General features: G+C 46.7%; 70 protein-coding genes (1 of these 70 only partly in view). 14 read left to right on the forward strand and 56 right to left on the reverse strand.

Translation table 11 applies throughout. The features are described from left to right. The 35 genes from V1L65_RS14070 to V1L65_RS14240 form a co-directional block, all read right to left on the reverse strand. A protein-coding gene (locus tag V1L65_RS14070; protein ID WP_331699816.1) for a DUF4838 domain-containing protein crosses the window boundary here: on the reverse strand, nucleotides 1-1,733 show its start. It extends 3,586 nt beyond the left edge of the window; only the first 1,733 of its 5,319 coding nucleotides appear in the window; the start codon lies at nucleotides 1,731-1,733; its stop codon lies off the left edge, out of view. 61 nt (nucleotides 1,734-1,794) lie between these two features. Next, nucleotides 1,795-3,822, reverse strand: coding sequence for a hypothetical protein (locus V1L65_RS14075; RefSeq protein ID WP_331699817.1), 2,028 nt, complete (start codon nucleotides 3,820-3,822; stop codon nucleotides 1,795-1,797). Nucleotides 3,823-3,829: 7 nt separating this feature from the next. After that, nucleotides 3,830-4,714, reverse strand: a complete 885-nt coding sequence (locus V1L65_RS14080; RefSeq protein ID WP_331699881.1) for a carbohydrate ABC transporter permease — start codon at nucleotides 4,712-4,714, stop codon at nucleotides 3,830-3,832. Between the two features lie 17 nt (nucleotides 4,715-4,731). Further along, nucleotides 4,732-5,631, reverse strand: a complete 900-nt coding sequence (locus V1L65_RS14085; RefSeq protein WP_331699818.1) for an ABC transporter permease — start codon at nucleotides 5,629-5,631, stop codon at nucleotides 4,732-4,734. Beyond that, the gene (locus tag V1L65_RS14090) at nucleotides 5,628-6,680 is read right to left on the reverse strand and encodes a phosphotriesterase family protein (protein WP_331699882.1); all 1,053 of its coding nucleotides are present in this window, start codon (nucleotides 6,678-6,680) and stop codon (nucleotides 5,628-5,630) included. The genes V1L65_RS14085 and V1L65_RS14090 overlap by 4 nt, the downstream gene beginning before the upstream one ends. 199 nt (nucleotides 6,681-6,879) lie before the next feature. Further along, entirely contained in the window at nucleotides 6,880-8,565 is a 1,686-nt protein-coding gene (locus tag V1L65_RS14095; protein ID WP_331699819.1) for an extracellular solute-binding protein, read from the reverse strand. A 65-nt stretch (nucleotides 8,566-8,630) separates the two neighbouring features. Continuing rightward, nucleotides 8,631-10,016, reverse strand: coding sequence for a response regulator transcription factor (locus V1L65_RS14100; protein ID WP_331699820.1), 1,386 nt, complete (start codon nucleotides 10,014-10,016; stop codon nucleotides 8,631-8,633). A gap of 5 nt (nucleotides 10,017-10,021) precedes the next feature. Then, nucleotides 10,022-11,983 carry a sensor histidine kinase gene (locus V1L65_RS14105; protein WP_331699821.1) on the reverse strand — a complete coding sequence of 654 codons (1,962 nt, stop codon included), beginning with the start codon at nucleotides 11,981-11,983 and terminating at the stop codon, nucleotides 10,022-10,024. 141 nt (nucleotides 11,984-12,124) lie between these two features. Beyond that, a complete protein-coding gene (locus V1L65_RS14110) occupies nucleotides 12,125-13,276 on the reverse strand; it encodes a GNAT family N-acetyltransferase (protein WP_331699822.1) in 1,152 nt (383 codons plus the stop codon). Nucleotides 13,277-13,293: 17 nt separating this feature from the next. Continuing rightward, entirely contained in the window at nucleotides 13,294-14,226 is a 933-nt protein-coding gene (locus V1L65_RS14115; protein WP_331699823.1) for a dihydrodipicolinate synthase family protein, read from the reverse strand. 18 nt (nucleotides 14,227-14,244) lie between these two features. Beyond that, entirely contained in the window at nucleotides 14,245-15,330 is a 1,086-nt protein-coding gene (locus V1L65_RS14120) for a sialidase family protein (RefSeq protein ID WP_331699824.1), read from the reverse strand. Between the two features lie 54 nt (nucleotides 15,331-15,384). Then, nucleotides 15,385-16,185: an amidohydrolase family protein gene (locus V1L65_RS14125; RefSeq protein WP_331699825.1), complete on the reverse strand. Its 801-nt coding sequence runs from the start codon at nucleotides 16,183-16,185 to the stop codon at nucleotides 15,385-15,387. Between the two features lie 51 nt (nucleotides 16,186-16,236). Continuing rightward, entirely contained in the window at nucleotides 16,237-18,162 is a 1,926-nt protein-coding gene (locus V1L65_RS14130; RefSeq protein ID WP_331699826.1) for a hypothetical protein, read from the reverse strand. Nucleotides 18,163-18,166: 4 nt separating this feature from the next. Next, on the reverse strand, nucleotides 18,167-19,057 hold the full coding sequence (locus tag V1L65_RS14135; protein ID WP_331699827.1) for a dihydrodipicolinate synthase family protein: 891 nt from the start codon (nucleotides 19,055-19,057) through the stop codon (nucleotides 18,167-18,169). Between the two features lie 40 nt (nucleotides 19,058-19,097). Further along, nucleotides 19,098-19,970 carry a carbohydrate ABC transporter permease gene (locus V1L65_RS14140; protein WP_331699828.1) on the reverse strand — a complete coding sequence of 291 codons (873 nt, stop codon included), beginning with the start codon at nucleotides 19,968-19,970 and terminating at the stop codon, nucleotides 19,098-19,100. Nucleotides 19,971-19,985: 15 nt separating this feature from the next. Continuing rightward, nucleotides 19,986-20,846: an ABC transporter permease gene (locus tag V1L65_RS14145; protein WP_331699829.1), complete on the reverse strand. Its 861-nt coding sequence runs from the start codon at nucleotides 20,844-20,846 to the stop codon at nucleotides 19,986-19,988. 146 nt (nucleotides 20,847-20,992) lie between these two features. Further along, complete coding sequence (locus V1L65_RS14150) at nucleotides 20,993-22,591, reverse strand: extracellular solute-binding protein (protein ID WP_331699830.1); 1,599 nt, start codon at nucleotides 22,589-22,591, stop codon at nucleotides 20,993-20,995. 192 nt (nucleotides 22,592-22,783) lie between these two features. Further along, nucleotides 22,784-25,045, reverse strand: coding sequence for a helix-turn-helix domain-containing protein (locus tag V1L65_RS14155; RefSeq protein WP_331699831.1), 2,262 nt, complete (start codon nucleotides 25,043-25,045; stop codon nucleotides 22,784-22,786). 451 nt (nucleotides 25,046-25,496) lie between these two features. Then, on the reverse strand, nucleotides 25,497-26,255 hold the full coding sequence (locus V1L65_RS14160; protein WP_331699832.1) for a response regulator transcription factor: 759 nt from the start codon (nucleotides 26,253-26,255) through the stop codon (nucleotides 25,497-25,499). Between the two features lie 4 nt (nucleotides 26,256-26,259). Then, nucleotides 26,260-27,924, reverse strand: coding sequence for a sensor histidine kinase (locus V1L65_RS14165; RefSeq protein WP_331699833.1), 1,665 nt, complete (start codon nucleotides 27,922-27,924; stop codon nucleotides 26,260-26,262). A gap of 625 nt (nucleotides 27,925-28,549) precedes the next feature. Then, nucleotides 28,550-29,716, reverse strand: coding sequence for an SEC-C metal-binding domain-containing protein (locus V1L65_RS14170; RefSeq protein WP_331699834.1), 1,167 nt, complete (start codon nucleotides 29,714-29,716; stop codon nucleotides 28,550-28,552). Nucleotides 29,717-29,816: 100 nt separating this feature from the next. Then, nucleotides 29,817-31,481 (reverse strand): ABC transporter permease, encoded by a 1,665-nt coding sequence (locus V1L65_RS14175; protein ID WP_331699835.1) that lies wholly within the window; start codon nucleotides 31,479-31,481, stop codon nucleotides 29,817-29,819. Continuing rightward, nucleotides 31,465-32,574, reverse strand: a complete 1,110-nt coding sequence (locus V1L65_RS14180) for an ABC transporter ATP-binding protein (protein ID WP_331699883.1) — start codon at nucleotides 32,572-32,574, stop codon at nucleotides 31,465-31,467. Before V1L65_RS14180 ends, V1L65_RS14175 begins: the two co-directional genes overlap by 17 nt. 83 nt (nucleotides 32,575-32,657) lie before the next feature. Further along, the gene (locus tag V1L65_RS14185) at nucleotides 32,658-33,689 is read right to left on the reverse strand and encodes an extracellular solute-binding protein (RefSeq protein WP_331699836.1); all 1,032 of its coding nucleotides are present in this window, start codon (nucleotides 33,687-33,689) and stop codon (nucleotides 32,658-32,660) included. A gap of 450 nt (nucleotides 33,690-34,139) precedes the next feature. Further along, complete coding sequence (locus tag V1L65_RS14190; RefSeq protein ID WP_331699837.1) at nucleotides 34,140-34,541, reverse strand: GyrI-like domain-containing protein; 402 nt, start codon at nucleotides 34,539-34,541, stop codon at nucleotides 34,140-34,142. Between the two features lie 927 nt (nucleotides 34,542-35,468). Continuing rightward, nucleotides 35,469-40,244 (reverse strand): carboxypeptidase regulatory-like domain-containing protein, encoded by a 4,776-nt coding sequence (locus V1L65_RS14195; protein ID WP_331699838.1) that lies wholly within the window; start codon nucleotides 40,242-40,244, stop codon nucleotides 35,469-35,471. A 355-nt stretch (nucleotides 40,245-40,599) separates the two neighbouring features. Further along, nucleotides 40,600-41,793, reverse strand: coding sequence for a glycoside hydrolase family 88 protein (locus V1L65_RS14200; protein WP_331699839.1), 1,194 nt, complete (start codon nucleotides 41,791-41,793; stop codon nucleotides 40,600-40,602). Nucleotides 41,794-41,795: 2 nt separating this feature from the next. Next, a complete protein-coding gene (locus tag V1L65_RS14205; RefSeq protein ID WP_331699840.1) occupies nucleotides 41,796-43,841 on the reverse strand; it encodes a family 20 glycosylhydrolase in 2,046 nt (681 codons plus the stop codon). Between the two features lie 75 nt (nucleotides 43,842-43,916). Further along, nucleotides 43,917-44,810, reverse strand: a complete 894-nt coding sequence (locus V1L65_RS14210) for a carbohydrate ABC transporter permease (protein WP_331699884.1) — start codon at nucleotides 44,808-44,810, stop codon at nucleotides 43,917-43,919. 49 nt (nucleotides 44,811-44,859) lie between these two features. Continuing rightward, a complete protein-coding gene (locus V1L65_RS14215; RefSeq protein ID WP_442955699.1) occupies nucleotides 44,860-45,753 on the reverse strand; it encodes an ABC transporter permease in 894 nt (297 codons plus the stop codon). Between the two features lie 96 nt (nucleotides 45,754-45,849). Then, complete coding sequence (locus V1L65_RS14220; RefSeq protein ID WP_331699842.1) at nucleotides 45,850-47,457, reverse strand: hypothetical protein; 1,608 nt, start codon at nucleotides 47,455-47,457, stop codon at nucleotides 45,850-45,852. A 314-nt stretch (nucleotides 47,458-47,771) separates the two neighbouring features. Then, nucleotides 47,772-50,033, reverse strand: coding sequence for a helix-turn-helix domain-containing protein (locus tag V1L65_RS14225; protein WP_331699843.1), 2,262 nt, complete (start codon nucleotides 50,031-50,033; stop codon nucleotides 47,772-47,774). A 64-nt stretch (nucleotides 50,034-50,097) separates the two neighbouring features. After that, on the reverse strand, nucleotides 50,098-50,868 hold the full coding sequence (locus V1L65_RS14230) for a sugar phosphate isomerase/epimerase family protein (RefSeq protein WP_331699844.1): 771 nt from the start codon (nucleotides 50,866-50,868) through the stop codon (nucleotides 50,098-50,100). A gap of 119 nt (nucleotides 50,869-50,987) precedes the next feature. Next, nucleotides 50,988-52,547 carry a helix-turn-helix domain-containing protein gene (locus V1L65_RS14235; RefSeq protein ID WP_331699845.1) on the reverse strand — a complete coding sequence of 520 codons (1,560 nt, stop codon included), beginning with the start codon at nucleotides 52,545-52,547 and terminating at the stop codon, nucleotides 50,988-50,990. An 11-nt stretch (nucleotides 52,548-52,558) separates the two neighbouring features. Continuing rightward, nucleotides 52,559-54,370 carry a cache domain-containing sensor histidine kinase gene (locus tag V1L65_RS14240; protein WP_331699846.1) on the reverse strand — a complete coding sequence of 604 codons (1,812 nt, stop codon included), beginning with the start codon at nucleotides 54,368-54,370 and terminating at the stop codon, nucleotides 52,559-52,561. A 71-nt stretch (nucleotides 54,371-54,441) separates the two neighbouring features. Here V1L65_RS14240 and V1L65_RS14245 point away from each other — a divergent pair, with 71 nt between their 5' ends. From V1L65_RS14245 to V1L65_RS14275, 7 genes are all read left to right on the forward strand, one after another. Continuing rightward, on the forward strand, nucleotides 54,442-55,737 hold the full coding sequence (locus tag V1L65_RS14245) for an ABC transporter substrate-binding protein (protein ID WP_331699847.1): 1,296 nt from the start codon (nucleotides 54,442-54,444) through the stop codon (nucleotides 55,735-55,737). 160 nt (nucleotides 55,738-55,897) lie between these two features. After that, a complete protein-coding gene (locus V1L65_RS14250; protein ID WP_331699848.1) occupies nucleotides 55,898-58,348 on the forward strand; it encodes a DUF4832 domain-containing protein in 2,451 nt (816 codons plus the stop codon). 28 nt (nucleotides 58,349-58,376) lie between these two features. Next, complete coding sequence (locus V1L65_RS14255; protein ID WP_331699849.1) at nucleotides 58,377-60,056, forward strand: extracellular solute-binding protein; 1,680 nt, start codon at nucleotides 58,377-58,379, stop codon at nucleotides 60,054-60,056. Between the two features lie 76 nt (nucleotides 60,057-60,132). Continuing rightward, complete coding sequence (locus V1L65_RS14260; RefSeq protein WP_331699850.1) at nucleotides 60,133-61,029, forward strand: ABC transporter permease; 897 nt, start codon at nucleotides 60,133-60,135, stop codon at nucleotides 61,027-61,029. 18 nt (nucleotides 61,030-61,047) lie between these two features. After that, nucleotides 61,048-61,923: a carbohydrate ABC transporter permease gene (locus V1L65_RS14265; protein WP_331699851.1), complete on the forward strand. Its 876-nt coding sequence runs from the start codon at nucleotides 61,048-61,050 to the stop codon at nucleotides 61,921-61,923. A gap of 40 nt (nucleotides 61,924-61,963) precedes the next feature. Next, nucleotides 61,964-62,926: a ribokinase gene (gene rbsK / locus V1L65_RS14270; RefSeq protein WP_331699852.1), complete on the forward strand. Its 963-nt coding sequence runs from the start codon at nucleotides 61,964-61,966 to the stop codon at nucleotides 62,924-62,926. 7 nt (nucleotides 62,927-62,933) lie between these two features. Then, the gene (locus V1L65_RS14275; protein ID WP_331699853.1) at nucleotides 62,934-63,863 is read left to right on the forward strand and encodes a nucleoside hydrolase; all 930 of its coding nucleotides are present in this window, start codon (nucleotides 62,934-62,936) and stop codon (nucleotides 63,861-63,863) included. 215 nt (nucleotides 63,864-64,078) lie between these two features. Here the strand turns inward: V1L65_RS14275 and V1L65_RS14280 are convergent, their stop codons facing one another. Beyond that, a complete protein-coding gene (locus tag V1L65_RS14280) occupies nucleotides 64,079-66,115 on the reverse strand; it encodes a 5'-nucleotidase C-terminal domain-containing protein (protein ID WP_331699854.1) in 2,037 nt (678 codons plus the stop codon). Between the two features lie 602 nt (nucleotides 66,116-66,717). Between V1L65_RS14280 and V1L65_RS14285 the strand changes: the two genes are divergently transcribed. After that, a complete protein-coding gene (locus V1L65_RS14285; protein WP_331699855.1) occupies nucleotides 66,718-67,374 on the forward strand; it encodes a transcriptional regulator in 657 nt (218 codons plus the stop codon). Between the two features lie 257 nt (nucleotides 67,375-67,631). On the opposite strand, the gene V1L65_RS14290 is transcribed toward V1L65_RS14285, so the two are convergent. From V1L65_RS14290 to V1L65_RS14305, 4 genes are all read right to left on the reverse strand, one after another. Further along, a complete protein-coding gene (locus V1L65_RS14290; protein ID WP_331699885.1) occupies nucleotides 67,632-68,183 on the reverse strand; it encodes a DUF4256 domain-containing protein in 552 nt (183 codons plus the stop codon). A gap of 244 nt (nucleotides 68,184-68,427) precedes the next feature. Beyond that, entirely contained in the window at nucleotides 68,428-69,867 is a 1,440-nt protein-coding gene (locus V1L65_RS14295; protein ID WP_331699856.1) for an MGH1-like glycoside hydrolase domain-containing protein, read from the reverse strand. A gap of 29 nt (nucleotides 69,868-69,896) precedes the next feature. Beyond that, a complete protein-coding gene (locus V1L65_RS14300) occupies nucleotides 69,897-71,315 on the reverse strand; it encodes a family 20 glycosylhydrolase (protein ID WP_331699857.1) in 1,419 nt (472 codons plus the stop codon). 56 nt (nucleotides 71,316-71,371) lie between these two features. Beyond that, complete coding sequence (locus V1L65_RS14305; protein ID WP_331699858.1) at nucleotides 71,372-75,178, reverse strand: S-layer homology domain-containing protein; 3,807 nt, start codon at nucleotides 75,176-75,178, stop codon at nucleotides 71,372-71,374. 265 nt (nucleotides 75,179-75,443) lie between these two features. On the opposite strand from V1L65_RS14305, the gene V1L65_RS14310 reads away from it, so the two are divergent. The 6 genes from V1L65_RS14310 to V1L65_RS14335 all read left to right on the forward strand — a co-directional run bounded on the left by V1L65_RS14310 (nucleotide 75,444) and on the right by V1L65_RS14335 (nucleotide 83,344). After that, nucleotides 75,444-77,195, forward strand: coding sequence for a sensor histidine kinase (locus V1L65_RS14310; protein ID WP_331699859.1), 1,752 nt, complete (start codon nucleotides 75,444-75,446; stop codon nucleotides 77,193-77,195). Between the two features lies 1 nt (nucleotide 77,196). After that, nucleotides 77,197-78,882: a response regulator transcription factor gene (locus V1L65_RS14315; protein ID WP_331699860.1), complete on the forward strand. Its 1,686-nt coding sequence runs from the start codon at nucleotides 77,197-77,199 to the stop codon at nucleotides 78,880-78,882. A gap of 127 nt (nucleotides 78,883-79,009) precedes the next feature. After that, nucleotides 79,010-80,722 (forward strand): extracellular solute-binding protein, encoded by a 1,713-nt coding sequence (locus tag V1L65_RS14320; protein ID WP_331699861.1) that lies wholly within the window; start codon nucleotides 79,010-79,012, stop codon nucleotides 80,720-80,722. Nucleotides 80,723-80,849: 127 nt separating this feature from the next. After that, nucleotides 80,850-81,758, forward strand: coding sequence for an ABC transporter permease (locus V1L65_RS14325; RefSeq protein WP_331699862.1), 909 nt, complete (start codon nucleotides 80,850-80,852; stop codon nucleotides 81,756-81,758). Between the two features lie 18 nt (nucleotides 81,759-81,776). After that, the gene (locus V1L65_RS14330; protein WP_331699863.1) at nucleotides 81,777-82,661 is read left to right on the forward strand and encodes a carbohydrate ABC transporter permease; all 885 of its coding nucleotides are present in this window, start codon (nucleotides 81,777-81,779) and stop codon (nucleotides 82,659-82,661) included. A gap of 398 nt (nucleotides 82,662-83,059) precedes the next feature. Further along, nucleotides 83,060-83,344 (forward strand): hypothetical protein, encoded by a 285-nt coding sequence (locus V1L65_RS14335; protein WP_331699864.1) that lies wholly within the window; start codon nucleotides 83,060-83,062, stop codon nucleotides 83,342-83,344. Between the two features lie 370 nt (nucleotides 83,345-83,714). Here the strand turns inward: V1L65_RS14335 and V1L65_RS14340 are convergent, their stop codons facing one another. The 16 genes from V1L65_RS14340 to V1L65_RS14415 all read right to left on the reverse strand — a co-directional run bounded on the left by V1L65_RS14340 (nucleotide 83,715) and on the right by V1L65_RS14415 (nucleotide 106,541). Beyond that, the gene (locus V1L65_RS14340; protein WP_331699886.1) at nucleotides 83,715-84,278 is read right to left on the reverse strand and encodes a DUF4256 domain-containing protein; all 564 of its coding nucleotides are present in this window, start codon (nucleotides 84,276-84,278) and stop codon (nucleotides 83,715-83,717) included. Between the two features lie 112 nt (nucleotides 84,279-84,390). After that, complete coding sequence (locus V1L65_RS14345) at nucleotides 84,391-85,110, reverse strand: hypothetical protein (RefSeq protein WP_331699865.1); 720 nt, start codon at nucleotides 85,108-85,110, stop codon at nucleotides 84,391-84,393. Between the two features lie 174 nt (nucleotides 85,111-85,284). After that, complete coding sequence (locus V1L65_RS14350) at nucleotides 85,285-87,480, reverse strand: TIM-barrel domain-containing protein (protein ID WP_331699866.1); 2,196 nt, start codon at nucleotides 87,478-87,480, stop codon at nucleotides 85,285-85,287. Continuing rightward, nucleotides 87,467-88,456 (reverse strand): Gfo/Idh/MocA family protein, encoded by a 990-nt coding sequence (locus V1L65_RS14355; RefSeq protein ID WP_331699867.1) that lies wholly within the window; start codon nucleotides 88,454-88,456, stop codon nucleotides 87,467-87,469. The genes V1L65_RS14350 and V1L65_RS14355 overlap by 14 nt, the downstream gene beginning before the upstream one ends. A 154-nt stretch (nucleotides 88,457-88,610) precedes the next feature. Further along, entirely contained in the window at nucleotides 88,611-88,988 is a 378-nt protein-coding gene (locus V1L65_RS14360) for a cupin domain-containing protein (protein WP_331699868.1), read from the reverse strand. 103 nt (nucleotides 88,989-89,091) lie between these two features. Continuing rightward, on the reverse strand, nucleotides 89,092-90,096 hold the full coding sequence (locus tag V1L65_RS14365; RefSeq protein WP_331699869.1) for an aldo/keto reductase: 1,005 nt from the start codon (nucleotides 90,094-90,096) through the stop codon (nucleotides 89,092-89,094). Between the two features lie 19 nt (nucleotides 90,097-90,115). Next, nucleotides 90,116-91,129 carry a glycoside hydrolase family protein gene (locus V1L65_RS14370; RefSeq protein WP_331699870.1) on the reverse strand — a complete coding sequence of 338 codons (1,014 nt, stop codon included), beginning with the start codon at nucleotides 91,127-91,129 and terminating at the stop codon, nucleotides 90,116-90,118. 71 nt (nucleotides 91,130-91,200) lie between these two features. After that, nucleotides 91,201-92,331, reverse strand: a complete 1,131-nt coding sequence (locus V1L65_RS14375; protein ID WP_331699871.1) for a glycoside hydrolase family 88 protein — start codon at nucleotides 92,329-92,331, stop codon at nucleotides 91,201-91,203. A 23-nt stretch (nucleotides 92,332-92,354) separates the two neighbouring features. Continuing rightward, nucleotides 92,355-93,230 (reverse strand): carbohydrate ABC transporter permease, encoded by an 876-nt coding sequence (locus tag V1L65_RS14380; protein ID WP_331699872.1) that lies wholly within the window; start codon nucleotides 93,228-93,230, stop codon nucleotides 92,355-92,357. Nucleotides 93,231-93,242: 12 nt separating this feature from the next. Then, entirely contained in the window at nucleotides 93,243-94,196 is a 954-nt protein-coding gene (locus V1L65_RS14385) for an ABC transporter permease (RefSeq protein WP_331699873.1), read from the reverse strand. 83 nt (nucleotides 94,197-94,279) lie between these two features. After that, nucleotides 94,280-95,965: an extracellular solute-binding protein gene (locus tag V1L65_RS14390; RefSeq protein WP_331699874.1), complete on the reverse strand. Its 1,686-nt coding sequence runs from the start codon at nucleotides 95,963-95,965 to the stop codon at nucleotides 94,280-94,282. Nucleotides 95,966-96,139: 174 nt separating this feature from the next. Further along, nucleotides 96,140-98,494, reverse strand: a complete 2,355-nt coding sequence (locus V1L65_RS14395; RefSeq protein WP_331699875.1) for an AraC family transcriptional regulator — start codon at nucleotides 98,492-98,494, stop codon at nucleotides 96,140-96,142. Nucleotides 98,495-98,515: 21 nt separating this feature from the next. After that, nucleotides 98,516-99,700 carry a polysaccharide lyase 6 family protein gene (locus V1L65_RS14400; protein ID WP_331699876.1) on the reverse strand — a complete coding sequence of 395 codons (1,185 nt, stop codon included), beginning with the start codon at nucleotides 99,698-99,700 and terminating at the stop codon, nucleotides 98,516-98,518. Nucleotides 99,701-100,113: 413 nt separating this feature from the next. Beyond that, complete coding sequence (locus V1L65_RS14405) at nucleotides 100,114-100,824, reverse strand: metallophosphoesterase family protein (RefSeq protein ID WP_331699877.1); 711 nt, start codon at nucleotides 100,822-100,824, stop codon at nucleotides 100,114-100,116. A gap of 325 nt (nucleotides 100,825-101,149) precedes the next feature. Further along, entirely contained in the window at nucleotides 101,150-101,500 is a 351-nt protein-coding gene (locus V1L65_RS14410) for a hypothetical protein (RefSeq protein ID WP_331699878.1), read from the reverse strand. 61 nt (nucleotides 101,501-101,561) lie between these two features. Continuing rightward, complete coding sequence (locus tag V1L65_RS14415; RefSeq protein WP_331699879.1) at nucleotides 101,562-106,541, reverse strand: chondroitinase-B domain-containing protein; 4,980 nt, start codon at nucleotides 106,539-106,541, stop codon at nucleotides 101,562-101,564. Between the last annotated feature and the right edge of the window lie 369 nt (nucleotides 106,542-106,910).

A 106,910-nucleotide genomic window follows, 5' to 3' on the forward strand; every position in this document is an offset into this window, starting at 1 on the left:
GCCTTTACTTCTATGACATAGCTGCCATCAGCCAACGCTTCCGCCATTTGAAAAGAGCCTCGGATAATTTTTCGTTCATATGCCCCCACTGACACGTCCGCCGGCAAGTTGACAGGAATGGCACTATTGCTAGTTTGTACAAGAGAGATTACGGCAGGACTTGCCTCGTTATTTACGATATGCACTTCAAGTGGATAGTGCCCGCTTTTAGCGAGTGACATTTCACTGTTTGCAAACAAGATGCTAACAGCCGCCGATGAATCCCTTTTAAAGATTGGCAGCTCTGCCCCGCTTACGAGCTTGACTGACTCTTGCAATTCCTGGGCTGCATAGAGCAGCATTTCATCCGCCTCCGAGCCAATCAAGATATCAGAATTGGCGACACCCGAATTGACAATCGTCAAAGGAATGCCAGGGCTAGGGCTTGGACTTGGGCTTGGGCTTGGACTTGGACTTGGGCTTGGACTTGGACTCGGACTTGGGCCCGGCTCAGAATAGTTGCCAGGTACAGTGACAGTCGGCTGACTGCGAGTATCTTTAGCCACCAGCACATTGTCAATAGTAGCTGTTACATTCGCAGCAAAGCTTACTTTTTGCGGCCACTTATTCAATCGAGCACCTGACACATTAAATATGGCCAGATCAATCGTTCCTTCTCCTGTCACCGGAGCAGGCGCATTGAATGTCATAACGGCCACTTTGGCAGCGCTCTCCAAATCAACCAAGCCGCTCGCATTCATTTGCAAAGCTTGAATTTCAGTTCCTCCACCAACCGTAATTTTAATTTTTCCGTTCCATTTATCTACACTTACTGCCCCTGCCACCGTCGAGTCAAGCAGCGTTATTCCGTTCTCTCCTCCGCCAAGAATATATATGGAGCCTAATACAGTGACGGACTCTAGCAGCACTTCGCCGTCATTTACACCTTGTGTAATATACAAATTCCCATGTATTGTCATATTTCTTAATTGAACATTCGCGCTGTTGACAACTAGGTTGCCTACTGCATCTTTACTATAGCTGCCAGGTTGGTTCACTAGTGTTCCCATCACATTTTGAATCATTTGCACAACCTCAGCCCGAGTTATGTTTTTTCGCGGGCTGAACAAATTATTTCCGCTTCCTTTCACGTATCCCTTTGCCTGCAAGGCTGCCACTTCAGCGGCGGCGTACGCAGCAATATTATTTGCATCAGCAAAGGCTTCTACTGCTTCAGGGCCAGAGCTTACTTTAAAAGCACGCGCAATGATAACAGCAGCATCCTGACGAGAAATGTTTGTATCAGGCGAGAACTTCCCATTTCCAGTACCGTTAATAATTTGAAAGGCATGCAATTTGCTAACATCATGCATATACCAGGCACTGTTTGCCACATCCGAGAACGGAGTGCTGCCATCTGAAATAGCTGGAAAATTAAACACTCGGTTGATAAAAGCTGCGAATTCGGCGCGTGTCACAGAACTGTCCGGACGATATGTGTGATCGCCAAACCCGTTCAATAAACCGCTTTCAATCCATGATTGCATAACATCAAACGCCCAATGCTTTGAAATATCCGATAAATTTTGCTGAGCATTCACACCCTCACTTGCTGCCTCAGCCTTTATTGGCGGATATAGCATAAGCAGCATGCAAGCAATGATAGCCAACGACAAAAAACGATTTCGTTTGGACCTGTTACTCGTATACATAATAACCGCTCCTTCACTATTTTTATCGAGTCCTCCTTGCATTTCTCCCTAGCCTGGCAATAATCATTCTGCTGCAATCACCCCCTGCTTTTGACTGACATAATTACAAGCTTACTTCCACAATTACCGCCCCTCGCCCGGGTACATACAAACTAAACTGGGAATCACGTGCCTTAACAGGGACACCAGGAAACTCAGTCAAGACATCAATCTGCTGTATGGAGCTGCCCATCTGAACATGTGCGGATTTATAATTGATGTGTAAATTAGTCAATAACAGGCGGTAACGCCGCGGAGCTATCTCTAATGTAGCAACGCGAATGTAGGATTTATTTTTTAATATTTTTGGTGCTGCGGTAACTTCAATCAGATCCTCCACTATGCGGCTAATAAACGACTCTGCCATGGGATGGAAATGCAAGCTTTCCGACCAAGTGATCCCATCGTTAATTCCACCCACTTCTTGCGTCAGTCCATTTGAACCTTGGGACTCTTCTTCCATAAAGTAAATTTTGCCGGCCTCGCTTCCAGGATCACGAATTACGCAAAAATACTTTTGTTCACGAAGGCCGCTTTGAATACCAAAGTGCTTTAAGGACATAGCAATCCGCTCCGTCATCCGTCCGATCAGAATTGCAGCCCCTCCCCGATAAGCGAGTATAGTTTGCAATTCATCATCCGGCATCAAATGCAGATTGGTTACAAGTATTGAGCTGTTATAGTTAGGGATATCTTTTATTCGAATGGCGGCATGTATCGGAGCTCCACGCACCAACAGCTCATTCGTATACTTATGAACAGGCCAATTGCGATAATCGATATATTCGCGCATAGATGACTGCAGCATCGCATCCGACCATACCACTGCGGCTCCCGCTATATGTTGCGGCTGCGCATCAAACCCTAAATCCCAGCGCGCAGTAATCCACTTCCAGTTCTCCCGGCTTATACAATCTCCAAGACAAGCCATAAAACCAGCTGCACAGCGCCTTACTTGATTACCTCCAGCCAGATACATATTCGTTAAGGAATGAATATCCCGCTCCAGTACGGTAGGTGCATGACTGATCGCATCCCATTGCTCATGAGTATCATGAAGCGCATTTAAACAAATCAGCTTCGTATCCGGCACATAAGCTTTAATCATCATTAGCATAGTCATAAATTCAGAACCCGGTTCATATTCGGTTTCCCCGGCTCCTGCTGAGAGAGACGCGCCGACAGTCTCTACGATAAACCCGTCAATCCCTGTATCAGCCAGCAGCTTGTAATCTACGCCGTAACGATATAGCGCTTCAAACGGATCTCTTGTCCAGGCGGTATTCACATAGGCTTTTTTCCCGATTTTGCGTATCGCAGCCATAATTTTTTGCCAAAGCTGCGCCCATCTGCCGCTGTGGAATTGCACCCATTCCATCCGCTTGTTATTCCAGATCCAGTCTGCGCGCCGTACCATTTCATCCCGCATGCCATCACATGAAGCATGCAGCGTTTCCGGCAGCTCCACACTGCTCCAGTGCATAAATTGCTCCACCATATCATCGGAATAATCGCTTTCCGCCAGAGTCAGCCTTGGGCTCGTATAGCCATCAGCGCCATGGTAGCCGTCGAATCCGTAGTCCTGCAGCACCTGAACGAGCTCCGTTACAAATTTGTCTTCATACAGGCTGCCGTCCTTCATACGCCTTAGCGGATTAATTCCCGGGAAAGGCTCGCCCGTCTTGCGCATTTCGTACAACTCAGGATGAGCGCCACACCACGCACTTTTACGCAGCTCTTCACTGCCATCCTCCCCATCAAATTGAAAAATATCGAAAAAGGCGCAGTATACTTCAATACCATGCTTCTGAAACTCACGAACCAAATTACGCAGCTCATAATTCGTCCATCGCTGCCTGCTGCGATCTTTGCTGTAGGGGCGGGCACCGTATGAACAGATTTCCATAGGCAATTCCCGTTCATCCTCCATTCCCATATGCCCATGGACAAAATCAGGCGTGTAAAACAATAAAGAAATGCTTTCAGGTATAAATCCCGCATTATCAAGATAGGCCCCAACAGCATAATCCGGCTGCTGATTGTCAAAGCCAATTAATTCAATCCAGATCCATCGCTCATAATGGATACTCATTGCACACTCATCCTTTCACACTTCCAAGTACAATTCCCTTTACAAAAAAACGCTGTAGAAACGGATACACAATAAGGATTGGAAGAGCTCCTAGAAAGATTTGCGCCGAACGTGTCGTTCTCTCGGAAATTTCCAAAATCCCGCTTAAATTGTTAGGGTCCGTCTTCATAGGATTGCTGTTAATAACCATCAATTGCAAATACGTTGACAGCGGATAATTTTGAGGAAAATTCATATAGATCAGGCCGTCAAACCAAGAATTCCAATGAAATACCATTGTAAATAAGGCGATTGTCGCTATTACCGGCAACGACATCTGGATATACATGCGGCATAGCACTGTCCAATGCCCTGCCCCATCCATAAAAGCGGACTCTTCAACTTCCCGCGGCAACCCCCGAAAAAAGTTAAGCAGTAAAATAACATTGAATACAGAAACCGCACCTGGAATAACAAGCGCCCATATCGTATCGATCAACCCTGTCTTGCTTACAACGATGTAAGTCGGAATAAGCCCGCCGCTGAATAAAATCGTAAACACAAAAAACCAAGCGTAAAAACTGCGGCCGTACAAATCTTTCTTCTCCTTGGACAATGGATAGGCAGATAAAATAGAGAGTCCCATACTAATGACAAAGCCGAGCCCGAACCGCTGCAGCGTAATTAAAAAAGATAAAATAAACTCTTTTTTTTGCATGATATATTTATAAGAAGACAACGTGAAATCAACAGGGATCAAATTAACCAGGCCCGCCGAGGCTGCCGAGCTGGAGCTGAAAGAAATGGCCAGCATTTGAATTAAAGGCAGCAGACATAGCAGTGAAAGAGAGATAAGGAAGAGATAGTTTCCTACAACAAACACTTTCCTGCCGAAAGAAGCTTGGCGCAGCATATTAACCCTTCCTTTCATCAAAAAATACGATAGTTTACTAGCCGGTACGCTAAGAAATAAGATAGAGCAATTAGAATAAACGATACGAGCGACTTAAATAAGCCAATTGCCGTAGCCACCCCAAACTGCGCATCAAGCAGCCCCATCCGGTAAATCAATGTGTCAAGAATATCGCCGCTCTGATAGACACTCGGGCTATACAAATTAAACACTTGATCGAACCCGGCATTTAGAACATTGCCCAGGCTTAGTGTCGCCATTAGTACAATAATTGGCACCATGCCGGGAAGCGTCACATGCCATACTTGCCGGATATGACTTGCCCCATCCACAACGGCTGCTTCATACAAAGAAGGATTGATACCCGTAATTGCTGCTAGAAAGACAATGGTACTGAAGCCGAATTCCTTCCATACATCGGATACGATTAGGGCGAAAGGAAACCACTTATTGCTTCCAAGAAAAAAAATGGTGTCCATTCCCGCTGCCTGCAAAACCTGATTCACAATTCCTTCAGAAGGGGACAAAATATCAACCATTATGCCGCCCAAAATTACCCATGACAAAAAATGAGGCAAGTAGATTAAGGTCTGGACCCCACGTTTGATAAACATATTTTTCAGTTCATTTAATAGGATGGCAATAATAATCGGCACGATCAAACCAAGCAAAATTTTCATAGATGCAATATAAACAGTGTTATACAATACCTGCCAAATATCAGGCATCTGCAAGATATAACGGAAATTACCCAATCCAATCCAATCCGAGCCGAATATCCCTTTGATCGGTATAAATTTTTGAAAGGCAATAACAATCCCCGCCATAGGATAGTAGCTATAAATAAGCAGTACAATAATACCCGGAATCAACATGAGATGGAGAGAGGATTGACGCTTCAGCTTCTGAATATTCATGCTCCCTCATATCCCATCTTGCCATCATCCATAAAGGCAGCCGGGTTGCTGCACATAAGCGTCTCAATTTGCTCTGGAGTTATGCCGGCATCCTCCATCATCGGAATAATATTCGTAATCATATGGTCATACCCCCAGCCTCCGTAACGATGCAAACAGGTTTTCAGGCAAACATCAGTGGATATTAATATTTGAGATAAAAATCCCAAATCAATGAGTTGTTTAATGGCCATAACCCGCTCAATATCTCTGGCGAACATCCCCCTAAGCACACTTCGATCCCGCTTATCCGCATAAAATTCCTTGCCGAAATTATCGAATTCAACATATACGCCAAGGTTTAACAAGTCTTTAATATACGCCATTCGGATATCCACATCGATGTGGTTAATACAGACTTTCTCAGCCGCAGCCCCATGCTGGGTAAGCAGATCAACAATTTCATAGCCATTTGTACTATACAAATCTGTATGCACGTGCAAGCCTAGTCCGGTCTCCTTCTGCACAATCGCAGCGGCAAGCAGTGCCTTTCTTTCATTCGGATATATGATCTCGCTAGTGCCAATTTCTCCTATTACACCGGCTTTAATCGTTGTTCCATCTATACCAACTCGAATTTCGTGCAATAATTCTTCTACAATGCTATCCACCGTCTTAGCATCCATATCAGGCGGATGGGAACCGCGTACATAGTAGCCGCAGCCTGCTATAATATTTAAATCTAATTCCCTAGCCAAGCCCGCTAATAAAACAGGATCTCTTCCGATTTCCCTAAGTGTGAGGTCGACAAACGTCTTTCCCCCAGCTTTCTTAAATTTCAACAGCTCATCCCGAATAACATCCTCATCATCAATGACCGCATTATCCAAAACCGCATACGGATTGCGCATCAGCTTCCCGAGATTGCGTATATTTACTTGGTCATTGGCAAGCTTCTGTTGTGAAATTCCTATTGGAGCAGGCACTAATTTTCTAAGATCGATAAAGGCATGCTCATGAGGCAGAACCACACCGAGGCTGTCCTTACTTACCCTGCCCGTTACAGTCATAATTGACAAACCAACCATCCCCTAACCGCTTTTTATTCAAGGAAGCAGGTCCGTATTAGACCTTGCCTCCCTAAGGTGAAACGGCTGTCGCCATCCTTTGACGGCGCAGTGCGATTCATTCCGAGAAATATAAGATACGTATAGAGGTGAAGCCTATACTTGCTTATATTTTGAAATAAGCTCTTATCAGTGATTATGCTTACTTACTGGCTTTCCATTTTGCTACTTCTTCTGTAATTTTATCGCCGCCAAGGTTTTTCCAATTGATTACAAACTCATCGAAAGCATCTATGGAGGATTCACCCATCACAATCTTCGTAAACGTTTCCAACTCCATTTTTAACAAAGTAGCTTCTTTCTCCACCATGGTAGGCGTTGGACCGGATATAAATTTCGTCATCTTGAATTGATCCTTCGTATGATAGTCATACAAGATCGTTATTGCATCAAAGAATCTTGTAAAACCCCAACCGCTCATATCCCCATTGTTGAAATCGTTAATCCCCTTATAGAAGCTAGCCTGCCCTGGATTGCTCGTTAAATTAAGCAAAGATTCATCCTGCTTTTCCACTGCTTTGGATACATATTCATAGGTCTCCACATTTTGAATCGGGTTGGCTGCTTGTAATAAAGCATATTGCCACTTATCTACATCCCCATTGCGGTTCATATCGGTAAGCGGATACTTGCTCCGATCCCAATCATGACTTGCAGCATTTAGGAGCTTGATAGCCGCTTCAGGATTTTTCATCCCTTTTCTGACCACGTAATATTGATTCACATTGTATTCAGTTTGCGGCTGCGCCGGAGTATTGTCGATAGATGGCAGATGGAATGGCTTCCACTCCATCTTTTCATCCAGGCTCTTGCCATCTAGAAACAGGAGCGGCGACCAGTCGGCCCCATAGAACATCCCTAATTTCCCTGCATTTACGGTTTGAATAAACTTTTCTTTATCCTTCACGCCAAACTCCCGGTCAATATGGCCATTGGCATACATTTCTTGCAGCTTGGCAAGCGCCTGCTTCATCTCTGGTTGAATACTTCCGTAAACAAGCTGCCCGGAATCATCCTCCACCCAGCTTTTTGGATAAGCATGATAACCATTAAAGAACCCTTCAAGCCCCGGCTCCAGACCGTAAAAATCTTTTGCTGCACCCAGTCCATACGTATCATTTTTTTGGTTGCCATCCGGATCTTGTGTAACGAATGCTTCCGCAATGCTGAATACATCCTCCATCGTTTTCGGCTCAGGAAGCCCCAACTTTTCGAGCCAATCCGTTCGTACCCATAAAAGCGGGGCTGTGTCGAATGAACCTGAGTTAACCGGCAGCCCCAGCAGCTTTCCATCGAAGGTTGCTGATTCTATGCCCAATCCTCCGTCTTTCATTAGGAGTTCCTTCATTTTAGGCGCTCCATATTGTTCCAGCGCTTCTGTCAAATCAGCCAGTTGGTCTGCCTCGACCAATTGATTGAACTGAATGCCATCGACAGGCATAATATCAGCCAATTTGCCTGATGCCATCGCTATATTGAACTTTTGCTCATATTGAGACGGATCGGAAACCCACAAGTATTTGATTTTAATACCGAACTCATTTTCGTACAGCTTTGTCCATGCATTGTTTTCAATCGTTTCACCGTTTTCAAATTTCAAATTTGAATTTACAGTCCGAATTGCTGTTACTTCAATCGGCGGATCAATTTTTCCAAATGGATCATGGTTGGCCACTTCCACTGTTTCAGTTGCTTTTACTCCGTTGTCCGACGGCTTTGTTCCTCCGTTTGTACCGTTCTCCTCAACTTTGCCGCTGCAAGCTGCCAGCAAGACGAATGCGCATACCACCATAGATAGAAGTACAGATTTTGTCGAGTTACCCAGCATATTTTAGCCCCCTGTTCCTTTTTCCTTTCACCTCTAATTGTAAAATAACGCTTTCATGCGATCTATCAACAATCCTTGCCTTTCTTTGCGTTTGCTGTCCTCTTTAATTGTCTTTCTATCAAAAAGTTCTCCCGATACTCCTGCGGGGTCATTTGAAAAATACGTTTAAACGAACGATTAAACTGGGACGGAGCCTCATAGCCTGACGTTATAGCGATCTCCTGAATCTTCATAGTTGTGTCTTCCAATAAATCTTTTGCATTCTTCATCCGTTCATTCGTAATATAATCCGACAACATTGCTCCAGTCGTCCGTTTGTATAAACGCGACAGATAGGTTGGACTATGATGGACCAAGGTAGCCAACGCCGTTAAGCTCAAATCACCATCCAAATTTGTTTTGACATATTGTTGAATGAAATGAATGAGCCGTTCCGTTTGCTCGCCCCTGACAGACTCATAAAGAGATGATAGCTTGTCCGAATCCTGAATTAGCATTTCTTGACCTTGGCCTGCGTATTGCGCGAGCAATTTTTTCAAATGATCAAACTGTCCCCCTATATCTTCCCAACTGCATGGCTCTTTCCCAATTACAAACGAAACTGGATACTTATAAAGTTGTATGCAGGATTGCTGAACAGATTCCATAATGGAGTAGACCCTCGTTTTCAAATGCTGCCAGGCACGATGCTCCTGTTCCACTTCAGTCTGCTCGCCAGACCTTAACGCTATCGGTTGAATAAGCCAAACAATCTTGTTCAAATCAAATGTGACTGATAGCTGAATGCAAGTGGTCGCCAAATACTCCTCGGCAATATTTTGACATGCATAGAGTAACAGCATTCTGTCAGCTTCACTTACTTCTCCATTCCAGCCCTCTATACTTCCAATTACAACGAATACCTGCTTATTCGAAAGTAAAGAAATATCGGATTCAAGCAGTTTGTGCTCGCGTTCTTTTACAGAGAGTGCAGGTTCTGCCATTAACTTGAATAAAGTGCTTTTCTGAATGGCCGCAATGGCCGATTGCAGTTTCGTTCTAGCTTTAATGTCATGATTAATCCGTTCTTCGGCCTTGTCCAGCTCATCAATGGCTTTGTTTAACGCAGCAAGCAGAACGTGGTCATCTTCCGTTTTGAGCACATAGTCAACAATGCCACCCATGCGAATCGCATTACGGGCATAATCAAACTCATTGAAGCCAGTCAAAAATATAACTTTACACATCGGCCAGCTCTCTATAATCCGCTCATGCAGTTCAATACCGCTCATCCCTGGCATACGGATATCTGAGATGACAACATCGATCCGATTATGGGCAAGGCAGTCCAGCGCTTCGTAAACGTTATATGCCCGGTATGCCTCCAGGTCCCAATGCCCTGCCTCGTTAAGTAGCAGATTAATATTATTCACAATAAACGGCTCGTCATCTACAATAAGTATCCTATACATATTCGTTAGTCTCCTTTGCTGATCGGAAAGTATATGTGAACAATTAATCCCTTGTTAGGTCCCTGCATCACTTCAAGCCCGCCTCGTTCACCATATTTCAACTTCAAACGACGCTGGATATTTACGAGTCCCGTCGTCTCCCCCTCTTTCTGAAAGGCCAGTTGACGAGTCAACTCTATAAGCTCCTGTTCCTGCATCCCTGCTCCATTATCCTCTACTACAAAATACAATCTGTCATCCATGCTCTTAAAATAAATCGTTAATTTCCCGCCTGCGATTGTTTCACTAAGCCCATGCTCATAAACATTTTCAACCAAGGGCTGTAAGATCAGCCTCGGTATTTTGATATCGTGAAATTCCTGGGGCAGATCCTCAAACTCCACATCAATTCGGTTTGAAAAGCGTATATTTTGAATTTCCACATAGGAGCGAACATGGTTTACTTCATCCAATAGCAAAACTTCCTCCTGCCCATTTCTCGTAATAAATTGAAAATAATCACCCAAGTTTTTGGATACCAATTCTGCTGTGCGATTGTCATCATGTTTAATTAATCGATGCAAAATATAGAAGCTATTATAAAGAAAATGCGGGGTAATCTGCATCTGCAGCTGCTTCAGCTCTGATTGCTGCAGCCTGATTTTCTGTACATAAAGCTCATCAATCAAAGTCTTCAATCGCTGGACTGTCTGATCAAAACGATTAAAAAGAAATCCAAATTCATCTGTACGCGTTGACAACAGAATCGGATTAAAATTGCCCTCCTCCACATTTCTGAAACGCCGCACGAGCATTCGGAGCGGCCTTTGAATTAATAGATATATACCATAGGAAAACAGAATGACAATAATAAGGGAACAGCCCACAAGCAGCCAAAACCAGATGCCATATGTCTTAAGCTGGCCAATAAGAAGATTTTCAGGAAAATAAAAGACGAGATTCGTATCCAAAAAAGTTGATTTATCGACAATAACGATATAGTTTTCTTTGCCTACTTTTAATTGTTCGGTAGAAAGAGAGGGCAAATCGCTATTTTCAACATGCTCCTTAATTTGTGCCAAAGCTTCCGGGTATTGCTTATTAGAGATACTCAAATTGTCATTGTACAGTAACGCGCCGCCTTCTTGCGGGAAAGATTCCAGCGCATTTATTATTGCTTCCTTAGATAATTCAATATTCTGAATAAAAACAGGAGACTTTCTGGCTTTTTCTTTATCAAATAAATATGTGGGGTAAGTTAAATTGAGGAACAGCCGATCTTTCCATGCTGTTATCGGTACGCCGCTCGAATAGGTTGCAAGTGTTACAGCTTCCATCTCTTCCTTAATGCCAGCGGCATCGGCTAAACTGGAAGTAGACACCACTCCCCCTATCGATTCGATATAGATCGTGATATCCTGTATGTAGCTGCTGGATTCCTTTAAATTAATAAGCTTTTCTGTTAAATCAATGATAGCTTTTGTTCTCTGATAGTCAGATAAACTCGAATTTATATTGCTGAGCTTCATCAGATTCTCGTCGTTAACGAAAGTCTTCTGCGTTAGAATAATTCTTTCTAATTCCTTCTCCAAGCTGGCAAAATAATAATGGATGGTTGTCGAGATGGAATTAGATATTTGACTTTTCACTTCCTGTTTGCCCAGCTCATTCAGTATCAGACTTAATGTGAATAATGGTGTCATAATAATTAGAAATGTTACTATCAATTTTGGAAAAATGGGCATATTGCCAAGCTTAAGCTTCGACCACACTTTATTCATCCCCCCTACAATATAGGTAAGCTTAATGTACTTCCTGCCTAGAATCAATAAATATATTAAAATTCCGACCGCTGTTGTAGTCCCATTTTTTTGATGAAATAATCCTTGTAAAGGATAAAATTGGCCTACAAAGGCGGACGCTGCCGCTTCTCCATTCCCAATCTTGCTCTTCGTTCCCCTTCTTTTTGCTTGCCAATCGTTGCCCACAATTAATCGACACCCTCTTAATGTCCGTTAACTACAAATGCAAATAATTATACACGCTAATAATTTCAAAAAGGCCATCACACAAGCCATAACTACGGCTGTGTGATGACCTCCTTTTATTAAGCAATGACCGATACCCTATTACACAAAGTTCAATCCTTTCGTGTAAGGCAAAGGAACAGGAAAAAAGGGTTGCGCTTTATCACGAAAGTCTTCATTAGCATAATTGGAAAACCCTTCTTGACCAAACATATATACAGACAAATCAATCATAGCAATTGGGTCTGAAACATTAGTACCAATCGAAATAACTACCTCTTCCGTTTCTTCATCTAGCGTATGAATACAAGGAATTTCTTCTACGTGCTTTCCATGCTCCAACCAATAGGGAACCAGCTCTGCAAATAACTGTGCAGCATCGCTAATCCAGATGGTTCCCTGATTCCGAACCTTTTGACAGCTAGTATTCTCAAGTCTGCTCTGATCTACAAGTGCCTTATCCTCATTGCTTATATACCAGTTTATTTCAGATAGTTGATAGAACGATAATAATTGATTGATTGTATAGGCAACTGCCGGGATAGCTCCTCCCCATTCAATCACTTGTCCTATTCGGTTTGACTCTTTTGCTTTATTATTGTACGCAAGAACAATAAAACCAATAACCTGAGTTCCTTCAAGAACGAGGATTGTCACTTGTTCCCAATCTCGAATAGCTGCAAGCGAGCCTGCTTCTATTAAGTCCGCCAAATCCCATATACTTTGCTCGAAGGCAACAGCTCTGCTACCCGCTATTCGATATACATGAAGCCAATCTGTTCCCTGCATCTCTCGAAAGCCTATTTCTTGACATGGAGCCACAGCTCGATTCAGAGTGGGTCCGCTAAAGAACGTGCAGTGGTTCCACTCTCCAAAGGTACGCAGCCCTGCCTCAATATAGATTGGCAGTTCTCCAGATACAAATAAAAGGGATGTCTTGGATTTCTGCGCTGACTGCTTAGCATACTCGAGTACTTTAGTCGCATACCCCTGACCGCGATAGGCGCTAGCTGTACATACCGCTCCATAAGAGTAAACGGACAGCTTCGAAGACTTTACTCTAACAACGGAAGGTACCATCCCAGCAAATGACACTAGGCGATCTCCAACAAAGCAGCCTAAGCCTTGCTTTAAGCTGCGTGAGAATACTTTGGGCAGGGATAACCCCATTGACTTCCTCTGACCAGCACGAAATATTTGATCGGCAAGCCTAACAGCTGCTCCAAGCTCCTCATCCTTTAAATATCGAACCACAACAGACCCACCTTCGGTCATAGGAAACTCTCTTGACGCACACTATTATCGGATAATGCCAGTTGGTCAATAACAAGCTTCATATGGGCATTAAGCTCATGCTCATCCTTTGTTCTTGTCGTGATAGAGCGAATGACCCCCATTTTTTGCAAATAATACTTTGCGCTAATAGGATAAGCCAGATGCTCAACCAATGAGGATAGCGTCAAATAATATTGCAGCTGCTGTGCCTTTTTACCGTTCGAATGATCGTTTTCAACAAGCCATACGTACAAATCCGGATGAATATTAGCCATTACGCCGCTATAGCCGGCTGCGCCTTGCTCTAAAGAACTTAATAAGGTAGTAGAATTCGCATTAAACAGCCGCAGTGTTGTATTTTGGACAAGCCGCAATCTTTGCTGCAACAGCTTATCGTCACAGCAAGTATCCTTTAAAAATAAGATTTGGCCTGATTCCGCACAGAACTTCAGCATATGTTGCGACAGTAATCGTTTGTAAGGATACGGGCACTCGTACAGGCCAAAACGGATAGCAGGAAAGGCATGCAGAATCTTTTGCAAGTTCGCTATCCACACCTCATCACTCTCATTTGAGGATGCTAACCGATTGCTGACAAGCACAAATGCATCAATGCCTGTTTTACTAATCTCGCCAATTTCCTCCAGTTGTCCTTCAAGTGTGTCGCTTATATGACCAGAAGCAATAACAGGAACCCTGCCGGCTGTATGCTTTACTACAAAGGCGGCTAGCTGCACACGCTCCTCCAAGCTTAAAGCGAACATCTCACTTGACTGGCATACGGCAAACAGTCCTGCGACGCCATGAGCTATATACCACTCTATTAATTTTTCTAGGCTATTATAATCAATCGTCTTGTCTTCATGGAAGGGTGTAATCATTGTAGGCCACACGCCTTGCCAATTAAACGTGTTAGTCACTATACTCATCCTCACTTTTCCGTTACATTAAGGCTTCCACAATGTAGCTGCAATATAGCAGGAACGAAACTGCTCATCGTTATAGTAATAAACAATGACCAACGTGCCGTCTGGGCGCAGGACAGCTCTTGGATATCCTACATCATGATTGCCCGCATCATCCCGCAAAATAATTTCTTCTCCCCAGGTCTCCCCTTGATCACAGCTGATCTTGGCGCGCATGCCCCATTTCTGATCACGGAAGCCATAGGTCATGACAAGGCGGCCATCCTGTAATAGTGTTAGCGTAGGCGGATTGCCGCCTATCCCTGTATTGCTGACAGGCCTGGTGACGTATCCCCAGCTTATTCCATTGTCCTCCGAACAATATAAATCGATATAATTTGAGGTTTGATCCTTGTCTTCATACTTTCTAATACGGTTGGCTACTAGTATTTTATTGTCTGATATTCGGACACTGGCCGGCATAATCGAAAATACATTTTCATCTGGCTTATCAATCCAGCTTAGGAATTGATGTGTTTTGCCGCCGTTTTCTGTTCTCGCAACGAAAACACGGCTGCCTATTTCCTGGCCCGATATCGTTTGTGCCGTTAGAAAAATAAGTGCTGTGCTGCTCGACTCAACTAAGTAATCGGTGCGTGCAGCAATTCCGATTTGATTCATTTTGCTTAATTCGAACGGTCCCTGCCAGGAATGACAACGGTCTTGTGATACGTATAACCAAGATGCCGCATCGCCTTCCAAATCCTTTCTGCCGAACATCATGGCAAAATTATCACTTTGAAAATCGGTCGTAACGTCCAAAGGTATCGGTCTATTAATCTCCAAATTATGAGAGTCAGGTTTCGTATGCTCCCCCACTGACAGCCCCAGATTTCCCGGTGTTTTTACAGGCATCTCTACACATTCCCAGTGCTCACCGCCATCCAAGCTCCTAGCTTGCATAGCAGTAAAAGGCTTTGTGCGATCTCTAGAATGGAATCCCCCATCATTTAAGTAATAGCCAGATGTAAAACCTACTACAATCTCATTGCCAAATCCCCAAATGCCATAGTTTGCCGGCCAAGCTGCATATCTGCCTTCCTCTTGATAAATGACAATATGTTTCATCTCTTCCCAGCCTCTCGACTACATTTGTTTTCTGTTTCCACCATATTTCAATATCTATTCAATCCCCAACACTCTGCGTAAGTTTCCACCCAGAATTAGCTCTAACTCCTCGTCGGATAAGTTCAAATTTTTCAAGCGCTCCAGCCCGATATTGGTTTCCTTCTCGAGGTTGTATGGAAAATCGAGTCCAAAAATAAGCTGCTTGGCACCGCCCTGCGCAACAAGCTCAATCAAACGTTCATCGGTCAGGTGCCAGAAGCGGCTAATATGCTTGGTAAATACACTTGTCAGTCCGCCATAAACATTACCGACACGCGAATTATTAACGATGACAGCCAGGGCTTCCGGGAAAAAGCTGTATCCGCCGACATGCTCCAGACTGTATCCCAACTTGGGAAAGTGATGCGCGATTTCGTCAAACAATACAACATCGTAATCTTTTATGCGGTGCCAATGAATGCCGGTGTGAAAGGACAAAAACAACTTGTGCTCCTCAGCCGCTTGATAAGCTTCAAATGCTTCAGGCGATAAAATGTTGAATTTTTGATACGCCGGATGCAGCTTGATTCCTTTAAAGCCGAGCTCATAGATTTGCCGAACCTGTTCTTTTAAATTGCTTTTGTTAAAATCAAGCGTGCCAAATCCGAATAAACGATCCTGTTGTTCTATTTCTTTGGCCAGCCAGCCGTTGCATGACGTCTCTTCCGTATCCATCTGCCCGCTGAACGGAGCGTAGCAAACCGCTTGCTCGATACCGCAATTGTCCATAAGCTGCAGCAATCTAACCACGGTTGCATGCGGTCTGACAGTTTCCTGAAACACATGGGCATGATTAGCAAAAATCCGGTATGACATTTTTCTCACTCCTACTAGTTATGATTGGTGAACAAATAGGTCAATGAGGGCTTATACTTTCATAAAAGGCAATTTAGCAGTATCTAACCCACTGACAGAAAGCTTAGGTTGTTCTAGCAATTTACCGTTAATTTCGATATATTTGATTCCTTCACTAATAGGATTCCATACGCATTCCAGCTTCGTTTGACTATGTTCATACACAGTCCGCCGCATATGGGAAATTTTCCGCCCATGCGCCCACTCGTCCGTAATGACAACTTGATCAAACATACGGCGGAATTCCTCGAAGCTGCCAGCTTCCGCTTCGCTTCTTACTTCTGCAACAAAGCCGTTGCTGGTCAGCTGAAAGCCGCGCTGTGCAAAATGCCGCTCTGGCCCTTCGTAATTATAAAAAGAGACGATAAGATAATCGCTGGTTTTTTCAACCTTTACAGCCTGTTCTCTGCCCAAATCTGAAAAAACAAGCGGGAAAAACGCCATATACACCGGACCATCCTTTACAAATACAGGACATGCCTCTACACTTGCCCCCTCGAGCTGATCGAGCCTGTGCTCACCAAGCCATATTTGTTCAACAGGCCCATACCTTGCACTAAATAATAAACTCAGCTTTATACTAGAAACGGCTTCATGCAGCCCGATTTTGGGCTTATACAGCATCATCGCGGTCTGATCATGATGAATACCGATTTTACGGCCCTCATCCAAAAGAGCGTCCTTCCACTGCGGCCAGTTTATTTTGGAATAGTCGTTTGACTCTCCCCACTTTTTATCATTTAGAATCAGTCTGCTGCATACGGTCGCGATATCTTTTTGCTCCGTCACTCGCCTGCTGCGGCGGTAAAGCAAATGAAAGGCATCATCAAAAACACCGGTACGGAACTCACGGGACATGACTCCCATTGCAAAGTCCGGCTCCATATAGGTCGAGATCGAACCGCTGCCTGCCGGCATCTCAAATAGATCATCCGATTCATTGGGATTCGGCTGAGGCTTGAAGGTCGCAGCGCTATATTCGTATGTCCCTTGAACCCGATACGGATAGGACCTGTTTTTCATCTGCTCCACCAAATAGGCAGGGCAATGATACGTTGTATGGATTAAGCAGCCCGTATTGATCTGCATAAAGCCGACGCTATGATGAAGCAATTCGCCCGGCTTGCCAAATTTGCCAGTAAAGAAGGTGTTCATTGGATTAATCGCCACCTCATCGCCCAGCAAAATATAGAGCAGTATACGTGAAGAATGAGTATGCGCCGTTGAGTCAACTGCATAGGCCCGCGAATAAGGACCAGCCGTTTGAAAGGTAGTCGGATGATAGTGGAACAGCAAATCTACCCACAGTCTTTCCTCGCATTGCAATGCCATTTCCTGCAGCTCAGCGGAGAGCGGCAGCTCTGCAATTTCGGCCATACAATACGCTTGAATTGGCGTATAGGTCGGACTGTTGCACTCCGATGTAAATCCGCGTCTTTGCAGCAGCTTGCACAGCTGCTGCAAACGCTGCGCTCCTGCCTGCATATAGTCGTCCTGCTTGAGATACAGTCCGGCTGCTAGCAGCGTATACGCTCCCATCGTTGCATAATTATCATTGGCCCCCCGAAACTCCATCTCCACACTCGTAAATTCACGTAATAACTCGTCATTCAAATAAGCGGTAAGAGCGGCTCTGGCATCCGGTTCGAGCTGGTCATCATATTTCACTAACACCTGAAGGGCTGCCATAGGCGTGAAATGACACATAGAAAACGCTGTTGCCGTAATGATGCGATTCGCCAGCTGTATAGCCCCTCTATCGCCTGATTCCATATAACTGAGCACAAACCATATTCGCTCTCTCAGTCCAAGCGATTCCTCATGGCTATGGTTCACACGCCAATGACCGTCCTGATCAAAGTAATCCATCGTGTATTCCGCTATTTTTTCGTATATTTGCCTTTTTCGGTCCGCTTGTCCCTGCAAGTCATAGTACATCGTCTCACCTCGGATTAGTAAACTGATAAAAAGTATCGAGGCCTTTGATACGCTCAGCCGTTAATAAATGGTTTGCGTTACGGCATTTCGTTGACATGCTCTGTCCTTGTAATTGCGACAAATATTTGGAGCCTGCCGGATGTATGCCTCTCAGCATGCCATTTAGAAAAGTAAGATAAGCATATAATCGCTGTGCTTCAGCCTGTTCCTGCGCTTGAAATGCATTGTACAAATCAATAACAAGCTGCGAAGAGGAGGCGCTATGAATACATTCGATTCCTGCGCCTGCTTCGAGCGCCTCCAGCATGAAGGCCATATTGGCCTGATACACGACCGATTCGGGAGCCATGCTCAGCTTGCTGCAAATTCCTTCAACCGTACATGTCGTATCCTTGATACCGGCTATGCCGCCCTGTGTCACCAAATCGCCGTACAAAGCGGCATCGATCATATGATCCTCTCTGCCCGGCCATTCATAAATAAAAACAGGCACACTGCAAGCTTCCGCTAACTGCGCATAATACTCGAACTTTTGCTGCCTGGAATAATCCTGAACCGGAGGAGGCACTAATACAACGGCATTTACTCCGGTATCCTCCATTCTTCTTACCTGCTCCAGATGCTCCTCTATTTGCCCGCTCACATTAGCTGTCGCCTTCACCGGTGTTTCGCCGGCACGAGCAGCAGCCCGTCTCGCCAGCTCCAATCTCTCCTGCTCGGACAAGCTGCTCATCTCACTCGTTCCACATACAGCAAACAGCCCTTTGGGCGAAGCTGCAAGCTGCGCGTCTACATGCTCGTCATAAGCATGCCAATCGATAGAGCCATCCTCATGAAACGGGGTCAGCAGCAATGAAAAAACACCTTTATAGGAATCCTTTATTTGTTTATTCAAGTTCCATGCCACTCCTTTGCTTCCTCTGCCTTGCACTGCCCTACCCTTTTACCGATCCAAGCAAAGCGCCTTTCGTAAAGTACTTTTGCAAAAAAGGGTAGACGAGTAATATAGGAACAGTCGCTACAATAATCATGCTAAATTTAACCGTTACCGCAATATTCGGAATATTCTCTCTAAGCGTTTCGTCAAGGTCACGGTTCGTCATCTGAAACAGCATTTGCCGCAGCAGCACCTGCAGCGTATATTTGCTTGTATCATTCACATATAGGACAGCCTGCATGAACATATTCCACTGCGATACCGCGTAAAACAGCGTCAATGTAGCTAGAATCGGCAAGGCAGTCGGGATAATAAGCCGGAACAAAATGCCGATATCATTACAGCCGTCAATTTGCCCAGACTCTTCAATTTCAGTCGATACAGAGCGAAAGAAAGTGACCATTAACAGTACGTTGAACGCTGAAATCGCATTTGGCAGCATAAGCGCCCATAAACTGTCGATCAAGCCGACAGATTTCACGACAAGATACGTTGGAATAATGCCGCCTTGAAACAGCATTGTAAAAAACACTAGAAACAACGTGGTTGTGGAACCGACAACTCTCTTCTTGGACAGCGTATAGGATAACGTAACCGTCAAAATCATGCTGAGCGCTGTACCGGCAACCGTAATAAACACTGTGTTTCCGAACACTTTCACAAAATTGTCCGTATTGAAAATCGTCACATAAGCGGCCAGCGAAAAGCCTTGCGGCACGAACATCAGCATGCCTTGCTGCACGAGGTGCGGCTGGGAGAGCGATCCGACAAATACATTCCAAAACGGATAGATCATGACTAACGAAATAATAGCCAGTGACGTGTAATTGAAAACATCAGCGAGTTTGGAGGAGAAGCTTCTTCCTATCATATCTGTTGATCCTCCTTAAAATAGGGCGTGGTCGCTAGTTTTACGAGCGACGTAATTAGCTGATAATACGAGTATTAAATTTACAACGGATTTGAAAATACCGATCGCCGTCGCATAGCTGTAATTGCCCTGCAGCACGCCGGACTTGTATACATAGGTGTCAAACACTTCAGCAACTTTAAGAATGATCGGATTGCCCATAATATATAATTGGTCAAAGGATAGCTCCAAAATGTCACCGAGCCGAAGAATTAATAAGATGACAACGGTAAACATAATCTGCGGCATCGTAATATTCGTCATTTGCTTCCAGCGATTCGCACCATCTACGCGAGCAGCCTCGTACAGCTCAGGATTAATGCCGGCTAAGGCGGCTAAAAACAAAATGGTTCCCCAACCGACCTCTTTCCAAATCGACTGCAGCGTGATCATGCCCCAGAAGTAATTAACATCGAATAAAATCTTGCCCTCATAGCCAAGCCTTTCTAATAGCGCTGTTCCTGCCCCCGTAGAGTCAAAAAAATTAATCGTCAAGGAGCCGATTACGACCCAGGATACGAAATGCGGCAAATACATAACCGTTTGCAGGCTGCGCTTGTACCAATAGTGGCGCACTTCATTCAGCAGCAGGGCGAGTATGATCGGAGCCGGAAAGTAAAACAGCAAATTCAACACGCTGATAACAACTGTATTTCGGAAAATAATCCAAAAGTCACTAAGCGAAAATAACCGTTCGAATTGAGCAAAGCCGATCCATTCACTGTTCATAATGCCAAGAAACGGATTGTAATTTTGAAAAGCTATTAACACGCCCCACATTGGGGCATATTTGAAAACAATATAATAAAGCACGCCAGGCAAAGCCAATAAATACAAATACCGGTCTCTAATAAGCCTTTTCTGTATTTTTCTCCATTTCGAGGGCCTAACGGTTATAGATTCGATGGATGTGCCGGTCAACAGTTCCCTCACCTCTTTCTTAAAAGTGTCGAACAGATAGTGGTCTGTTCGACACGCCGCTGCTATTCGAAGCTTTCCATAAATTCGCGCTTCTCTTGAACGATCTTATCGCCTTCAAATCTCTTGTACCATTCTTCAATGACTTTATCCCAGTCTTCAATTTTCGTATGCCCTACAATTGCTTTGGATACATTCTCTACAATAAAGCTTTGAATTTCACTGCGGTACTTCGTTTCTGTCGGCGAATAGGCTTCAGAAGTATCGGAATACTTCAGATGCGGTTCAACCAGCAAGGCTGCCCGGCTTACAGCTGCCTGTGCTTCTTCTGAGTACCCTTTGTTTGCATTAACGTTCTTCGTCTCTTCGACTTGCTTCGTATAAGTTAGCAGGGAAGGCTCATCCCGCTTCACAGCCGTTGCATCAGGCGAGACATTACCTGCGGCATCCTTCGTGTAATGGACGCCTTCTACACCATAAGTGCCGAATAGTGTACCTTCATCTGTAATGCCCCATTCCAGCCATTCCATAATTTTATCCATCTTGGCCTGGTCCTTCGCTGCTTCTTTGGAAATATATATACCGGCTAATGATACGCGTGATTTCGCTCCTTGGTCGCCATGCGGCCCTTTAACAGGCTCAAACGGGACAAGCTGTGCCTTCGGATCTTTTTGCTTATAGCCAGTAGGATCCTCCATTTCATAAATAACATTGACATAATTGAATGCAATTCCGGCTTGACCTGTTGAAACCAGCTTGGCTCCAGGCTCCGAAGACGTCGTAAAGTCAGGATCGATTGCTCCTCGTTTGTAAGCTTCCTGCATCCAAGCTAGATATTCCTTGAAACGCGGGTCAGCCAGCTGTGGAACATAGCTGCCGTCCGGCTGCTTCATATAGGCATTATCGAGACCAAACGCCTGCGCAATACCGTTGGAGCCCGACAAAGCAGGCTCAAGGAAATTGTTTCCAAGAATAATGCCAAAGGTATCATTTACACCATTCTTATCCGGATCATCCTTCGTAAATGCAGTTGCGACCTCCATCAGCTCGTCAGTTGTTGTCGGTGCCTTCAAATTCAAATTATCAAGCCAATCTTGGCGAATGACAGGAATATCATTGGTAGTAGCCGGATGCCTGGCTCCCGTAACAGCCCAGATTTTCCCGTCGTAGCGAACTCTGTAGTAGTCCTTTAACGACTTTAGACCAGGGTACTTATCGATGTATTCATCCAGCGGAACAATCTTATCCGCTTGTATCAAGGAAACAATCAAGCCGTCCAACCCTGCATTCCATACGAATGCGTCCGGTATATCTCCTCCGGCAAGCTGAACTCTGATCTTCTCCGCATAAATATTGCTTGGATACATTTGATACTCCATATTCACGTCAAGCTTATCTTGCAAATACTTAACAGCCGGATTATTCACCGTTAAGTCAGCTGGAGGATTTCCGCTGCGCGTCACTCTAATGGTTACTCTGTCTTTTGGATCTGTTTTGGCAGCCCCGTCTGTTGCAGGCGCATTGCTGCCGGTGCTTGCCGGACTCGTTGGCGTGTTGTCATTATTACCTGCAGGCTTGGATGAACAAGCTGTTGCAATAACTGTAAAAATGAGCACAATCGATAAAGCAAGCATTACCTTTTTGTTAATCGAACGAATCAACATGGTTTAACCCCTTTCATGTCATCTTTTTTTGAGGATCAAGGTAGGTGCAAAACAAATTGCCCCCTCGATGCCTACAACATCAATATAGGGGGCAATATATTCATTCTCAATAATCAATCCTTGTATTTTAGCCATTCTGAACAAAAGATACACTGTATCAAATCCGTCAAATGCATCATTTTAAACAAATGATTATTCATTTCCGGTTCTATCTGCTCTTGTATTAACCCGATATTGACCAGGCGGAATGCCAACTGCTTTTTTAAACGTACGCGAGAAATTTTGTGCATTGCTGTAATACAAGCGCTTTGCAATTTCCTCTATGCTGTAATCCTCATTAGCAAGCCATTGCTTTGATTTTTCAATCCGCATGCTGAGCACAAGCTCCGAAAAGGTGGCATCCATCGTTTCCTTTAAAGCCTGCTTCGCGAAGGAGGCGGGAATATGGAGCGCTTTGCAGACGTGATTAAGCTGGAGATCCGTTTCGGCATGGTCGGCGATATAGTCTTTCAGCCTGTTCGTTGTCGTCATAATGTTCGCTTGATGCTGTTTTTCCAGCTCGTCAATCGGCCCGTCGATAAAATAGCTCTTCATGAAATTAACCCATTCATCCAGTGTAGCCAGCTGCAGCAGGTCATCAAGCGACGGCTCATGGATATTTCGCTCCTTCCAATGCTGCTTTAATTGATGGGACAGCAACTGCGTCAATTCAATCATTTTGCTCTGAAACCATTTGTACGGAATATTTTTCTTATCCTTCAGCATATATAAGTTCTCTACAAGACTATAGGCATGGGCCTCATTGCGCGTCATGATAGCATGTATCAGATTGTTTTCAATTTCCCGCAACGGAAACTGCTCGTCCGCATAAGGCTCAGCTGCATCTTGCGAATAAAAAACCTGATCGCCTGTCGAAATATGCTTTTGATTAAGCGCTTCGAGCGCTTCATTATAGCTTAATTTGATTAAGCTTAAATCTGTGCGGATCTTACTGACTCCAATCGAGACTGTAACCGGAAAATATTGCTGAATAAATTGTCTGATCGTCTGCGTTACCTTCACGATCGTTTCCGTCAGCTCCGCAGGCTCCTTTTGGCTGCTGCTAAGCATAGCCGCAACATGTCCCTTTTGCGAGTTAACCGCAAAGCCATACGCATGTGCTTCTATCACTTCCTTGATAACGAGCAAAACGCCGTATTCCAATGTCGTTTTATCCCATGCCGTATACATGCCTTGCTCTTCCTGAGGGTAATCATTAATGATGCACAGGCAGCAATACGTCCCCTCTTGTACTAAAATCCCGTATTGCTTTGCTTTCTCCATCACCTCTGACGATACTGCTCCCGTTTCCAGCAGCGATAAGCTGAGCGCTTCCTTTAATTGCGGCAGCATTTCATCGGTTTGCTTTTTCAATAGCTCGCTGCGGTTTACAATCGTTTGCACCTTGGCCAAATAATCTTTAAACTCATTGCTGCTATGAATCGTCTCCGGTGCAGCTGCCGCATTGTTATCAAGCAAGGATTTGATTCTGTACCAGCCTCTCCACAGCCACTGTGTCGTTGCGAATGACAGCACGGCCGCAAGCAAAAACAACAATACTGCAATTAACAAAACGATATTTCTAAGATCATCAGCCTTGTGCAGAAAGGAGCTGTTTGATACGGCATACGCATAGCTCCAGCCATTATAAGATGGGCCCAGATAAGTAATGAAGGTGTCCTGCAAGTTAAGTACATTGCTCGAATCATTCCCATTTGCAATACCTGCAGCATGTATTTGACCAGCCCACTTCATCACTTCTTCATTGCCGAAATAGCCGCGATTCGTAACAAGCTCGCCTTCCTCATCCATAATGAAATAGCCGCTGTTCTCAACAATGGCACCGCTTCCCAATATACGGTCAAACAAAGCTTGATTGATTTGAAACACAATGGTGAGCTTTTGCGCTTGACTGAATACCGGAAGCTTACGAATAAATACACTTATCGGGATGCCTTCCAGCTCAGTCTTAATATAGGCTTTATCCGTATTCATTTGTTCGAACTTTTCAAGCAGCGGGCTGAACTCCGTATACCGCTTGGACATGTCTTGATTGGTCGATATAGATTCACGATATTCGTCGTGATAAATAAGCACATTATCGACATAATCAAGCGAAGCATGCAGGCGATAGGCTTGATTCAACACTGTGCCTAGGATGACTGGATCAAAATTGCCTTGTGTAAATTGAACAACCTCAGGTATTTTTTCAAATTGAAGGGTTAACTGATCGATAGAACGGAAGTAGGATTCAATGCGTTCTCTCGTATTTTGCAACGAAACACGGTAAGCGCTTTCAACTTCCTGCTTAATAGAATCGACAGTAATATTGTACATAACAATTGAAATACTCATGATACATATCGCTGTAATCATAAGAATAATCGTTACTGTTTGCAGCTTTTTGGATGCCATAGCGGTATCTCCCTCAATTTCTGTATGTTAGAATTGTTTTATTATAATAGCACAATGAGGATGAACCGTTAATACAGTTTGCATTAACTTAATAGAAAACGACTGTCCGATTGACTCTGGAGTCAATCGAACAGTCGTAAACTTAAAATGTAACGAAGGCTGGCAGCGCTATTTGACCGAAAATAGCCGGTTTGATTTTGTAACGAAGATTAGCTGCTCTATTTGACCGAAAATGGCTGGTTTGATTTTGTAACGAAGATTAGCTGCTCTATGTGTGAACAAACAGCTGTTTAGAGGCCCATTTGGAGGAAATAAGATAGAAAATCTTCGTTATATTTTAGAAAGGAGGCTATTTCGCATTCTAACGATACCAGGCATCGTTATAATTTGTGGCTCCGCATTAACGCGCAGCCCCCGCCTTACTCCGCATGCTCGCCAAGCAACTCCATCTTTACTTCGTAAAATGAGTAGGCGAATAGCCGACATATTTTTTGAACACTTGACTAAAATACTTGTAATCCTTAAAGCCCACCAGCTCCGCGATTTCATATATAAGCTTGCCGCTGTTTTTCATAAAGTCAATCGCTTTAATAATTCTGTACCGGTTTAAAAAATCATTAAACGTATAGTTCGTTTCTTCCTTGAACTTGGCATTTAAATACACGGTGGATACTTGCAATTTTTCGCTCAGATCCGTTATCGAAACTCTATGCGGGTAGTTTTCTTTAATATAGTCCAGCATAGCTGATACATAGGTGGAATGAACCGATAAGGCTTCAACGTCAAGCACTTCCTGATACATATTAAGGTACTCATGCTTCTTTTCTTCACTTTGCCGGGCATCGATTTTTTTTCTGATTTTTTGGATCGCGATATCAAGCAATTTAAAATCAATCGGCTTTAATATATATTCGCTGACGCCTAGCGAGATCGCTCTTTGGGCATAGTCAAATTCACTGTAGCCTGAAATAATAATCGTTTCAAAATCATGTACAGCCAGTGCTTCCTCCAGCATGATAATTCCATCCTTAAAAGGCATCCTAATATCGGTGATCACGATGTCAGGCTTCAGCTCTTTTATTTTATCCAGCCCATCATTCCCATCGATCGCATTGCCAACAACGACACAGTTATTGTTCAGCCAATCCACCTTATAGGTAAGTCCTTTGCGAATAATGTCCTCATCTTCCACGATAAGCACTCTATACATGCTTTCAGTCCCCTTTATTTAAAGGTATCTTGATTTCAACATTCGTTCCTTCTCCATGAACACTGTCAATCGTCATTCCGAATTGCTCGCCGTAAATGAGCTGAACGACGCGATGCGAGTGAAAAATACCGTAATGCTCTGTATCATTCGTTCCCCGCTCGAGCGATTGCTGAAGCAAGACCAGCCTGTCCGGTTCAATCCCTTTCCCGTTATCTTTTACAGCCATATACATATAATCATCTTTGCGCAAAATGCGGATCGCAATTTCCAAATGAGCCGTCTCTTCTATGCAATGTTTAATGCTATTTTCGATAAGCGGTTGAATAATAAGCTTTGGAATTTTTACATCTCGTATCGACTCATCCACATCAATCGTGTAATCCAAACGGCGGTTAAACCGCATTTTTTGCAGCTTCAAGTAATCCTCTACATATTTGATATCGGTTTCAACAGGCACCATCGTGCTGCCATAATGGATGTTGTACCTTAGTAAATTGGCAAATGAAACAACAATATCCGAAGCATTTTGCGGATCGAATAAAATTTCATAACGCAGCATTTCCAGCACATTAAATGCAAAATGAGGATTGAACTGCGCCTCCAGCTGCTTAATTTCCATCCTCCGCTTCATCTCGGCAATTTCCGCATTACTCTGCATTAACGATTGGATTTGATCCATTTTAATAAGAAACTCATCCTGAATCATTTGAAACTCCTCAAAGGCCTGTGTCTTCACCTGCTTGGAGGGCGTTTGAATGAAATGAATTAAGGAATCGACGGACTTCAGGCTTTGTCTCATAATTTTAGGCAGAACCAAATAAATAACAATAATCATAACTACGCCGATGCTTATAAAAGAAATCAGCCCAATCCATACCGATTGTTTGAAGGTATTAATCGACAGCATATTGATAATTTGAATATCCTGCTCATAAATCGTACGGTTCGTTACGTAGTAGGCGTTATTATCTATCGTAGCTGTATTCTCTTCCAGATAGTGCTTGTTTACCTTCCCTGCATGGGATAGCAGCTTCTGATCAGATACATAAATGGCTTGGTCAAACCGGTCCGTTATCGCAACCAAATCTGCTGAATGCTGAAAATAGCGGCCGAGATCTTCCAGGAAAAAGAATAAATAGCCTTGGACAGCTTCATCTGCCATAATCGCTTTCGCAAAAAAATAAGAGCTGCTTTGTCCGTCCTTAAACAAGGATTCATCAACGGTTCGCTCTATTCCATCCCGCAAATCCGTATCCCGCAGCAAGCTTTGCATCAAATAGTCACTCGTTAACGCCTCGACATTCCCTTTGTAAAGACTGGTCGTAACGATATCCCCATTTTTATCAAAAAGAACAAAGCTCCCTTTAAATTGTCTGGCGTTAACAAATGAATACAATATATTATTTACTTCCAATAATCGCGAACGATCCTCCGTTACCTGCTGAAATGCTTCATCTTGGGCGAGCTTATCCAACGTATTGCGATATCTTGAAAATTCATAGGCTACAATAGCGCGAATGCGGTCATTAACCTGATGATTTTTCTTGACGACGACAACCATAAACGTAACGTAAAGGGATAAAATGTACAGCGTGAAAATAAGAGCGATCGTAATGACCGAATATTTGAGAAAGATTTTTTTCATGTAGTCTCTGAAGCTCTTTTGCATGTTCATCCCCCCTTCACCCTTAAACAATTACGTCGCTTGCGGTAATTCTAAGAAAAACGCAATTTACACAGATGGCTTAAAAGCTAGTTAAAACTTCGCTAACGGTTGCCATTGAGGCTATTTCGACTATTTTAGCTCACTTTGTCATTTAACGGTTGTCATGAGCGTTATTCCCCCATTTTTCAGTGGAATCTGTGGTTTATTGTGTAAATAAGCGCGATTGCAACCGTTAGAAATTTTAATCTGCTATTTTTACACAAATAGCGTTTGTGGCAACCGTTAGAAGCTAATCACTGCTCTACGAGCAAGAAGAAACGCTGCGCGTCCTTGGCTACGGAGGTGCCGTTTCTCGGTGAAATATAAGGTTTAACCATGCAATATGATCTGCGAGAGTGAATGATCGCCTTGGATGTCGACGTCGATACGCTTCTACGTACAGATTTCGCCTTACGCAGGTATCCTAGCTACGAAGGTGGCTTTGTCCCTCCTCCGGTTGAACTTTCATCAACTAGATGATGCGTGCCTCTGGGCACGCTATTTTAAAAAGAACAGCCACTCCGGGCTGCTCTTACAACGCATTTGCTTATTGAGTCAATTTCGGTTTTGCAGCATTATGAAATTGACTCTATCGGCCGCAGCATTTCTTGAATTTTGCACCGCTTCCACATGGGCATGGATCATTCCGGCCAATTTTCTTTTTTGTCTCAAGGGAAATCACCGTCCCCCGCCCGCTTTGGCTAGAAGCTTGGTTTAAAACCGCAGGCTTGCTGCTTTGACGCTTCGCGGAAAGCTCGCTAGGATAATAACCTTTCAACGCCCACTGTCTTGTGTTATTCATCATTTCTGCAACTCTGTCAGACAACGTTGACATCTCATCTAACGAAGAAAATTCAATCCACTCTGAAAAACCATTCACTAATTCCCCTAAGGTTGCAAGATTATTAATTTCCCATTCGCATTCCTCAACCATGACATCTGCATCTTCGCGGCCTATCCGATAGGTTGTCATCAAATAACGGACTAATTGTTCATAATGCTTCGACTTTTCGTTATAGCCCGGTTCACCGGCTCGCATAAGCTGCTGACGGGTAAACGGGTAAAATTCAAGCTGGCTTCTGAAATTATGCTCTGCAATGATGCCCTCTGGAGAACGGTTGTAAAAATAAGAAACGATGTCATGATCATCATCAATTTCAATTTCCAAATAATATTGTGCAGCATCTGAAATAACGTTGTAAAAATCCATTGCACCTAGCCTCATCTCAGCGTGCTTAAATACCAATTCACTCAATTGAGTGTATGTCAAAGCACCATAACGATAAATCAAGCCCATTGTCAGCTTAATCCATTCTGTATTGCGCCGAGTGATATCGTATACATTCATAATGTCCACTTCTTTAAACCAAGCGATAAGCTCCTCAGGCATAAGATATGCCTCTTTACCATTTATAAATGTTGGGAATAAAATCCCTCTATTCGTAAAATACTCATAATACTTTAGTTCATCAAGAAGCTTCGTAATTCGGCCATTGTTTTTTACTGCTTCCTGAATGATCTTCACCCGATGCAAGTCCCATAATTGAAATGTCTCATCGAGATGATTCGGCATTTTTCTGCTAATCATGGCAGCTAGATTCGATTTATTCAGGCTGCTGTAACCTTCGATCTTAAGCAGCTTACAAAGATTTGTAAGCTGCACCCTTTTCAAACTGCCTAATCCTTCCGGCAATGATAGCGGGTAACTCAACATGGGACCTTTGATGTCAAAAGGATCGCTATACTTGTGCGTCATATGTTTGCCTCCCGAGCAATATTTTTTATAATCTTAAATTATCAAATACAGCTAAGGGAAGCAAACATACATTTCGTTCGTGTTCCGCACATTCAGCTAACTATACACTAACCTCGCGTTTGCCTGTCAGCTTAAAGAACAGTAATAATGAAATAATTGAAGTCACAGTCAATATGGCAGAGTATGCGGATGCATTGCCGTAGTTACCACGAATTACCTCCGTATAAATAGATACGGTGAGTGTTTGCGTACCGCTCGTATACAAAATAATCGAGGAGCTCAATTCACTTATAACGGTAATCCAGCTCATAATTGCTCCTGCCATAACCCCTGGCATCATCATTGGCACAACCACTTTGCGGAATGTCTTCGCCTCCGACGCGCCAAGGCTAATCGCAGCTTCTTCAAGACTTGGGCTAATTTGGCCGATAATCGCTGTACTCGAACGAATCGTGTACGGCATCCTTCTAATGACGAACGACATAACCATAATTAACACTGTGCCGCTGAGCACAAACGGCTTATCACTGAATGCGAAAATAAATGCAATCCCTAGTACTGATCCTGGAATAATGAACGGGAACATCGAAACCGTATCTAATACATTCGTAATGGCATTTTTCTTTCTAACCGTTAAATAAGAAATCAATACCCCTAGCACGACAATAATGACGATGGCGATAAGTCCCATTTTATAAGTATTCCAAATGACAGAAGTATTTTTCATTAACAAAATATTTTTGTAATTATCAAATGAGAAATTGCCGGTATAAACCTGGCCGCCCTTCGTTTCCAAGAACGAAGTAAACGTTACAACTAGCTGCGGAAGAATCGCCAATAACACAACAAAGTATACAAATGCATGAGACAAAATATTTTTAAAGCCTTTCGCTTTTTCAACAGACATTGGCTTTAATGCAGACATCGAATAAGAGAAACGGCTTGCAACCAAGCGTTGAACCAAAAACAGAACCAAAGTAACAACAATAAAGATCATACATAACGCTGCGGCAAAACCGTCATTACCGCCTACCTCACTCATAAACTGCGTATAAATCAATACCGGTATCGTGCGGTAGCCTTCACCGATCAGCATCGGCGTTCCAAAGTCAGCAATAACTCTCATAAAGACGAGCAATGCGCTTGCAAGCATAGTTGGAATAATAAGCGGAATAATAATTTTGAAGATACGCTGGATATTCGAATAGCCAAGACTCTCTGCCGCTTCATTTAAGGAGTTATCCAAATTTTTCAGCGCACCCGAGATATAAATATAAATGAGTGGAAAGGATTGCAGTGTGAGTACTAATACTATACCAGTAAATCCATAAATTCCATCGAATTGTGTTCCAAATAAATTATTGAAAAATTCAGTCACTACGCCTCTGCGTCCTAATAGCTGAATCCATGCATAGGCACCGATAAATGGAGGTGAAATATACGAAATAATAACAAAGATTTCAATAAACTTACTGCCTTTAATTTTCACTCTCCGCATCATGTAGGCCAGCGGCAAGCCGATAACCATCGATAGCACCGTAGCAGCCACTGTTACTTTGAAGCTGTTTAAAATCGTAATCCAATAAAATTTCCGTTCGAAAAATTTGCCCAAATATTCAAATGTAAACTGTCCAGTACCCGGATCAATCACACTTTTCTTTAAAACCAAAAATAACGGAAACGCGATAAAAAGTAAAAATATACATAAAATTAGCAAAGTGGAGGTGTTCCAAATATTAAACGGCTTTTTATTTGCTGCTTTCATTTGCCCCACCTACTTTAATTAGTGTTTTTTCATCCTCGCTGAAAACGTTGATCTTGTTTGGCTTCACCTTCAAATATACGGTAGACCCTTCCGGAATTAGATCCACTGCATCCGCATCCTGGATAACCTCCACCTCTTCACCTTGCTCCAGCTCAATGAAGTAATGCGTATTAATGCCAAGGAACATGCTTCTAATAACCTTGCCCTTCAATCCAACCTTTTCTTCATTAATAATAAATTCCTGAGGTCTGACAGAAACTAGAAGCGTATCGCCTGCTTTAGCCCGGTTAGAAATATTCGGCATTTTTTCTTGGTAGCTATCGCCCAGCTGAATATACTTTTCACCGTTTTCTACAATCAGCTTTCCTTTTACTACGTTTGACGTTCCAATAAATTTAGATACAAAAATGTTGACAGGCCGTTCATAAATTTCCTTCGGAGAACCGATTTGCTGAATGACCCCGCCATTCATAACGGCAATACGGTCAGAAATAGCAAGCGCCTCCTCCTGATCATGCGTGACATATACCGTAGTAATGCCTACTTGCTGCTGAATGCTTCTAATTGCATTACGCATTTCAATACGAAGCTTCGCATCAAGATTCGATAACGGTTCATCCATGAGCAGCACTTCCGGGTGGATAACAATCGCTCTTGCTAATGCTACACGCTGCTGCTGTCCGCCAGACAGCTTATCTGGCATACGGTCTTTATATTTTTCAATATGAACGACATTTAAAATTTCATTAATCCGCTTCTCCATCTCTTCCTTGCCTAGCTTACGATTTTTTAGCCCAAAAGCGATATTGTCTTTGACAGACATATGCGGGAAGATCGCGTAGTTTTGGAACACCATGCCCATATTACGCTTACTAACCGGAATGTGGTTGATCTCTTTGTCCGCAATTCTGATGCTACCGCCATCAATCGAATTAAACCCGATAATCATACGCAAAAGCGTCGTTTTTCCACAGCCTGAAGGTCCAAGCAATGTAAAGAGCTCACCTGGCTTTATTTGCAAAGAAAGCTTATTAATGACCGTTGTATCTTCAAACTTCTTCACAACGTTGTCGACTATAATAGATACACTCATGTTCGTCATCCTTTCATGCCATTCTTAATAAAGATAGAGCAGCTTTACAGTGACGTATAAGCTGCTCTATTTTCGAAAAACGACTAATCCATTGATCTTTCTAGCAAATCCGTAAATTTAGCCGTAATTTTATCTTTGTTTTCCGAAATCCAAGCTTCGTCATAGTTTTTAGCAAGTACAATGCTGTCAGTTGGAACCATGTAGTCTGCCAATTTAACGCCGTCGCGAAGCGGTCTGACTGTAAGCTCAGAGCCTACTAAAGTTTGAACCTTATCAGAAAGCACGTAGTCAATGAACTTTTGTGCATTTTCCATATTTTTTGCACCTTTAATAATTTGAACAGATTCACCTGGGAAGATCGCGCCTTCAACCGGGAAAATAACATCTACGGGAGCACCGTTATTAATGTATTGAACAACTGGGTCCTCCCAAGTTAGACCGACAGGGTACTCGCCGTCAGCTACGCCTTTATGCACTTGACCGGAGCTGCCAGCAATTTTGCCGTCCAAATTAGCAATAAACTTCTCTACGAAATCCCAAGCCTTGTCGGACATAGGGTCGCCGTCACCCATTGCATATAGCATAGCTGCAAGCGATTGGAATGCAGAGCTGGATGCCGATGGATCGCCGAACGAAATTTTACCTTTTAGCGCCGGGTTCAAAAGATCCTCAAAGCCTTTTACTTGCACATCGCCAACAATATTTTTGTTTACAATAAATACAGTCGGGTCAGCAAAAGCTGGCGAGAAATAACCCGTCTTATTGCGGAATGCCGGAATCATATGCTCATCTTCAGGGGAAACATATTTTTCGAACAGCTCTTTTTTACTGGAAAGCATCGTTTCATCGGCCGCCCATAAAATATCTCCCATCGGATTGTTCGTCTCAGATTCCACACGCTTGATCAGTTCGCCTGTGCCTGCCACGACGATGTCTACTTTAATGCCTGTGTCCTTCTCAAAATTCGGAATAACCGCATTGTTCAAGCTCTCGCTGCGCGCAGTGTATATCGTTAGCGTATTTTCATCCTTTTTACCACCGTTATCCTGGGAACAGCCTGATAAAATAAGTCCAGTTGCTAGAACTAGGGTAAGAGTAAGCGATTTCAATTTCATAATATTTGACCTCCTCATGTTTTTCTTAACCCCAAGTATACGCTTCCAATTTGCATAGAAAAATCCTAAAATAATAAACAAATACTTAAAAAACAAAACCAAATAGGGCCGTTCAGAGCCGATTGAATGCGTTCATGAGACCAGAATATGCCGTTCTTCTCATCCCTACATTACGCATAATATCCCCCCCGTTCCCCCTGTCCTCCCTAGCTTTCCCTATTTGTGCAGGAGAAAAACGACCAGGTAAAGAAATGGATAAGCATTGCAATTAAAGTTGGAAGTAGGGCCGCTTTTATTCACCAAAGGCGGACCCTGCCACTTCTCCAGTTTCCTGCTCTCCTCATAATCGACACTTATGAAAAAACACCCTCGAGCTGCTCCTATGCTATAGGCATAAGAAAGGCTTGAAGGTGTTTTTAAAGTTCCAATTGCATGTATCTGATCGGGTAGTTACTTTATTGCAATATGTATTTCGACTTCTCCATTCGCATAATATTTTTCGAAATCATAAGTGTAAGCCCTTTTTAGTTCGCCAGTTTCTGCTTGCCCCCAAATCTTTTTCCAGGCATTAATGATGCCGTGTTCGCTTGATGTATCTACTTTAAAAACCTCATACTTCTCGCTTTCCGGTATTGTAATCACAGATTCCCCGCAACGTTCCTCGATGGCAATCCCCAAGGAGTAATCCCCTTTATAATCACTCTCGTAATCGTAATATACACCGTATTTTGTACAGTTTTGATGTTGTCCAAATTGCTGAGAAGCTTCTTCCCATACCGTTTTGATTTTAGTCATGATTTGCTCGTCGTTAAAATTATTAGTTCTAGTCGTGCTTACTACATATAGCTGCATAAAATAGATCACTTCTTATATATTACTTTATACTGCCGGCTGCTGAAAACTCATTTTGAAGCTCTAACGAAAGATATAAGTGTGTTGAATAGTTGTGGATAGGACAATCTCTTTGTGAAGCGAGCACGCACTCGCTCGCTTAAGCTAACAAAGCTAACTGCATTTCCTGCACTTAGTTTTGAGAAACTTGCCGTTTTTGTGATTCTAAGGGGAAAAACTGCATTTAGTTTGGCGCAATTTGCAAAGTATAGGGGAATTCAATCAAACTAGATGCATGAAATCCATTTAGAATCGTTTATTCGATTAAAAAGGAAAATCTAGATGCATAAAATGTACTAAGCTGCCAATTCAGAAAATGTACTTAGCTGCCTTGAGCAATGTAACACTTGTCGATCTTCCTTGTAAACTTTTTCAACAGCCAGAATACTAATATTTAATTCAATCATATCAGAATATCGCCTGCCATTTCCATGCAAGAGGCTATCTTATAAGTCTTGAGCACGACCAGGAATTCTATTTCTAATAAATCGTTGAACCCCCTAGGTTTGGCGGACACTCGTTCCGTTATTCGCCCCAAGAAAGCTGTTTTTGAAGTTTCGCGGTCAGACGTTCCGCTATTTGCTCAAATGTAAGCTTTTCTTTGCTATTTTCTTAGCAATAGCGGAACGTCTGTCACTTTTATCGAGCAAATGGAGCTTTTTAACCGCATTAACGGAACGTCTGTCCAGTTAGTGTACGAAATCACGATCATACTTCATCCGTCGGCTGAAATTCATGGAGCGCAAGTGCTACTCGTTAATTCCGCGAGGATTGCCGTCCCACTGCTTCAATCTATTTGACTGATGGTTTAATAAAAGCTGTCCCACGGTCTATTAGACCTTGTGGGACAGCCTCTCCAGCTTGCGAGTTACAACCGGACATCGTTTATCAATCTTCTACTGGTTCTACCTCCGTCTTCAACACATCAAAGCGAATAAGTTTATCTGAGGATAACTCGTTTTTATTATTGGTTCTGACCATTTTGATCGTATGAAAACCAAGCGGAAGTGTGCCTGTATCCCAAATCAGCGCTTGGCGTATTACAGCGGCTGAATAGTTATCATGTTGTCCCTTCCATTCGCCATCGACGTAAACGTCCGCGATCCCTCCGTTAAATGCGGTACTTCCGTACACAGTAGCCCGCGTTCCATAAAACATAATCTCAACGGATCCGCCATCATCCAGTGCATAACGCTCACTTCCCCCATGCAATAAGGTGTTGGTAAGTTCCGACCAGCGTTTGCTATAAGTGACGAATGGACTCGTATCGTCAATAGCTGCAGGCTCCGAGCTTAATACCGAAATTGGAGCTGATCCTGGAGAAACAATGCCTGTCATGTTTACTGCGTATAACTGGTATTTTCCGGGCTCCATATGCGAAGTGTCGAACGATACCTCTATCCCCGCTGTCGCCTCTGCCTTCAATCCGTACACTGTGCCATTTTCTGCTGACAAAACAGCTTGTTCTAGCTCGCCTTCAGAAGCATATGTTTTTACTGGCACCATGTACAACTTGCCTGGCACCGAACTTGTAGCCGTCACCGCAGTTCCGGTAGCGATTAGTGCAGCGGAGTCGGATGTTACGGCCGGCGGCAACATAGTTGTTAACGAGATGAATACGTTAGCGCTCTCTCCATGCGCTGCGTACACCGATGCTGATACTACTCTCACATAGCCATTCGCTGAAACTGTAACACGATGCTGTCCAGCCGGAACCTGGAGCGTAAATGTCCCATCTGCATTCGTAGTCGTTACAATATTGGCATATCCGCTCAAATTGACGACAGCTCCTGACAATGGACTGCCCTCTTCATCCGTTACTGTGCCAGCGATAATACTGTCTCTGACGGGCGGATCGCCAAGCACTTCAGCGCTTTCAATGCTGGATATTCTTACCGTATGATTTCCCGTCCAACGACGCCCCGGATAATAAGTTTGCTCGGAAGTACCGTTTTCTCCGATCGAAAATCCCGGATCATGCTCGCCCAGAAGGAGAATCGAATTTCCAGATTCATACTGAACAGCTCCGACTTTATATCCTGAGGTGCTTTGATCAGGATGACGTACGATAGCGTATTGTCCCGCGATATCTTCTGGTATATGACCATTTACGACTAGCGCGTCCATAGCACCTCCATGCGCTGCGCTTCTTGTTTCTACAATCTCTCCTGTCACATAACCGTCGCCCTCAATTTGCTGCTCTCCCATTCCGAGCAGTGTACCGCCAACAAGCGACATGCTCCGCACCTCTCCGTCTACAAGGCGGATGAAGCCCATCTCTCCCACCATCGTCACACCCGCCGCTGTCACAGGTTCATTCGGATAATCCGGGTTGCTCAAAATAATGTCTGTCGTATTGCCATAAACCACTTTAACAGCGACAGCTCCTGCAGGCGCCTCGTTCAGCTGCAGGCGGTCAACCGCCTCTACACGAGCTTGCTCACCGCTATATGGCTCCATAAGCGTTACAAAGGTGCTGTTCAGATTGGTGCCTTCTCTGCGCAATACGAGCTTCGGCATCGTGTATTTCACTGCTTCGTCGTTATTGTCTACCTGTGTTCCTTGCAGACGAATGGATCGGAGTGACGGCGAACGTCCAAGAAACAGCTCGTTCTGACCAGGTTCAAGCAAGCCGGTCACCTTCATTTTTGCCCCTTGTACGCCCTTATCCTCCGTTACAAGCGTCACTTCATACTGCTCGCCATCGAGCTCCGCTTGCTGCACGTCCCGGACATAGATATAGCCGGGATAATGTCCCTCCGCACTGCCGCTATCGCTATTATTCGTCGGCAGTACAACCTGGGTGCCCGGAGGCAGCAAGTATGGGCCGTAATCCGTGAGCTGCGCATCTGTCTCGAAACGGGCATCGCGGTTCGCATCCCCTTGCAGCGTGTATTCGTGCCGGCTGCCTCCCTCAATGCGGAACAAGTCCAATACATACCCTTGCTCACCGTTTCCATCCGCGAACGGGACGAACCATGGCTCACGACTGTACTTCTCCGTTACTTCGTACGCGGAATCATATTCGGCGCGCATCGCTTGAAACGGCTGGTCATCCGACACAAAGGCCGAAATATTGCCTCCGTGCTTCGCCTGTTCTCCGTTAACCATATTCGCGCTGTCCACAACGACCGTGTTGTGCGCCATCGTAGACAAGGAAAACCAGCGATAGAACGTATTGTGCGTATAGCCCAGATCCGGCATCAGCTCCTGCCCTTGCGCATACAAGCTAAGATTGAGCGGATCGTTGTGAGCATGTCCGTACTTCGGTTGGAAGCCCATATACAATTGCGTCTGCTCTTCTCCGGATCCACCGGTTAATCTCCCAACCTTGGCTGCGGGCAGCAGGAAGGAGCCAGCATCCAGCAGCGGGTTCGGACGTAACTGGTTCGCCCATGTGTCGGTGATAGGCAGCACTTTCCCATCCGGGTATGCCAGCTTGTCGGCATTCTCGATGATGCGGCCAATACTCGGGAACTGCTGAAGCACATCCAAGTTATCGAATCGCTTACCGCTTCGAGGCGATACATAGCCTGCAGGATCGCTCCATCCCTGCAGCATTTGCGCTACCTCCAACAGTCCGTTCATCGTCTGATTATGATAGCTTGGCGTAACCTCCTGCCAATAGCCGTCGGAGAGGAACATACGGTTCACAAGCTCCTGTATCGATTCCAGGACAAGATGAATATAATCCGGTTCATCCAGCGCCAACCCAACTTCAATCAGCCCTTTCCACGTCTGGAACGACATATTGCCCCAGTATTCAGGACGCGACAGCACGAATTCTGCTGAAGGCACAATCATGTTCTGAACGATACGCTGTTCGACATCCTCGCCGTACTCATCACTGAGCAATTGGAATGCATTGGTTCCTTTCAGTTCCTTATAGAGACGAAGCAATGGCGTGATTCTTGGCAAGTCGTTATACCACCAACGATCCCATACTCCGCCCCAATAAGGAAACGGCGGTCCGGATCGCTTGTCAAGGGTCAAGTTAGCATGATTGCTCCCGCCAACCCGGTCAACGGTCGGATTATAGCCCTCATAAGCTTGCGTAAAGGCATATAGCAAGCGGGCTGCCCCAAGCGGATCAGACTTTCCAAGCGCCCCCGCTTGAGCAATTGCCCGACCTTTCTGTAAATACCACATATGGGCAGTGATGAAAAACTTGCTTCCTTCATTGTCCTCGTAATAGGGGATTGTAACGGTTTCTCCTTTTCCGTTCTCCAAGGTTAGCGACTTATCTTCCGCATATTGAGCATTCGGATAGACAGTGCCGGTTCGAGAAGCTTTCAAGCTATGTCCGTCTTCCGAAAGCTGATATAAGCCGCTCGGATAAAGCTCCGGCATTTCAGGCAAGCCGACAAAAAGGAAGCCGGGCTGCGGCGGGATGAGTGCCTTGATTTGTTCTACTTTTTCGGACGGTGGGCTCCACGCCAGTTGTTCTTGCGGCTGAGCATCTTCGCTGCCACCTCCCATGCCGTACACGGCTTCTCCGGCATCGATGATTGCTTCCCGGTCAAAGCTTAGTACGGCGATCGTTCGCGCAGTCGGATGATTCGGGAATAAAATGATCCGCAACTGGTATAAGCCACGCTTCACTGGGGCGGGATGTTCAAATTCCAGTGCCAATGCTTGGCCATTCCAGCTCAGTCCATCATGTTCCAGACTGCTCCAGGACTGCCCAGGTTCTTTCCACTGAAGCTCCACATCCATATGCTTCGTCTTCTGCAATCCGCTCAGTCTTTTCTCCCTCTGAAAAAGGGAACTCAAATCCAAAGAAAGCCGCTTTTTTGTAAAACCGGTATACAGAAGCTGCAGCTGATCCAATGGTCCAGAAGGAAGACGATCCCCGATAAGATCAGCCAAGTTGTTAGGCAATCGTGAGAATACGATACTCCCGAATCGGTCTTCGTTAACAAGACCAATGCGGACTAGCACATCATTCGGCTGATTCTCATGCCAATGATCGGAATGGCGTATGGGCACCCATGAGCTAAGCGGGCGCGTATAAAGATTATGCAAATGCACGATATTCATCTGCCACTCGTCCCCCGGCCCGACTCCTGCTGGCACAATATCCGCAATGGGGACAGCCAGCTCTACATACACCTCTTCCCCATCTGTGGACGAAGCATGCTCAGCAGAGTCTATTGCCACTTTGCCTGCATCTTCCCATAGCTTAGCCACGTCAGGCGATGGATTCCAGATCGGTAATAAACTTGGGGCTTCAGCCGCATTCATCGGAATTTCAATGGCATAGAAATCCTCACTGCCCTGCGGTCGCAGAATAACTGCAATCTGGGCCAGGCTGTCTGCTTCCTCCCTTGCAATCCGGCCCCCGATGTAAACGTAGCCCTGATCGTATGCCACTTGATACTTCACGCTTTCGTGCAACGATTGATTGTAATAAGCCGTTTGAAAATTTTGAATTTCAACCGCATTTGCCCACATACGATCATTGAGCACACCATCAATTACGGGAGCCTGATTCACTTTGGGCACAACTGCCCATTTGTCAGCTTCATAATGAATCTGCTGCGGAACTAACTCCATTGTCTGAGCTTCATTTCCAGCATTTACATTTGGAGTAAGTCCGATAGATGGTAGAAGCAGGATGCAGATCAAGCATGACATTATACTGATTTTTAAATACTTTTTCATATTGCCACTTTCCTCTCCTGTTTTTTTTCGGGATCAAAAGAAAAGTTGTAAGCGCTTTAATAAAGTTGCAATAAGAAGCTGTCAATTAATTGTGGATAGAGCAACAAGCAATAGAAAGGGATGCCACTACGATCAAGATTGGGATTCCGACCGCTGTTGTAGTCCATTTTTTTCGATTAAACAACCGCTATAATGGATAAAATTGGCTTACAAATGCGGACGCTGACGCTTCTCCATTCCCATTCTTGCTCTCCGCTCCCCTTTCTCATTGCTTATCAATAGTTGTCCACAATTACGCCTTAATGTAGGCCAGGTTGGTCCCCTGCAGGAATCTGGCAAAACCATTCACACAATTTTACCAGTACAACTCCCACTCCCTTGTCACTCTCACCAGAGCCTCAAGGTAATAGTAGCACCCAAACAGGCATGCTTCATCAACTCCCATATTGTGCGGTATACTCCCTACCACATGCAAAAGCAGGGCATTGGAATCTTCATTATGGATTGTAGAGTAATTGTCAACCAAACTCTTCAATATTTTAAAGGCTGCATTGGCGTAATACTTCTTTTCCTCTCCTTCCGGAAGCCACTTGGCCAGCTCCAGAAGACCGCACACCGTAATCACTGAAGCCGATGTATCCCTCAATTCGCCACTGCCATCAGTAAAATCAAAATCCCAGTAAACGACCAGGTCTGAAGGACTCCGGTTCAGGAAATAATTCGCCAAGGCCTTGCAGCTCATGAGTAAATCTTCATTCTTTGTATACCTATAATTCAGTATGGAACCGTAAATGGCCCATGCCTGTCCCCGTGTCCAGCAGGATGTATCTGAATATCCCTGGGCTGTTCTTCCAAACCTCGGTTCACCCGTCTCTGAATCAAATAAAAACATATGGTAGGTTGAAGCATCCTCCCTGACGATGTTATCCAGTGTTCTTTCTGCATGGGATTCCGCTCTTTCCCTGTATTCCGGATTTCCGGTAACCTCTGAAGCCCAATACAAGAGGGGCATATTCATCATGGAATCAATGATCACATTCCCCCGTTTATCCAGTTCATCAAATTCTCCCCCTGACCAGGAGCGTATGATCCCGGCTGACTCCAGATAGCGGTTCGAAAGCTGGTCTGCTGCTTTCAAGGCTGCCGTTTTTGCCTTTTCGCTTCCTGTCAGTTTGAATGCCGCAACACAAGAGAGACTATATAAAAATCCCATATCATGGTGATCGACCGCTATTTTATTGTCTATTCTATGAATAAACCTATCCACTTGCACTTCCGCGGCTTTTCTGTATCTTTCATCTGCAGTGATTTCCCAGGCAAGCCACATCATCCCCGTCCAGAAGCCTTCCGTCCAGTTTCTATTCTCCTCTTTGGGATAATAAACATTATTGTTACTCCAGGCATGCGGGAAAAAATCAGTGAATTGTTCCACATTGCCTTCCAATTTTTTTAGAGCAGCCTCTAGCGCTTCTTGAAATACTCCTTTATCAAAATCTGGCGCCGTTTTAAATACATCCATTTTCAAGCCTTCATCCAAAACTTTTTTCATACTTACTTCTCCTCCGAATGAATAAATCTATCATTCAAGTTTGTTAATTGCTCAACTTGCTTTCGCATTGCTTCACGCAAATACATATATTCTCTCCAGCTAACAGCCACCAAGTAGTCAGGCAAGATATCCTGCACCTCGATCAGAAAGGCATCCAGCTTATCTAATTCCAACTGCAATTGTGCGCCTATGTCTGCAACAAGCTCATTTCGTTTCTCCACAGGAGAGTTCTGCGTGTCTTCCAGTGCCTGCACAGCATCTGCAAGTCCAAGCAGCGCGTCAATCAACGCAATCACTCTTCTGCACTCAAAACGAATGACTTGCAGCTCATATTCCCGTCCCGCTACCGCTTTCCCTTGCTCAAACAATGGCAAAATATTGTGAGCCAGCGTCCGGGTGATCCGATACGCTTTGTGAGTCCCATCCGTCGAAAGTATACTGCGGATGATCGGTTCAGGATACAGATGCGCTTTTTTCGGTTGACCGAAAAGCACACCGATCTCCATCAACAAAGCAAATGTAGAAGAGTACTCAAACAGCTTCCGCATATCGCCCATGCCCTTCGCCCACCGCTGCGGCTCGTCCGCTACAATCCAGTTCGCATACAACCGATCAAATTCGGCAGCATCCCGTCTTTGCGCATTCCAGCCTTTCTCTGCCAAACTGGCAACATTCCTCCGATAATTTGGAGAATAGACATGATAGGACATCACCCCTTGGAACGAATGCTCCATCCCTTCATTAATGCGGTTCTCTATGTTCTCCACATGATCCTGGTAGATCATCCAAGGCAACCATCCAGTACTTGGCGCCGTCCAGCCTTCAGCTCCGCGAACGGCTCGAACAGGACATATGGGCATCGTATAGTCCCACCAATGAATGGCAACTTTCCCGGACAATCCATGCTGTTCCAAAAAGACTTCAAATGATGCATCAAGCTCTGTCAAATTTTTCGCCATGTCATGCCAAATAATAATCTTTTCCATACCGCTCGACAGCAAATATTGGCTGATTTCCAGCATATACAGTTCAAACAACTGGCGCTTTGAATAAACAGCCAAATCCGCAGCGCTCCACTCCTCTATTTCATCCATGCCGATATGGAACCATGTCTGACCGTACGGCAGCATATAACGTTCGACGATCCGTCCCAGTAGCCGCTTCAATGTAGGAAAGGTATCCGGATGCGTTAAAGAATAACCTTTGTACGTAGGTTCCCCCTGCTCATTGACCGACGAAATATTCGGGTACAACCTCGGCAGCAGCGACGAATGACCAGGTCCGTTAAATTGCGGAACGACGCGAATTCCCCGCTCCGTCGCGTAGGCAATAAGCTGCTCCAGTCCATCCCCCTCGTAAATAGGTGCCTGGTATGTCTTCGTTGTCAACTGCTTGGCGACAGGATCAAAATAATGAATCTGTCTTTCCTGCAACTGCTCCGGATCATCGAGAACGGGGGCGAACAAAAATTCCGAAAGGCTATTGGTATCCGTAGGATAGCAGTGCCCGTGGGGCCAGCAGCCGTATATACCGATGCCGAGCGTGTTCAGCTTGAACGACACCATATCATCGATCATGCTCTTCCAATCACTCAGCTCCATCCTGTCAGATCCCCAGTAGCTTTCCGCAAAGAAACCTCTGATCGCCATATCCGGTGTATCTTCGATCTCCACAAGCGGCACACTCAGCAAATTGCTGCTTGCCCTGGGCTGAAGTAACTGAATAAGTGTTTGTACGCCATGAAGTAACCCGACCGGCGACCCGAAAATACGCAATTCCTTGCTCACTGCGACGAGACTGTATGTTTCGGACTCCTCTTTCGTGTCTTCCAGTCTAATCCGGTAGACAGGTTCGCTTTCCACCCTCTCATCCCTATTACCATCACTCTGACAGACAAGTACAGTTCCTTGCCAATGTTTTGCAAACCAGGCGATCAATTGACGCGAAGCCACCTGCGTGACCGTCGATGCTGACGTATCTGTTTCAACCGTAATCGTATAACTTTTGTCCAGCTCTAGCATTCCGTTGTAGCGCATCTTCTTCGGCATCGGTATCAAAGTAAGAATCGCACCCATCTAACCAACCTCACTTCATATTCATCTTCATGCGAGCATTCTTTCAACTTATCCTTTAATTGCCCCGAGGAGCATCCCTCTAATAAAATACTTTTGCAGAAACGGATAGACAATAATAACCGGTAAAATCGCTACAGTTACGGTCGCCATCTTGATTGTCTCCGGCGGCAGTTGCTCCATCATCTGCACAGTGCCCAATTGAAGCTCGCCCGAAAGATCCGTTGTTTGAATCATATTGCGAAGCACAACTTGCATCGGCTCCAAATGCTTGTCGCTCAAGTACATAATCCCTTTGAAGTATTCATTCCAATGTCCAACTCCGTAAAATAACCCTATCGTCGCGACCATCGGCAGAGACAGCGGAAGCACAATGCTGACAAGCGTGCGTACATCTCCACAACCGTCTACCTTTGCAGCCTCCTCCACTTCGTCTGGCAAATTCTCAAAATATGTTTTCATAATAAGCAAGTTGAATGTGCTGACCATGCCCGGAACTATCATCGCCCATACGGTGTTATACAATCCAACTCCCCGTACAACCAGGTAAGTCGGAATAATTCCGCCGCTGAACAGCATTGTGAATACGACTGCCAACAGCACAATATTTCTGCCTTCAAGATGCTTTTTGGATAAAGGATATGCGAGCAGAATAGTCACTGCCAAATTAAGCAATGTAGCAACAACCGTGATAAACACTGTAATTTTAATAGCATTAGGCACACGCACACTGCTAAAAATCTCCTTGTACGCGGACCAGGTAATTTCACTCGGCCAAATAATAAATCCGCCGTTGCGCAGCACCTCCGAGTATGGGGTGATAGACACAATAACCACATAATAGAGCGGGAATAAAGTAGCTAGCGCGAATAGCCCTAGAACAGAATACATAAAAGCGTCCACAATGCGATCCGAGAGTGTGTTGTTTACATTCAAGTGATTCATCATTCATTCTCCCTGCGTTTCATCGTTTCAATATTTGCAGCGTTATGCGTCACCAGATACCTGAGCCACCGACCTTTTTCGCTAACTTGTTGGCGCCGATGACAAGCACTAGTCCGATGACAGATTTAAACAAGCCGGCAGTAGCCGCAATACTGAATTCCAGATTTTCCAAGCCGCGGCGAAACACCCATGTATCAATAATATCTCCGACATCGTACACCCTTGCATTCAAAAATATATACACTTGGTCGAACCCGGCGTCCAGTATATGTCCCAATCTTATAATCAGCAGCAGGACGAACACCTCGCGAATGCCCGGCAATGTAATATGCCACATACGCCGCCAGCGCCCAGCTCCATCGACAATAGCCGCCTCATACAACTCCGGACTGATCGATGCCAGCGCCGCTAAATAAATAATGGCTCCAAAACCGGTGCTTTTCCATAACTCCGTCACAATCAGCAATGGCCTGAATAAATCCGAATTCGTCAAAAACTCAGGAGTCGCCCAACCCAAATCGCGGAAAAAGTTTGTAACCAATCCCGAGCCAGGGGCGAGAAAAGAAAACACAAGTCCGTAAACAATGATCCATGACAAAAAATGCGGTCCATACGTAATCGTCTGCACGACCCGCTTGAACCAGCGAACGCGAATTTCGTTGAGCATAAGCGCCAACATGACATCCGGCAGCATATTAAACAACAGCCGATAAACGCTGATGATGAGCGTATTTTTCATAATAATAGGAAAATCATCAGACTCGAACAAAATTCGGAAGTTATCTAACCCAACCCAGGAGCTGCCCCAAATTCCTTTGAACAAATTGTAATCCTTAAAAGCGATCAGAAGACCGCCCATCGGCAAGTAATGAAATATCAAATAATAGATTAAACCAGGCAGCATCATGGCATATAACCAGCGTTTACGAATGAGAGTCTCCAACACCCTGATCTCCTCTTCCTATGCGCGGCCCCCTGAACTGCGGTAAATCATTGCGTTCACAATTCAGGGGGCAACACTCTATTTACTTTTATTTATTTACTTCAGTGCGCCTGCTGCCCGTAAATCTTCAGTATATTTGTCCAGCAGCTCTTGCGCTTTGTACTTTGTAAGCAATTCTTCGCGATATTTCGGCCAGTTCTTGCCTGACTTGTCATCAAAAATCGCCTGGGAGAACAACTCGTTCTGTCTTTTGCGGAATGCGGCCACGTCAAAGTCTTGCGGCGGCAACAATGGAGCTCCTATATATGGATTGAGCGGCTGCTCCAGCAAAAATTTAACGATTTCACGGTCACGATCTGTCTCATTCGGATCAATTACAGTTAAGTCATATACTTCAGGCTGCAAGGTAGGCTGCGTGAAGAAAGACCATATTTGCAAGAAGTTACCTTGATTCAAAATATCATTCTGATACGCTTCGCTGTTCAGCGTGATTGTTCTGCCTTCCATTGTATAGTGCTTGCCTTCTTGCCCGAAGTGCGTAAGCAAATAACCTTCCTCCGACGCAAGCCAGTCAAGAATTTCAATTGTACGCTCCACTCGCTCCGGATTTTTCTCTGCCACCGTTTTTGGGAACAGGAATGGAGCGCTCGGAGCCGCCATATTGGTCAGCGGTATATCTCCAACCATTGTGAATGGCCGCCATTCCGCTTGCGGATGAATTTGCTTCGTCCGATATTGAATGCTGGTAGGTGCATTGTCAAAAGCGAACTCCTTCGTTTGACCCATTACAACGCCAACCTTGCCTTGAATCGCTTTCTCGATATGCTGCGGAGATTTGTTCAAATACCAGTCCGGATCGACAACCTTCATATCGATCAGCTTGGTGACATCATCCAAAACCGCTTCCATATTTTCGCTCATCGTTCCATCAACAAATCTGTTATCTTCAATATAAGACGGGAATTTCACGCCATTCTTCGCAAGCTCCGGCCAATCCCAGCCAAGGTTCGCTCCTCCGCCCGAAGTTGAGAATCCATACGTATCCGGTTTGCCGTTCTTATCCGGATCATCGAATGTAAACGCCTTCAACACTTCCACATATTCCTCATACGTTGTCGGAATCTTCAAATTCAGGTTGTCCAGCCAGTCCTGACGAATATAAAAAATTCGGTAGCCTTGCTTCGTATAAGGAATCGGCGCGCGATAAAACGCTCCCTGTACTTGGTAACGTTCCAACAATTCTTCCGTCATCCAATACTTGAAATAATTCGGCATCGTCTCTGGAGAAAGGAACGGCGTTAAATCTGCAAGCAAACCGTCAATCGCGTATTTAATACCGCCATCCGCATTTCTGTCTACCCACATATCGGGCGGTGTCGATGCCAGCAAAGTGTTCAGCTTCGTATTGTAGTCGCCTCCGGCAACCATATACGTCAATTTCAAATCAACATTAAACTTGTCCTGTATTGTCTGAAGGACGAAATCTTTGCTCGCATCTGGTAAAGTTGTATTGGCTGGCGCACTGACAAACCAGTTCAGCACGAGTTTCTCTTTTTTGACTTCCTCTGTCGGGCTTGAGCTTGCACCCGCCTCTTTACTTGGGCTTACCGTCGGTTGCTCTGCTTCCTTTCCGCAAGCGCTCAGTATCAAAGACACCAATAGCAATGCTGCAACTGTACTTTTCCATAACCTCATTTTTTTCATAAATCCTGTAACCCTCCTGCAAATTTTTTTATTGTTCAGAACGGATCACTCCGCCGGCAAAATCATCTTGTCATGTTAGGCAATACACTGCAATTATCACTTGGTAAGACTTCTCGGAACAAAAAGATAATAGATCGCACGAAACGATAAGAGGTTAAAAGCAGCAGCTAATGCCCCTATATTTTAATAAAGCCGCCGGAACATGAATGTTCCAGCGGCATTCTTGCTAACAACCTGAGATGGGAAATTTCTTCCATTTGTTAGCCGTCATATTTACTACTGCTCATATATTCGACATGTTCTTCTCCATCCGACTAAACACTTTCTTCACGAAGCAAGTTTCGACAAACGCCCGGTGTCATACCTGTAGACTGCTTAAATATTCTTGAGAAATTCGGTACCGATGTGTATCGCAGACGTTCAGAAATTTCCTTGATCGACATATCTGAATGCTGCAGCCATTCCTTCGCTTTCTCCATCCTGATGCGAATAAGATGCTCTCGGAAATCTTCCCCTGTTTCTTCCTTAAACCATTTGCTGAGTGTAGGGCGAGAAATTTGCAAATCATCCGCGATTTGCTGCAGCGATATATCGCTCTCGAGCTGCTCTCGCACCATCGCAAGCGCAGCCTGCACTATTTTTCTGCGTTTTGGAACCTGATGCTGCTCCATATGCAGTCTGATCGGCTCAATGATTCGTTCATCCATCCACTTTAGCAATTGCTCGGAACGGTCCAATCCGTATATTTGCAATATTGCATCGGAACCGATGACCTCTGTGAGCTCTACGCCGTAATCCTGGAACGCCGTTTCAAGCTCGCCTATCAAATGGACGAGCAAGCCAGCCATCGATTCCAAGCTGTGAAGCGACTGCATCGCTTCCCGGACCAACTCCCCGACGCCATCGCTCGCTTGATCATAAACACCTTGTACCATACTTGAGATGATCTTCCGTTCTATTTTGATCAGTTCGCTAAGGGATTGGTTCATTGCTATTCGAATCCGTTCCGGCAACAGCAAGGAGTCCGGTCCCATCGTCAACCGGTAGATCATGAACGATTGAGCTTCCCGATAAGAAACATGAATATTTTCACAGCCATACCTCGGCTCTGCCAGCGCGACAGACACCGAATAGGAGAAAAACTGCTTTACCTGCTCGCCGATGTTTGCGGCAAACCGTCGGGTAAGTTCATCTGCTTCCTCTCCTGGCTCATCCAGCCCCATCAAGAAAGCGATCTGACCGGGTTTGGTCGAAACACCAAGTACCGGACGATACGCCTCGCCAATTTCTTCAACCAGTTTCCGGAGTGCATACATAATCAGCCATAAATCATTTTCTTTATACTGCTGCTTCAATTCCGACATTTGATCGATTTCTACGATACCAACACAGAACCAGTCCCCTTGCAGCGCTTCTGTGTATGTTCGCCAGTTACGGCTTGCATCGCTATCGCTAGAAAGCACCCCGCGCAGCAAACTAAGCAAGGCATGCTCCTTCAAAATTGGCGTTTGCTCATTAATCTGCAGCATTAGCCGCTCATTCACATATTTCATATCATGCATAGTCCGGTCAAGTGTAGTAATGACGTCGTGCTTGTGATGCTTAACGTCATGACCGGAAAATTTAGCAACCAGGCTTTGCAACGGATTGACAAGCTTTCTGGAACCCATTACAGCAACAGCCCCCCATATCAAACAAATGCCCAATATAAGCATCAGCGACACTTTCTCAATTTGATTCGATTTGGCTGACAGTTCTTGCGAAGAGGTTACCGCCACGTATGTCCAGCCGTTCGACGTCGATTTGATCGTCGTCAGCAAATATATTTTTCCCTTCTCCTCAATACGGCCAGGCAACTCGTTCGCCTCGGAGAAGAGACGAGCGATCGCTTCCTTCAAATAAACGCCGTCAGCTCTCTCCCAGTCTCCGCCGCTTGCAATAAGACTGTCCTGATCGTCGAAAACAAGCAATCCGCGACTAGCCGCAGGCAACGTCTGCTCTACTATCTCCATGAGACGAGCCATATCCAGATGAAGCACCAAAATACCATTCGGTGACGGAGAATTGACCGGAATTGCGCGTACAATTAGCAGATCACTCTGATTTTGATACGTATAGGGTGGGATTTTGTAAAATGTGTTGCTGCCTGTCCACTGCAGCTTGAGAATTTCACTATTCGGATATTCAATTTGTCGCATAATACCAGAAAGATGAGAATAAACAGCATTATGCCGCTTCAAGATAACCGTTATGTTGATCGGGATATCCGTATTCGTGACCATATTCTGAATTTCATTAATAAATTCCACTGAAGTATCGATCGAATCAACCGAAACACCCGCTTCAACCCCTTTAAGAATAAGCGAATTCGTAGCGAGCGATACCGACATATGATCAAGACGAGTGATGTAGGAATCGAGCTGAGTTTGAAAATGCCGTAAAATGCTCTGCTGATGCAGATCAACTTCTTCCTGCACCAAATTTGTAAAAAGCTTGGTCGATATCCCGCCCAGAATAAGCACTGGCAAAATGCCTATTAGAAGAGAAAAAACAAGCAATTTCTGTTTGTATGACATCCCTTTAAACGCCTTTATGCTGCTCCCCCCAGACTGCTTTACGCATCAGTATTATACCGCGTAGCTAAGCAGAGTTTATCGAAGCAAGAATTTTCCGCAATGTCCGGGCATCGTCCTTAAATTGTTTCACACTATTGTCCATCACAAACTCCAATAACGCATAACGATCCCCACTAATTAAGGAAGCAGTCTTCAAATAATTCAGCCACTCCTTCTCACCGCTTTGCAGCGGATATTTCTCTCCATCCTGCCAGTGATAGACATGCAGATTAGAAAGCCACGGCGATACGATCTCTAAACTTTTTTGCCTCTCCACATGATCAATAGAAATAGAAGGCTGCCACAATGTCCTTATATTGTCATGATCACATCGCTGAAGCAGCTCCATAGCGCTTGCAGCAGTGTCTGTTAATGTATTGCTATGATACTCGAAACAAATCGTAATTCCTTTCTTAAAGGCCATGTCAGCAATGGTCCGGCTTTCCTCGACAACAAGTGCCCGCCAATCCGAATCCGCATTCTCAGAGTCTTTATTCCCCGCCCACACTCGGATAGTAGGTGCCCCTAGACTAACGGCTGTTTCCAAAATGTTCTCGAACAGCTCTATCCCTGCTGATTGACAGCCTACACGATAATAAGATCCATATGCTGCCACCTTGAGACCCGCTTGCCTAGTTAAATTGCCTACTTCTAAAGCCCGCTTCACATTCCCTTGAGGCACATGAATATCACCGCCCCACTCAATACCTTGCAGCCCTGCCTCATTGGCCATTTCAATAATCTCTTCTACTGAATGATTGCGAAACGTAACCGAAACTAAACCTGGTAAAATCATGTTAGCCCCCCAAAATTGACGCAAGCAATTTTCTTGGTCACACAAAATAAAAGTTCCATGTAGTTTGGCTTTCCGGCCTATATGATGTTTATCGATTGCAGCCTGAATGAATATCCGCCTTATGATTCCGAATGACGCTGCCGGCGGTATTCCGCTGGTGTATACCCCGATTCCTTCTTAAATACTTTATAAAAATATTTAGTATTCTCGTAACCGATCATGCTGGCGATTCGATCGACCCTGTATTTCGTGTCGGACAGCAGCTGCTTGGCCCGTTCCATACGGAGGCGTTTCAAATAATCCTGGAACGTCTCGCCCGTGCTCTCTTTGAACACCATACTCAAGTAGACGGGGTGCAGATAAAATCGTTCGGCTACCTCCTCCAGGCGGATCGGCTGCGAGTAACGGAGGCTAATATAATTTTTGATCTGCTGCATCTGCCCGGCAACCTTCGAGCTCCCGGCGAGGACACGTTCGGCTGCCGCCTTGACCAGACGAACGAAATGCCGTTCGACCGCAAAAGGATCAAGAGCCTGCTGCAGAGAGGTGAGCACTCGGCGCTCCCATTCGGGCTCAGCCGGATGGGCTGCTCCCAGACGATCGGCCGATGCGTGAATCAATGTGAGGCAATCATGCTTCACTTGAGCCAATGTGATTGATTCATTCTGACGGCAAAAGTCGAACAGCTCCTCAGCCAGCAAAACCGCCCCTGGTACATGACCTTCCTCGATCTCGTAGAGCAGGTCATCTTTACGCGCCCATTTCCATTCCGGTCTCTTTCCGCTCGCCGCCAAGCCCGAAGCAGGCGATTGATACAAGCCTGCTCTTTGCCCAAAAGGCCGATTCTCCAGCATGCTGAGTGCCTCCCTGTATGCGAGAGGCAGGTCAATGGGCTTGTGATAATCGCTGCTCACAGCCCCGGCGAAACACTCGCCGGAAGACTGACTCTCGGCAAGTAAGCTTTGCAGATTGACGACCGCCGATTGTGCTGCCCCCGCATGGACTCCGTGCACGAGAATCGTCATGTCCGCTCTCTCCGGATGGGCAAGCTCCAAACAGACAGCAGACGGCGGTAAGCCTCCCTCTACAGTTTCCGTCAGCCGGCACTCTGCTCCATCGAAGGAGGCTGCTAAACCGACCGCGAGTGAATGCGAGGATAATAAAGCCCGGATCGGAGCAGATTGGAACGTGGCAGGCGGTGCAGACGGTCGCTCATCCTCGGAGCTCCTGCATAACCAAGCGGACAACTTTCCCAGCTCCAGCTCCAATGCCTGCTCCATATCGCCTTGCCTCTTCAACTCCTTCTCCCGGATACGCGCGATCGCTTTATCCAGCGAAGCTCTAAGCTCGTTACTATTGAACGGCTTAAGGATATAATCGGATACATTCGTTGCGATCGCTTCCCGCGTATACTCAAAATCCGAGTAGCCGCTAATGACGATCAGCTCCGCACCCGGGCAGCGTTCGAATAAAGCATGCAGCAAGGAAACGCCGTCCATGGCAGGCATGCGCATGTCAGTGAGCACGATATCAGGGCTTTCCTTAAGCGCCAGCTCCAGTCCTTTTTCTCCATCCTCAGCTTCTCCGACCCATGCTAGCGGCATATCCAGAGCTGCGATCTTCTTAACAATCCCTTTCCGAATCAAGGCTTCGTCGTCGATCACGATGTATCTGTACATAGGCGTCTCCCCTATCTCGTACTGTGTCCTTCTTTAGTTCCGTTCAGCGCATGCGCAGGCAGACGCAATCGGACCGTCGTCCCACCGCCGTTCTCCATACTCTCGACCTGCAGCCCATACGGCGTACCATAATAAAGGGAAATACGGGCATGCACATTGTACACACCGATCGACCTTGTATCGCCTGTGTTTGCGTTCAACTGCTCGAATTCCGGCGGACTGTCCAGCATCTCGCGCAGCCGCTTCAATTTGACTTCGTCGATACCAACCCCGTCATCTACAACCTCGATCCATACTCCTCTTTCATCCTCGTATGCCGCAATGCGAACGGTGCCTTTTCCTTTTTTCATCTCGATGCCATGGTAGACCGCGTTCTCGACAATCGGCTGCAGGAGCAGCTTCAGCATCGATATGTCCAAAAGCTCAGGAGGAATATCGATTTGCCAACGGATTTTGTCTCCGTAACGATAGGATTGGATCTTTATATAATTGCCCACATGTTCAAGCTCCTCACGCAGGCTGACCTCGTCGCGGCTCATCTTGATGCTGTACCGGAACATATCGCCAAGCGCCTTAGACATTTCAGCAATACTGTCGACATCCTCTAACTCGGCGATGCTATTAATTGTAGTCAGCGTATTAAACAGGAAATGCGAGTTGATCTGCGCTTCAAGCGCCTTCATCTTTGCGGACATGGCGATGATCTGACCGTGATAACGCTCGTGGACGAGTGTATCGATCTGCTTCAGCATGTTGAAATATTGGGTATACAAGATACCAATTTCATCGGTTCTCTGCATGTACCGTGTGAGACTCGGAGACTTCAGGCCCTTCTCGTAATTTTTCATGAGCAGCGCGATTCGACTGACTGGCTTCGAGAATGTGTTGGCAATCCACATCGACAAAGCGACGGCGACGATCGACCATCCAGCTCCGAACCAGACTGCGAAGGTGAGCGTAGACTTCACCTGCCCCGTGATGGAAGCAAGCGACACCGAAATGACCATATGCCAGTCATATGGGGAGAAGGTATCGTACACAAGCAAACGATTATTCCCCTTGTCCACCAGACTGCCCTTCGCCCCTCCCAGTACAATCGGTCTTCCTTTGTCCATCCCTGCCCCGTAAAGAATAGAGCCGATGTTGTTCATTACTGTAATATGTTGGTCTTCCAATACACTAAGCTTCAAATCGTCGAACAGCCTCTTGCTGCAATTGATAAGCAAGACCCCGATTCTTTGTTTGGACTTCGGATCGTAGAGCGCGCGAGAGAATGTAATGAACATCTTGTCGGACAGCAAAAAATCTTGATAATCCATATTACCAACGTACATTTGCCCTTGCAGCTCCAGTGTGTTCTGATACCAGGGCGAATCGAACGGGCTGTAGCCAAGCTTTAGTTCTGAACCTTTCGTATTGGAAAATACCGTCCCATCCTCGGCAAACAAAAATAAACCCTCGATATAATCATGGCTAAGCAGCAAACTTTCAGTAGCCGCCCGGAAATCCCGCTCATTCCGGAGCTTTCCATATTCATCAGGGGAGCTTCCCTTAGTGTATTGTTTCAAGAAGGACAATGTAGTGTCGGCTCCGGCAGTCTGCTGATACGCGATATACTCCGATACGCGTCCGATCTCCTCAAGCTGGTTGGATATCCGAATCATCGACCGCTCCAGGACACTCGCGGACACCTCTTGGACCTGCCGCTCGACAAGCGTCGCATAGTTTCTTGATGTGACAACAACGACGATGACGATCGGAATGAGCGAAATAAGCAGCAGTGCAACGAGCAGCCGATTTTTAAGACCCCAGGCAAATTTCATGCAACGACTTCTCCATGAAAGCGATTTTAGATATAATTGTAGCATAATTTCCCAACGATGAGGTGAATTTGTTGCCTGCCACTAGAACGTCCTTCTTCCTATCTTGTATCTCTATTCTGTTACTAGGCATGCTGCTATCCAGCTGTTCGAATAAGGAACCGCTTGATCAATCCGGACCTCAGCCGATCATCTTGCACTATATGCACATGGGGGTCGCAGCCGATGCGGAAGACATCAATCCTTATGTAACGAAACAATTTCCCAGCGCCGTCGAAGAGCAATTTGAAGGGATTCGGCTTGAACCGGAGATGCTGCCCGAAGACCCGTATACGAAAACGCTGCTCGTACAGCTATCGTCCGGCGTAGGACCTGATTTTTTTGAATGGTGGCCAATGCGCCAGCTGGAGGAACTCGTTCATGCCGGTTACTTGAAGGATCTGACGAATACAGAAATTGTTAAAAGCTTTGCGCCTGACGCTCTGGAGGGATTCACCGTGGACGGCAAGGTGTACGGCATTCCTAAAGGGCTAAGCATTATGGCAACCTGGTACAACAAAGACCTGTTCGAGAAGCATGGCATCGCCTCCTTCCCAACAGACTGGCCTTCATTCCTGCAGGTGTGTGAAGCGCTGAAGCAAGCGGGCATTATTCCTATCGTCATGCCGGACAAAGACCGCTGGTTTATTCAATTCGGTGTGTACCAGCTAGCCGCTTCTCTCGTCTATGCCGATAATCCAGATTTTGACAAGGAACTGATTAACGGTGCGCGCACGTTTGCCGATTCCGCATGGCGAGAGGTGCTTACCCAATACAAGTCGCTGTACGACAAAGGTTATATCGCAAGCAGCTCGCTGGATATCGGTGCAGCTCAGGCGGCAGCCTTGTTCAACGAAGGCAAAGCAGCGATGATGTTCAACGGCAATTGGGACTACAGCCGGCTAACGGATCCAAGTACAGCTGCCTTCACTCGCGGATTTATGCCGCTGCCGGGCAATGAGCCGGGGCGTCCGCTGCTCTTATCTGTCGGACCAGCCGGCGGCACGGTTATTAACAACAATACAAAACATTTGACGGAGGTGCTGGATATTTTGGCCTATCAATACGATCCCGCTTCACCGCTCTACCAGCTGTATAAGGAGAACTACAATGTCTTTCCAATGTACAAAGGCGAAGATCTCGGCATTCCCGTATTCGACGAATACACAGCATTAATGAAAACGAATGACTCCGTCTACTTCAGCAACCAAGCATGGCCAGTCGGCGTAGCAGATGCCCTATGCAGCGGCTTCCAGGACTGGATCGCGGGACATGGGACCGTCGAGGACATCTTGGCGGCAATGGACGAACGAATGAATGCACTGCGGTAATTGGCAGTAGTTACGTTTGCTCGTCAGCGGCAAGTAAGGGGCATATAAGAGTAGACTTCAACTCCTTAAAATAGTAGACCATATCCCTCCTATAATGATGGCTGTAAGCACTTAAGTGTTTACGAGCCATCTTTTTTTAGATTAAAGAGGAGGTTGCAAAATGGGGATGATCATTCGGGGGGCCGCTGGAAGACGGCTCACGGCACTGCTGCTTTGCGTCGCGCTCGCGACGCTGACTAACGCAGCGCCCAAATCGGCGGCAGCCGGCAAAAAAACAAACAACGGGGCGAACGTCAGCGTAACTTTGCAGCTAACGGACGAGGTGCTGCACAACCCGGACATGGGCTGGGTGCTAATCGACAATGCGATTCCCGGTCATTTGGACGCTGGCCGGACAGGAACGTATCCCGAAGTCGGCAACGTAGCCGTTCTCACCCACTGGGGAGAGCTCGAGCCAGTCGAAGGCCAATATGATTGGGCGCTGCTGGATCAAGCGATCAATTACTGGTCGAATTTAGGAAAGCGGATTCATTTTCGCATCTCTACCGATGCCATGATGATATCCGGGTACGGTTACGCGAAGAGCGTTCCAGAGTGGCTGTTCGATGAGTACGGAGTGCCTTATCAAGAACGGTTCGACCAAGGCTATTCCTTCAAGCTGCCCGACTATACGCATCCGGTGTTCATGAAAAAGCTGGAGACGTTCCTTATTGCCTTCGCGGACCGCTACAAAAACGATGCACGGCTCGATATCGTCGACTTAAGAGGCTACGGCACTTGGGGCGAATGGCACAGCGGACATGACTTTGGCAGCTACGCCGAGCGAATCGCCACGCTCAGGACCATTATTAACAAGTGGTACGACGCATGGGAAGGCAAGAAAATACTGGCACTCTCCAATTCCTACGAATGGCGGAGCGAAATGGAGCCTGCGGTGAACAACCCTCAGTCCTATGAAGACTATCTCAGCTGGTCCGCCTTCGACCACGCGCTGACCAAGCCGAATTTGACGTTCCGCAGAGACGGCGCTGCCGGCGCGCTGCGCGAGTACGATGTACAGCTGCTGGAATCATTCTTCCGCAGCAATCGGAATCTTCCACTGATTGCGGAGTTTTTTGGAGGGTACGGCTACTATAAAGGCAACGGCTCGGGCTACTCGCCTGACACCGCTCTTGAAGAAGCTCTCCAGCTGCATCCGAACTACATCACCATTATGGGGCATGACGGGGACTTCGGAGCAGCCTCGTTCTACGCCGAGCGGCCGGATCTCATTGATGAAGGGAACCGAAGAATGGGCTATCGCCTCGTCTTGAACCAGGCGGAGTATCCTTCCATCGTCAAAGGGGGCGGTTCCTTTGAACTGAAGCAGCTATGGAGCAATACGGGAACCGGACGCAGCTACAACAATTATCCGCTGAAGCTGTATTTGACGGATGCTGGCGGCAATACCGTCTGGAGTGCAGTTGACGATTCGTTTGATCTCACCGGCTTCGTTGCCGGCGAAGTCTACGAAGTGTTTTCCAGCTTCAGCCTGCCGGCTAGCCTGGCGCCCGGAAACTACCAGATTCGCGTCGCGCTTGTCGACGCGCAAGGCAGTCCCGCCATCCAGCTCGGCATCGCAGGCCGCGATTCCGAAAACCGCTATCCGTTAGGCAGTATAACCGTGACAAACGAAACAGTGACACCTCCTGCAGAGTCATCCATTCGCGAATCATTTGAAAGCGGTTCTTTTCCTTCATCCAAGTTCGTTGGCGGTTTTCATGGAGCCGGAGCTTTAACGAGCCAAGCGGAACAAATCATCAGCGGGCAATATTCGGCTTTCGGCAGTGCCCCCGCCGCACAGGATTGGACAGAATTCCTGTATAGCGATACAAGCAAAATTCAGCTTGAGCCCGCCACGACGTACACGGTCAGCTTCAAGTACAAAGCTTCTGCATCCCCCGGACCCAACGGCTTTTACTACTTTCTCGCCCGAACGGGCAGCGGAAGCTTCTCGCATGACAAGGGCTTTACGACATGGCGGGACGATTCCGGGGCATCCAGATACAAGACTGTGACATTTACGACAGACACCGGCTATACCGACTACTACCTCATCTGGGGATTGCGCTCCGGCGGAGCGATTGCAATCGATGACATCGTCATTACGAAGCACGCCGAAGCGGCCTACGATTCATTCGAATCAGGCGATATTAGAAGCTCGCGTTATGAGTTCGGCACCGGTCAATCTGCGGGCAGCTTAAACGGCACGCAAGGACTGCACGGAAGCTGGTCGGTGTCCTCCGTATCGGACGAACGCAGCTTCCTGTATAGCCGGAAGGATCGGCTCAAGCTTAGTCCGAACTCTGCTTATTTAATCACCTTCAGGTGGAAAACGCTCGCGAGCCCGAACGGAGGCGGCACGTTCCGTCTCGCCTCTCAGTCGGCGAAATCTGGCATGACGGCCTCGTCTCACCGATGGGCAGGCAATAGCCGGCAAGAGAGTGAAATTCGATCTTTAGTCGTTCATACGGGCAAGGAAAAGGACTTTCGCCTCGTATGGGGCCTGAAAGGCAGCGGCGACATTGTGATTGATGATATTAACGTTATTAAGCTCGGACAGAAGCAATAACATACTATCTATTTGGAGGCGATTGAATATGACTTACAAGCAAGTACGAAGCATTATCGCGATAATGGTCGCATCGGTCCTCATTGTGCTATCCGCCTGCTCCTCTGGCACTAACGAAGGAGGCAGCGCGACAAAAGCGCCGGAGCAGCCTAGCGAAACGGGCAAAAATCAGGAACCTGCGGAAGCCACTGATCCTCTCGGCAAATATGATCCGCCGATCGAAGTGTCGGTCATCGGCACGACAGGAACGAATGTGCTCTTCGCGGAAGGCGAAAGCATTGACGACAACATTATGACGAAAACCTATTTGGACATTTTGGGCATCAAATTTACAAATAAATGGGTCACTGACGCTTCGCAAACGGTTGAGAAATTAAATCTCGCCATCAACACAAACAACATTCCCGATATCACTAAGGTAGATTTGACCCAGATGAGTCGAATGATCAATCAAGACCAATTGGCTGATTTGACGGAAGCCTATGAGAAATACGCCTCTCCTCTGCTGCGCCAGGCGCTGGAATACGGGGGCGACAACGGATTCGCACCGGCCAAAAAGGACGGAAAAATATACGGTATGCCGATTCCGAACGACTACTACGAAAACGTTGCCATCATGTACATCCGTAAAGACTGGCTGGAAAAGGTAGGCTTACAGCCTCCGAAGACGATCGATGAGCTCTATCAAGTCGCGACCGCTTTTGCAGAACAGGATCCGGACGGCAACAATAAAGCAGACACATACGGCATGGCGCTCGATAACGCGCTTGGCATGGGCTTCGACGGTGTTGCTGCGGCATTCAAGGCTTACCGGGCGATGTGGGTCAAGGAAGACAATGGCCAGCTCGTCTACGGCAGCATTCAGCCGCAAATGAAAGATGCTCTTGCAAAGCTCCAAGAGCTGTACGCATCCAAAGCCATTGACCAGGAATTCGGAGCAAAGGATTGGGGCAAGACAGCGGACGATATCGGCGCTGGCAAAGGCGGCATCTACTTTGGCGCTTTCTGGCAGCCGCTATATCCGCTCCAAACAACGATGACGCATACACCGGATTCTGATTGGAACGCCTATCCGATTCCAACGGCAGCTGACGGAAGCCTGGTAGTAAAGCGTCCTAACAACGTATTCAGCTGGATGGTGGCAAGCAAAGGCATAGAGCATCCGGAAGCTCTCATTAAATCGATGAACCTGTGGGCGGAGCTCTGGATCGAGGGCGGCCAATACAATGACCTGTTCTACAAAGACATCCAAGGCAGCGAGAAATACCAAGGCAAGGAAATCCATCAATACGCCAAACCATACTTCTTCGACGATCCAGGCAAAAACATGGTCATCGGCCAACAGTTCAAAGAAGCCGCAGACAAAAACGATGGAACTCTCGTCACCCATCCGGACGGCATATGGAAATGGGACGCCTATAAAAATAACGAGCCGAACGGCTGGGCGTACTACAAATATTTGCTTGAATCGGAAGATGTGCTGGCGCAGTATGGCGACAAATTCATTCACGAATCATTCCTCGGCGCTCCAACTGAAACGATGACGAAGCGTCTTGCGAATCTGAATAAGCTTGAGGTCGAAACGTTCACAAAAATCATTATGGGTAAAGCCGATGTCAATGCGTTCGATAAATTCGTAGAGGAATGGAAATCGCTTGGCGGAGACGACATTACGAAAGAGGTCAACGAATGGGCTGCTGCCAACTAGTAACGGTTACCGGGGAGGATGACTCTCGTCATCCCCCCTTCTATTCATCCAATCATGTGCTTCAGGAGGGGAAGTTATGAAAATAACAAAAAAAGATGTCGCTTTCTTCCACCTGCTGCTTGCCCCAGGCTTGGTCCTGCTGCTGCTCTTCGCCTACTTGCCCATGTTCGGCATCGTCATCGCCTTTCAAAATTTTAATCCTTCGAAAGGCTTTATTTTTTCCGAATGGGTTGGCCTCGAGCATGTCCGATTTCTGTTCGAGCTGCCAGATACGTTCCAGACGATCCGAAACACCATTGAGATTTCATTGATGAAAATTGTTGCGGGACTGGTTATGCCGGTCGTGTTCGCGTTATTCCTGAACGAAGCGCGGCTGATGTGGTTCAAGCGGACGGTGCAGAGCCTCGTCTATCTCCCTCATTTCCTGTCATGGGTCATACTGGGCGGCATTATGGTAGATGTTCTATCCATTAACGGCGGAGCATTCAATCAGGCATTAGAGGCAATTGGCGTTAATCCTATCTTTTTCTTCGGAGATGAATTCTGGTTCCGTATCATGATTATCATATCCGACGTTTGGAAGGAATTCGGCTTTTCTACAATCGTTTATTTGGCGGCGCTTACCTCGATCAATCCTGCACTTTACGAAGCGGCGGCAATCGATGGGGCTACCCGCTGGCAGAAAACAGTCTATATTACGATTCCCGGCATTCTGCCTGTAATCGTTTTAATGTCCACCCTGAGTCTCGGAAACATTTTGAATGCCGGATTCGATCAAATCTTCAATTTGTACAATCCGATGGTCATCAGCTCGACAGATATTATTGACACCTATATTTACAGAATGGGATTGATTCAAGCGCAGTACGGCTTATCCACGGCGATCGGCTTGATCAAATCAATGATCGGGTTCGTATTAATCGTCCTATCGTACCGGCTCGCCAGCCGTTACGCTAATTACCGCATTTTCTAATGATTTGGGGGTTCTATCATGCACGGAAGACTTAACAGACTGCAGCCATTCGACGTTTTCAACTATATCGGTCTGACCGTTATCTCGCTGCTATGCCTCCTTCCGATCTGGCATATCGCGATGGTCTCCTTGAGCGGTGAGGGGCCTGCCTCCAAATACATCGTAGGCTTGCTGCCCATAGAATTCAGCCTGGATTCCTATATGACGATTTTGCAGATGGGGAAATTTTGGGATGCGTTCGGAATGTCCGTTCAGCGTGTTGCGGCCGGAGGTTTGATTAACTTCATCCTGACGATCATTATGGCTTATCCGCTATCGAAGGAAAGCAGCTATTTTCGCGGGAGAAACGTCTATATCTGGTTTTTGGTGTTCACGATGCTCTTCAGCGGCGGCTTAATACCGATGTACATGATCATCTATCAGCTCGGCATGATCGATTCCATCTGGGCGCTTGTGCTGCCCGGCGCGGTGCCCGTGTTCAATGTCATCCTGATGATTAACTTCATGCGCCAGCTGCCTAAGGAGCTGGAGGAAGCATCACTGGTCGACGGAGCTTCCCAATTTAAGATCATGACTCAAATCTTCATTCCGCTATCGCTGCCAGTCATCGCAACGGTTACGCTATTCAGCGTCGTCGGCCACTGGAATGCTTGGTTCGACGGCTTAATCTATATGAACGACACTGCGAACTATCCGCTGCAGACTTATCTGCATGTCGTGCTCGCTTCCCGCAATCTTATTAATGCAAATCAGCAGACCGTGATGGCCTCGCTAACAAACCGGACGTCCATATCGGCGCAAATTATACTGGCATCCCTGCCAATCCTAGTCGTTTATCCATTTTTGCAGCGTTATTTTATTCATGGAATTGTTATGGGTTCGGTAAAAGAATAAGCTCTTATTATACGATCAGAGCACAATGGGAGAGAAACGGATGAAATCAATATGTGTAATCGGCAGTTTGAATATAGATTTAGTAGCGGCAGTCGAACGATTCCCGCAGCCTGGCGAGACGCTGACAGCCGCAGGCTATTCCACCTTCTTCGGTGGGAAAGGCGGCAATCAGGCAATCGCTTTAGGGAAACTTGGCGCAAATGTGAAAATGGTCGGCAAGGTCGGCGACGATATCCATGGCAGTGATTATATTCGCAATCTTCGCATGAACGGCGTGGATACGGCAGGGATTCGTGTGGAAAAAGGCGCTTCGACGGGAACCGCTATGATATTGGTTGATCCTCAAGGTGAAAATCAAATCGTCATCTCGCCAGGGGCTAACGGGCACCTCACACCTTCCGATATCGATGAGCATTGGTCGCACCTGATAGAGTCGGACATCTTTTTGTTCCAGCTGGAAATTCCGATAGGAACGATCGCTTATGCGATGAAAAGGCTGAAGCAGGCAGGCAAAACGATTGTGCTTGATCCCGCCCCGGCCTCTCAGCTGCCCGACTCTCTTTTTAAATATATCGACTATATGACGCCTAACGAGACGGAAGTAAAATATTACGCGAACCGCCATCATCAATACGTGCTCCAGCTGAAAGAAGCTGCGAATATATTGCTCCGCAAAGGTGTGCAGACGATAGTCGCCAAAGCCGGCGCGGAGGGTGCGTATTTGATCCGGGATGCCGATCTCCAGCATATTGGCGCTTATCCAACTGATCCGGTCGATACGACCGGAGCAGGCGATTGCTTCAACGCGGGATTCGCCTATGCGCTGGCCATGGGCAGAAGCGTGGAGGAAGCCGTTAGCCTGGGCAATGCTGTGGGAGCTCTGGCGATCCGCCAGGTCGGCGCTCAATCAGCGATGCCGTCAATAGAAGAGGTGGACGTTTTCATGAAAAAGCATCTATTGGGATCCGAATCCGATTCCTATCGCCAATTGGGAGGAGCATGAAGCTAGTATGGAGCCATTGTACAAACCCGGGCCAGAACCGGTATCTTTTATTCTGGATACAGATATCGGCCCCGACTGTGATGATGCCGGAGCCGTGGCTGTCCTGCATGCCCTGCAGCGGAAGGGGCAGCTGAAAACCCTCGGCATGATGCACTGCACCTCAAGTCCATGGGGAGCCGGATGCCTCGATGCGATCAACTCTTTTTATGGTGAAGTGGCGATTCCTGTCGGCACGTTGAAAATCCGAGGTTTTCTCGAAGGAGAGCCCTATGCCAAGTATAACCGGGAAATAGCCGGGTCCTATCAGAACCGCTACCCGGACGGAGATGCTGCGCCGGATGCTACACCTCTGTATCGCAAGCTGCTGGCCGATTCTCCTGATGGCAGCGTCGTGATTGCAGCGATCGGGCCTTTGATCAATCTCATGCATCTGCTCCTCTCTAAAGCGGATGATATATCGCCGCTCAGCGGAACAGAGCTAGTTGCCCATAAAGCAAAGCATCTGGTCGTTATGGGCGGCGCCTTTCCCGAAGGCAAAGAATGGAACTTCGAGATGCATCCCGAAGCGGCGGCCTATGTATGCGAGCATTGGCCAACCTCTATCACGTTTACCGGCTACGAGATTGGCGCCGCTATCCTTACTGGCAGCAGGCTGTTATCCGAAGCGCCAGCGGACCACCCGGTGCGGCGGAGCTACGCTTCGTACTTGGGAGAAGAGCAAACGCGTCCAAGCTGGGATTTGACCGCCGTTCTTTATGCGGCTCAAGGAGCATCCGATTACTGGGACATCGTGCGAGGACGAATCCGCGTCGACTGCGCAAGCGGCGCCAATCAATGGGAAACGGACCCGCAAGGGCCGCACGCCTATTTGACGAAACGTATGGCACCAGAAGCTTTAGCCGCTTTGCTCGACGAGCTGATGCTGCAAATGCCGTAGACGAGAGGGCTGGCACCTAAAGAGCCGCTTTCAGTAGGCTGCTTCGAAGTTAATCTTAAACGGGCCAAACCCAGCGTAAAAAAGCCTCCAAATCCACAATGGAGTTGGAGGCTTTCAATTGGACGGTTACTCTTTTGCCGGCTTGTCCTTTTTCACAAGTGTCCGTTACTCAGAACAGCCAAACAAAGGGTTGTAAAGCTTACGCACCATGAACTTTACGGCAGCACTAATATTTGTCCCGGATAAATTAAGCTAGGATTTTTAATCTTGTCTTTGTTTAGTTCATAAATTTGTTTCCACAGCGTGCCATCATTTAGTGTTTTCTTGGCAATTCGAAATAAATTATCTCCCTTCACGACGGTATAAGTCTTTACCGTCCCTTCAGAGGACTCTTTGTCAGGTGTTTCAATTGGAGCTTCGATTTCAGGTTCGGTTACTTTTGACTGTTCCATCTGCCAATCCTTTACCGATTTCAAAGAGTAGCTGTCTGCATTTGGTTTAGCAAGCGCTCCGCCTTCAAGATGCTTTGTAAACAATTCTACTAGCGGTACGGCATATTGAATATGTGTTTCTTCTTTCACACCAGGGTCTTTTTCAATCGCTTTTTCAAAAGTGACATAACCGTCTTTGCCAAGAGCTGTGAACGAGTTAGTAGCTACAACATAGGTCTTATCCATATCAAGCGGAGACCATATGCCTGTCTTTCTATCTTTTATTTCAAGATTGTATACACTCTTAACGTCTTCATCTGCATTTAAGTATACGTCATATCTCAAGTGTGATGAGTAAGGGAACGCACCTGTTGATTGTGTAATGCCTTGTGAATACCGGATGGCGTCATCTAACACATCAACTATTTCTTTGCCAGTTACTTTAACTGTTGTAATTGTATTTGAAAATGGCAGCATCGTGTAGGCATCTGCCATCGTAAAATCACCCTGCAAAAAGTTCGATCTTACACCGCCGCCATTTTGAATGGCCACATCAGCATGCGGCAGGCTGTATAAGAAAGAGTCAGCAACTACTTGTCCTGCAAAGCTGCCGTTGGCATCTTTCGTATCGGTAAAAGGCTTAGGGATCCGCTCGTTCGACAGTGTTTCTTGAACGGAGCCGATAATTGTCTTCATTTCTTTCTCTACTGCTTCCCGGTAAGGATTAATAATTTCCTCCACAACAGGATCCGTTTTGCCCTCCGTCAGAACATTGCTTTTTGCAATCATTTCTTTTATACGAGCCAATACTTTCTCATCTGCATCCACCCATTTGTCATCTACAGAAACCTGATATGGGCCGCCAACAGGAGCAATTGGATTTCCTTTTATACTGATGATTTCACCTTGATCATCAAATTTCAAGTCCATTTTGCCCAGAACCTTTGCGTATTCCCATGCTTGAACAATATACGTTTCTTTACCGTCAGCATTTTTAACAGCTGTTGGATATTCACCGGTTACTGGCAGCCCCAGAGCCTTCATTTCACCGGAAGAATCAAGCAGATTATGCGTATCTCCGCCAATAATTAAGTCAATGTCGTTCGTTTGAGCTGCCAAAACTTGATCGAAATCATAACCTAGGTGGCTCAGTACGATAATTTTATTGATTCCTTGCTCCTTTACTTCTTCAACCGTCGAGCTTACAAACTCGATTTCATCAACAAAATCTACATCCTCACTGACAAGAGAGGACTCCTTCGTTTTTTCTATTTTGACAACACCGATAACAGCTACCTTTTCACCTTTAATTTCTTTAATCAAGTACGGCTTCGTTAATTTTCCATAAAGAGGGGATTTCTTACTAGGTTTAATATTTCCCGCCAGAATCGGGAAGGTAGCCATATCATACAATTCTGCAAGACGCTGATCGCCTTCGTCAAACTCATGATTGCCAATCATGTAAGCATCAGGCTGTAATGAATTTAATATTTTCATATCCGTTTCGCCCTTGTAGAGGCTGAAATAGAGGGTGCCATTCACTTCTCCACTTTGTAAATATAAGGAGTGATCGTTTTTGAATTCACTAATTAAAGAGGATATGAAAGACATTCCGCCTAATTGCAGGCGCACCTTTTCTCCTTCTTGGTTGTCATCATAATTTAGGCTTAAATCAAACGTTTGGCTCTCCAGGTGAGAGTGGTGATCATTCAAGTGCATAATCGTCAATTCAAATGGCTCGGAGGCGCGCACAGCTGTCGGACTAATGAATGACGACATCATTACTGCAGCAATTCCCAGCTTAAGCAGATTCTTTTTCATAAGTACTGGCTCCTTTATTAGTAGAGGTAGTTCAAAAAGTCCAATTTTGATAACGAAGTAGTTCAGGAAGCGTCTCACATCGAATCTTGCATTCAGCCGAAATCCCCAGTGCTCACGTACCTTTAAGTACGCTCCGCGCTTCCAATTTCTAGCTTCATACAACCTTCTCGGTTCTGAAAACCGGACTTTTTGAACAGGATCTATTATTAGTAGTCAAAACACACTTTACACTCCTACTATTTTTGGTGAATTAACTGGGCATTAATATTAAGTAAATATAGGTCTACGTTCCGCATCAAATCCGAGTGTGTTATAGTAATGGTAGAGTGAGAGTAGGGGTAGAGTAGTGTAGAGTAAAGTAAAGTAAAGTAAAGTAAAGTAAAGTAAAGTAAAGTAAAGTAAAGTAAAGTAAAGTAAAGTAAAGTAAAGTAAAGTAGAGTAGTGTAGTGTAGGGTAAAGTAGAGCAGCCGTTCAACCGCAAATCCACGAAATGCATACTGTGAAGCGCGTGAAGCACATGCCGCTTGGAGTGAGAGAAATTGCTTGCAATTTCCCTTACTCCGGGCGGCATTTTATTTTTTTGATCGAAAGGCGGGCGTAAAATGAGTAGTTTTGAGAAGAGGATGGAACAATGGCTTTATGAGCAGATTGCTGCAGAAAAAAATCCGCGAAGACAAGAATTGCTTCAAAAGGGAATTGGACATGGCACTAAGGAGTTTTTGAGCAAGATATGGTATCCTGCTGTAGGCAACTTTAATGATTTGTATGCAGAATGGGAAATTCGGGATTTTGGCAATCGATACCGTTATCTGGATCTTGCCTATATGCCCGGTGGAGCCAAAGGCTGCATCGAAATTCACGGTTATCGATCTCATGCCAGAGATATTGAAGCGTGGCGGTTCAGAGATTTATGCAAGAAACAAGCGTATTTAGTATTGGACGATTGGATGTTTCTGCCTATTGCTTATTTGTCAATCGAGGAAGAACCGGAGGTCATCAGACAGATGACTTTGTCCTTTGTTGGTAAATTTGTATCTATGTCAACAAGTCATTCATTTAGTTGGATTGAAACAGAGACTTTGCGGTTTGCACGTGGAGTAATTCGACCTTTTCACTCTGATGAGCTTGCCTTGCACCTGAATCGATCCACTCGACAGGCAAGACGTATTTTAGACAAGCTTGTAAAAATGAATGCTTTAATTGTTCACAATAGTCAGATGCGTTATCGCACCTATCAAGCGGTCAATAATGACCCTTAGAACCAAAATTTAAATATATCCGCTGTTCTCACGGACAATAGTGACCGTTAGAAGAAAATTTCCGGGTTTTCTCCGAGATTTCCCCCGCTTACGGACATTAATGTCCGTAAGAAAGTGAAATTTTCGAATAATCGACGCTAACGGTCAATAATGTCCGATTGACTAGTTTAAATGATCACAATGTACGTATAAACATGCTACGTTCCTGCGATTGTGAGTTCAACAAGGCGCAGTACACCTCGCTGTCTGCGCAAAATTCAAACTTTCAGTGAACCGCGGAATCCCCTAGCTCCATAATAGGAATCCGCACCATTATGATACACGAATACTTGGCCATAGCGATAATCAGCAAAAATAGCACCGCCGAGCTTTCTAATCTCAGCAGGTGTTTTAATCCAGCTCGATGTTTTCATATCAAAATTTCCAAGCTTCTGCAGCTCTCTGTATTGTTCTTCCGTTAAAATCTCAATGCCCATATCAGCCGCCATATTTATAGCGCTATTTTCTGGTTTATGCTGCTTTCTTGCCTCCAGCGCCGCATGGTCATAACAAATACTTCTACGCCCTTTAGGGCTTTCCGCTGAACAATCATAAAAAATATATTCGCCCGTCGCATTATCATAATCAACAACATCGGGCTCACCGCCGGTACTTTCCATTTCATGGAGAGACCACAGTTTTTCAGGACTGGCTTCAAGCTTTTTTTGTACTATAATCCCTTCATGCCGGTTCATGTTTTTCTCAAAACGGGCTTTCAATATTATAATTAGTTTCTCACGTTGTTCTGGTGATAACTTCTTGCTAGTTATTAAGACACTCCTCTTAATTCTTAGAGCAGCCGACAGTCAGGAATAATTGAAGATTTAACAAAATTAGGAGTCATTCTACTCTTTGTTTAATGTCATTCTAACTTTATTTACTAGTCTTTTCAAAGGCTGGGTGAGAATTATTATAGCCAGCTTGGATATCTGCACATTCGTAGTCATTGCGAATTCACCTGTTCAAGAACCGCTTAGATCCTTGTAGCCTATTAAGTCCAGCCCCCCCTTTCATTTATAGTTGTAAGCTCACTTTGCGCAGTTCATCTACATGAAGTGCTTTTGTTCCGTCAATCCATACTGACAGTCCTTTACCGCAGCCATACTTCTCCCCACTTGCATCGTAAGAAACCGTAACATTTCTGCCATGATAGTGAACATCCTTTAGACGAAAATAATCCAGCTCAGCCGAAGAGATCAGAGGATTAATCGTAAGTGTGCTGCCTATGGATGGACGAATGCCTGCCAATCCGGTAATAATATGATCGCAATAAGCGGAATGATTATAGTCCCGTCCGCGGTCTTTGTGCGCATCGTTCCGATCGTAAAGACGGGCTCTAGCAAGCCACTCTCCGGTATCGGGATGTAAGTTTTCATCTATCCAAGGTATTTCAGTTGTATCCTTCATACGCACCCATTGCGAATTCGTGTACGTTTGCAGGAGCTCATAATAATGTGCAGACGTCATGATGCTTTGATCGTACTCATTCAAAACATTCGCAAGCGCATCGAGCGTTTGAGAGGTGGCATACGGCCATGAAGGCCCATTCCACAAACACTCGTGCGGATGCTCATACATAAAATAAGGATCTCGTCTTTCTGCCGTTGTCGGTCCGTACCGGGCTTTGAACCCCTCGGCATCGAACAAATGGTGCCAAGCTTCCTCATAGCCGTCATCCGGAAGCAGAAAATACCATGGCAGCAGCCCCTGTAATTCTCTAACCGGCACCAGCTTGTTAAGCTTATTTCGGCCTAGCACCGTCTGAAGCTGCGGCCACTGCGCAATTACCGATGCATTGTGGCGAATACCTTCTTTATTGGACAGCGTCTTAAAAAATCCGTTGCTTGAATCCCACAGCTTCTTCTGTACTTCTGCTTTAAGCGCCTGTGCTTTGCCAAGATACAGTATCGATTCCTTCTCGCGCCCAGCGAGCTTGGCAATTCGTGAAATTGCTATAGCCTCTCCATACATATAACTATTTATAGTTACTCTGCATCCGGAGCCGCCAATGGAAAATTCCATTCCGTCCTCGCCATCGATTTGCCAGAACAAGCCTAGCTCGTTATCGAATCGTTCCTTCTCCCAAGCTTCGTAGTTTCGGATAAGGTCGTCTAATAGATTGATCGGAAGCGTGGAATCTCCTGTAACTGCGTACATCGCATAGATGGAGTCTGCTGCCCAAAAGCTGTACATCCTCGGCTCCCCGCCGTGCTTGAACCAGAACTTGGCATAGTCTTCAAGAACGTCGGAACGGCTGAGCCATCTTCCTTCATAGAAATGATGCCCCGCAGCACAACTGATTGTATTCGCCTTTCCTGCCCAGGGGACCTCAGACAAAAATTCGGTCACAACATGCCCGTATGAATGTTGTTTAATATGCTTCTGAAAGACAGCCGCCCGAAAACGATATATTTGCTCTATACGAGCATCGGAACATTCGAAAGAAGGAAACATTATTCTCTCACCTCGCCAGACCATGGGCATTATTCGATCACTTTGTCTTTATCACCCAGTATTTTCATCAATCTATGATCAAGCAATGCCAGTCTGGCCGAGAAATCCGGCCATGGCATCCTCTGTTCTATATTCCATATGCGCTCTACCATTGCCGGAACTCTATGACGCAGCAGTTCAATCTGATTCTTCTCTTCATTTTCCCAAGAGCAGAACTGGGCACCAATGATATCAGCCTGCTCATCCAGTTGAATCGGTTCAAAATATGCTTTTGATTGATCCCACCAATGCTCCCAGCGTCTTACATTCCAGCTATAAATGTGTTCCGCCGGCCAACCTGCATTCGGTGTTACGTAGAGCGGCTGCCAGGCTGAATTGATCAGCTTGTATCCTGCCTCCGCCAAACTATCAGCGGTATTGTAATAGGATTCCCAGGCTATTATCGTAATGTCCTGCGGAATTGGAATGCCGGGTTCTGGCGAGAAGCCTTCCCATATGATCGGCTTTCGGCCTTGTCGTTTTACCGTTTCTGCAGCAAATAGTATATAAGTGCGAAGTAAGCTTTCTGCATTCCCGCCTTCTAATTGCTGCATTCGATTACGACAAACTGGACAATTATGAAAAATTTCATGCTTTGTTTCATCACAGCCCAGATGAATGTAAGTGGAATATTTAAATACATCGCACAACTCGGTAAGGATATACTCTACTGCTTCATAGGCAGCTTCATTGCCGAGACAGATTGCATTCTCATGCGCATGACCCGCTCCAGAGGTAAAGATATCGGGCTCAGCTGCATTCAGAGTCTCCGAGTGTCCCGGCAGATCGATCTCTGGAACGAGCTGGACTCCACGTTCTTGCGCATATTCTACAAGCTCATCCAGCTCCGCTCTCGTATAATGCCTACCGGGCTTCGCAAGATTCGGAAATCGCTTCAGCGGGAACGTAAAGGACTGATCATCCGACAAATGCAGCTGTAAATAGGATAGCCGGTAAAACCGGCAAAGCTCGATGACCTTTCGAATAGCGGCTGGGGAGTGCCAATGTCTTGCCACATCAAGCATAAGTCCCCTATACGGCAGATCCGGCTCGTCTTCAATCGTACAATGCGGAAGCTCACCTGCATCGGACATAAGCTGCAGCAGCATGGAGGTTCCTGCCGATACAGCGAAGCAGCTTCCGCCAATGACCTCTATTTCTTGTCTTATCTTTATTTGTATTTGCTCTTCTCGCAGGCTTTTATCTAGATGAAGCTTAACCATGGCGCATGCATCGCTTTGAATAATTGGATCCGATCCTAAAAGCTGTCTTAATTCCTGCTCGAAAACCGGAATAATGGACGCCAGCTGCGAATCGTCTGCAATTATACGCGCTTCGCGAAGCGACACCGTTCCGTCATGTATTTGAACCGATTTTGCAACTGGAATCAAGTAAAGCTGTTCCATCATTATTTTCTACTCTCCGATCCGGCCTTCTCACGAGGCATTGATTGATAAACGCGATATTAATTGATGAACTCGGCGTGCAGCAGCAGACGCTTAATAATAACAGCTGCTTGCGCGCGAGTAGCCAAACCTTTTGGAGAAAACTGTTCGGCGCTAAGGCCCGTCATTACTCCTGCCTCAACCAGCTGCGCTATGGATGGCTTAGCCCACGTGCTAATCGCCAAGTTGTCGTTAAAGGTAGCTGCCAGACCGTTCAGATCAGCCACGCTTCCATGCTTGCCAGCAAAGCTTAACGCTCTAAACGCAATAACCGCCATTTGCTCTCTTGTGATTCTCTCATCCGGAAAAAATCTGCCTTCCTCAAATCCGGTAATAAGACCGGCTTGAACTGCAGACTGAACAGCTCCCGCGAACCAGTCCGCTTCCTGCACATCACTGAACTGCTGTACGAATATATCTTCATTCTCAATTCCGAGTGCTCTCGTAATCATAGCGACGAATTCCGCGCGTGTCATCGGCTTCTCTGGGGCATATTCAGACGCCGTTAATCCGTGAACAATCAGCTTGGATGCAAGCTGTTCGACATCGGACTGCGACCAATGACCCTGCAAATCCTTGAAAGACCTATCGCTTTGGATCACCCCGAAAGTACCATTGTCTGTGCTCATGATCTTCATTACGACGTTATCATCTTCAGACAAACTGAAAACAGATGGCATAAAGGAAACGGCCCCAGTAGCTGGATCTATTCTTACACCAGTAGCTCTAGATGGATCAATCGCGTTGCTGCCTGCTGACCCGGCAATGCTTATCGTTCTGCTTACATACGTATTTCCCATGTCGGATAACGTAAATATCCGATCACTAGTCCCGCTGTCCCCTTTTGTCTCTACAGTAAGAGTGAACGAATAAGCATCACCTAGGAGCGCATTGCCTGCGGCATGAGAGTTATCACTGAATTGCCGATTAGCGGCATCCGTTATTGTTTCAAAGGTGATAAACACATTTGTATTTTCTAAATCACTTTCGAGCTGCTGCAGCTGTTTGACCAGGACAGGCAGACTGACCGGCAAATCATAGCTGGCATTTCCCGCTCTGATCGACAAAATTGCTTGCGGTGCGGTCTTGCTTGCCGCCATAAGTGCTGAAGCTGGCAAGCCAACCTTATGAATGGCAGTATTCGGTACGTCCGTATTTGTTGGGGTTGCCTCAAATGCAACGATTTGCCGATCAGCTGTCCTTTTTTTCACGAGCTCGAACGCCTGGTCAATTACGTCGGCTGTCAGCATTACTTGTGCCATGTTTTTTCCGTCCTGCGTCGTTAAAAGAACAGGCAGCGATTTATTACTTATAAGCACACCGCTAACTGTATCCCTTATGTCTACAGCCACCTTAGTATTAGGAGTTTCCCCCGTCCCTCCCGGGGATCCTTGGTACGGAGGCGAATACGCAGCTATCGATATCACATACTCCTTGCTTGCTATCCTGCCTGCTTCATCCTCAACCTGAGCTGTAAAGGTATAATTGCCTGCTGCCGTCGGAGTCCCGCTAATGATGCCTGTCGCAGAGTCAAGCGTAGTACCAGCAGGCAGCGTACCGCTCAATACATTCCAGCTGTATGCGCCAATCCCTCCGCCCGCTGTCAGCTCTGCCTGATAAGCAGTTCCAGCTGTGCCGGCTGCAAGAGCTGCTACATTTACTTTCAATGGCTTAACACCGCTTATTGTAACTTTGCTTAGTTGGGGACTGTAAAATACAGTGCCTTGTGCCGGGAATTCAATTTTTATATAATTTACGCCTATTGGAGCATCTGCCTCATATACCCGTCTTAATGCAGAGCCGGAATTAATGACAGTATCGCTGTAATTCCAATTTGTCTGTTCCGTCCAAGACAAACCGTCAGCGGAAGTATAAAATTTCAAATCGGCAAAGCTCGGATCAACATCTGTAGAAAAAATGCTTGTAACCTGGAAATGGGCAATATCTGGATATCTGTAAGTAATCCATTGCCCGTATTCCTCAAGCGGAATGTGATTTACACGCATTACCCGACTGGCATCCTCCAATAAATGTGCATTGGTCGTATCGAAACGCAGCCAATCGGATTGGGAATTTACTTTCAGCCAGTTATTCATATGATCAATGAGGTCTGTCGCCGCAGTGCCTGGATCAACGGCATTAGCGCCATCAACAGCAGCAACATTAGTAATTTCGTAAAGAACTACGCTATGATGAGCAAGCGTTGGTGTAAAGGTTAATTTGTTATCGACAATCGTTGCCGTAGTGGTTACCGGAGTCAAGGCAGCCAGCGTTTTATATGCAGCTTCTCTGGAGTTCCAGTAATCCAGATCATCCGGGTGGAGATTGTACGGTATGTCAGCGGAATATTTGGAATAGTAATCAAATGAGTCCGGATGCAGTCCGCGGCTTGTAATATCCGCATTCCATGTCGGCCAAAAGTTTGCATGCTCGTCATCAATAATCCATTGCTTGACTGTCACTGTATTGCCGGCTGCAGGGGCTAAGTTATGTAAGGTGACCGTCGGTGTCTCGCTAGTGACTGCATTTAAATCGGCATTATGATTATAGAGCATTACATGTGCCGTATTGGTGTCAGGATTGTATCCGCCAATGCCGTCAACTTCGTTAGAAGTATCGGCAGGATCATGTACGATAGCCGGTTTCACATAAATGTCCCCTGCCATCCGGTAAGCCAGATTGGCAAGATGTGCAGATACGACTGGAACTCCACCCCAATAAGTATTCGTATCCAACGTCCAGCTGCTCATCCAATCGATGTCATGATCAATCATCGTTTTGAAAAGCATCGCATCGGCCGATCCCTGGTAACTGTGAGCCACCGTACGGCTGCGCAGCGGCTTGCCATCCGGTCCGGAAAGAATACGCCCTTCGTCTATTCCATATTCCAAATCCGTCAACCCGTTTGCTATTGCTCTATCGCGCAGCGTATTGATCGTTTGTGTGATGGTGCGGGAACTGTAGCCTCCAGGAACATTGTCATAGAAAGAGGCTGATAAGTAATCGATTTGGGTGCCGATTTGACCAGTTTTATAATTCACCCCTGAAGCGACATGATCGATAAACTCTCTCTCATCCCACAGCCCGTTCAGTACAGTCATAGAATGTGCGCCAACCTTCAAGTTCTCGGCGCCTATTGCGTCTTCCAATGCCGCGACAGTATAGTCATACAGCTTGAAATAAGCGATTTTAGCACTCTCCGGCAAACCGTCACTTGTCTTAAACCAATCACCATTCTCATATTCCGTCAACACGCCCCATGTCCATGTTTTAACCTCATTGATTCCGAACTCTGTAACCAATGCATCGGCGATGGCATTGATGTAGTCATAATATTGGTCATAATCTGCCGGCGGCCTTTCATTTAAGCCTGTCGCATCCTGATGAGGTTCCGCGCTGTACTTTTGCGGAACAGTTCCTGTTTTTATAAAAGGCTTTAAGCCCATATCTACGATATTGCCAGCAGCCTCTATTAGTGCGTCGAACTTGTAATCCGTCATCGTTGCCAGATCATCAGGATCGATAAACAAATCCCTCCTGTCGTTGCCGCCAGTTGCCGACATCAATTGAACATTTTTGATGAAAGGGTATTGCGTGGAGAAATGATCGGAAGGCCATCCTTCGGCATCACTAAGCCAGATCGGATCATAATCCCATACGTTTACATCTGAAAACTTATTATCAATTTTCTTTCCGGTTTCAGGCAAATCAGCAAAATTAAATACAACTTCATTGCTTGCAGCTTGCGCGGGAACGCTTGGCACATTGAAATTGGCAAAAAGGAGCATGCCCGCAAGCGCCACCCCGTATTTCAATCTCCATTTCATAAGTTCTTCCACCTTTCATCATTGTTTTGAAAGCTTTCTGCCATAAATTATAGTCATAGCCTTTTTATACTCGCTAGGCACTTCTGATGACATGTACGCCACATCTTTTTACTTGAGGTATAAGTTATCCATTTAACTATTGAACGTTTGCTGATGGTTGTCCTATGATGGAGAAAATATCCATGCAAGCTAGCTATCAATGATATATTAAGTTTTTTCTCATAAAAAGGAGCGTGTCCATAAGTTGGTGAAAGAAGGAAGATGGTTGGATTTTATATTCACAAAGCTTGTCCTCACCTTTTTGATCGCGATCATCCCGCTCTATGTCGTGACTTTAACGATGAACCGAATGGCCTTCGAGCAGAACAAGCAGGAAATAACAAAGTCGTTAGCGATCAAGCTGCAAAACTATTTGGAAGCGTTTGAATACGAAATTCAAAGATTAGTAGAGCTTGAACGAGATTATCTCATCGACGCGGACTTGTTAATGCTCAGTTCCGTAACTGACGGTATGACCGACTATGAACGAAATACGGCCGTGCAAAACTTGCAGAAGCGGTTGCAAATTATGAAAACTTCCAGTGTGTATATTAAAGATACCAGTATATACATTCCATTGATGAACCGCACGATCAACACCTACCAGTTTCAAACCGAGGTAAACCAGGAAGAACTCACCCTATTTAAAGATACGAGCAGCAACGGCTCGCTAGTTTTTTTGGGGAACCGATTATACTTAAGTCAGCCCTACCAAGGGCTTCCTGCCCATCAAGCAGATATCGCCTTTGTATTAGTCATTGAAATCTCAACAGAGCAAATCGAAAAGGCCCTGCAAACCGCATTCGGTTCCGATGGCGGCGGAGCTATGCTCACCCGCACATCGTCACAACAGCTGATCTCCAGCCAGTTGGAAGTCAATGATCTTAGGCCTTTACAAGCCAGCATCCAAAAATTCAACCAGTACGAAGATCATTTCAGAACGAGTTCAGCCGGTACTACAGAAAAAAAATGGCTAACTTCGGTTGCATATTCACCGTATCTCGACCTTACATTTGCCGCCTTCGTCCCTCAAGAGAAAATATTGGCACCTTTGCAGCGATACGAAAGCTGGTTTTGGCTCTTTTCTCTGCTTTCGGTAGGCGTTGTCGTTATTTTTTCATCTTGGATATACCGGCAGGTGCACCGTCCGCTTGTAAAACTTGTTTTTGCGTTTCGCAAAATGGAGAATGGCAACTTCACCCCTGTTGTCCAGCATCGCTCACGCGATGAATTCGGCTACTTGTACCGCGCCTTTAACAGCATGGTGAACCGTCTGGCCATTCTGATCCGCGAAGTGTATGAACAGAAAATCAAAATTCAGCAATCGGAGCTGAAGCGGCTGCAGGCCCAAATCAATCCCCATTTTTTATTTAATAATCACTTTATTCTTGCACGGCTTATTAAATATCAGGACTATGAGAGCGCTGAGCGTTTTGCTACTTACATGGGAGAATATTTGCAATTTATTACCCGAGACGCCAAGGATGAGATCAGCCTGATTCAAGAAACGAAGCACGCGAGAAGCTATGTGGACATCCAGTCCTTTTGCTTCGCCAACCGTGTCGAAGTGCATTTCGAACAGTTACCTTCCCATTTGCATGAAATCCCAGTTCCCCGATTTATTTTGCAGCCAGTCATTGAGAATGCCTATAAGTATGTTTTTGAGAACCGACTCTCGCCAGGTGTGCTGCACATTACATTCAACAGCAGATGCGGGCAGATCTTTGTATACATCGAGGATAACGGCGACGGGCTGGATGAATCCATGCTCACTATTTTAAATAAACGTTTAACCACACCAATAGGAGATGCTGAACTGGAAAGCACTGGATTAATAAACATTCATCAGCGGCTCCAAATCAAATTTGGCTCGGCAGCGGGTTTAACATTTTCCCGAAGCGATCTGGGCGGCCTAAAAGTCGAAGTGCGGCTCATGGGCATCGAATCAACCAACTTGACGGAATTAGGAGGAATATAGGATGTTTAGAATGCTAATTGTAGATGACGTTTCCATTATCGTTGATAGCTTGTTTGATCTATTCGATGAGCTCCCGCATCTAGAGTTGGAATTATATAAAGCGTATTCTGCAGTGGAAGCCCTGAAAATATTAAAAAGAACAAAAATCGACCTCGTTCTGACCGATATTAAAATGCCGGAAATGACTGGGTTGGACATGCTTGGACAAATTCGCAAACAATGGCCTAGATGTAAAGTGATCTTTCTTACAAGCTACAATGATTTCAATTATGTTCAAGAGGCAATCGCGAGCGGAGGATTTGATTACTTGCTCAAGACCGAAGGTGATCCGGCGATTATTCATTCCGTTGAGAAGGCTATTGCCGCGATGAAAGAAGAAACAGCGATCGATCATTTAATTGATCGGACCCAGCAGCAGCTGCGGGCTTCTCTGCCCGCTTTGCAAAAGGAGTATTTATGGGAGCTCGCACAAGGCAAAACGATGTCGGCTGGCTCACTGAAATCGGCTTTTGAAGATATGGGTATTCCATTATCCGTAACGAGCCCCGTGTTCCTGCTGATCGGCCGAATCGACAGCTGGAAACAGGCAACGACACCTTCGGACAAAGCCCTGCTGCTCTATGCGATTCATAATATTGTCCATGAGTATTTATCCTCCATGGTTCGATTAATTCACATCCCCTTCGAACAATCGAAAATAATATGGTTTATTCAGCCGCTTGATGACCATCAGGCTGATCATCCGGAAATTGCCGAAGCAACACAGCGCACGTTTCAGTTTCTTCATGGTACGCTCGAATCGATCCAAGCTTCCTTCAAAGATAAACTGCAGCTTACGGTATCTTTTATGCTAAGCAAGACGCCAACTCCTTGGCTGCATGCCGCTGACCGATTTCAGCAAATGAAAACCACGATGAGCTGGGGGCTCGGATTGCGCAGCGGAATGCTATTAACTGACCCCGGTCCCGAATTCGAACTAGACGGACTTCAGAATGATCCGGGAATTGTCGCTGGCAGAGGAATTCCATTCAGTCATATAGGCGCTATGTCGCACTTTCTGGATAATAATCAAAAAAACGAATATTTCGAACTGTTTGATGCGACTATGCGAGTTTTAGCCGAGGAGGCCTCTACGATCCAAGAGCGGCTAGCTGTGTATTATGGTTTGTCGTCTATCTTTTTGATGTATATTAATCAGCGGGGATTACCTATAAATGTGGATGAACGAGCAGAGTTGCGGCTAGATCGGCTATCCGGAAAGCCTGAACAGGAAGACTGGCCAGAGACAGCCAACTATTTGAGAAAGCTGGCGGAATGGATTTTCGAGCATAAGAAAGAAGAACAATCAGACCAGGCGCAGGCAATCGTATTCAAGATCCACAGTTATATCGAAGCTAACCTGTATGGGGATATTTCACTGACCCGATTGGCAGATTTGGTAAACCTGAATCCCTCCTATTTATCGCGTTTGTACAAAGAAATTACCGGCAGAGTGCTCTCTGATCATATATCAGAAGTCCGGATTCAAACCGCGGTTCGACTTCTGCGCGAGAATGTGCTGAAGGTGCATGAAATTGCTACAGTGCTAGGTTATAACTCTACTTTTGCCTTTACGCGATTTTTCAAGAGCCATATGCACATGGTGCCTCAGGAATACAGACAGTCTCTTGATTTGCGGCCAAAGTAAATAAGTGTTGCGCCTATGTCAAAACTAGTGTCTGGAACGCGAAAAGCCGGCACCCTTAATATAAAGATACAGGAAAAAGCCGCTAATCCTGTATAAAACAAACATGTGTGAGAGGGGAATGAGCAGGTTGAAAACAAGCAAATTATGGGCAGCAGTGCTTGTATGTACACTGATGTTGTCTGCTTGCAGCACGGCGAATAACAGTGTAAATCCCACAGGGGAAAAACAGACAGGACAAGTGCAGGAGGGGACAAATAAGGCAACGCCTCAACCGGAAAATGAAGGAGAGATCGATCCGCTGGGTAAATATGATCCCCCGATTGAAATTTCAACAGTCGTGGGCACTAATCCGAGTCTAATCTTTAATCCGGGTGAAGATATAGACAATAACAGCGTCTATAAATCCTATGAAGAAGATTTGGGCATCAAACTGAAAAACAAATGGGCTGTGGACAGTTCACAGTATGAATCCAAAATAAAAATTACGATTGCCTCTAATGATCTGCCTGATTTTATGATGGTTACAGGCGCCGATTTGGATCAATTGATCGAATCGGATATGATTATGGATTTAAGCGAATTGTACGAGAAATATGCAACTCCAGAAACGAAGAAGTTTTTAACTGCCGACGGTGGAGCGCAGCTCGATTCAGCCAAATCGAATGGAAAGCTGATGGCCATACCTAAAACCGATGCGCCTTATGTCAATGCACAAATGTTATACGTCCGTAAAGACTGGTTGAAAAAACTAGACTTGCCGGAGCCGAAAACGATGGAGGACGTGTTACGAATTGCCGAAGCGTTTACAACTATGGATCCAGACGGGAATAACAAAAACGATACGATCGGCATTTCTGTACAAAAAAACTTTAATACCGGCGGCGACCAATCCCTGCTCGGCATCTTTAACGGCTATCATGCTTATCCAGGCACATGGATCAAAAAACCGTCCGGTGATGTTGAGTACGGCGGCATTCAGCCAGAGGTAAAAACCGCATTGCTGCAATTGCAAAACATGTTCAAGGCCGGACAGTTGGATAAAGAGTTTATTGTAAAAGACAGTGCCAAAGCTGCCGAGCGGATCGTGTCGAATCAGGCCGGAATGACATTTGGTCCATTTTGGATGGGATCCTATCCCCTTATGTCAGGTGCAGTGAAAGATGGAAAAGTCGTTCAAGATTGGGGCGTGTATCCGCTTCCTTTCATAGATAATCAGCCAGCACTAAATCCTATCGAGCTCGGTGTTACCGGGTATTACGTCGTATCCAAAAAGGCTAAAAATCCGGAAGCCGTAATTAAATTATTGAATCGCTGGGTATTGGCTCTGACAAGGAATGATAAGGAATTAGATGCTAAGCGGTATACAGAAGGGACGCTGACAGACAAGCATCAGGCATACTATACAATGAATCCAGTTTTTGTTAATGGCATGGACACGCAAATTCGGGCCGGTGAATTGCTTCCTAAGGCAATCAGCTCCAAAGATCCTTCCAATCTGCTAAATGGCCAAATGGACGGATACAATGACGCCTTAGCCTTTGCAGCAGGTGATGTTACCAAGTATGGCGCTCATATGGCGTTTACAGAAGGCGGCACTCAGCAAATGCTCTATAAATACTTTCAAGCAGACGGTTACTTGTTGAATGCTTACACAGGACCACAGACTCCTACGATGGCTGGACGCTGGTCGACCTTGGCTACGAAAGAATTCGAAGTATTCTCTAAAATCATCACAAATGGCGCTTCTATTGATGAGTTTGACAAATTCGTTGAACAATGGCACTCGCTAGGCGGTGCTGAAATAACGAAAGAAATAAATGAAAAGCTAAGTGCAAAATAAGCTATGAAAGGGGATGCCCTCGTGTATCCCCCTTTCTTGTATTTCTACAAGAAACCGTACGTCCTTAGTAAAGGGCGCGCAGTGTTTCTTCTTGACAGGAGCAAATAAAGTAAGGAAGTGGTATTAGATGCTTGAGAGAGCGAGATGGAGATGGAAACAGCAACTGCCGCTGCAGCTCATGGTATTACCTGCGATCATAATCGTCTTTATATATGGGTATTTGCCATTAGCCGGCTTGACGATGGCTTTCCAAAAGTTTAATCCCGCTAAAGGCTTTTTCTATTCTACTTGGATTGGCCTAGAAAACTACAGGTTTGTATTGTCCATGCCGGATACTTATCGCGTTATTTTCAATACGATATATATCGCATCGATGAAGATGGTTGTTGGGTTTATAACGCCTATTGTATTCGCTCTTTTGTTAAATGAGGTGCGAAATATGTTGGTCAAAAGGGCGTTCCAAACGATGGTTTATTTACCGCATTTTTTATCGTGGGTTATTTTGGCCGGTATATTGACCGATATTCTTTCCCCTTCTAACGGAATCATTAACCAATTTTTAGGTATTTTCGGAGTAGAACCTATTTTCTTTTTGGCTAGCAATGACTGGTTTCCCTTTATTCTAGTTCTATCGGATGTCTGGAAGGAATTCGGCTTCGGAACAATCATTTATTTGGCGGCGCTAACGAGCATCGATCCTTCTCTTTATGAAGCATCTGATATAGACGGTGCGAACAGATGGAGACAAACCTGGCATATTTCGCTGCCCGGCATGGCTCCAATCATCGTCGTTATCGGCACCTTGAGTCTTGGTAATATATTGAATGCCGGTTTTGAGCAAATTTTCAACTTATATAATCCACTTGTTTATGAAAGTGGAGATGTTATCGACACACTTGTCTATCGTATTGGGTTAGAGCAGGCACAATATGGGCTCGCAGCAGCAGTAGGGTTATTTAAATCGATTGTAAGCCTTGTACTTACAACTGTTGCATATTTTCTTGCTTATCGATTTGCAAATTATCGGATTTTTTAAAAAAGAGTGGTGGTTAATTTGAATAAAACTTTAGATTGGAAAAGTATATTGTTTCGCAGGGCGAATCTCGTATTTTTATTTTTCACTTCTCTACTTTGTCTGTTTCCCATTGTTCATATTCTGTCGATCTCACTAAGCTCATCCAGCGCAGCGGCAAGCGGAAAAGTTCTGTTATGGCCTGTACAATTTACGCTCGCTTCGTATGAATATGTATTTACACAAAAACCGTTTCTTACGGCGTTCGGCATTTCCCTAAAGCGTGTATTGCTTGGGACAGCCATTAATTTCGTATTAATTGTATTGACTGCTTACCCGCTTTCCAAAGACAATCACGTGTTTCTTGGCAGAACAATAGTAGCCTGGTATTTTGTATTTGTCGGCTTTTTTGGAGCTGGTTTGATTCCTTTCTACATGGTGGTGAAATCAACAGGACTGATCGATACGATCTGGGCGCTAATACTGCCAGGTGCTGTTCCTGTTACGAGTGTCATTCTGGTCATGCACTTCTTTCGGGGATTGCCGAAGGAGATTGAGGAGTCAGCTACGATCGACGGTGCGGGACAGCTCAAAATATTATGGTCGCTCTTTTTACCGTTGTCACTGCCTGTACTTGTTACTGTTACCTTATTTACAATTGTAGGACATTGGAACAACTGGTTCGACGGCTTAATATTTATGAATAGCACAGACAAATATCCGCTGCAAACTTTTTTGCAGTCTCTGATCATTAAAAAGGATTTACGCTTCTCATCTGTTCAGGAAGCAGAAGCGATGCTATTAGTATCGGACAGAACGGTTCATTCTGCTCAAATTTTCGTGGCTGCCTTCCCAATTCTGATTGTTTATCCCTTTATGCAAAAATATTTTCTGAAAGGCATTATAGTGGGCAGCGTGAAAGGGTAACTCCCCTTTCTATTGGTAAGATAAATTAATACACCTTCAAGAGAAGTGAAATGCCCCGGTGTACTACACCGCCACCTGAAAAAGAACCAAATGCAAATGCCTTTAAGTGGTACTCTGCCCTGACTGATTGCACAAAACATAACCTCGTATTACATTATGTTAAGTCAACAAAAAAGAGGGGGTCCCCCCCTCTTTACTGTTTCCGCTAATACATCTCCGATATAATTATCGTTCCGTACTAAAAGTTAACAACACTCCACATGTGTCATATGAGGAAACATTCATAAATTCTTCACTATAAAAGCTTCCCTTCTCATGTAAATCAAACCTCATTTTTGACATCGGTTCTTTCATTTCAGTAAAAGAACATTCTAAGCTAGCTTTGCTGATATCAGGCCGTGCAATACGCAAAGCTCTTGCATCTGCTTCTCTCCAAAAGCGATGAAAGCTCGCCGCATAGTGGCGCAGAGCTTGTTGCCCGCAAAGCAAAGCATCTGGTCGTTATGGGCGGCGCCTTTCCAGAAGGCAAAGAATGGAACTTCGAGATGCATCCCGAAGCGGCGGTATATGTATGTGAGCATTGGCCAACCTCCATCACGTTTACTGGCTACGAGATCGGTGCCGCCTTCCTTACCGGCAGCAAGCTGTTATTCGAAGTGCCAGCGGACCACCCGGTGCGATAGAGCTACGCCTCGTAATTGGGAGAAGAGCGGACGCGCCCAAGCTGAATGCTTTAATTGTTCACAATAGTCAGATGCGTTATCGCACCTATCAAGCGGTCAATAATGACCCTTAGAACCAAAATTTAAATATATCCGCTGTTCTCACGGACAATAGTGACCGTTAGAAGAAAATTTCCGGGTTTTCTCCGAGATTTCCCCCGCTTACGGACATTAATGTCCGTAAGAAAGTGAAATTTTCGAATAATCGACGCTAACGGTCAATAATGTCCGATTGACTAGTTTAAATGATCACAATGTACGTATAAACATGCTACGTTCCTGCGATTGTGAGTTCAACAAGGCGCAGTACACCTCGCTGTCTGCGCAAAATTCAAACTTTCAGTGAACCGCGGAATCCCCTAGCTCCATAATAGGAATCCGCACCATTATGATACACGAATACTTGGCCATAGCGATAATCAGCAAAAATAGCACCGCCGAGCTTTCTAATCTCAGCAGGTGTTTTAATCCAGCTCGATGTTTTCATATCAAAATTTCCAAGCTTCTGCAGCTCTCTGTATTGTTCTTCCGTTAAAATCTCAATGCCCATATCAGCCGCCATATTTATAGCGCTATTTTCTGGTTTATGCTGCTTTCTTGCCTCCAGCGCCGCATGGTCATAACAAATACTTCTACGCCCTTTAGGGCTTTCCGCTGAACAATCATAAAAAATATATTCGCCCGTCGCATTATCATAATCAACAACATCGGGCTCACCGCCAGTACTTTCCATTTCATGGAGAGACCACAGTTTTTCATGACTAGCTTCCAGCTTTTCTTGTACTTTAGCCCATTCTATTCCTTCATGACGGTTCATGTTTTTCTCAAAACGGGCCTTCAATGCTTTGAGCAATACTTCACGCTGTTCTGGTGATATCTCCTTGTTAGTTGTCATCAAGGACACCCCTCTTAAATTATTCGAGCAGCTGACTGTCAGGATTAGTTGAATATCAATCTTCAATCAACCCTCGAGTCACTCTACTCTTTGACATAATGATATTTTAACTTTATTCCGTTATCTTTTCAAAGACTGGTGTTACAAGATAAAACCCATCCTCACTCAATTGCATGATGAAGTCAGTATCTCCTGCAAAAATCAAAATATTATTCCCTTTATCCCTTATTTCTTTAAAATAGACGTGTCCATTTTCGTAATATAAAATTTCACTTTTATCATCATAAACAAATTTTTCAGCAAGTACTTCTTTGTTGAATAAAGAATGCCGATTCAATGTACGACCATCTAGCTCAATACTAAAAATCTGGATGCCTGTAATATTGGAAACTCTGTAATCAGTTGCATACACGTAGTAAAGATGCTCGTCTCTTTTTATTATTTCTTCAATTCGCATGCTTCCCTTACTGCCGAGCATTTTAGTTTGATTGTTATGTACCACAACATGATAGCTTTCACGTCCACTGGAACCGTAAAATTCCGGATTTTCGATATATTGAATAACTCTTAGATTATCTGCTTCAAAAACAGAAATATAATTCGATAATGCTTCTATCTCTTTAATAGTAATCTGCGGATTTTTACTTACACTTTCGGCCAATGCGTTCATGATATCCGCTTTCTCGGAATCCTTTACTTCCCCTTTATCCCACTTGCTGAATAGTGTTTGAATATTTATAGCTTGCTCTTTTTCTTGATTAGAATTGAAATAAAAATATACCCCTATTGCGCTTATGCAAATGAAAAGAATGACCGCTAAAGTTTTTTTCATTTTTTGAAAAACAAATCCTCTCATTATATTTTCCAAAATAAACAGGCAGGAATCTATTATCTAGCATACCAAAAATGGAATAAATAAACAAAAGCACCCTATCAAGAGACTTTTTTAAATTGTCTACTTGATAGGGTACACTTTATAGATCCACGAAGGACTTTTCATTTGAGACTACTCAGTATGTTCTAGCAAGCTCGTTTGGCGCAGATGCCATACCACGCTGCTGTAGGACGGAGGCAGCTCTCCTTCACCTTCCAACCGGCCGCGCAGCTTTCCAGTTTTATCGAGTTCAACAGAGGCGCGCCACCAGTTTCCATCGCCGCCATGCTCATAATCGAATGTCTCGCCATCATCATCATAGAGCATGCACATCCCCGGCACTTCGCCAAAATGGAACAGATGCAGCTCCGTCTTCGCACCATTCGCCGGCACATGCGGCAGCGGCGGCATCATTGGGATAACCGCACCCTCCCTGACAAATACCGGAATACGCTCGATACCGGGAACCACGCGATTAATTCCTCCGCCGATATGGCGTATGCCGGACTCCAGACCGTACCATACGCCCTCCGGCAATAGCACATCCCGCTCCGTCTCACCTTCAACAAGCGGAGCAACAACCATATCGTTGCCATACATATATTGATCGTCCCATTCCAGCGCCTTACGTTTGCCGTACGCTCCTGCAACCGTGTCCAGCGTGTCTACAGCAGCTTCATGCTCACCTGCTGCGCTGCGGGCCTCTATGTCGGCAAGCTGGGCAGGTGAAAGCTCGAAGCTCATGGCGCGAATCGGCGGGAGCCCTTTCTCCCGATATTCTGCAAATGCGGTGTAAAGATAGGGAAGCAGCCGCATCCTCAATTGGATGTAATGGCGCACAATCCCTTCTACCTCGGGGAAACTCCAAGGCTTCGTGCCATCCCCCCATGCGTTCAGCATCGCAAGCGGAGAAAAACATACGGTTTGCATTCGCCTCACCCAGTCCTCGGCATTGCGCGCCTTTCGGACCTCTGGTGTCCAGAGCAGGCCGCAATAAGAGGCGTTGCTAAGAGCCCTGATGAACTGCTTATGGTCGTACAAGTCGGAATAAAGCGCATAGGGCAGAGATGAAGCCCCAGCGCCGGAAGCCCGAACAAGTCCGTACGTCCTTCGATTTTCGGCGCGGTAAAGATCATAGGTCATTTTCTGGAACATCAGGCCATAGAGCTGGCGCATACTTTCGCCGTCAAGGCCGGAAGGGAAACGGGCATGGGACGGGAACATCCAAGCATTATTCGTAAGCTCGCTGCCATCGCATTCATCCAGCTTGTAGCCGGCTACGCCGAGCGAAACATGTTCACGCAGATGCTGCTCCTTGTACACTTCCCTTGCTTCGGGCAGCGCATAGTCGGGAACAATGCCGCCCCATACCGTATGGGAGCCGGACAGCGGAAGAAGCTTCGGGTACATGCCGCTGCTCGGCGATACATAGGGATGCTCCCACAGGTTGACGCGGAAGCCCGCCTCTCCCATACGGCGCACGAATAATTGCGGATCGGGAAAGCGCTCGCCGTCCCATTCGCATGTAACGGGATAGCTTCGGCTATGCCAGCCCGGTTCCAGCCCGATAACGTCGCAAGGTACGCCCCGCTCCCTATATTCCAGCGCCTCCCGCAGCGCCTCCTCAGCGTTGTGGAGCGTAGGCACGCGGTGCCAGAAGCCAAGCCCCCACTTGGGCGGCAGTGCCCCGCCGCCGCAATACAGATTATAGCGCGCCACAGCGTCACGCAATGTCGGTCCGCCGAACACATAAAGAAACGCTCCTTCACTCGGCAGCTTTATCTCCACGCGCGGGGATGGCATCGTCGCCTTCCACTCTGGATCAAGATTGCGGTCCCGTATCCACACCGCATCGGTATCCGCTGCCCGAAGCGTCGAGCCGAGATGCATCGTCACAATGGAGGACGTATCCACCAGTACACCGTAGCCCTTATCGCTAACATAGAAAGGAACGGGAGCATGCGTCTCGCCTGTATCTTGCTTGGGGTCGCTGTTAACGCGAAGATAACGGGTCCTGCCTCGTTGATTGGAGCGCATCAGCTGCAAGCCTGTGCCATACAGCTTTTCTTCCCCGTCAAGCGGCAGCACCAGCAGCTTGTCATTGTTTCTGCCACATTCCTCCACAGCAATATCGCTCCAACGTAGCGGCGGTGATATGGGCTCCATCCGTTCAAGCGCTGCCTTGTCCGGCTCGGCTCCGATCAGCGTCAGCGGTGTAACTCCCTCCGGACTGCCAATGCAGCTCCGCCATACGCCGGGCGCCGCCTCCTCCCAGATCAGCGCAGCGTTAGAGGAATTGCATCCGCCCCTCACATTATATTCCCGCATGGCGCATTCCCTCCTTCGCTGGAAGCTCTATTGTCGTTCTCATGCCGCTCTTGGCAGCCATAATCGTATAATGAACAATCGCTTGTGTCCGCAAATAGTCATTGGCACTTGTCTCCGCTTCTCTCCCCTCGGCGAGGGAAGCTAGAAATTCGGTCAGTGCATCGCTCTGGGGCATATCATTGAATTCGGTGATCGCCTTGTACACATCGCCCGAATAAATATGAATGGCGCCTCCCTCCAACAGCAAGGCGCCCGTCGTTCCTTCTATGCGCCAATCTCCGCACCATGGGGTCATTGGCCCTCTGGATGCAATTGTCGCGGAATAATGGACCTGTATGCTTCCTTCCAGCTCGATAATCGCCATTGTCTGAAGCACGGCACCCTCCTCCTGCCAGCCGCCAGACGGATTGAACATGCCTGCTTGAACAGCGATGCCTTCGCGCCCTGTCAAATAACGCAGCAGGTCAAAATGATGAACGCCGATATCGTCAAGCACCGAAACCGCATAGTCGCGCTTCACCCGGTGATATCGCCGGAAAGCAATCTCAACCGCAGACAGCTCCCCGATTACGCCAGAATCCAGCAAGGCCTTCAGCTTGCGGATGTACGGGAAATGCCGATAGTTCTCCGCAATCATAAACGGAATCCCCTCACGTTTCGCCCTTGCTACAATGGCCAACGATTCCGCATAGTCGAACGAAATCGGCTTCTCGCACAGCACCGGCAATCCCCGGTCGAAGGCGGCATTGTTCACCGACGTATGTGCGGCAGGCGAAGTGACATTGACGACAAAATCCGGCCGTATCCCTTCCTCCAGCGCCTCCTCCAACGACGTGTAGAAAGGTATGGCTGCGTCTCTCAGCATCTCTTTTCGGGCCGGATTTTTTTCAACGACAGCCAGTAGATGTCCCATGCTGCGCAATCGCTCATACCAGCCAAGTCCCGCTTCCCCTAGTCCTGCCAAAATAGCTTTCATGCTTGTTCATCTCCTTTTTGCCAATTGTCTCGGAGTTTCCCGCCTCTATACGCACGCAGCTCCCGCCTCCCTCTTCCAAGGGAACACAGGAGCTGCATTGGAGGCGAGCTACAAGCCGCGTTCCGCTTCGAGCTTTGCCCGATTAAGCTGACTATCAAATATTATCGTTCACAGTATGCTGGTCAGGATGGCGTTCTGGACCGGCATGGCACCACAACGCCACAATCGGCTCCTCCATGCTAGAGCAAAGATGGTGATCCTCGCCAGGTTCAATGATGATGATGTCTCCCGTGCGCACCTCATGCCTTATACCATCCACCACCATTACACCGCTGCCTTGCAAAATAATGAATGCTTCCCTGTCGGCATGCACATGATAATCTCTCCCGCCGGGACCATCGTTTGTATGGCTTCGTTCCCCGGGCGCGGCAAATGCAAGCCCACCCGAATAAAGATATTTCCCCGGCAGCAGACTGCCTAGAAAATGTTCTTTTCCCTCTGTCTGCAAATCGTTCAATGAAAGCTTTAGCATTCGCCACTGCCCCCTTTTGTCGCTGCCTTGTCGTTACCTTAACGTTACCTTACCATTGTCTTATCGTTGTCTTGTCGTTGTCGTACCGCTGCCGAGTTGGCTGCTACTCGTCGCCTGCACCCAAAATCCGCTCGATCGCTGCCAATTCTTCGTCTGTGAACGAGGCGTGTTCCAAAAACTTCGCAATATCGTCGATCTGCTCCGCCTTGCTCGCGCCGATCAGCGCGGAGGCGACTCGCCCTTGCCGCAGCACCCAGGCTACCGCCATTTGCGCCAGGCTTTGTCCTCGCAGCAGGGCAAGCTCATTTAGCTTGCGTGACTTATTCAGCCTCTCTTCGGTAATATCCTCGCGACCTAGGAACACACTCGCTCCAGCCGCCCGCGAGTCCGCCGGCACACCATCCAAATAACGGTCCGTCAGCAACCCGCGAGCCAACGGGCTGTAGGCGATCGTGCCGACGCCCGCCTCCTCAAGCACGCTTTGCAGACCCGCTTCAAGTGTCCGTTCGTACATGGAATATTGACATTGATGGATCAGGCAAGGCGTTCCCAGCTCGCGTAATATAGCGATGGCCTCTTGTGCTTGCGCGGCTCCGTAATTCGAAATGCCCACATACAGCGCCTTGCCTTGACGCACCGCCTGGTCAAGTGCCATCATCGTTTCTTCCAGCGGTGTCTCTGCGTCGTATCTATGTGAATAAAAAATATCGACGTAATCCATATCGAGGCGTTTCAGGCTCTGATCGAGGCTTGCCAGCATGCTTTTGCGGGAGCCCCACTCACCGTAAGGCCCGGGCCACATCCGATAGCCAGCTTTAGTAGCTACGATCATCTCATCGCGGTAAGCAGAAAAATCTTTGCGCCATAATTGCCCAAACATTTCTTCGGCAGAGCCGGGCGGCGGCCCGTAATTGTTCGCCAGGTCAAAATGGGTAATGCCGAGGTCAAAAGCACGGCGCAGCATTAACCTGCCATTCTCCACCGCATCCACGCCGCCAAAATTATGCCAAAGCCCCAGCGAAATCGCCGGAAGTTTCATACCGCTTTTGCCGCAGCGGTTATACGTCATTGTCGAATACCGTTCGGCCGACGCTGTATAGTTTTTCATCGATAAGTCCTCCCGTGTCTTATTGCTTTAAAGGGATCACCATGTTCCATGTATCAGAAGCGTCCATAAAACCGTCCGTACCATCAGAGACAGCCGCGAACAGATGGGTGGGCTTTCCGTTCTGGAACAACAGAAACGGCCGCTCCAGATTACCCAGCGTCTGCACCGTGCCGTCATCCCAGCGCACCGTCCGGGAATAGGCTAGCGGCCGTTCTTGCAGGCTCCATTTCAGCCCGTCCGGTGACCCGGCGTATATACCTCCGTATTTTTCGCCGCAAAGTCGCCCTTCCATATCTTTGGCTATCAGTCTGTAGCCATCGGCAGTTTTCCATATGAACGGGTCTTCGATATGAAACATCTCCGGCGGAAACACCGGGTCATCGCTAAGTACCCGGTATGGTCCTTCGTAATGGTCCGCATAGGCAGCGCCAATCATCATATCGCCATGCAGGTTGCCTTCGTACCGGCGCGCTTTATAAATCAGCAGCACAGAACCATCTTCATGGACGCATGGTGCCGGATTGGAGGTTAGAAAGCTGTCGAAGCGTCCCGGACGGGTCGGCAGTATCGGTCCATCTGCCCTGCGCCACGGCCCAAATACGCTGTCCGCGATAGCCAGGCCTACCCGCTTGTTAGCCCGCGCCACAATGCATTGCGGATCGGTTAATCCGAAAGTCTGGGGCGGCTCCGGATCGTCCAGCGGATGGGTCGTACCTGTATAATAGAGCAGATATTTCCCATTATGTTTGACAATATGAGGGTTGTGTGTACAGCGCCCGTCCCAGTATTCCGCCCCTCTTGCCGGAAGCACAACCTCGCGGAACTGGTACGGCCCCTCAGGTGTGTCTGAGTCCGCCCTGACAATTTCTGAGGCCACCATCCAGCCGGGATGCATCGGCAGCGTCTTCGGCCAGCGCGACGCAAACATATGGAATCTGCCGTCCTCGCCCTTCACAACCGAACCGCACCATACCCAATAACCTTCCATCTGGAAGCCGCCGCTGCGCGGAGCCGGGAGCATCTCGTTATACATAACCCGTCTCCCTCCTTTTGTAATTGCTACGAATATGAGTTTTTCTTATCATTCTGTAAGCTTATCCATATTTAAAAAATGTGCCGGTTCCAGCCCTTGCTTTTCGCCAAAGCTTCAATGTAATAATAATCGCCGTAGATCAGCGATACGTTGACGTTCGTGTTGACCGGCTTATGCCCGGTTGCGCCGAGCAGAATGCCTTCGTACTCCGGCTGGTCGAGCGTGCTGTAGTTGTTCGACAATGAGCGAAGGATACGCGTTGCCGCCCGCTGATACAAAAAGGCTTCCTCCGGTTCCACCTGTGATGCTATATCGATCAGACCGGACGCAGCGCAGCTAGCTGCCGAGGTGTCGCGCGGCTCGTTCGTCAAGTTAGCAGCCGCCCGGAAATCCCAATGCGGCACATCGTCTTCCGCCAGCGCGCTGATGAAATAATGCGCCACTCGCTTCGCTGCATTCAGATAGCGTACGTCGCCCGTATAGCGGTAAGCGCAGCTCATCCCGTAGATCGCCCAGGCTTGGCCCCGCGACCAGGAGGATTGCGGCGCAAAGCCCTGACCGCCGTCATAACGCTCCACTTCGCCCGTCTCTGGATCGAAGATAACGATATGATGCACCGAGCCATCGTCGCGAATAAACGTGCGCAGCGCCATATCTGCATGAGCTGTCGCGATATGCTTGAAACGCGGATCGCCGCTTTCCTCGCTCGCCCAGAACAGCAGCGGCAAATTCATCATTGAATCGATGATTGACCACCCTGTCTGGTTGCGCGGCCAGGCCCGAATAAACTGACCAGCCGGATTAAAGCGCCCTGCCAAAAAATTGGCAGCGAACAAGCCGCGCCTCCGCGCCTCCTGGTCGTCAGTCAGCTTGTAGCGAATAACTGAGGTAGGAAGGAACTGAAAACCAACGTCATGATGAAAGTGGTTTTCTCTCAAATAGCACTGCTCCATGCGCTCGTCCCAAGGCTCTGCCGCCTCCCGATAACGCTGCTCACCGGTCATATCGTACATAATCCACAGAATGCCTGGCCAGAAGCCCGAAATCCACTGATCCACCTTGATCTGGTCATATTTGCCGGCTGCCGAAGCATGGGGCGCTTCAGTCCAGCCCGCTTCGATCATATGATCTACTTTAACCTTCACTTGATCCCACCAGACCGACAGCTCAGACTCTTGCAGCTTTATATTCTCATAGCTCATCTCTAAAGTCGACTCCTTCTGTTCTAACCTTTGATAGCCCCGATCAGGGCGCCTTTAACAAAATATTTTTGCAGGAACGGATATACCATAAAAATCGGAATTGTCGCTACCATAATTGTGGCGTACTTCAACGTCTCGCCCAATATAATAATTTCATCCTGGGACGCCCCCTCCGCCATCGAGTTCGCCTCGCCGATAATCAAAATTTCACGTAATATGAGCTGCAGCGGGTACAGCGATCGATCCTGCAGGAAGATCATGGCGTTAAACCACGAGTTCCAGTGGCTTACCCCGTAATACAGACCTACTACGGCAAGCACCGGCTTGCAAAGGGGCAGAAAGATACGGAACAGAATGCTAAAGTCGTTGGCGCCGTCGATCTTGGCCGACTCCTCCAGCGCGTCCGGTACCGCTTCGAACGATGTCCGCATAATAATAAGGTTAAATGCGCTTATTGCCGTAGGAAGAATAAGCGCCCACAGCGTGTTCGTAATGCCCAGGCCTCTGACCAGCAAGTAGAACGGAATCAGTCCGCCGCTGAAAAACATCGTAAAAACGATAAACAGCGTAAGCGGCTTGCGGTACCGCAGCGTTTTTCTGGACAGAGCATAGGCGGCAAAAGAAGTGAGCAGCAAATTAAGTGCCACGCCTGCGATCACAATAAATAACGTGTTGCGGTAACCGAGCAAAATCATCGGATTGCTGAATACCGCTCCATAGGTTTCAAGCGAGAAGCCCAGCGGCTTCCATAAAATGCCCTTATGCGCCATCATCAGCGCTGGTTCGCTGAATGAAGCAAAAGCTACATATAGAATCGGGTACAGTGTTGCAATCATAAGCGCGGTCAGAAACAGCACATTGCACACCCGGAATATTTGTTCACCAAAACTTACTTTCATGCGAACCCTCCTCTACCACAAGCTCGTATTGTTCAACTTCCGGCTTATCCAGTTGGAGCCAATAACAAGCGAGAAGTTAATGACAGAGTTGAACAATCCGACAGCGGAGCTGAAACTAAATTGAAAATCCTGAAGCCCGATCCGGTAAACATACGAAGAAATGACATCCGCTGTCACAAAAGTGGTCGGATTGTACAGCAAAATAATTTTCTCAAAGCCGACGCTCATAATTCGGCCAATATCAAGAATGAGCAGGATAACAAAAACGGGCAGCAATCCAGGCAGAGTAACATGAAGCATCTGCTTCCAGCGTCCGCCCCCGTCGATCTTGCAAGCTTCATATTGCTCAGGATCGATCGCAGACAATGCAGCCAGGTAAATAATCGTGCCCCAGCCTACATGCTGCCATATATTCGAGGAAACAAAGATAGTCCGAAAATAGGATGGTTCCAGCAGCATCGTAATCCGTTCGCCGCCGAAAAATACGATAATGTCGTTGATAACGCCATCGCTGCTTGTAAAATCCTTGATCATGCCGCAAATAATAACGAGCGAGATAAAATGCGGCAAATAAGTGATCGTCTGAACAGCGCGTTTGAACAACGCGTTTTTCACCTCATTGAGCAGCAAGGCAAGAATTAATGGTGCGGGAAAACCGAATAAAAGATCGTATAAGCTGATCAACAGGGTGTTCTTGAGCACTCTCCAAAAATACATGCCGCCAAAAAAGTCTTTGAAATGCTGCAGTCCTACCCATTCGCTGCCCCAGATTCCAATCCGGGGATTAAAATCTTTAAACGCAATGATTGCGCCATACATCGGAAGATACTGAAAAATAATGAAATACGCTAAAACAGGAGTAAGCATGATGTACAAAAACTTGTTTTTAACGACATCCTTCGCAATATTCAGCGGCAGATGTCCGGCATGTGCGACTTTGCTGCGTTCTGGCTTCAACTGAGCCATCTCCTACTCCTCCTATCATATACAGCTTAATCAGCGGAGGAAGGTTGCTGACCTCCCCCGCCCCTTGAAGCCATTGCATCGTATTATCTGTTGTTGTAACGATCCAGTGCGTTTTGGTAAATATTTATTACATCGCGAATGCCCATGTCTTCCAGCTGTTTCACGAAGCTGTCGAACTTGTCTAGCGGCTCGTTGCCCATTACAAATTTAATGAACATTTCTTCCAAATACGTGTTGATTGCCGTCATCGTCTGCGCTACCTTTTTACTCTCATCTACTGTTGGCGTAATAAAGGCAGGTAAAATATGCTTTGCCGCATCGGTCTCCGACCAAATCTTGACTGCATCATCCTGTTGCGGGAACGTGTTAGTCGTTTTTTGCTCATGCATCGGATACGCGCCATTTGGAACCGTATATTGCGCCAGCATCTGCTGCGAGGTGTATTTCTCGTTTTTCACGATCATATCGGTAAATTTCGGCACGCCGTTGTCCAGCGTGTAACTCTCGCCTTCAATGCCAAAATTGTAAATCAAGGTTCCTTGCTCACTGAATGCGAAGTCCAGCCATCTTACGATCGTTTCCAGATTTTTGGCCGATGTCGTCACCGCTGCGCTTGCTTTCGGATTATATTTGAAATCACGCTGTCCAGTGAACGGCTTTTCGCCTGCATTCAATACCGGATAAGGAGCCGCTATAAGATCATAATTCGGATCTTGAGCTTTGCCGGACTCCAGCCATTTGCCCATACCGCCGCCAAGCAGGAAGACCGTTGCACCGGATTCCCCGTTCAGGAGCCGCTTATCAAGCGTGTTGCGCTCGACGATCGGGAAGTCTTTGTCAATCAGCCCTTCCGAATACCACTGGCGGAATAACGTTATAACATCCTTGTATTGCGGATCAAGCGGACCGTAATTTACTTTGCCTTCATCGTTAATATAGAAACCATGCGAAGTTTTATATGCGCCAAAGAACGCATCCTGCAGGTTCATTTTATCTGCGTATAGCGCCGTTAACGGAGCCTTTGCACCTTTCTTCTCTTTAAACGCCGTCAATAAGGTATGCCAGTCATCCACCGTTACCGGTACTTGCATCCCAAGCTCATCCAGCCAGTCTTTGCGCAGCATAGGCCCGCGGAAGACCATCCCTTCAGAGTTGCGCACCATCGGGAAAGCGTAGTATTGGCCGCTGTCGGTTTTCACCATTTTATCCAATTCCGGATCTGCTTCCAGCATTTTCTTCAGATTCGGCGCATATTGGTCGATCAGGTCGTTGAGCGGCACAATAACGCCGTCTGCCATCGCTTTCTCCGGTCCGCCCGGATAAATGCTCCAGTCATACTCCAGTACATCCGGCAGCTTGTTAGAAGCGAGCAGCAAGTTAAACTGCTCTCCCGCTTGCCCGTCCGTCGGATGGATGTATTCGACTTTTACGCCAGTAGCTTCTGCAATCGCTTTTCCAATCGGCGCTTCCGCCAAGTTCGTTGTAAATGTAATTAAGTTGCCGTTGATTGGAGCCCAGTACGAGAAGGTATCTTTTGTATTCAGCGGATAAATGGGCTTATCCTCACCCTCGTTGCTCTTTCCTTCATTGTTGCCAGGAGTGCTCGTATTGCTGGAAGAGCTTGGAGCTGGCTCCGTCTTGTCCTTGCCGCTTGTGCCCCCATTACCGGAGCATGCGGATAATACTAATACGAGTGCCATTACGATTCCAAAAGTGAACTTGTTGAGCTGTTTCCACTTGCTTTTCTTGCCGTTGCTATTTTTTTTCATTGTGACCCTCCATTCTTTTCGTCACGAATTTGTTGGTGTGAATCCGCTCTCATCGTAACGCCGATCCGTCGTCTCTAGCTATTGTTAAAACATAAAATATACTGCAATTTCTCAAAAATATTAGTAGCAAAATCGCTACTTTCCCGCTTTTTCTTGAAAGGAAAAGCCCGAAGGCTACTTCACTTCCCTGTAGCCCCCGGGCGTTATCCCTTCAAACTTTTTGAATATGCGATGGAATGTATTTACATCGTTGTAGCCGACCTTCAACGATATCTCGCTGACCGTATATTTCTCGCCGGTAAGCAGCAATTTAGCCTGCGCCAGTCGCGTCTTGTTAATATAATCGAGCAGAACTTCTCCGGTATGCTCCTTAAACAGCTTGGAAATGTACGATGGCGTCATGGAGAAGGCTTCTCCGATCATCGAAATGTTCAAATTCTCGTCATGGTAGTAATCGTTGACATATTTCATAACTTTGTCTATCAGCGGGTTGCTGCTGTATTCGCGATTGTTGTTAATATAGCTGCACAGAAGCTCCAGCATTTCGTACAGCTGACCTTGCATTTCTTTTACCGTCTGGCATTGCATCAAGCGTTCGATAGCACGTATGCCGTCCGGCACATCCTGCGGCTTGCCCACGATACGAATTTCACCGATTACTTTTTGCAGCGTAGCCATCAGATCGAACATGAGACATTTGGCAGTATGAAAAGAAAACGGCTCCATCGTCACATTTTTCTGGATGATTTCCCCGACGAACGCTTTCGCCTTAACCAGTTGGCCTTCGCGCACGACAGCAATCAGCTGCTGCTCCGCCTTAAGCGGGTAGAAATAACCTGGAGCGCTTCCCTGGCTATCGCCGCCGCCCAGATCTTCGTAATGAATAATCCCTCCGCTGCCAGCGACGATACGGTATTCCATCGCCTCGACCGCCTCCTGAAACGCCTGGAAGATGCCATATTCACCTTCCTGCTGCGCGCTGACGGCAGCGGTCAGCTGCACATGAGCGTGATCGGAGATAAACGACATCGTTTCTGCCGCAATGCGGCTCAGCTCCTTGTGCTGCTCAGTCGGTGACATAAGTTGATGATTGACGATGCAGGCAAGCAATTGCTGATCCAATTCGACCGCATAAGCGTTGGCAGACTTGCGCGCAACCTCCTCGACCACGTTGGCGATCAGGAAGTGCAGCAGGCGTTTGTTATTTACCTGCTCCTCATCCTCCCGATGAAACTTGCCAAAATGCTCGATGTGCAGCAAGATGACAGAATAACCGGCCGACGTAAATCTCAGGTCGTAAGCGGAGAAAGATTCGAGCAGCGGAATATGGCTGTCAAGCTGTCCTTTCAGCAGCCTTTGCAAGAAATGCGATCTGAGCGTATTGTTATGCTGATTCAGCTTGTTATGAAGCTCTTCCTTCTCATGAAAGGTGTTATTCAGTGCATGCTCCAGAAAAGAATATTCATTGGAGCCCCTGTTGAAGGCAACGCCTGATTTGAACGACAAGCTTTGGATCAGCATATGGATCGGCAAATAATTCCGTTTGAGCAGCCAATAGGTTACTCCTCCGCCCATAAGCAGACAAAGTAAAACACTTAAAATGGTTAATTGCTCCACCACATTCATCTTCTGATGGTATACAGCTGCCGGCAGCGTAATCACATATTTCCAGCCGGTAATGGACGAGGTTGTGTAGGAAGCGACAGTCCGGCTTTTAGCTGCCCCGATTTCAAGTCGCCCCGATTCGCCCGGCAGGTCATCGTATTGAACAGCAGGCTCCGTCAGCGGATCACCTGTGGAAGCGATGACCCGATTTTTTTCATCCAAAATAATAATAGTTCCTTCCTCCGGCGCCGTTGCCTGCTCCAGCAGCTTGTTCCGGTCGATCATGAACAACAGGACAGCGCCCGGCTCATTCATAATCGTTGACGTCACATTCCGGGCATACATAACGGTTGGCCGCCATTCATCCGCTTCGGATACGACAACCGAATGATAGTCTTTTATATACCATTGGTTAAAATATTGCTGAAAGGACTGGAAGGGCATATTCTCTTCAAAACGAATAATGTTATACAACTCTTCACCGTTCATGCGGTTGTCGCGTGCAATGACGGTGTCGCTATTATTGTAATAAATGTAGATCCCATTGAGAAAATCGTTGGCAATTTCGTATATTCGCAAATCGTTGGCGATTTGATAGATTTCGTAGTGATCCGAATCGGACAGGGCGGCATCAGCCGTAATGAATGCCGAGATTCGTCTGTTGAGGCTCATCTCGAGGCTAAGACGCTCGATTCCTTTGAACTGGCTGTCGATGGCTTGCTCCATTTGCAGAAGAATAGATTGATTGGCGCGGTTAATTTCGGCCTTTACAACATTCAGCGTTGCGCCATAAATAACACCGCTGATCAGAATCGGCACGAGCAGCACTGAAACATAGGAAAGCATCCAGGTCAGAAATACGCTGCGATTTTTGCGTTGGAGCTGCTTCAGATAGGTTGTCCACCGGTTTCGAGTTTGGGCCATAGTCTCTGCCTCCCATTTATTTTAGTCGGAGTCGGGACCGACGGCTGAGCTTGTCAGAATAGCCGGCCGGCGAATATCCGAAATATTCGCTTTCTCATTGCTGATGTAAACCGCCTGCGATGGGCGGTATTCATGGATAACCGGTTGCTCCTCATCGCCGCACACCCGATTGTAAGCGATTACACATTGTTCGGGTGCATAAGAAGCTCGCTTGCCCAAAGTAATGCCATGCCGGCAATTGACAATTGTATTATTCGACACATAGGCGCGATAAGTGCGCCAATGCTTCCTTAATTCCTCCTGAGTCGGCGCTTCGGGATAGCCGTCCAGCCCTCCATCATAGTTGCCTCCGTCAATGAGCAGGGCATCCAGCGTCAGGTTTTCCATATAATTATCGAAAATATGATGACCGTTGCCATAAATACGGAACCCGCCCATTTCTTCTTTGACACCGTCACCGATAAACACATTGTTGTGGAATTGGTTCCCATGTCCGTGCCGAGCCGTCACTTGACCGGCAGAATTTAGGAAAGTGTTGTAACGAACTGTATTATAGCAGCTTTTGACCGAAATAATCTCAGGCTCTCCGTCGCAATTTTCAAACAGGTTGTACTCGATCGTAATATAGCCGTTCGAAAGAGAGATGCCGGACAAGCCAAGCCGGATTGCCTCAAGTCCATTGACGACGCGCGGACCTATATGATGAAAATAATTGTATGCAATGACATCATACTGTGAAATTTGCTTCCCGTCGCCATCAAAAACGACTAGCGGTCCAGGATCGGCTTTCGGTCCGAACTCATTGCGCTCGATTCGATTCCAGCCGCTGCCGCTTCCTTCAACAGACAGCAGGCTGTATTCTCCTCCGACCTGCCGCGGCTCAAATATATTCCGTGCAATTGTTACATGTCTCGATCCGTCCAGGATGATCGAGTTTCGCCCTTCGACCTGGAATCGCAAGCCCCATACCTCTACATAATCACAGTTCAAGATGTGTATACTCGATTCACCAGCTATGGTCGCTTTTCCTTTATTTTCGGCGCGAATGCTCAATATCGCGGTATCCGATCCCCTTTTTTCTTTAACCATATAATCTTCATTTCGAATGTAAACACCGTCCGCCAATAAAATGGTAGAGCCAGGCTCTGCCCGGTGAAGCGCTGCCGCCAGCTCTTCGCTATTTGATACCCGATAAATAGAAGTCATATTTCCACCTGCTCCCTATAGAATAGGCAGATATCATCTCGTAGGAAGCTGTCGATTAATCGTGAATAGAGCAACAAGTAATTGAAAGGGATGCCACTAGGATCAAGATTGGGATTCCGACCGCTTCCGCTTCTCCATTCCCAATCTTGTTCTCCGTTCCCCTTTCTTATTGCTTATTAATCGTTGCCCACAATTAATCGACATCCTCCGTATTCTTCATAAGATCATATCCGCAGCTTTACAACTTCTATTATGAAAGATACGTTCCCCGTTCCATAGTATCAAAAAATGAAGCAAGCATAAATATATAAACTGAGATGCAAAATGTGTAAAAATTTATTAAAAATAAGGGATGTATCCCGCAGGCACGCTGCAGATACATCCCTATTATAGTTGCTTGCTCTTATAGCCGCTTACCCGAAAAAGAAGTACGCAGTTTTCAGATCATCTTCCGTAAGCTGCAATTTTTGCGCCGCTTCGAGCAGGGGCGCGCGGTCATAGACTAGGCTTTTCATCGCTATTTTGCCATCGGTAATCGTGAAATAATGCGCTTCCTTCGACGGATCGTCGCGACGGCGATAGGATACGCTTCCCGGATTGAGCCACAGGCTCGTATCGCTCAAAAAATGAATGCAGCTGCGATGCGTATGTCCAAAAATAATGCGGCGCTCCCCTGCAGCCTTTATTGTCCCATCGTTGCGTTCCGCCCAGAATGCATCGTACTTTGGCAAACTGTCGATCGTCAAATAATTGTCGTATAGATGCTGCATCGTGTAGCTGCAGCCGTCCATCTCAAATATGCGATAGTCCGGGATGCTTTCGAGAAAGGAAATTTCCGCTTCGCCGAGCAGTCGGGCATTGCGATGCGCCCATCTGAGCTGACCTTCCTCGACATCATGACCGCCATCGTTATTGCGGTATATATCGATCATAATATCATCGTGATTGCCGCGCACACAAATCACTTCGTTCTTGTGAACCCATTCGATAACCTCCCGCGGGAAAGGCCCGTAATCTACAAGGTCTCCCGCGCAATAAATGACGTCACAGTCCGGTTCGGCCTTGCGGATCGCCTCCAGCGCATAGATGTTGCTATGAATATCTGAAATAATTAATGCTTTCACGACCTGCTCAACTCCTGATTATAAATCTGAAACCGTAGAGGGTGTCGATTCATTGCGGATAGAAAGTGGCGCTACTGCGATCAAGTTTGGGATTCCGACCGCTGTTGTAGTCCAATTTTTTGAATGAATAACCCCTGTAAAGGATAAAATTGGCCTACAAAGGCGGACGCTGCCGCTTCTCCATTCCCAATCTTGCTCTCCGTTCCCTTTCTTATTGCTTATCAATCGTTGCCCACAATGAATCTACATCCTAATACTGTATAAGTCTGTTGAAAAATAATTCTAACGAAGCTGACAAGTGTTATTTCAACGAAAACAGTTCATTTTAGATTGTAACGAAGCTTTGCAGCTCTATGTGTGAACAAAACACGTTTTTAGGCACTTCCTGCCCCAAATAAGGCCGCATATCTTCGTTAGATTTGTACAACAAGCGTTTTCGGTATAATAGCGCTACTAGTGAGGGTGTCGATTCATTGTGGATAGGGCAACAAACAATCGAAAGTGATGCTACTACAATCAAGTTTGGGATTCCGACCGCTGTTGCAGTCCAATTTTTTTGATGAAATAACCCCTGTAAAGGATAAAATTGGCCTGCAAAGGCGGACGCTGCCGCTTCTCCATTCCCAATCTTGCTCTTCGTTCCCCTTTCTTTTTGCTTGCCAATAGTTGCCCACAATGAATCGACACCCTTCTAGTTTTCGTTAAAATTTCCAAACGAGTTTTTCAATAGCCTGGTATTATCCTTTTTGCTTTTCCAGCATCCTTAGCAATACCGTCACCGCTTCCGCGCGCGTAGCGGTACCGCCCGGCATAAAGCGGTTCAGCCCCCGCCCTTCAATAATTCCCGCAGCTGACGCCTGAGACACAGCCTCGCTTGCCCAACCAGGTATATCTGCGTTATCGGAAAACTGCTGCGGCATGGCAATATCGTTCTCCAACGGATAAGCCCTTAGCAGCATGACGACCATCTCGGCGCGATTAATGGCGCGATTCGGCTGCAGCCTCCCATCATTGTAGCCTTGCAAAATACCTGCCTGCAGCGCTGCCCCAAGCTCTCCCTCAGCCCAATCTGGAATTTCCGCTCCATCGTCAAACTGCCTATCCATCCGTGCAGCATCCAGCTTCAGCGCCCGCACCAGCATTACCGCAAACTGCAAACGGGTCACGGACATGTCAGGACGGAAGCTACCATCCGGATAGCCGCTCAATATGCCCCTTTCGACCGCTTGGGCAATGTGATCGCGACCCCAGTGACTCCCGGTATCCGTGAAGTCTGGTTGCAGAGACGGCTCCGGCGTCTGGCCCGGACTTGGCTCAGTCGGCTCGCTTGGTGCCGGCGTCGCTGGCGGCGAATACCAGGACCCGCCGCCGCTTGCAGCGGGGCGCTTCACAGCGATGGCGTATGTTTTGCTTTTGCCCGAAGGCATCGTCACTTCGATTAGGATGTAGCTGCCATCCTGGGCAATCGCCAGCGCTCCGCTCGGCTGTCCGCTAGCGACCGTTTGACGCTGACCACCATCTACACGGACCACGATCTGCGAGCCTTCGCTTAGCGCTGTCGGCACAAGCGTCAAGCTGCTTATCGAAGACGATACGGTTACCGAATAATGACTCACATCCTTATCAAAGCCGTTCAGCAACTGGTTTTCACCCGACATCAGCGCCATTCCGCTCAGTCCCGGTGCGCCTTCGGTATCGGGCGGACGCGTCCCGGCGTTTGGTCCGACATCGGCTGTCGTCAGCGGCCGTCTGCTAACAGGAGCGGCCGGATTGTATTCGTCCGCTCCAACATCTGCGCCGCTGATACGCGGCTGTCCATCCATATCCTCAGACGCGAAATACGGCGCCACGGCCGCATCGATAGCCGGACTGAAGGCTGACAATCGGATCAGACGATCTTTGCTGCGCACCAGCTTTAATGCCTTCTTCTCAAATCCGCCCACTATCGTATTATTATTGGTTGGATTAGCTGTTCCTTCGACCAGATTCCCTGAATAAACCGGCCGCTCACCTGCGGGAGCGCCCTGTACAGGGCCCGTTTCGTTGAAGATAGTGCCTGCATTGCTGAAAATGAGGTTGTTGTACACCTTCGTTCCGACCGGCTGATACGTTCTGCCGCCCAGACTGATCGCTTGCGTATTGTTGCCAACATTCACTATCGTATTGTTGAATATTTGCACATTGTACTGCCGCCAATGACCGCGCAGCAGCTCCGTCCGCAGCTCCGTCGACAGGCTGTTCAGCTCTGCTGTCTGCTCCGGTGATCCCCAGCGCACAGTCGGGTTCGTGCTCCCGTCCGATCCCGCATCATGCGTGCCGCCATCGAGACGAATAACGCGGTCAGTCAGCCCTTCCATGTAATTGTTATAAATTTTGTGGTCATTTCCATAAATGCGAAATCCGCTTAACCCCGGAGTCTCTCCGTCGCCAATGATATAATTCCCATAAAAGCTATTGCGATGACCGTGCCGAGCGACAATACCGCCGTAAGAATTGCGGATCGTATTGTACCGGATAATATTGTCGCTGCTTTTGACCGAAATAATCTCGTCCTCGCCGTTCAATCCATCAAACAGATTATATTGAATTGTGACGTATCCGGAAGACAGCGACAGACTGGACAGACCCAGACGAATGGCTTCAAGACCATTGGTTACACGCGGCCCAATGCCATAAAAATGATTGTATTCAATCACATCATATTGCGAAATATTTTGACCTGTATGGCCGGCGCCATCGTAAATCACGACCGCTCCGAAGCCTTTCTTAGGCCCAATTTCATTGTAGGCAAGACGGTTATGGCTGCTCTCGCCCTCAACCCGGATGTAATGGCGGTGAGTACCGTTGGCGGTTATGAGCGATTGATCATCATATGGAGTTGGCCCGTCGTAGCTTTCTCCGCCGGTGCTGTCCAGAGCGCCAATCCGGCAGCTTCCCGGCACATCGATCAGGCATGTCACGGTTCCAAGCTGCGGTGCGGTGAAGCTGTACGGCTGCCCCGTCTCGTTCAAGGCGAAGCTGTTGCGCAAAATCGAGATGTGGCTCGAGCTTTGCAATTGCACGCCCGGATGTACACCTGTCAGCGTACGATTCTCAAGCCCCCGCTCGATAAGCGTCGTATTGCTTCCCTCTTCCCCGATTCCATTGCGGAATGCAAAACCGGATACCTCCACATAAGCGGAATTTTCAATATGAAAATAGCTGTTTCCAGCAATAACGGCCTGTCCTTGCTCCGCAGCCACAATCCGAATCGGATAAGTCGCCGAGCCCTTCTTGTTCAGCACTACAAAAGGTCCATTCTGCTCATACACGCCATTCTGAACCTCGATAATTGTGCCCGGCTCGACAGTGTCCAGCGCCTGCTGCAGCTGCTCCGCCGAGCTTACTTGCACCTTGGCCAGCACTGGCGGCGGCAGATCATCCTCATCTACATCGCCAGCAGCCGGCGGCCCTCCCGGTCCCCCCGGCTCCACAACAACCGGAGCTTCGCTAATAAACAGCTGCGCTTCCATTAGGCTGTTCCAGTTGCCGGAGCTTCCGCTTGCGCTATTGCCGTAACCGACTAACCGCCAATATCGAGCTTCGATCGGACTTGTGATGACGTAGGGCTGCAGCACAGAATCTTCCGCTTGCAGCGTCCGGCCGCTTCGCCTAGGCAATACGATCGTACTATTCTCAAAAGAAGGCTCGTTAGATGCCACAATCTCGAAGCTCGACAAGCGTTCTCTTGCATTTAGGAACGCAAGGTTCATATACGTCACTCGCTGCGGCTCGCCCAGATCAAACTGCAGCCACTGGCCATGTCCTGAAGCCGACCAGCGGCTCTCCATGCTTGCCGCATCCTCGCCCCAAACGCCGTCTACGACATTGGCCGGAACGTAGCTGGTATTCGGCTGCGACGAACTCGCCGTAACAGAGCCCGCATGCAGGACGATTCGTCCATCTGTGTCAAGCGGCAGCCGCCGAACAATGTCCAGGCTGTACGCATTGCGCACCGGACCGTCCCCTTCATCCTTTAACTCAATACTCAATCGGTTCACCCCCGGCAAGAGCGGAATATCGTCTCCACCCGACCATAACATGCGCTCCGTCTCATAATTACTCAAATAGATCTCAACAAGGGCATCATCCGGCGCTTGCGCTTCCAGAGCGATGTTCTCCGTCGCCGCCGGCACAATCGCCTCATATCCGTCCGTCTTGTTCGGATCGAAAGCCGTATTCAGCGAAACGGCCTGCCCTCCGTCCGTTATGGTCAAATCAGTCAATTGCAGCTGCGGCTTCTGCTCGGCAAACGTAAAATAACTGCCGTCCGCCAGCGCTGCTTCCGCCGCATAATACAGCTCGCCGCGGAGCGACACTTCCGTCAGCGGCGTTACTGTCGCTTGAGTCCAATCGCGCGAGCTGCCAGTCAGCAGCACGCCGCCTAGCGGGATTGCGCTGCGAGGAATCGCGATCAACACATTGCCGACGCCTCCCGTGTTTTGCGCTTTCCATGTGCGGCTAAGGCGCATATGGCCCGACCCGTAGGGAGCCGCAGGGTCCGTATTGCCGTCATCGCCCCATAGCAGATACTGTTTGTCCGCCAGTTCTGCTCCATCTGGCGTGCCGATCAGCACCTGCACGGAGCTCGCCCCGCCCGAACTGCTGCGGCCCATCCGCTGATCCAGCCCGCCAATTACATCGCGGCCGATACCGGCAATATTATGGTTAAAATCTGTCTGAGAAGCGGCATTCCAGACGACTTGCGGCGCCGATCCAGCGCTTAAATAATTGCCTGCAGGCAGCGTCAAGCCGTACTTGATTGCCAGATAAGTCTCCACTTGACGCTTCTGCTCATTCGTTAGTGCTTCCGTAAAGATGATGAATTCGCCCATATAGCCATCAAAGCCCGAGCCGCCCGTCACGGCCGAACCGAGCGACATGGCGCCGCCCGCTTGACCAACGAACGGAAGCAGAGGGGTATTCGATTGGCCTATGGTGGAGCCGTCGCGGGAAACAGACTGATAAACGGATTCGCTGGCCACTGGAGCGGCATTATGATGTAGTCCCCATATATTATATTGCGACAGATGCACCTGATCGCCTGCCGTCAACCGCTGATACCCGCTGCCTGTCGTCCGGGTACCGGAATCCCACAGGACCGAGCCCATTGTGGGGCTTGTCGAGCCGTTCTTATGAGGAATATGTGCGCCGAAGCCGCCTTGCGATACGATATGGTTGAAGATCAACGAGTTATCGACCGCGTTCAATCCTCCGGTTACCGTAAAGACGCTGGCCGCAGCAATCTCTTCCCCCTCCGCGAACAAACCATCCGTATCCTGGAGGATGCTGCCTGAGCCTGAACGGACAAACTTTAATACCGGCTGATTGTTTAAATCCAGATGTTCTTGCACATACTTTGGTTTGTTGCGGCTACTGATCGCCGCGATGCTTCCGTCGTTCACAAAGTTATTTTCATTACCGCTGCTATCCTGCCATACCATTACATCATTGCCAGCCAGTGTCACACTGCCCGGGTCGGCCTTCAGCCACAAGCGGAGCGCTGCAGCGTCTATACCGCCCGGCGTTCCCTCCTGCGCCGCCTGCTCCGCCTGCGCCGTATCCATCGGCAGCGCAACGACCGATCCGATCGCCAGCATCGCTGCCAGCATAGTATGTACAACTCTTCGTGTTGTTCGGCCTGCCTTCTGCGCCCTAAACAAACTAGTTAAAGTCAACTTGATTCCCCCTCATCACCCGGTGCGAATCCGCCCCGTTATGTAAGCGTCATCATTATGAATTGAGTGCGCTCTCCTTTCTTTATATAGGAAAAATAGCCCTTAACCTATCATCAAAAACTAAAACTCCCTTCAATTTTCAGAAGTTTTAACCCCAATTTCTAAAGTGAACATCAAAATCCCAATTTATGAGGAACTTCCTATAGGAATAACGTCAAAATTTGGATCATAACAAAATCACCTATCGGTGACCTAACTTGCTGTTATCGAGTTTTAAGAACAAAAGATGCTTCGCTTTTTGTGGTGCGGTCATTAATGACCGCTAGAACCAAAAAGCTGTCTTTTTGTTGCCTATACTGGACACTTATG

Origin of the sequence: Paenibacillus sp. IITD108 (genome assembly GCF_036541265.1) — a bacterium.
Taxonomy (GTDB): Bacteria; Bacillota; Bacilli; order Paenibacillales; family Paenibacillaceae; genus Pristimantibacillus.

What these genes read in the sequence shown, in the direction of transcription:
- V1L65_RS14075 (WP_331699817.1), bottom strand. Translation starts at nt 3,822, where the DNA reads ATGAGTATCCATTATGAGCGATGGATCTGGATTGAATTAATTGGCTTT.
- V1L65_RS14080 (WP_331699881.1), bottom strand. Translation starts at nt 4,714, where the DNA reads ATGCTGCGCCAAGCTTCTTTCGGCAGGAAAGTGTTTGTTGTAGGAAAC.
- V1L65_RS14085 (WP_331699818.1), bottom strand. Translation starts at nt 5,631, where the DNA reads ATGAATATTCAGAAGCTGAAGCGTCAATCCTCTCTCCATCTCATGTTG.
- V1L65_RS14090 (WP_331699882.1), bottom strand. Translation starts at nt 6,680, where the DNA reads ATGACTGTAACGGGCAGGGTAAGTAAGGACAGCCTCGGTGTGGTTCTG.
- V1L65_RS14095 (WP_331699819.1), bottom strand. Translation starts at nt 8,565, where the DNA reads ATGCTGGGTAACTCGACAAAATCTGTACTTCTATCTATGGTGGTATGC.
- V1L65_RS14100 (WP_331699820.1), bottom strand. Translation starts at nt 10,016, where the DNA reads ATGTATAGGATACTTATTGTAGATGACGAGCCGTTTATTGTGAATAAT.
- V1L65_RS14115 (WP_331699823.1), bottom strand. Translation starts at nt 14,226, where the DNA reads ATGAGTATAGTGACTAACACGTTTAATTGGCAAGGCGTGTGGCCTACA.
- V1L65_RS14120 (WP_331699824.1), bottom strand. Translation starts at nt 15,330, where the DNA reads ATGAAACATATTGTCATTTATCAAGAGGAAGGCAGATATGCAGCTTGG.
- V1L65_RS14125 (WP_331699825.1), bottom strand. Translation starts at nt 16,185, where the DNA reads ATGTCATACCGGATTTTTGCTAATCATGCCCATGTGTTTCAGGAAACT.
- V1L65_RS14130 (WP_331699826.1), bottom strand. Translation starts at nt 18,162, where the DNA reads ATGTACTATGACTTGCAGGGACAAGCGGACCGAAAAAGGCAAATATAC.
- V1L65_RS14140 (WP_331699828.1), bottom strand. Translation starts at nt 19,970, where the DNA reads ATGATAGGAAGAAGCTTCTCCTCCAAACTCGCTGATGTTTTCAATTAC.
- V1L65_RS14150 (WP_331699830.1), bottom strand. Translation starts at nt 22,591, where the DNA reads ATGTTGATTCGTTCGATTAACAAAAAGGTAATGCTTGCTTTATCGATT.
- V1L65_RS14155 (WP_331699831.1), bottom strand. Translation starts at nt 25,045, where the DNA reads ATGGCATCCAAAAAGCTGCAAACAGTAACGATTATTCTTATGATTACA.
- V1L65_RS14160 (WP_331699832.1), bottom strand. Translation starts at nt 26,255, where the DNA reads ATGTATAGAGTGCTTATCGTGGAAGATGAGGACATTATTCGCAAAGGA.
- V1L65_RS14165 (WP_331699833.1), bottom strand. Translation starts at nt 27,924, where the DNA reads ATGCAAAAGAGCTTCAGAGACTACATGAAAAAAATCTTTCTCAAATAT.
- V1L65_RS14170 (WP_331699834.1), bottom strand. Translation starts at nt 29,716, where the DNA reads ATGACGCACAAGTATAGCGATCCTTTTGACATCAAAGGTCCCATGTTG.
- V1L65_RS14175 (WP_331699835.1), bottom strand. Translation starts at nt 31,481, where the DNA reads ATGAAAGCAGCAAATAAAAAGCCGTTTAATATTTGGAACACCTCCACT.
- V1L65_RS14180 (WP_331699883.1), bottom strand. Translation starts at nt 32,574, where the DNA reads ATGAGTGTATCTATTATAGTCGACAACGTTGTGAAGAAGTTTGAAGAT.
- V1L65_RS14185 (WP_331699836.1), bottom strand. Translation starts at nt 33,689, where the DNA reads ATGAAATTGAAATCGCTTACTCTTACCCTAGTTCTAGCAACTGGACTT.
- V1L65_RS14190 (WP_331699837.1), bottom strand. Translation starts at nt 34,541, where the DNA reads ATGCAGCTATATGTAGTAAGCACGACTAGAACTAATAATTTTAACGAC.
- V1L65_RS14195 (WP_331699838.1), bottom strand. Translation starts at nt 40,244, where the DNA reads ATGAAAAAGTATTTAAAAATCAGTATAATGTCATGCTTGATCTGCATC.
- V1L65_RS14200 (WP_331699839.1), bottom strand. Translation starts at nt 41,793, where the DNA reads ATGAAAAAAGTTTTGGATGAAGGCTTGAAAATGGATGTATTTAAAACG.
- V1L65_RS14205 (WP_331699840.1), bottom strand. Translation starts at nt 43,841, where the DNA reads ATGCCGAAGAAGATGCGCTACAACGGAATGCTAGAGCTGGACAAAAGT.
- V1L65_RS14210 (WP_331699884.1), bottom strand. Translation starts at nt 44,810, where the DNA reads ATGAATCACTTGAATGTAAACAACACACTCTCGGATCGCATTGTGGAC.
- V1L65_RS14220 (WP_331699842.1), bottom strand. Translation starts at nt 47,457, where the DNA reads ATGAAAAAAATGAGGTTATGGAAAAGTACAGTTGCAGCATTGCTATTG.
- V1L65_RS14225 (WP_331699843.1), bottom strand. Translation starts at nt 50,033, where the DNA reads ATGTCATACAAACAGAAATTGCTTGTTTTTTCTCTTCTAATAGGCATT.
- V1L65_RS14230 (WP_331699844.1), bottom strand. Translation starts at nt 50,868, where the DNA reads ATGATTTTACCAGGTTTAGTTTCGGTTACGTTTCGCAATCATTCAGTA.
- V1L65_RS14235 (WP_331699845.1), bottom strand. Translation starts at nt 52,547, where the DNA reads ATGTACAGATACATCGTGATCGACGACGAAGCCTTGATTCGGAAAGGG.
- V1L65_RS14240 (WP_331699846.1), bottom strand. Translation starts at nt 54,370, where the DNA reads ATGAAATTTGCCTGGGGTCTTAAAAATCGGCTGCTCGTTGCACTGCTG.
- V1L65_RS14250 (WP_331699848.1), top strand. Translation starts at nt 55,898, where the DNA reads ATGGGGATGATCATTCGGGGGGCCGCTGGAAGACGGCTCACGGCACTG.
- V1L65_RS14255 (WP_331699849.1), top strand. Translation starts at nt 58,377, where the DNA reads ATGACTTACAAGCAAGTACGAAGCATTATCGCGATAATGGTCGCATCG.
- V1L65_RS14260 (WP_331699850.1), top strand. Translation starts at nt 60,133, where the DNA reads ATGAAAATAACAAAAAAAGATGTCGCTTTCTTCCACCTGCTGCTTGCC.
- V1L65_RS14265 (WP_331699851.1), top strand. Translation starts at nt 61,048, where the DNA reads ATGCACGGAAGACTTAACAGACTGCAGCCATTCGACGTTTTCAACTAT.
- rbsK (WP_331699852.1), top strand. Translation starts at nt 61,964, where the DNA reads ATGAAATCAATATGTGTAATCGGCAGTTTGAATATAGATTTAGTAGCG.
- V1L65_RS14275 (WP_331699853.1), top strand. Translation starts at nt 62,934, where the DNA reads ATGGAGCCATTGTACAAACCCGGGCCAGAACCGGTATCTTTTATTCTG.
- V1L65_RS14280 (WP_331699854.1), bottom strand. Translation starts at nt 66,115, where the DNA reads ATGAAAAAGAATCTGCTTAAGCTGGGAATTGCTGCAGTAATGATGTCG.
- V1L65_RS14285 (WP_331699855.1), top strand. Translation starts at nt 66,718, where the DNA reads ATGAGTAGTTTTGAGAAGAGGATGGAACAATGGCTTTATGAGCAGATT.
- V1L65_RS14295 (WP_331699856.1), bottom strand. Translation starts at nt 69,867, where the DNA reads ATGTTTCCTTCTTTCGAATGTTCCGATGCTCGTATAGAGCAAATATAT.
- V1L65_RS14300 (WP_331699857.1), bottom strand. Translation starts at nt 71,315, where the DNA reads ATGATGGAACAGCTTTACTTGATTCCAGTTGCAAAATCGGTTCAAATA.
- V1L65_RS14305 (WP_331699858.1), bottom strand. Translation starts at nt 75,178, where the DNA reads ATGAAATGGAGATTGAAATACGGGGTGGCGCTTGCGGGCATGCTCCTT.
- V1L65_RS14315 (WP_331699860.1), top strand. Translation starts at nt 77,197, where the DNA reads ATGTTTAGAATGCTAATTGTAGATGACGTTTCCATTATCGTTGATAGC.
- V1L65_RS14325 (WP_331699862.1), top strand. Translation starts at nt 80,850, where the DNA reads ATGCTTGAGAGAGCGAGATGGAGATGGAAACAGCAACTGCCGCTGCAG.
- V1L65_RS14340 (WP_331699886.1), bottom strand. Translation starts at nt 84,278, where the DNA reads ATGACAACTAACAAGGAGATATCACCAGAACAGCGTGAAGTATTGCTC.
- V1L65_RS14345 (WP_331699865.1), bottom strand. Translation starts at nt 85,110, where the DNA reads ATGAAAAAAACTTTAGCGGTCATTCTTTTCATTTGCATAAGCGCAATA.
- V1L65_RS14350 (WP_331699866.1), bottom strand. Translation starts at nt 87,480, where the DNA reads ATGCGGGAATATAATGTGAGGGGCGGATGCAATTCCTCTAACGCTGCG.
- V1L65_RS14355 (WP_331699867.1), bottom strand. Translation starts at nt 88,456, where the DNA reads ATGAAAGCTATTTTGGCAGGACTAGGGGAAGCGGGACTTGGCTGGTAT.
- V1L65_RS14360 (WP_331699868.1), bottom strand. Translation starts at nt 88,988, where the DNA reads ATGCTAAAGCTTTCATTGAACGATTTGCAGACAGAGGGAAAAGAACAT.
- V1L65_RS14365 (WP_331699869.1), bottom strand. Translation starts at nt 90,096, where the DNA reads ATGAAAAACTATACAGCGTCGGCCGAACGGTATTCGACAATGACGTAT.
- V1L65_RS14370 (WP_331699870.1), bottom strand. Translation starts at nt 91,129, where the DNA reads ATGTATAACGAGATGCTCCCGGCTCCGCGCAGCGGCGGCTTCCAGATG.
- V1L65_RS14375 (WP_331699871.1), bottom strand. Translation starts at nt 92,331, where the DNA reads ATGAGCTATGAGAATATAAAGCTGCAAGAGTCTGAGCTGTCGGTCTGG.
- V1L65_RS14380 (WP_331699872.1), bottom strand. Translation starts at nt 93,230, where the DNA reads ATGAAAGTAAGTTTTGGTGAACAAATATTCCGGGTGTGCAATGTGCTG.
- V1L65_RS14385 (WP_331699873.1), bottom strand. Translation starts at nt 94,196, where the DNA reads ATGGCTCAGTTGAAGCCAGAACGCAGCAAAGTCGCACATGCCGGACAT.
- V1L65_RS14390 (WP_331699874.1), bottom strand. Translation starts at nt 95,965, where the DNA reads ATGAAAAAAAATAGCAACGGCAAGAAAAGCAAGTGGAAACAGCTCAAC.
- V1L65_RS14395 (WP_331699875.1), bottom strand. Translation starts at nt 98,494, where the DNA reads ATGGCCCAAACTCGAAACCGGTGGACAACCTATCTGAAGCAGCTCCAA.
- V1L65_RS14400 (WP_331699876.1), bottom strand. Translation starts at nt 99,700, where the DNA reads ATGACTTCTATTTATCGGGTATCAAATAGCGAAGAGCTGGCGGCAGCG.